The organism is Pseudomonas sp. SMN11 (genome assembly GCF_052041945.1).
Lineage (GTDB): Bacteria > Pseudomonadota > Gammaproteobacteria > Pseudomonadales > Pseudomonadaceae > Aquipseudomonas.
On record NZ_JBKGGW010000009.1, the window covers coordinates 1 to 115343 of the forward strand.

Here is a 115343-nt window from a genome sequence, read left to right on the forward strand (position 1 = left end):
CCCCCCCCCCCCCCCCCCCCCCCCCCCCCCCCCCCCCCCCCCCCCCCCCCCCCCAAGCCCGGCTCCCACAGGGCTCGCGACAACTTCAAGAAATGGATTACTGAACGACCCCACAAGCCACGCGGGCACCACCACCACCCAACTTCTCTGGATGGTCGCTATGGTTGTCACCACCGGCATGCACCATCAGCGCGTGACCTTTGAAATCGGTAGCTTTCAGACGTGGCGCCAATACCGGGTAGGTGGCCTTGCCGTCGGCGCCGACATACAACGCCGGCAGGTCGCCACGGTGGCCACTGTCGTCATAGGGGCCTTTGTGTGCGTTGGTGGCGTCAGGGTCCCAGTGCCCACCCGCCGCGCCAGCTGGCACCGGCTTGCCGTTTTCCTCTGCCGCTGCGCACGAACCCTGCTGGTGCAGGTGAAAACCATGTACGCCCGGCGGCAGGTCCTTGAGGTCGGGGGTGAGCACGGTGCCGTACTTGTTCTGTTCAATGCTGATCGTCCCGATCGACTTGCCCGGGCCATCCGCCCCGGCCAGTTTCAGTTCCACCGTCTGCGCGGCCTGGGCGAGACCGGCCGAGGCCAGCAATGCGGTGAAGACTACTGCTTTCATGTCGTTTCTCCATGGCTTGGGACAGTTGGGTTTCGTACCCACGTAACGAATGGGACTGCGCAGCTTGCCAGGCATTCCATCCAGCCACAGACTGAAACACTTCCCTTGTCCCGCCACGGAGCCCGTTCGCGTGTCCCTCAAAGCCCTGCGCACCCTGGTGACCATCGCCCGCCACGGCACCTTCGCCCGTGCCGCCGACCTGCTCAGCCTCACGCCTTCGGCCGTGAGCCTGCACATCAAGACCCTCGAAGACGAACTCAAGGTCGCGCTGTTCGACCGCAGCCGTCGCCAGGTGGCGCTGACCGAAGCCGGGCAACTGGCGGTGGCGCGAGCCGAGCAGATACTCGGCGCCTACGACGAACTGGCCGATGCCCTGGCCAGCGGCTCGAGCCTGCGTGGCCGGTTGCGCCTGGGGGCGATCCACACGGTCTTGGCCCGGCGCCTGCCCAAGGCCCTGGTGTGGATCAAGGCCCATCACCCGGAACTGCACATCAGCGTCAATTCAGGGATGTCGGCCGAGCTTGCACGGCGCGTCGAGGATGGCGAGCTGGATGCCGCGATCACCACGGAGCCGGTCAGCCCCTACCCGCAAAACCTGATTTTCACGGCGCTGTTCGAGGACCGCTTCTGGGCCATCGCCAGTCCCGAACTGGCTGGCCAGAGCCTGCCGCAGCTGCTGGCCAGCCAACCGTTCCTGCGTTTCGACAAGCGTGCCTGGGCCGGGCGGCAAATCGAGCAGGAACTGCGCCGCCAGCATTTGCAGGTCAGCGAACAGATGGAGCTGGACAGCCAGGAAGCCCTGGCGCGCATGGCGGTGATGGGACTGGGGGTGGCGATCATTCCCATGGCCGATGACGACCTGCAACGCTTGCCGCCGGCCACCTGCCTGCCCTTTGGCGAACCACAACTGGTGCGGCGGGTGGTATTGCTGGAACACGAAAAGAGCCAGCGTCGACACCTCACTGCTGTGCTGCGGACCGCCATGGAAGCGTGAAGGTCCAGTTTTTCTCAATAGTCAGTGCAGAAATCAACGTTTTTCCCAATCAGTCAGCCGCGCTAACCTGTGCCCGTACCCGACCACGGAACGACCACCATGCTTCACCTGCTGCTGACCACACTTGTGCCCATCATCTTGCTGATTGCCCTGGGCACCTTCCTGCGCATCCGCGGCTTCCTCGCCGAGTCGTTCTGGCCGGGCGCCGAACGCCTGAGCTATTACGTGCTGCTGCCGTCGCTGTTCCTGCATGGCCTGGCCACGGCCAATCTCGATGGCGTGCCGGTGCTGGGCATGGTGGGTGTACTGATGCTCTCCACCTTGCTTGGCGCCGTGTTGCTGGTGCTTTACCAGGGTGCAGTGAACCACGATGGCGCCGACTTCACCTCGGTGTTTCAGGGCGGCGTGCGCTTCAACAACTACATCGGCGCCACCCTCGCCGCCGGCATCTATGGCAGCGCCGGGATCGCCCTGGCCGCCGTGGCCAACGCCGCCATCGTGCCCTTGGTCAATCTGCTCTGCGTGCTGGTGTTCGCCCGCTTCAGCGCGCGCCACAGCTCCACGGCAACGGTGTTGCGAGCCATCTTCGCCAACCCGCTGATCGTCGGCTGCGCCGGGGGGCTGCTGCTGCGGATAAGCGACCTGGGCCTGCCGGCCGGCCTGGAGCCTACGGTCAAGGCGCTGGGCCAGGCCGCCCTGCCCCTGGGCCTGCTGTGCGTGGGCGCGGCACTGGGTGGTGCCAGCCTCGGCCAGCAGGTGCGGCCCCTGCTGGCAGCATCGACCTTCAAGTTCCTGGTCATGCCGCTGACCACCTGGGGCTTGTGCCGCCTGCTCGGGTTGAGCGGCCAGGCAGCGGTTGTGGCCGTGCTGTTCCAGGCTTTGCCAACCGCTTCGTCGTCTTACGTGATGGCGCGGCAGATGGGCGGCAATGCGCCGCTGATGGCCACCATCATCGCCCTGCAGACCGTGCTGGCCGCCGCGACATTGCCTTTGGTGCTAATGCTTACGCTGAAGTGATTGCGCTTGGCTAGACTGTGACTCAGCCCACACTTCGGAAACATGACCATGCGCCTCTCGTGGATGCTGATCGGCTTGACCTCCGCCCTGCTCGCAGGCCCTTTGCATGCCGCCGACAGTGCCAAGGCCGCAGTGGCCGAGGACAAGGCGCAAAACCTGGAAAAAAAGGTGGTGGAGGATGCAGCACCACCGAAAAAGGCGGAAACCATCACCCCTGGCGAGGTACAGGCGGTGGACCCGGCAGGCCAGGCGCCGATGGATGACAGCATCACCTGCCTGGCACGCACCATCTATTGGGAAGCCAAGGGTGCCGACGCCAAGGACATGAGCGCGGTGGCCAGCGTGGTGATCAACCGCCTGGGCAAGGACGGCTTTCCCGACACGATCTGCGGGGTGGTCAAGCAAGGCGTGGAAACCAAATCCTGCCAGTTTTCCTGGTGGTGTGACGGCCGCCCGGACCAGGTCGAGGAAAAGGACCGCTACGACATCGCCAAGGAAATCGCCCGCAAGGCCTTGAACCAGCAACTCAAGGACAGCACTGGCGGCGCGCTGTACTTCCATGACCGCCAGGTGCACCCGAGCTGGGCCAAGGCCTATCGCAAGACCGCCGAGACCCGACATTTCCTGTTCTACAAGCCGAATCAGGAACTGGCGCGCTGATCCGCCACTGCACTTTTCTGGCGCTCATCGGTCTACTCCCTCTTTTGCCGCCCGCAAGTCACTGCTGGCGTTATCGATGCTTTGCACGAGACTGGGCCAAAAGCCTTGCGCTTGTGTAGGATGAGCAGCGCATACCAAGACGCTGCCAGTCACAGGGAGATCCACATGCGCGTCCTGTCATCCGTTGCCGCCTTGTCGCTGGGCCTGGTCCTGTCGACCGGGGCCTTGGCCGTCACCGGCGAAGAAGCGCAACTGATCGATTCGATCAATACCTACCGCAGCCAGGCCCAGCGCTGCGGGGACCAGGTGTCGGTGGAACTGCCGCCGCTCAACAGCGACACGCGCCTGGCACTCTCGCCGGAGGGCACCCGCGACCTGCAGCAGGCCATGAGCCGCGCGGCCTACCCGATGGTCAACGTCCAGGCGATCAGCCTGTCCGGCCCACGTGATGCGAACGCGGCCATGAATGCTATCAAGGAGAGCTTCTGCCAGGTCGTGCTCGACCCGCAGTTTGTCGACATCGGCGTCAGCCAGGAAGGCCGCGACTGGCGCATCGTGCTGGCCCGGCCCTTGCTCAGCGGGCGTCTGGGTGACTGGCAGGCTGAGGGGCAGAAGCTGCTGCAGGCCATCAATACCGCACGCAAGGCCCCCCGCCAATGCGGCGGCCAGCCGTTTGCTGCAGCCCCTGCGCTGAACTGGAGCGCTGCACTGGCGGGCGTGGCAGCCAGCCATACGCGGGCCATGGCCAACCAGAACTTCTTCGACCATATCGACAAGGACGGGCGCACACCGGGTGACCGCGCGGAACTGGCCGGCTACCTGTACCAGCAGATCGGCGAAGATATCGCCGCCGGGCGCGACACCGCGCAGAAGGTGGTGGATGGCTGGCTCGACAGCCCCGGCCACTGCGCCACCCTGATGAACCCGGACTTCCGTGAAATGGGCGCGGCCTATGCCGTAGACCCGAAGAGCGATGCCGGCATCTACTGGACCGGCCTGTTCGGCACGCCGCAATGACTGTTTGAGCTGCGCAGCGCCATCGCCGTGCAGCCAAACCGCCGCCGCACGCACTTGCCCAGGTAGCTGGCATCGCCCAGCCCGACCTCATCGGCGATCTGCGCCAGGCTGTGGCTGGAGTTGAGCAATCGCCAGCGCGCCTGCTGCAGGCGCATTTCCAGCCACCAGGCCTTGGCGCTCATGCCGTGGCTGGCCTGGAACTGGCGGTCCAGCTGACGCCGGCTGATACCGAGCTCCGCAGCCAGCTGTTCGATCGACCCTTGTGCACCCAGGTGATGGCGCATCAGCGCCAGCGCACGCTGCACCTGGCGCCCCTGCCCGGCGCCGGCCTCCAGTGAACGCACGGCATGGCGGCTATCTCGCGATTCGTCCACCAGCATGTCGGCCAGACCCTTGAGCGCCCGGGCACGCCCGCAGGCACCCGCCAGCAGTTCCACTGCGAGGTCGAGGGCTGCCGTGCCGCCGGCACAGGTGATGCGCGCCCCGTCGATGCAGTACAACTGCTCGCGCAGCATCTGCAGCTGCGGGAAGGATGCCCGAAACTCCGCCTCATGACGCCAGTGCACCACCACCTTGTGCCCGTCCAGCAGGCCACAGGCGGCCAGCAGAAAGGAGGCATTGTCGATGGCGACCAGTTTCACCCCCGCTCTGGCCGCACGCTTGAGCAGGGGCTTGTAACGCGGCGCCAGCGTAGCTGTGGCTTCGGCATTGCGGCTGCCGAACACTACTAGGTAGTCGTAGTCTACCCACTGCAACTGTTCGGCAATGGCCTGCACCTGCATGACCGCACCACTGCTAGACGGCACGGGCTCGCCGGTCAGGCTGGCCAGGGCCCAGCTGCAGTAGCGCTGCTGGCTGTAGTCCTCGTCGTCGGCGCTGAAGCGCAGCTTGTCGAGAAACGCACCGAACGGCAACAAGGCGAAGTCCGGCAACGGCAGGATCAGCAGGCGGATATCAGGAGTCATTCAAAACAGGTCCAGAAAACACCATTCAATGTCCAGATCATACCCTGCACTTGCCGTGCCTTCCCATAGACTGGCTGCTCGTGACTACCTGAGGCGCCCATCTTGGCTCTGGATACCTGGTTCATCTACCTGCTGGCGAGCATCGGCCTGTCGCTGACCCCCGGCCCGAACAGCCTGCTCGCGCTGACCCACGGTGCACTGTATGGCGCGCGCCGCACGCTGCTCACCATCGTCGGCGGGGTGTTCGGCTTCAGTGCACTGATTGCCCTGGCGATGTTCGGGCTGACGGCGCTGCTGCAGACGTCGGCCTCGGTACTGACCGTGCTCAAATGGGTGGGGGGAGCGTATCTGGTGTGGTTGGGCATCCAGCTCTGGCGCAGCCCTGCCCTGCATCTGGAGGTGACCGAACGCGCTGCCCGCCTGAGCAACCTGGGGATGTTCCGTCAAGGCCTGCTGTCTGCCTTCGCCAACCCCAAGGTGCTGTTGTTCTACGGTGCCTTCCTGCCGCAGTTCATCGACCCGCAGCGTGGGCTATTGCTGCAGTTCGTGATCATGGCCGCGACCTTTGCCAGCGTGGAATGCGTGGTCGAATACGTGCTGGCGCGCCTGGCGTTTCGTATCCGGCCCTGGCTGGCCAAGGGCGGCAAAGGCTTCAATCGCTGTTGCGGGAGCCTGTTTGCATTGATTGGCGTGGCTTTGCCGCTGGGCCGATAACAGCTCAAGCGCGCCGCGCAACCAGCAGGAAGACGACCAGGGCCATGCCCGGCAATGCCGCCCCCACCAGCGCCACACCGTGCCAACCCTGCTGGGCGAACACCGCGCTGGCCACCGCCGAACCCATTGCCCCGCCCAGGAAGATGCTGGTCATGTACAGCGCATTCAGCCGCCCGCGGCTGGCCGGGTCCAGGGCATAGACCTCACGCTGGCCAATGACCATGTTCATCTGTACCGCAAAATCCAGCAGCACCCCGGTCAGCCCCAGGCCGATCACGCTGTAGCCGGGCGCCGTCAGCCCCAGCAGCAGCGCCAGCGGCGCCAATACCAGCGCCAGCAACGAACCGGCACGGGCATGGCCGGCGTCGGCCAGGCGGCCGGCCATGGGCGCGGCGATGGCACCGACCGCGCCGACCAGGGCGAACAAGGCGATCTGGCTTTGCGACAGGCCGTGCTCACTGGCGAGGGCCAGCGGCACTGCGGTCCAGTACAGGCTGAACGCCGCGAACATCAATGCCTGGTACAGCGAGCGTTGGCGCAATACCGGGTACTGGCGCAGCAGGGCAACCAGCGACACCATCAGCCCGGCATAACTGGCCTTGTGCTCAGGCACCCGGCGCGGCAGCGTCAGCGCCAGCAACAGGATGATTGCCAACATCAGGCCAGCTGCCCCCAGGAACACCGTGCGCCAGCCGAAGTGGTCGGCGACCAGGCTCGACAGCGGCCGCGCCAGCAGAATGCCCAGCAGCAAACCGCCCATGATGTTGCCGACCACCCGACCGCGCGCTTGCTCAGGCGCAAGATGCGCGGCCAACGGAATGAGCATCTGCACAGCCACCGAACTGAAACCGATCAGCAAGGCATAGACCAGGAACAGTTGCCCTTGGCCGCTACTACTGGTCCCCGCCAGCAACAGGCTGACACAGGCCAGCACGGCGGTTGCGATCATCAACCGGCGGTTTTCCACCAGGTCAGCTAGTGGCACCAGCAACAGCAGGCCCAATGCGTAGCCCAGCTGGGTCAGCGACACGATCAGGCTGGCGCGCTCGGTGGTCAGGCCCAGGTCCGGGGCGATCAGCCCGACGATGGGCTGCGCGTAATAAATATTGGCGACGATCGCGCCACAACAGAACGCCAGCAGCGCGACCAGGGCCCGGCTCAGGCCGGCATGGGCTGGCGGTGCAGCAGCAAGGGAGGAATTCATCGAGGTACCTCGGCATCGGGTTGGAATATGCCAGGCACCTTACCGAGCGCTTGCCGGCGAGAGAATCCGGCTCCGGCGCAACGGGGCTTTGCGCCTTGCGCAACGACAGGGATCAGGGTCTGAGCAGGCCTTCGCAAAAGCCGATGAACGCGTTGACCCGCCGAGAGCCGCGATGGTTGGGCAAATACAAGGCATTGATGCTGTCGTTGGCAGTGCCGGGGCTGACCTGCCAGTCCGCAAACACCCGCACCAGGCGCCCGGCCGCCACATCCTCGCGCACCAGCCAGTCAGCCAGCAAGGCAATACCGCTACCGGCCAGTGCCGCTTCGCGCAGCAGGTCGGCGTTGGCGCTGCGCAACGGCCCGCTCACGTCCAGTTCCAGCGCCTCATCGGCCCGCTGCAAGCGCCAGGCACGCGCCTTCTGCCCGTAGCGAAAACGCAGGCAGGCGTGCTGCAGCAACTGTTCGGGATGCCGCAGCGCGTCACGCCTGGCCAGGTAGTCGGGGCTTGCCACCAGCCAGCGCTGGAAGCGGCCGAGTGGCCGGCAGACCAGTTCGTCGTGCGGTGATGGGTCGCCCAGGCGAATGGACAGATCGTAGCGGCCGTCGAGCAGGTCATCGAGCCGGTCGCTCATGTCGATGTCCAGCTCCAGTGACGGGTGGCGGACCAGGAAAGGCCCAAGGTGCGGTGCGATCACGCGGCGGCCGAACTCCACTGGCAGGCACAGGCGCAGCACGCCGACCGGCTCATCGCCACGGTCGGCGACGCTCGCGTCGGCCTCGTCCAGCGCGTCGAAGATTTCCCTGGCCCGGGCGTAATAACGTGCGCCCGCCTCGGTCAGGCTGACCTGGCGCGTGGAGCGGTTTAGCAAGGTCGTGCCGAGTTCCGATTCCAGCGCATCGACCAGGCGCGTCACCGACGAGGTAGCGACGCCGAGCCTGCGCGCTGCCGCGGAAAAGCCCTGGGCATCGACTGTGGTGGTGAACATCCTCATTGCCAGGAGCTTGTCCATGGATACCCCGATTCTAAATCTCGGAACAGTCCTACAAACTACGAAGCGGGTCAAGAAGCGCACAACAGAGCGATCAGGTCCATAGTGGAACCACCTCCATCAGTGCGAGAACTGCCCATGACCCTCACCAACCTGCTCAACACCCTGCCCCCTTGCGACCCTGCCGCTGCCGAACGGGTCGATGAACTGCTGCGGCGCCCTGGCCTGCGCATCGAACGCATCGTTTCCTGCGGCCAGGCCAGCCCATCGGGCTACTGGTATGACCAGGCCGAAGGCGAATGGATCATATTGTTGACCGGCACCGCCGGGCTGCGCCTCGAGCACGAGGACTACACCCGCTTGCTGGTGCCTGGCGACTGCCTGGACATTCCAGCGCATTGCCGTCACCGCGTGGAATGGACTGCCCAGGGGCAACCGACCATTTGGCTTGCCGTGTTTCATGGCAGCGAAACACCCTGGCCGAGCGATTGAAACGCCCTTCCTTCATACTACAAAAGTCTAAAGCGCCGCATTCATATACCTGCCAAATACCATTTTTACTGCAATTTTTAGGACTAGATCTAAGCTTTTATCCACATCTTCGCAAGTTCAGCCCTGCGACAATCAGCCTCATGAAATTATGTACCAACTTGTTAATTAGCAAGCTAAGGGCTTAAACTGCGCACATTCCACCTGCTGAGATCCCTGGCATGAACGAAACACCGCGCGCCTCTGGCGCCACAAAAATCATCCTGGTCGGCTTGGGCGTTATCGTCGCCCTGCTCGGCCTGCTCCTGGCTGCTGGCGGCGTCAAGCTCGCCGGCCTGGGCGGCTCCTGGTACTTCCTGATCGGCGGCCTGGCCATGGCCATCGCCGGTATTCTCATCGCTCGCCGCAAGCAGGCCGGCGCCTGGCTGTATGCGGCCTTCCTGGTCGGTACCGCGATCTGGGCGCTGAGCGACGCTGGCCTGGTGTTCTGGCCACTGTTCTCGCGCCTGTTCATGTTCGGCGCGATCGGCATGGTGGTGGCGCTGGTCTACCCTATGCTCGCCCGTGCCAATGGCGCCAGCGCCGGCCGTGGTGCCTACGGCATCGCCGGCGTGCTGGCCGTGGTGCTGGTGATCGCCGCGGGTAACATGTTCGTCGCCCACCCAAGCGTTGCCCCCACCGGTAAGGGCCCGGGCATGACCCCGGTCGAAACCGGCAAGGAGCAGAAAGACTGGGCCCACTACGGCAACACCGAAGGTGGCAGCCGCTTCGCCGCGCTGGACCAGATCAACCGCGACAACGTCAACAAGCTCAAGGTGGCCTGGACGTACCACACCGGTGACGTCGCCATCAGTGACGGCAACGGTGCAGAGGACCAGCTGACCCCGCTGCAGATCGGCAACAAGGTGTTCATCTGCACCCCGCACAACAACCTGATCGCCCTCGATGCCGACACCGGCAAGGAGCTGTGGAAGAACGCGATCAACGCCCAGTCCAAGGTCTGGCAGCGTTGCCGTGGCATGGCCTACTTCGACGCCACCGCCGCGATCGCCCAGCCGACCCAGCCGAACAGCTCGCCGATCACCGGCGGCAGCGTCGCGGCCGGAGCCAACTGCCAGCGTCGCCTGCTGACCAACACCATTGACGGTCGCCTGATCGCCGTGGACGCCGACAACGGCGAGTTCTGCCAGGGCTTCGGCAACAACGGCCAGGTCAACCTGATGGCCGGCCTGGGCAACGTGCCGGACTCCTACTACCAGCTGTCCTCCGCACCGTTGATGGCAGGTACCACCGTGGTGGTCGGCGGCCGCGTCGCCGACAATGTCCAGACCGACATGCCTGGCGGCGTGATCCGTGGTTTCGACGTGATCACCGGTGAAATGCGCTGGGCCTTCGACCCGGGCAACCCGGAAGACCGCAAGGCGCCGGAAGGTGACAGCACCTATGTGCGCAGCACCCCGAACAGCTGGGCACCGATGTCCTACGACCCGGCAATGAACACCGTGTTCCTGCCAATGGGCTCGTCGTCCACCGACATCTATGGCGTTGAACGCAGCAAGCTGGACCACACCTACGGTGCTTCCGTGCTGGCCCTGGACGCCACCACCGGTAACCAGAAGTGGGTATTCCAGACCGTGCACAACGACCTCTGGGACTTCGACCTGCCGATGCAGCCGAGCCTGATCGACTTCGCCAAGGACGACGGCAAGTCCGTGCCTGCAGTGGTGATCGGTACCAAGGCCGGGCAGATCTACGTGCTCGACCGCGCCACCGGCAAACCGCTGACCCAGGTCGACGAAGTACCGGTCAAGCCAAGCAACATCCCCAACGAGCCGTACTCCCCGACCCAGCCCAAGTCGGTAGGCATGCCGCAGATCGGCGCGCAGACCCTGAGCGAATCGGACATGTGGGGTGCCACGCCGTATGACCAGCTGCTGTGCCGTATCGACTTCAAGAAGATGCGTTACGACGGCCTGTACACTGCGCCGGGTACCGACCTGTCGCTGAGCTTCCCGGGTTCGCTGGGTGGCATGAACTGGGGCAGCCTTTCCACCGACCCGGTGCATGGCTTCATCTTCGTCAACGACATGCGCCTGGGCCTGTGGATCCAGATGATCCCGTCGCAGAACAAGGGTGACGCGGCCTCCGGCGGTGAAGCGCTGAACACCGGCATGGGCGCTGTACCGCTCAAGGGCACCCCTTACGCAGTCAACAAGAACCGCTTCCTGTCGGTTGCCGGCATCCCGTGTCAGGCCCCGCCTTTCGGCACCCTGACCGCCATCGACATGAAGACCCGCCAGATCGCCTGGCAGGTACCGGTCGGCACCGTGGAAGACACCGGCCCCCTGGGCATCCGCATGCACCTGCCGATCAAGATTGGCCTGCCGACCCTCGGCGGCACCCTGTCGACCCAAGGCGGCCTGGTGTTCATCGCCGGCACCCAGGACTTCTACCTGCGCGCCTACGACAGCAGCAACGGTAACGAGATCTGGAAAGCCCGCCTGCCTGTAGGCAGCCAGGGTGGCCCAATGACCTACGTTTCGCCGAAGACCGGCAAACAATATGTGGTGATCACCGCTGGCGGTGCGCGCCAGTCGACTGATCGTGGCGACTACGTAATCTCTTACGCTCTGCCGTAAGACCGCGTCGCTGCATTCGCGGGCAAGCCCGCTCCCACAGGTTCTCCCCTGATCCTGGTGAGAGCGGGCTTGTTCGCGAATGGCCCCCCGAAAACAACACGAGACACAGCAATGCCATCCGCATTCCGCATCACCCCAACCCTGCTTCTGGCCGTGGCCAGCACCACCGCCCTGGCCGACGCCGACCTGCTCAACCGCAGCACCATGACCGGTGACTGGGGCGGCCTGCGTCACCAGCTCGAAGAAGACGGCGTCAAAATCACCGGCGACTACAGCGGCGAAACCGCCTACAACGCCAACGGCGGCCTGCACCGCTCGGCGCGCTACTCGCAGAACATCAAGCTCGGCGCACAGTTTGACCTGTCGAAACTGTACGGCCTGGAAAACGGCGGCAAAGTCCAGCTGACCATCAACGACCGCCGCGGCAACAGCGCCTCGGAAGACCTGGTCGGCAACCGCCTGCCGATCCAGGAAAACTACGGTGGCCTGTACACCCGCCTGACCGAACTGAGCTATGAGCGCACGCTGTTCACCCCGGCGCTCAACGTCAAACTCGGCTACATGGCCATGGGCAACGACCTCGGTGGCCTCGACAGCGGCATCCTGTGCAACTTCATGAACGCCGGCTTCTGCGGCCACCCGCTGAACATGTCCGGCGGTAGCGGCTGGACCAACTACCCCAACGCCCACCTCGGCGTGCGCGTGAAGTATGACCTGTCGCCGTCCTGGCAGTTGCGCGTGGCGGCATTCAACGTCGACCCGGAAAGCAACGGCAACTCCAGCCGCGCCTGGCACCTGGGGCCCAAGCACACCACTGGTACCGTTGTGCCTGTTGAGCTGGTGTACAAGCTGCAGGGCGAACTACCGGGCGAGTACAAGCTGGGTTACTACTACGACAGCTCCGACGTGAAGCGCGTCGACAGCAGCAAGGAAGTGTCTGGTCGCGGTGGCCACTACCTGCTGGTCGACCAGGCCGTGTGGAACGACGCCGGCTCGCCGGGCCGCAGCCTGCATGCCTTCGGCCAGTACTCGGCAGCGAGCGAGGCCGCCTCGCCGTTCACCAAGTGGTACGGCGCCGGTGTTGTGCTGTACAAGCCGTTCGAAGGCCGCCCGCGCGATACCGTGGCCCTGGGTTATGGCCGCGCCGTGCCGAACCCGCGTAGCCGCGATGTGCTGGAAGACGCCGCATTCAATGCCGGGCAGCAGTTCCCCAACATCGACAACGCCGAGCAGCTGATCGAACTGAGCTATGGCTACCAGGCCACGCCGTGGCTGAACCTGCGCCCGGATGTGCAGTACATCATCGAGCCAGGGGCATTCTCCGGGAAGGATATTGACAACGCGCTGGTCTTCGGCCTGCAGGTCAAGGCAACCTTCTAAGCCACCGGGGCTGCTTTGCAGCCCGCTCCCACAGGTAATGCACAGGCTTCAATGCATGAGCAATCCCTTGTGGGAGCCGGCTTGCCGGCGATGAGGCCGGTAACGAAGAGCACAGTCAGCTGGCACACCCTCTACCCTCGGTCTTTACTCAACCCTTCAGCGCAGGGGAGAGCAGCCCGATGACCACCGCAACGGAAGGCAAACTGAACGTCTGGGCGCTCACCGCCCTGGTCGTCGGCTCGATGGTCGGTGCCGGCATCTTCTCCCTCCCGGCTACCTTCGGCCGCGCCACTGGTGGCCTGGGCGCGATCATCGCCTGGTGCATCGCCGGCTTCGGCATGCTGATGCTAGCCTTCGTGTTCCAGACCCTCGCCCGCCGCCGCCCCGACCTCGACTCCGGGATCTACGCCTACGCCAGCGCCGGCTTCGGCAGCTACCTGGGTTTTGCCTCGGCATTCGGCTTCTGGGCCGGCACCTGCATTGGCAACGTCTCCTACTTCATCCTCATCAAATCCACCCTCGGTGCCTTCTTCCCGATGTTCGGCGAAGGCAACACGGTCGCCGCCATCGCGGTTTCCTCGGTGCTGCTGTGGGCCTTCCACTTCCTGGTACTGCGCGGGGTACAGCAGGCCGCCGCGATCAACACCATCGCCACGGTGGCGAAGATGATCCCGATCCTGGTGTTCATCGTGGTGATCGTTGCCGCGTTCGACAGCGGGCTGTTTTCGCTGAACTTCTGGGGTACCGCCGCAGCTGGCCCGGCCGCCGACCTGGCCCATCTGGACGACTATGGCCGGGTCGGGCATGCCGCCGCCGAGATGCTGCCACCGACCGAATCGCTATTCGAGCAGGTGCGTAGCACCATGCTGGTCACCGTGTTCGTGTTTCTCGGCATCGAAGGCGCCAGTGTCTATTCGCGCTACGCACGCAATCGGCGTGACGTCGGCATCGCCACCGTGCTCGGCTTCATCGGCGTGCTGTGCCTGCTAGTGCTGATCACCCTGCTCAGCTACGGCGTGATGCTGCGCCCGGAGCTGGCCGGCCTGCGCCAACCGTCGATGGCCGGCGTGCTGGAGGCCATCGTCGGGCGTTGGGGAGCGATCTTCATCAGCATCGGGCTGATCATCTCGGTCCTCGGCGCCTACCTGTCGTGGACACTGCTGGCCGCCGAGGTGCTGTACAGCGCTGCTCACGACAAGGCCATGCCGGCATTCCTCACCCGTGAGAACCCGCACAAGGTGCCCTCGGCAGCGCTGTGGCTGACCACGCTGTTCGTGCAGTTGTTCCTGCTGCTGACTTGGTTCACCGAGTACGCCTTCACCTTGGCGCTGGAGCTGACCAGTTCGCTGACGCTGATCCCGTACCTGTTGGTGGCAGCCTACGCATTGAAACTGGCATCCAGCCGCGAGACCTATGAAAACGACGCCCGAGAGCGTGGCAAGGATCTGCTGGTCGCCTTGCTGGCGACGGCCTATGCGGTATTGATGGTGTGGGCGGGAGGGATGAAGTATCTGCTGCTATCGGCCGTGATCTATGGACCGGGGACGTTGCTGTACATCAAGGCACGCAGGGAACAGCAACGGCAGGTGTTCAACGGTTTCGAGCGAGTTGTTTTTGCAGTCGTGGTGTTGGGGGCACTTATCGCGGTGTACGGACTGGTCAGCGGAACCATTGAAATCTGATTTCCAAGCCGATGGCCTCTTCGCGGGTCAAGCCCGCTCCTACAGGTACACTACAGCTCTCAAGCCCTGTGCAGTACCTGTGGGAGCGGGCCAACACCCTCATTCCTGCCTGAGGTAATCCACCAACCTCAGCAACATCGCATCACAACCCTGCATCTGTTCGACGCTGACGAACTCGTCCGGTTTGTGCCCCTGGTCCATGCTGCCCGGCCCGCACACCACGGTCGGAATACCGGCCTGGTCGAACAGGCCGCCTTCAGTGCCGAACGCCACGGTGCCGAAATCATCCGATCCACTGAGCAATGCCACCAGGCGCGCAGCCTCGCTGTCGGCTGGCGTGGCCAGCCCCGGGTACGCACTCAACGGTTGCAGGCGAATCGCACTGCCAGCGTTGACCTTGCGCATGCGCGGCAGCAACTCGGCCTCGGCGTAGGTCTGCAGCTGGTCGGCCACCGCCTGCGCCTCGAACCCCGGCAGCGCGCGCACTTCGAAATCGAACGCGCACTCCTCCGGCACGATGTTCAGCGCCCTGCCCCCTTTGATGACCCCGGTCTGCACCGTGGAGAACGGCGGGTCGAAGCGCTCGTCGTGATGGGCTGGCAAGGCCAGGGCATCACCGATCTCGCCCAGCTTGCCGATCAACTTCGCAGCGTACTCGATAGCATTCACCCCGTAAGGTGCGTACGCCGAGTGGCAGGCTGCGCCCTGCACCTCGCAACGCATTGCCAGCTTGCCCTTGTGACCAAGCACTGGCTTCAATTCGGTAGGCTCACCGATCAGGCACAGGCGCGGCTTGTGTGGGCGTTGTTCCAGTGCGGCCAGCATCGAGCGCACGCCCAGGCAGCCAACTTCCTCGTCATAGGAGAACGCCAGGTGCACCGGCATGCGCAGCGGTTGCGCCAGGAATGCCGGCACGGCAGCCAGTACCGAGGCGATGAAGCCCTTCATGTCGGCCGTGCCACGGCCATACAGGCGCCCGTCGTGCTCGGTCAGGGCGAAGGCCGGCAGCGTCCAGGCCTGGCCGTCCACCGGTACCACGTCGGTGTGCCCGGACAGCACCACACCGCCGATATCCTTGGGGCCGATGGTGGCAAACAGGTTGGCCTTGCTGCCTTCCAGGTTGTGAAACAGCTCACACTCCACCCCAAGCCCGGACAGGTAGTCGCGGATGAAACCGATCAACTCGAGGTTGGAGTCGCGGCTGACCGTTGCAAAGCCGATCAGCCGCTCCAGCAAGGCGCGACTGCTGAAGTCACTCATCGCCCGGTACCCCGTAGCTGGGAGCGGCAGTCGGGTCGAGGGCGCGGGTAACGTAGTCCTGCATCTGTGGGCGGTACGCCTGCCACAGGCCATCGAGCACGCCGATCGGGTCCTCATCGGCCCAGTCCACACGCAGGTCCACCAGCGGCCAAGTCAGTTCACCGGCGATCTTCAGTGCCGCGGAGTGCACGGGGCCAGCTTCACCACCCGCAGCCATCGCGGCGTGCATGGCCGCCAGCAGGCGATCAGCCAGGTGCCCACCGGCCTGTTCGAAGGCCTGCACCATGGCTTCGATCACCTGGAGCGATGACAACAGGTTGCCAGCGGCCGCGCACTGCTCGCCCGCGACGGCGTTATGCACGCCCAGCGCCTCCTTGCCGGTGAACAGCGCCACCTGGCCCTGGCTGTCGATCACCGTGACCTGGCGATACTCGCTCCAGCCATTGGCGCTGAGCACCCGGTCCAGCGCGGCGGCAGGCGGCAGCTGGCCCTGCTCCAGGGCATCGAGGATTTGCGGGCCGAGTGCCGGTAAGGTGATGTTCTGGGTGGACACGGCGCCGACGCCAGCACGGACCCACGGGCAGCGGGCGCCCACGGCAATGCTCGACGAGCTGATGGCAATACCGACCTGGCCGGTTTCCTGGCAACGACCGATGATGGAGAAGGTCATGGTGGAGCTCCTGTTGTTCTGTGCGATGCCCAGCATTCTGGGCGCAAGCTTCAGGGCCACGAAACCAACATTTTCCTGTGCCTTGAACAGGAAAAAACTAAGGCCGGCCAATACCGGCCCAACTGGCCTGCAAGCACCGGCCAAACCCAGGAAATTCAGGGCCTTCGCCGTTTTATCGGCAAGCCCCAGCTAAATACTATTTTCGCGATTTTCCAGGCATCCCTAGTCTGGCCCCAGGCAACGGCGGTCCTCCAAACCGACCTGACAAAAACCGCCTGAACAAGGGCCCGGACATGACACTGAACAACATTGAAATCGACACCCTCGTGGTTGGCGCCGGCCAGGCCGGCGTGGCCATGAGCGAACACCTGAGCAAGCTTGGCGTGCCGCACCTGGTGCTGGAGCGCAAGCGCATCGCCGAAGCCTGGCGCACCGGCCGCTGGGATTCGCTGGTGGCCAACGGCCCGGTCTGGCACGACCGCTTCCCGGGGCTGGAATTCAACCTCGACGCTGACGCTTTCGCCGGCAAGGACCAGGTCGCCGACTACTTCGAGCAGTACGTACGCAAGTACAACCTGCCGGTACGCACCGGCATCGAAGTGAAGAAGGTGGTACGCAATGCCGACCGCCCCGGTTTCACCATCGAGACCAACGAAGGCGTGATCCGCGCCAACCGCGTAGTGGCAGCCACCGGCCCGTTCCAGAAACCGGTGATCCCGGCCATTGCGCCGAAAGATGCCAACCTGCACCAGATCCACTCTGCCGCCTACTACAACCCCGAGCAGTTGCCTGAAGGCGCCGTGCTGGTAGTGGGCGCCGGCTCCTCCGGTGTGCAGATCGCCGAAGAGCTGATGCGCGCCGGGCGCCAGGTATACCTGTCGGTCGGCGCCCACGACCGCCCGCCACGGGCCTACCGCAACCGCGACTTCTGCTGGTGGCTGGGCGTACTGGGCGAGTGGGACGCGGAAATCGCCAAGCCGGGCCGCGAGCACGTGACCATCGCCGTCAGTGGCGCCCGTGGCGGCCACACCGTGGACTTCCGCGCCCTCGCCCACCAAGGCATGACCCTGGTCGGCCTGACCCAGTCGTTCGAAAACGGCGTGGCACGCTTCCAGGACAATCTGGTCGACAACATCAACCGCGGCGACGAGAACTACCTGGCCTTGCTGGATGCCGCCGATGCCTACATCGAGCGCAACGGCCTGGACCTGCCGGAAGAGCCCGAGGCGCGCAAGCGCCTGGCTGACCCGGAGTGCATGGTCAACCCGCTGCAGCAACTGGACCTGGGCCAGGCCGGCGTCACCAGCATCATCTGGGCCACGGGCTACGGCGTGGACTTCAGCTGGCTGCAGGTCGACACCTTCGACGCCAACGGCAAGCCCCAGCACCAGCGTGGCGTCGCCCGCGAGCCGGGCGTGTACTTCCTCGGCCTGCCCTGGCTGTCGCGCCGTGGTTCGTCGTTCATCTGGGGCGTGTGGCACGACGCAAAACATGTCGCCGGCCACATCGCCACGCAACGCACCTACCTGGCCTACCGCGACCGCGACCAACGCGACGCGGATGAGCAACAAGACCACTCGATCAGCAACGTCAGCACCTTCGGAGCCCACTGATGCCTACCCATACTCGCATCCGCATGTTCAACACCAAGGAAACCTACCCCAACCAGACCCTGGACAACGACCTGTGCCAGGCCGTGCGGGCCGGTAACACCATCTACGTGCGTGGCCAGGTCGGCACCGACTTCGAAGGCAAGCTGGTGGGCCTGGGTGACCCTCGGGCGCAGACCGAGCAGGCGATGAAGAACGTCAAGCAGCTGCTCGAAGAGGCCGGCTCCGACCTTTCGCACATCGTCAAGACCACCACCTACATCACCGACCCACGCTTCCGCGAGCCGGTGTACAAGGAAGTCGGCAAGTGGCTCAAGGGCGTGTTCCCGATTTCCACCGGGCTGGTGGTCGCCGGCTTGGCCCAGGCCGAGTGGCTGATGGAAATCGACGTGATTGCGGTGGTGCCGGATCAGCAGTAATCCTATGAAACCGCTGGGGCTGCTTTGCAGCCCTTTTGCGACACAAGGCCGCTCCTACAGGGATCACGCATTTCCTGTAGGAGCGGCCTTGTGTCGCGAAAGGGCCGCGAAGCGGCCCCAAGGTCTCAGAACTTGGCCAACTCTTCGCGGCAGAACTCGACGAACAACTGCGCAGGTTTAGTCAGTTGCACCCGCTTCAGATGCGCCGCCGCCAACCCCGACAACGCTACCGGCTCGGCGATGTCGATCATCACCAGCTTCTGCCCGTCATAAGTGCATTCCGAATGCGGCCGGGTCACCAGCAGCGAAAACCCGAAGCCCTGCCCCACCATCCCGCGCACCATCTCGATCGACGGCGAACTGAAGACGATGTTCGGCGTCAGGCCCATTTCATTGAACAGGCTGACGAAGTAGGTCCGGCTAGGGGCCACGTCCAGCAGGATCATCGGCTCCGGGCACAGGTCGCGCAGCGACACCTGCGCCTGGCCGGCGAAGCGGTGCTTCTCGGGCAGCAGCACGTATGGCTTCTGTGGCGGCATCAAAGGTTCGGCTTCAATGGTGCCGTCCAGGTCGTGGTCATACAGAAACGCCAGGTCGAAGGTGCCCGCAGTCAGGCCCTGGATCAGGTCTTGTTGCTCGCCGTCGCGCAGGCGGATGTCCACGCCCGGATAGCGTTCGCGAAAGCCGGCGATCAGCCGCGGCAGGTACAGCGGCGCCACGGTCTCAAAGCAACCGATATCGATCTGACCGGCCACTGTGTCGTTGTCGGCCAGGGCGTTCTGCTCGAACTCGTGGGCCATCTGCAACAACGACTTGGTCTTGGCGTAGAAACGCTTGCCACTTGGCGTCAACGAGACGCCCTGGGCGTGATGGCGGATGAACAGCTGCACACCAAAGCTTTCCTCCAGGCTCTTGATCGCCGTGGAGATCGACGGCTGGGCGATGTACAGCTGCCGCGAGGCTTCGGCAACGCTGCCGGCCTCGACGGTGGTGACGAAGTATTTGAGTTGTCGCAGGGTATAGGAAGCCACAGGCACCTCGTTGGCGCCGTTCGCGGGCGCCTTGGAATTTTCCTGCCACTTTACCTTGTGGCCTGATTCAGCGGGCTGCTGGGTGATGAAGGATTTGCCTAAGGCTTGAACATACTTTTTGTGTTACCAGCGCCGGCCGGACATTGGTACTAAGCTGTCAGTGCCCCGCACCTGCCGTCAGGGACGTTGCCAGCTAACACCGGCATGATCGCTATCCGTGTTTTCTGCCTGAACGAAGCTGCCATGCTGCGGGGGTATGTTCTGGTCCGTGTAAGCAAGGGCTTGCTGAGTGAAGACCTGCTTCTGATTGTCGAAGGTCAGATCATGCCTTGCGACATTTCCGCCCCAATCTTCGGAGGGCAGTGACAGGTAACTGATCTTGTAGACCGAGTCGGTCGACTGCCCCACGATCACGTATACACCATAGTGATCTTCGCCAGGCGACACGATCTTGTAGATACCATTGTCGTAGTAGTAGATGCTCGCCAGCTCGAACGGCTTTTCGCTGTACATCACCTCGTATTTCAAATGATGAACCATGGTAGGGGAGCCAACAGGGACCTTGATCGGCTCAGCAGTGGCTGCTTGGGTGATCGCCGGAATGCTGATGGCAGCAGCAACGAGCATGGATTTGAACGTCATGTCTGTTCCTCTTACGCGTGTTAAGGAACCACACGATAGTTGCATACGCAGGGGGGAAAAGTTGGTTTGACGCAGTTAGGGAGCAGCCTTACACGAATAAACGAAAGGTATTACAAATTTGACGCAGCGTAGAGGCGCCTCAATGCTCAAGGCTGGTGAAACAGACGAAAGCGTCTTTACTGGTAGGTAACGACCCACAGGTACGGTGTGCGCCTATGAAGATCGTTGTCACCAGCATCCTCGTCGACGACCAGGCCAAGGCCCTGGCGTTCTACCATTACGTACTGGGCTTCGAGCCCAAGCATGACATCCCCATGGGCCAGCATCGCTGGCTGACGCTGACCTCACCCAATGACCCGAATGGTGTCGAGCTACTGTTGGAGCCCGATGCGCACCCGGCAGCCAAGGTCTACAAGCAAGCGCTGAAGCAGGACGGCATTCCGGCCACCTCGTTCGGCGTGCGCGATATCCAGGCTGAGTACACCCGGCTGTGCAAAGCCGGCGTGAAGTTCACCAAGGAGCCCACCAACCTGGGCCCGGTCACGGTCGCGGTGTTCGACGACACCTGCGGCAACCTGATCCAGATCGCCCAGAAACACTGAGGCCTACCCATGGCAGCTCAAGCTGCCATTGGCTACATTGCAGCTGTATCCCGTGCGCCACAACAAGGAAAACAGATGCGCCACGAATTCAGCGAAGTGCTCAACGACCTGGTCGACTATTTCCTGCTGGGCGATATCCAGCTGCTCGACCGTTTCAAACACGAAAACCACCTGTCCGACGACCTGGCCCGCGAGTTCACCAGCAATGACAGCGGCGACAGGGCCGTGGCCGAAGGCGTGGTGGTGCCGCTGGCGGGGGTCGACAACCTGCCCTATCACATTCTGTTCACCCTCGATGGCCATACACCGGCCCTGCTTGAACCCGGTAGCCGCCTCAAGCACCGGCGCAATGGCTATGTGCTGCAGGTCGAGAACCGTGCGGTGATGCTTTACACCTGGCGCATCCTGCAGCATTTCACCAACAAGACGTTGGGTGACCTGATAGCCCGCTATCAAGTGCCGGGGCGGCCGATGATCGAGCTGGACAATGGCTGGTATGACGTCGAGGTGCTGGCGGGGGCAGTGATCAGGGATGGGTTGTACGAACCGGCGTTCGAGTTCGTGCTGAAGAAACGCTGGAACCGGGGTGAAGCCAAAGGGGTCGATACTGGCTATGCCTTCAGCCTGCGCGGCTATTTCGATTGATCTGTGCTTGTGCCGGGCTCTTCGCGGCTAACACCGCTCCTACAGGACCTACGCCGTACCTGAAGGAGCGGCTTCAGCCGCGAAGAGGACGGTGCTGCCTAACTGATATCCCGGTCCTTGGTCTCGGGCAGGAAGAAGATCCCCAGCACCGCCGTCATCACCGCTATCACGATCGGATACCACAGCCCGTAGTAGATATCCCCGGTCGCCGCCACCATGGCGAACGCCACCGTCGGCAGGAAACCACCGAACCAGCCGTTGCCGATGTGGTACGGCAGCGACATCGAGGTGTAGCGGATGCGCGCCGGGAACAGTTCAACCAGCCACGCGGCGATCGGCCCGTAGACCATAGTCACGTAGATCACCAACAGGGTTAGCAGCAACAGCACCATTGGGTAGTGGATCTTCGCCGGGTCGGCCTTTTCCGGATAACCCGCTTCCTTCAAGGCGCCGCTCATGGTTGCGGTGAAGGCGTCGCTCTGGGTCTTCAGGTCGGCCGCCGCCAGGCTGCTACCGTCGAAGCTCGGAATCACCCGTTCACCGATACGGATCTGCGCCACGCTGCCAGGCTCGGCCGCCTGGTTGGTGTAGGGAATCGCGCGCTTGGCCAGCAGGCTCTTGGCAATGTCGCATGAGCTGGTGAATCTGGCCTTGCCCACCGGGTCGAACTGGAACGCGCACTGCCCGGGGTCGGCGACCACCACCACCGGGTTCTGCTCCTGGGCGACGAACACGTCTGGGTTGCCGTACTCCGTCAACGCCTTGAAGATCGGGAAGTAGGTCAGCGCGGCGATGATGCAGCCAGCCATGATGATCTTCTTGCGGCCGATGCGGTCCGACAGGCTGCCGAAGAAGATGAAGAACGGCGTGCCGATCAGCAAGGAACCGGCGATCAGCAGGTTGGCGGTCTGCGGGTCGATCTTGAGCATCTGCAGCAAGAAGAACAGCGCATAGAACTGCCCGGTGTACCACACCACCGCCTGCCCGGCAGTGCCGCCGAGCAACGACATGATCACCACCTTGAGGTTGTCCCAGCGGGCGAACGACTCGGTCAGCGGCGCCTTGCACGCCTTGCCCTCGGCTTTCATCTTCAGGAACACCGGCGACTCGTTGAGCTGCATGCGAATGTATACCGAAATCGCCAGCAGCAGGATCGACAGCAGGAACGGCACGCGCCAGCCCCAGGCCTCGAACACCTCGGTGCCCATGACGGTGCGGCAAGCCAGGATCACCAGCAGCGAAAGGAACAGGCCAAGCGTGGCGGTGGTCTGGATCCACGCCGTGAAGAAGCCGCGCCGGCCTTTGGGCGCGTGCTCGGCCACATAGGTGGCCGCCCCGCCATACTCGCCGCCCAGGGCAAGCCCCTGGAGCAGGCGCAGGGTGATCAGGATGATCGGTGCCGCCACGCCAATCGCCGCGTAACTGGGTAACAGCCCCACCACCGCGGTGGACAGGCCCATGATGACGATGGTGATGAGGAAGGTGTGCTTGCGCCCGATCATGTCGCCCAGGCGGCCGAACACGATGGCGCCGAACGGCCGCACGGCAAAGCCGGCGGCAAAGGCCAGCAAGGCGAAGATGAATGAGGTTGTTTCATTGACGCCGGCGAAGAAGTGCTTGGCGATGATCGCTGCCAGCGAACCGTACAGGTAGAAGTCGTACCATTCGAACACGGTGCCCAGCGAGGAGGCAAAGATAACCTTGCGCTCCTCCTTGGTGATGCCCCGTTGGGGCGCGCTACTGCCCGTGGAAGCGCTGTCGAGAACCGCCATGGGTTGCCTCCGTCTTGTTGTTATCGCAGGCCGGAGTACCTCACACCCATTTCACCGTCGCACCCAGGCCCCAGGGCTAGCATTGGTTGCGCGAAGCACGACGAGGTCAGCTGCCTCGGATCGCAGCAAGGTAACTGAAGCATAATCGGCTTTTCCGCAATATCCACTTGCCAGCATCGCCAGATGCCATCACCCCAGAAACTGCCGCACCTCGGCCAGGACCACCTCGGCCCGTTCCCGGTGCGGAACATGCCCGCAGCCAGGCAACAGGCACATCGCGCTCGGCCCGGCAGCCAGCGTGGCAAAGCGCCGGGGGTGCGCTGGCGAACCGAATTCGTCCTGGTCACCATGCAGGCTGAGCAGCGGGCAATGCACCTGCGCCAGCAGCGCATCCAGGTTCCAGTCGGCGAAGGCATCATCCAGCCAGGTGTCCACCCAGGCGCGCAGCACCCATTCGGCCTTGTCGCCGTGATAACGCGCCAAGCGCTCCAGTTGCCCGGGTGCGGCGAACTGCTGATCGGCCTGGCGGATACCCTGCAAGGTCAAGTCCTCGACAAAGGCCTGGGCCGATTCGATGATGAGGCCTCGACAATGCGTATCATGGGTGGCTGCGCAGCCAACGGCCATGCCGCCGCCGACGCTGTGGCCAAAGACGATGAAGTCGCCGATGCCCAGCTGCCGCCGCAACGCCGCAAAGCCCTGCTCCGCCTCGGCCTCGACAAAGCCGCGACGCAACCGGCCTGGATGCGCGTCGGAGCGGCCGAAGCCCAGTCGGTCATAGGCAATCACCCGCTGACCGGTCGCCGCTGCCAGCTGTTCGGGGAAGTCACGCCACAAGGCAACGCAGCCCAGCGAATCATGCAACAGGATGATCGGTACGCCTTGGGCGTTCAGCGGGCGCCAGTCCTGGGCAAACAGCTTGCCGTCAGGCATATCGATCCAGTGCTCGAGCACCTCGACCTGCGTCATGCTGCCCCCTCGACCGGGCCCTTGAGTTCGACCTGGTTGCCATCGGGGTCGAAGCAGTACAGCGACAGCCCTTCACCTTCGGCGCCATAGCGTTTTTCGGCCGGATCGACCGCCACCCCGGCCGCCTGCAGGTACGCCGTCAGGGCCTGTTCATCGAAAGGTTCGATGCGCAGGCAGAAGTGGTGCAGGTTGCGCCCTTCTGCCCCCGGCGCCGCACCACCGGGCCGGCCCAGCGGGCCATCGAGCGTTACCAGATCAATCATTGCCGTGCCGGTCGCCAGGTGGACCATGCCCAGATCCGGGCGCTCACGGCTGACCGTGCAACCCAGCAGGTCACGGTAGAAGGCCACGCTGCGTGGCAGGTCGGTGACCCGCAGCACGAGGTGGTCGATGTGCTTGATGGTGAACGGTCGCATGCCAGATCTCCTTGTGGCGAGTGCCCGTGAACGTTCGCCACCATAGCCCAGGATCCGGCCCCCTGACCATCACCCCCTATTCATTCACCAGACGCTGTAACAGGCCGCCTTCATGCCGAGCGAGGATGCGCAGGATCTGATCGACCAGTGCCCGGTCCGGCGTCTCGAGGTGGAAATGATGCCCACCGGGGTGCCAGGACACCTTGGCATGGCTTGGCAATGCCGCCTGACGCTGTTCGAAACCCGTACCGGTGAATGCGCCTTGTCTGCCGAACATCAGGTACAGCGGGCAGCGGATTTCCCGCAGCAGGTCGCACGCCTCACGTTCGGTCAGCGGCATGGGCTCGGGCAGCACCAGCCGTGGGTCGTGACGCCAACAGTAACCGTCGGCCAGTTGCAGCAGATCGCGCAGGGCCAGTAGCCGGGCGGCCTCTTCGCTCAATTCGCCGTCCAGGCGCTTGCGCCGTTGTTCGAGAGCGCTGTCCAGGTTGTCGAACCGGCTGCCATCGGGTTCGCCAAAACCTTGCTGGCTGCGCTGGACCATTTTTTTCAGCCGATAGGCACGCGCCAGGTGCTGCACGCGATCGTCCTCGGCGACGGTGAAAGGCGCACCGATGCCATCGAGGAAGATCATGCTGGCGATACCGCTGGTCATGGCGGCCAGCAGCGAGGCGATGCCGGTGCCCATGCCATGGGCAAGCACATGAAACTGTGACAGGCCCAGGCTGTCGGTGACGGCCAGCATGTCCTCGGCATGTTCCCAGAGGTAGTAGCCACTGTCGTGGCGACGGTGATCGGAACGGCCGTGACCGACCAGATCAGGGGCTACCACGAAGCAGCCCTCCAACAGCGGCCCCAGACGCTCGAACGAGGCGGCATTGTCCAGCCAACCATGCAAGGCCAGCACGGGGATGCCATCTTCAGGCCCCCAGGTCCTTACCGCAATTTCAATACCTTCGAGGTCCAGCAGGTGATCCTTGGGACTGCACAGCGAATGCATCCGAGTTCTCCCTATCAGAATGCCAGCACCTGGGCCAGTGCCACCTTCACGTCATGCCTTGCCTCACCTTCCCGCACTCGCCCCGCAGCCGTTGGCCTGCTACCGACCCTTGCATGCACAGAACCGACCCTGCGCAGCCATATGTACCGCCTCGCGCGCGAATGAATAGCTTCGACTCTTGCCTCCATAAGACGGAGCGCCAGCAGCATGAACTACGCACCCACTCCCTACCATCAGGTCCAGATCACCCGCAGCCTGCCCGCCTGGGTCAGAACCCTGCATCCCGACCATACCCGTCGCATCGTGCACACCGTGCGAAAAGACTACCTGGACGAAAACGGCTCGCCCTACAGCTGGTACGCCGCAGCAGCGCCCGAGCAGCAACAGCTTCTGAAGCAATTCATGGCCTATCGCGATACCCAGGTGAAGGCACTGCATGCCGCGCTCGGCAACTTCAAGGGAATCAGCGAATTCTGCAAGCCTTTGCTCGAGGCTCGGCTGAACCCGGCAACCGACGTAGAGAAAGCCCAATACGTTCATCAGCCTTTCGAGGTCATCAGCCCCTGGATAAATCCACCCGGGTTCGAATTCTCCCAGCCGCCTGTGCAGGAGCCCGAGCCCACCACGACTCGCCCGGTTGGCGCGGCACAGAAGCGCTCGCTGCTGGAGGCAGCACTGCACAATTTCGAAGGCCTTGACGAAGTCGGCCCCTACGATGCCTTGACGCAGAGCGCTCATACCGACGAAACCCTCCGGGGCCTCGAGCCCGAAGGGTTCGTGCGCCTGTGCCGCAAGCTGGATCTCGGCCAGCAGTATCAGGACCACCTTCACGCCATTTACCAAGGCGCGAATCAGGCCGAGATCGGAAGGCTATGGATGCAGGCCACCAGGCAGGCATTGAAGGTCCAGGCCTTGATCGCATCACTCAAGGGGCTCTTGTCGCGCCCTGGTCGCAATGCACTTGTCCAGTTGTGCAACAACGTGAGCGTTCCACTCTACGGCGAAGCACCACTGCGCTGCTGGCGCTTCAGCCTGTTCGGCATCCCGATTCATGACGTGCTTCTGATCGGGCCTGACCAGGACGACGAGAACAACCCTTGCATCCTCTATATTCCCAACGATACCGAGCACCCGGTCAGGGAATATGCCTCTTTGCACGCAGCGGGAGCACACTTTCGACAAAGGTTGCTGCACAGCAGTTTCCGTCAACAATTGATCGGATTCGCTTACAAGCGCCAGCAGCCAGAACTCAGCCGCAGGCTGGAAAGCGCGCTGTTCACGGTTACCGACACGAGTACCCGCAAACCACGCGAAGCCAGCAACATCCACTGGGCCAGAACGCTACTGGCGTCAGCCCCCTGGCCAGTGCTGTACCAAAGCCATACCGAGCGCCTCAAGCAGGACGCCCGAACGATTGCCGTCCCCACTGCCGATGCCGATGCGAAGGCCCGCGCCGAGCAGCTGCAGCACTGGCTCGATGCAGGCATGAACGCGCTCAATGTGGCCGCATTCTTCATACCGGGGCTGGATGCGGTGATGCTGGCGGTATTTGCCTACGACATCATGGATTCCGTTTTCACCGGTTTCGCCGCCTGGGAGGACGGAGATACCCTCGAAGCCTTGGGCCAACTGCAATCACTGGCGATCAATGTCGCCGTGCTCGCCGGTTTCGCCGTCGGTGCCAAAGCCCTGAAGGCCTCTGGGTTCGTCGATAGCCTGGAAAGCGTCTGGCATGATGACAGGCAGGTACTATGGCATGCCGACATGCGCGGCTACGCCAGTACGAAGAAACTGCCCGAGCAACTGCAAGCCGACCCTCAAGGACTCTACCGTACCCCAAGCGGCATCTACTTGCGCCTGGAGGGCCGGCTTCATGAAGTGTTCGAGGACAGCCAAGGCCAATGGCGAGTCCGCCACCCCGACGCAGTGAATGCCTACTCGCCAAAATTGCATCACAACGGCCGGAGTGGCTGGCGACTGGCTCATGAACAACCCCTGCACTGGGAAGATAGCCAACTGATGCGGCGACTCACCTTCAACGACAGCCTGGCCGATGCCGATCTGGATGCTGCCAGGCGCAGCACCGGCGTCGACGCGCGCCTGCTGCGCCAGGTGCACCTGGGCAATGAACGTCCTCCTGCTCGGTTGGTAGAGCTGATACAGCGACTGGCAATCGACGACGAAACGCTCGATATCATCCGCAGGGTTCGTCAACATGAGCCACTGGCGGCCTACAAGAACTACGCCTTGCCTGAGCTGCTGCAACTCAAGGGCTGGCCTGAAGATCACGTGCTCAAGGTGTACGAGGGCGCAGAGCCCTTCGGTACACACACGCGACTGGGTGGCGACTGGAGGCCCGGCCAGGTGGAGATCGAGATCACCCTGAGCGATCTGGAAAACGGTGAGCTTTGCCAAATCATCGTCGATCAGCTGGACAGTGGCGTCGTACACGCCTTGATGGGTGATACACCCGTATCCGAACAGTCTTCGAAACTGGCCAACCTGCTCGGCGACCAGTTGCAAGGCAAGCACCAGGCTATCTTCGACAGCCTTCGCGCGAGCAGCCGCGTACCTCAGTCCGTTCAAGCGCAAACGCTGAGTCGGCAATTCCCAGGTTTGCCGGACGCAGTGCTGCAGGATCTTCTAGCAGCGACCAACCTGCAGGAGCAACAACACCTGGCGATGAAACGGGTGCCCCTGCGTATCGGCGAGCAGGCGCGAATAGAGCAGGCACGGGCGCGCCTGGATCGTGCCTTGCTGGGGCTCTATCGCAAAAGCCTAAGCACTGCCGACAGCCTGACGCTGGAGGCAGCGTTAGGGGCCGAGCATCCGGGCACAAGCCGGGCGCAACTGTTCGATATTGCTGTCAGTGACCGTGCCCGCGCCGCCATGCTGCTAGGCCAACGACCGATCAAGCCTCGCTTAGTGCCCCCGTCGCATCTGGCAGATGGTGGTCTGGGTTACCCCCTGAGTGGCAGGGGCATGGCCATCGAGGAGCGGCGGCTACAACGCCTGTATCCAGCCCTTGACCCCATCCAGCGACGCAACATGCTGAATGACCTGCGCACGCATGGCAATGTCGGCGAGCAGATTACTGCGCTGGAAAAGCAGCAGCAGATTCTGGCTGACCACTTGCAGGCATGGGTGGCGCAAGCAACGCCTGAAGAGCAACCGTCGCGCAACCAGCTGCGCGAAGTGCTCAATCGTGTGTGGCGCCGTGACTATGTCGACCGTTTTACCCTGGAGCACATGCACATTCCGGCCCTGCCTTCTCTTCCCGTGCGCATGGACCACATCATTCGCCTGGATATCGATGCGATTGGCCTGAAGGAAATACCTGAAGATTTCCTGCGCAGTTTCCCAAAGCTGCAACAGCTCAGCATTCGCAACAATTCGTTGCTGCGGACCAGCTCGCTGTTCAGGGCACTGCCTGATGCCCATGAGCTGGGCGGCCTGAGTCTCACCAACTGCGGAATTACGCAGCTGACGTTCAGCGAACGCGAAACACTTGCCTCTCTCCCGGCGCTGCGTGCCCTTGACTTGCATGACAATCCGATGGAAATGCTGCCCGGCCTGGAGCGTTTCACTCGACTGGAGCGGCTCAACCTGAGTGACTGCCAGCTGTACGCCTGGCCAGATGGGCTGACAGCACTGATGGAAAACCCGCACGCTGCACTGCACAACCTGGACTTGAGCGGCAACGCTATCACCGAAGTACCAGAGCTGGCCCGTGTACTCGCAAGCCCCTTCGTGGCGGCACTCGAGCGCGCCGACAACCCGGCCCGCTGGAGTATTCTGCGAAACCCGCTGCCATCGGAGCCCAGCTTGCAACTCGCCAATCGGCGGGTGCAGGTAGAGTTCAATCTGTGGCTGCTCGATGCCAGCGACGCACGCCGCAGCATCTGGGATCAACTGTTCGTTGAAATCGCCCATCCCGAGTTGCAAGACATCGTCGAGCGCTTGGCCGAAGTGCACGCCATGGATATCGACGTTGACGTCTGGCCTCTGCTTGAGTTGATAAGCGATGTTCGCAGCAGAGCAATCGCTTTGCACCACCCGGATCTGCTTCCCCACCTGACCGAACGCCTGGAGCGGGTGGCGCAGGAATTCGCAAACGCTGAAAGCAACGCCCTGGCCGATGCCTTGAGCACGCTGCAGGTGGAGGTGAGCATCCTCTCGGAGGTGGTAACGACACCGCCTCACCCGGGAAGAATGTTCAATACGATGCGCGGCTTGTATGCCCGCGAAAGCGTGAACGGGTTTGCCCGCATCATCCATCAGGGGCGGGTAACCAGCCGGGCACAACTGCGGCAGGCCCTGGATCAGGATCCAAGCCTGAACGTTGCGCAACTGCAGTTGCCGTGGCTCGACCCACTGGACGACTTGCCACCCGACCAGGTTCTCGGTGACGATTCCGACCTGGAAGAAATACGCCTGAGGCTTCGTGAAGAGCTGGCCGGTCTTCTCGGTTTCCCCGAGCCTGGTCCTTTACAATGGTTCTACACAGAGGCCCCACTGTCAGCAGCCACGATCTACAACGTCGAGCAGCGGGTCTTCAACCTGGAAGCGGATGCCAATGCGCGGCGCACCTGGATCGCCCAGCACCCCGACTGGCAAATCTATTTGCGCACCCACTTTGCCGAACGCTTCGAGGCCCTGAACGAGCGCTGGGTGGAAGTCATTACCTATCTGGAAGGCCTGCAACACGCAGCGGCAAGAGCAGACCACGGACTGCCCGGCGAAGTGCTCGCCGGGGTAATCGACCTGCTTGGCCAGGTGCTAGCCACCACCCCCGTGGACGCCAACGGGCAGTTGCAGCCTGTGACGCTAAACGAGGGCCAGTACCTGGAGGCCAGCAACCTGATCCCCGCCAGGTTGCAGCAGGAGCAAACGGCCTTGATCGAGCAGTTGACCGCCGAGGCCGACCCGAACTGACCCCACCCTACTGCCCGCGCAGGTCGTCGAAAAAGGCCTGACGCCCATCGACCTGCGCCGACGCGCGAGGTGCCCCCGCCACCTCGCCGTTGGCGCTCTCGACATGCCAGTAACAGTGCCTGACGGCGCGTGTCACTGCCACATAGGCCAGGCGCTGTACCTCTTCCTTCTGTGCCGTGTCGAACGGCTGGACATCACCTGCCTTGCCCAGTCCGGCCTGGCGGTACACCTGGTTCTTGTACGGCGAACTGGTCAGGTACTGGCAATCGCCGAGCATGAACACCGCATCGGCCTGCAGCCCTTTGGCGCTGTGGTAGGTCAGCTGGCGCAAGCGCCGTTGCTCGACGGGCAACTGCGCTTCGGCGTGCAGAACGCCTTGCAGGTGCTCGCTCATCAGGGCTTTGTCGCTGCCCTTGCGGTACAGCATCATCACAGATTCACCACGCTGGTAATGCTCGATCAGTGTCTCGCCCAGCGCCGCCTCGTCACGGTCGAAGACCCGCACCGGGGATGCTGGCAGCTCGGCAGCCGGCCCGCTAGCCCGCGCCTTCTTGCCGGTAATGGCCGGCGTCCCTTTGACCAGGTGCTCGGCAGCGTCGATGACCTGCTGCTGGCAGCGGTAATTGTCGACCAGCATCACCCGGGTATTGGCCGGTGACGGGAAGGCCTTGGTGAATTCCATGAAGTACTTCGGCGAACTGCCGCGCCAGCCGTAGATCGACTGCCAGTCGTCGCCCACGCACATCAGCGAAGAATGCTGGGCATTACGCCCGGCATGCATGGCCGGGCCACGGCGGCGGATTTCCGCGAGGCTGGCGCGCAGCCAGCTGACGATCTGCGGCGAGACGTCCTGGAACTCGTCGATCATCAGGTGGGCCAACGGCCTGAGCAACGGGTCTGGCAGCAGCTGCAGGTTCTCCGGGTTGTTCTCGCCGAACAGGGCGAACATGCGGTTGTAGCTCATCACTGGTGGCGACTGGTCGAGCAGGTGCGCCTCCAGGGCTTTCCAATACAGGGCCAACGCTTCGAAGAACAGTGCGTCGGGGTCGCCGGAAGGGAAACTCATGGCTGCAACGGCCGGGTTCACCTCAAGGCCGAGGTTCTCGATGAAGTTGGCGGCGCCGACGAAGGCGTCGAGCAGCGGCGCCGGGGCCAGTTCGCCCTTGACCTTGTACTCGAACCCGGGCCCGGCCACGGCATCGCCAGCCAGCGATGCCGCCAGGCGCCGGGCCATGGCGTAGTTGTCGAGCCAGATCAGCGGCTTGTCGCAGAACGCCTTCAACAAGGTGCGCTTGACCGCCCACTCGGCCCGCACCGCCAGTTTGGCGCCAGGGCGTTGGTACTGGGCACTCTCCGCCGGGTCGAAGCCCAGCACCACCCAGGCATCAAGGCCTTCCAGGCGCCCGTGCACATGGAAGCGGCTGCCACGGATCTCGACCGTTTCGCGGCAGGGCTCGATCCCCTTGATCGGCCAGGCGCCAGCGGCAAACCACAGGTCCTCGATCACGTCGCACAGCTCTTCGTCACGCTGGGCGGCCAGCTGGGTGACTTGTACCCGTTTCTGCACATCCGGGTGGTCCGGGTCCAGTGGCTTGAGCTGCAGGGCCTCGCGGCGCAAGGTGGCGACGATCTCGGCGAAGCGCGGGCTGTCGCCGAGCAACTGGCTGTAGCACTGGTTGAGCTGTTGGCGCTGGGCATCGTTAAGGCGCAGGTCGAACGGGTTACTCTCGGCTTCTGCCTCACGGCCAGCCGGCATCTCGTTGCCCAGGGTCTCGAACGCGCGCACCTGGCTGAAGCCCGGCAGGCTGCGCACCAGCGGCAGGATCCGTGAATGGAAGGTGCGTACCAGCTCGCGGGCCTTGGCCGGTTGCAGGTCGAGCTGCCACAGGGCGAACACCTGCACCAGGCGCTTGATGAAATCCTTGCGCGACTCGCGGGTGAAGGTGACCACGGTCATCGCATCCAGCTCGTAGCCCAGGTAATGACGCAGCAACAGGATGCGCAGCACCAGCGAGGTCGACTTGCCCGCCCCGGCGCCGGCTACCACGCAAGTGGACGGTGTGTCGCTGAAGATCAGCTTCCACTGTGCCGCGCTGGGCTGAGCCTCGGCGGGCAGGCGCTGGGCAACGTCGGCCTTGAAGCGCTTTTTCAGTTCGGCGCTCAACGGCAGGCGCCAATCGTCGAACAGGTTGTCGTCCTGCCTGGGCACGGCGGCGGTGTCAGGGCGCGCGTCGCGGATCACCAGCACCTGGCGCCCGGCCTCGTAACCAAGAGACCAGGAGTCGCGGTGCTGCGCCTGCAGGCGGTTCAAGCCACGGCCCAGCAGGCGTGCGGCCAAGCGGCGCAACCAAGGCAGCTGGGCGGGAGGGGTCAGTTCGGCGGGGGCCTGGGGTTGCTCGTGGGCCACGGTCACTCCGTTGAAAAGCAAATCAGCGGGCCATGTTCGCCGCATCTGCCGAAAATCGCCAGCGAATGCTTGCAGATCAGTGGATTAGGCGATGAATCACATAATCTACATCGTGACTATCAATCTATTTATATGATGATAATCAGCCGATATTTACGCTTATTTTCGATCTATTTTAGGCGCATCATGGCTCCATTCCACTGATTCAAGGAGCACGATCATGCTGCAACTGCGACCGTTCGAAGGCCTCGGCCACGCCAACCACGGCTGGCTCGACGCCCACCACCACTTCTCGTTTGCCGAATACTACGACCCGGCGCGCATGCACTGGGGCAACCTGCGGGTCTGGAACGATGACCTGATCGCCGCAGGCAGCGGTTTCCCGCCGCACCCGCACCGCGACATGGAAATCATCACTTATGTGCGTGAAGGCGCCATTACCCATCAGGACAGCCTGGGCAACAAAGGCCGCACCGAAGCTGGCGACGTGCAGGTGATGAGTGCCGGTAGCGGCATCGTGCACAGCGAGTACAACCTGGAAGAGGTCGATACCCGCATCTTCCAGATCTGGATCGTGCCGGAGAGGGTTGGCGATGCACCGTCGTGGGGGACCCGCCCGTTCCCTAAAGGTGAGCGCGGCGAAGGCTTCGTGACCCTGGCCAGTGGCCGTGCCGGTGATGAGGACAGCCTGCAGATCCGTACCGATGCACGGCTGGTGGCTGCGACGCTGCGGGCTGGCGAAACCGCGGAATACCGCTTCGATGCTGGGCGCCGGGGTTACCTGGTGCCGGCCAAGGGGCTGGTGGAGGTCAATGGGCTGCGTGCCAAAGGCCGGGATGGCGTGGCGATCGAGCAGGAGGAGGTGCTGCGGGTGACCGCGATCGAGGAGAGCGAAATCGTTCTGGTCGATGTGGCATGAGTGAACGGGGCTGCTTCGCAGCCCTTTCGCGACACAAGGCCGCTCCTACAGGGGACATGCGATCGCCTGTAGGAGCGGCCTTGTGTCGCGAAAGGGCCGCAAAGCGGCCCCAGCGATCAATCAGGCAATCGCCGCATCCACCAGCACCTGCGCCTCTTCCACCAGGCGCTTAAGGTGCGCCTCGTCGACGAAGCTCTCGGCGTAGATCTTGTAGATGTCTTCCGTCCCCGAAGGCCGCGCGGCAAACCAGCCATTGGCCGTCATCACCTTCAAGCCACCAATCGCCTGGCCATTGCCCGGCGCCTGGCTGAGGATTTGCACGATCGGCTCACCGGCCAACTCGGTCGACTTCACCTGCTCCGGGGCCAGCTTGCTCAGAGCCGCCTTCTGCCGGGCATCAGCCTTGGCCTCGACACGGGTGGCGAACGGCTTGCCCAGCGCCGCGGTCAGGTCATTGTAGGCCTGGCTCGGGTTGCGCCCGGTACGGGCAGTCATCTCGGCCGCCAGCAACGCCGGAATCAGGCCATCCTTGTCGGTGGCCCAGACCGTGCCGTCCTTGCGCAGGAACGAGGCACCTGCACTCTCTTCACCGCCGAAACCGAGCGTGCCATCGAACAGGCCCTGGGCGAAGAACTTGAAGCCCACCGGCACTTCATACAGCTCACGGCCCAGGCGATCGGTAACGCGGTCGATCAGGCCGCTGGAAACCACGGTCTTGCCCACTGCGGCGTCGCTGCGCCATTGCGGACGGTGGCGATACAGGTAATCGATGGCCACGGCCAGATAGTTGTTCGGCTGCAGCAGGCCATCGGCGGTGACGATGCCGTGGCGGTCATGGTCCGGGTCACAGGCGAAGGCCACGTCGAAGCGCTCGCGCAGGCCGATCAGGCCCTGCATGGCGTATGGCGAGGATGGGTCCATGCGGATCTGGCCATCCCAGTCCACGCACATGAAGCGGAAGGTCGGGTCGACCTCGGTGTTCACCACTTCCAGGTTCAGCTGGTAGCGCTCGGCAATCGCCGACCAGTAGCGCACCCCTGCCCCGCCCAGCGGATCGACGCCCAGGCGCAGGTTGGCGCCACGAATGACGTCGAAATCGATGACGTTTTCCAGGTCAGCCACGTAGTGGGTCACGTAGTCATGGCGGTGGGTGGTGGCGGCTTGTAGCGCCTGGGCATGCTCCATGCGCTTGACCCCGGCAAGGTTCGCAGCCAGCAGTTCGTTGGCCTTGGCCTCGATCCACTTGGTCACATCGCTGTCGGCCGGGCCGCCATTGGGCGGGTTGTATTTGAAACCACCGCTCTGTGGCGGGTTGTGCGACGGGGTAATGACGATGCCATCCGCCAGGCCCTGGCTGCGGCCACGGTTGTAGCAGAGGATGGCATGGGATACCGCCGGCGTCGGGGTATATTCGTCGTCCTTGGACAGCATCACCTGCACGCCATTGGCGGCCAGCACTTCCAGCGCACTGGCCGCAGCCGGTGCGGACAGCGCGTGGGTGTCGGCGCCAATGAACAACGGGCCGTCGATGCCTTTTTCCTGGCGGTACAGGCAGATGGCCTGGGTGATCGCCAGCACATGGTGCTCGTTGAAGCTCAGGTCGAACGAGCTGCCCCGGTGCCCCGAGGTGCCGAAGGCCACGCGCTGGGCCGCCACGGCGGCGTCGGGGCGGCCGGTGTAGTAGGCGGTGAGCAGGCGGGGAATATCGACCAGCACGCTGGCCGGAGCCGGCTTGCCTGCCAAAGGACTGAGCATCATGCAAAAACCTCGAGTTCAACGGATGTTGGTGTTGGAACACGCAGTGTACTGGGAGTTGCAATGCCGTGCGATGGGGCTGCCGAGGATTATTTAACGGCCACCTGCCACCATGCCGGGAACATCTGCTGTACCCGCTGCTCGGCGAAACGCTCGTCGATCAGCACCAGCACGCCGCGGTCCTGATCGCCACGAATGACCCGCCCAGCGGCCTGGATGACCTTGCGCACGCCGGGGTACAGGTAGGCGTAGTCGAAGCCGGCGCCAAACTGCTGGCCCAGCCGCTGCTTGAACTGTTCGTTGACCGGGTTGACCTGGGGCAGGCCGAGAGTGGCGACAAATGCCCCGATCAGGCGCGTGCCAGGCAAGTCGACGCCCTCGCCGAACGCACCGCCGAGCACGGCAAAGCCCACCCCTTGCCCGTCTGCCACGAAGCGATCGAGAAAGGCCTGGCGCGCGCTTTCGTCCATGCCCGGCGCCTGGGCCCACAGCGGGATGCCGGGATGATGCTCGGCGAGCAGGCTCGCCACCTGCTGCAGGTATTCGAAGCTGCTGAAGAACGCCAGATAGTTACCTGGCTGGCGTTGGTACTGCTCGGCAATCAGCGCGGTGATGGGCGCCAGTGAAGCCTGGCGTTGGCGATAGCGGGTCGAAACCTGACTGGCAATGCGCACCTCAAGCTGCTCGGCACGAAACGGCGCCGCCACTTCCAGCCAAGCGGTATCAGCCGGCATGCCAAGCAGGTCGGAGTAAAAAGGCCTCGGGCTCAAGGTGGCGGAAAACAGCGTCACACTGCGCGCTGCGTGCATGCGCGGGGCAAGCAGCCGGGCCGGGGTGACATTGCGCAGGCACAGACTGCCCAGGCGCCGCTTGCGCGGGCCTTTGCGCAGGCTGACGTCGAACAGGAAATGCTCGTCGAACAGTTCAGCTATGCGGCTGAACTGCAGCGCCTGGTAGAAGAACTGCAGCACCTGGGCATCGACCTCGGCTGGTGATTCATTCATGCGCTCCTGGATCAATCCGATGCATTGCTGCAGGGCACGCAGGAAGGCCTCCGGCAACTGATCACTGGCCTGATACGGCGCGTGCTGGTCCTTGTACAGCGCGTTCCACTGCCGGTTCAGCCGATCCAGGGCACTGCCGAGCCCTTGCGGCTTGCTCTGGCGCAAGGCAAGCAACTGGCCCTGGTCGAGGCTGGCGCTGTACATGCTGCGGCCGCGCTCGACCAGGTTGTGCGCCTCGTCCACCAGCACCGCGACCCGCCACTGGTGGAGCTGGGTCAGGCTGAACAGCATGGCGTGGGCGTCGAAATAGTAGTTGTAGTCGGCCACCAGCACGTCCACCCAGCGGGCCATTTCCTGGCCGAGGTAGTACGGGCAGACCTGGTGCGCCAGCGCCACCTCGCGCAAGCCGGCGCGGTCGAGCATGGGCCGCAAGGCCGCCGCCTCCCGTGCAGCGGGCAAGCGGTCGTAGAAACCTTGGGCCAACGGGCAGGACTCGCCGTGGCAGGCTTTGTCCGGGTACTCGCAGGCCTTGTCGCGGGCGATCAGTTCAAGGGTGCGCAAGGCCGGCTGCGGCGAGCCCGCGTTGATCTGGCCCAGCGCGTCCAGTGCGAGCGCCCGGCCCGGCGTCTTGGCCGTGAGAAAAAACACCTTGTCCAATTGCTGCGGAACCATGGCTTTGAGCAGCGGGAACAAGGTGCCGAGGGTCTTGCCGATGCCAGTGCTGGCCTGGGCCATCAGGCAGCGCCCGGTACTGACCGCCTTGTACAAGGTTTCAGCCAGTTGCCGCTGCCCCTTGCGAAACTCCGGGTAAGGAAAGCCCAGGGCCTGCAAGCCTTGGTCGCGCTCGGCAAGGCGCTGTTGCTGGGCCTGGGCCCAGGCGAGAAACCGCTGGCACTGCGTTTCAAAGAAGCCCTGCAATTCATCGGCACGATAGTGCTCGCTGATCAACGTCTGGCTGTCGTTGTCGACATCCTGGTAGACCAACCCCACTTCGATATCCGGCAGCTGCCGCGCCTCGCACAGCAGCCAGGCATAGACCTTGGCCTGGGCCCAATGCAGCTGGCGATGATTGGCCGGCTGGCGTGCCAGGTCGCCGCGGTAGGTCTTGATCTCTTCCAGGCGATTGGCGGCCGGGTCATAGCCATCAGCACGCCCGCGCACCAGCAAGCCCTGATACTCGCCCTCAAGCGCGACTTCCACTTCATAGCCTGCGGCGCGCCGGGCGACCACCCGGCGGTGCCCTTCGATGCCTTCCTGCGCCGTGGGTGACGGGGTGAAGCGCAAGTCCAGGTCACCGACCTTGGCGCTGAACTCGCACAACGCGCGCACCGCCACACGGTAGCTCACGGTGACTCGCTCCAGCGTACATGGCAGACCGCCACCGGCAAGCCATGCTCGGCGCAGAACTCCAGCCAACGCAGCTGGTTGTCCTGCAGGCGGTCACCCGGGCCCTTGACCTCGACCATCCGGTAGCGCTGCTGCTCCGGCCAGAACTGGATCAGGTCCGGCATGCCCGCACGGTTGCTGCGGATATCCTGCAACAGGCGCAAGAAGCACTGTTTCAAGTGCTCGGCAGGCAGGCACGCCAGCGCCTGATCGAGCAACGCTTCGCTGAGCATGGGCCAGAACACGAACGGCGATTGCAGGCCTTGCTTGGCCACATAGCAGTCGAGGATGGCCTGACGATGGGAGCCCTCGTCCAGGCGGCCCAGGCAGGCCGCGAACGGTTCCGCACGCCGTTGCTGGAAATCGCTGTCATGCAAGTCCTGAGGCGCCGCCTGGAACGGGTTGAAGAAGGCACCTGGAACCGGTGCGAAGATTGCGTCCCAGCACAGCAGACCGAACAGGCTGTTGAACAGGGTGTTTTCCACGTAATGCGCCTGCCCTCCCGCTTGCGCAAGGTATCGGCGCACGGCCTCCTCGACACCCAGCGCTGCCTGCTCGCGCGGCAACTCCAGTTCGATCAGCTCCAGGGCGGGAGTGCGCCGGCGGCGCTGTACAGGCCCGCCGAGCTTGCGTGCCAGCCGCGGCAACATGCGTTCCAGGGCTTGCACTTCCAGGGCGTTGACCGGTGCACCCGCCAGCTCCAGGGCCAATGCGTGGGCCTGCTGCCAACGCTCGCTGCGCTCGTATACGCGCACCTGGCGGATGCGCGCTTGCGCATGGCTGCTACGGGCATAAACCGCCAGGGCCTGGTCCCAGTCACCCAGGCGCTCGCACTGCTGGCCAACGGCGAACAGCAGCCGCCCATGGCGCCGGGCGAGCCATGGGTTGTCGATACTCTGGCCTGCCAATGTCGCCAGGATCGAAGCAGGGTCCTCACCCAGTTCCAGGCGCTCGGCACACTGGTGCAGCAGCATGGCCTGCTCGACCTCGCTGCGCTGTTGCAGGGCACGTGAGTCGGGGCTGAACGGTACCTGCTCGAAACGCAGCAGGCCCATGTCAGCCAGCACGAAGTCCGACCAGTCCTGGTACAGGTTGCCGAAAAACAACAGGCGCATGCGATCGCACAGAGGCTGCAAACACCATTGCACGATACCCACCGGGGCCTGGACGAACCACTCACGCAAGGGCCTGGGGACCAGCGCCAGCGGCCGCAATTGTTCCAACAGGTCACCCTTGGCTGCCCGCGGACGGCTCAACTGCCCCGCGAAACCGAGGGCAAGCTCATCCTTGCGCAACAGTGCGAACAGCTGCTCAAGGCTCAGGGCCTCGGGCTCGCGCACCCAACCCAATGCCAACAGGGGTTGCAGGGCCGCCATGCTGTCACCGATTTCGGCATAGTCCAGGCGGTCACAGCGAAATAGCTCACCTTTGCGCATCACCATGCGCACCATCAGCGCCTGAGCGGGCTGCGCCAGCTCGGCAAAGGCCTGGAGAAAGGCCAGCTCCTGCTCATCGAGCAGGTCGGCGTAACGTGACTCGACCCACAGCAGCACCTGGCGGAAGTTATGCAGGTAATACAGCGGGTCATCGACGGAGTGGGCGATCACAGGACAGGGTCGGGCAAAAAGAGTGAGCACTGTTTATACATACAGACAGAGCACCCAGGCAAGCACCAGGGTTCATTCCGCCGACCTACCGACGAATGGTGCCGAACACCAGGTCCCCTGCCAGGTTTCCAACGCCTCGACCAGTGCCTCGGGCTGTTCGCCCAGCCACGTCAGCGCCAGATGCTGACGGTAACGGCCGTGCAAACTGAATTGCTCACCCGCCAGCACTTGCAATGCCGAGCCCGCCGTCGCCGCCATGGCGTGTGTGCCCTCCATCGCCAGTGACAGGCGCACCCACAAGGCGCACCCGCCATCAGGCATGTCGAAGTCCACCTGGCTGCCCATGACCGTACGCAAATGCTGGCCAAATTGCTCCATGCGCCGTTGCAGCGCCAAGCGTATCCGGCCTAGCTGCTCATCGAGCTCGCCGGTCGCGATCATCTGCGCCAGCGCCTGCTGCCGCATCGGCGCAAGCTGGAAGGCGCGCTGGGCAAACGCTTCCGGCAAGGCCGGGTGGCCCCCCAGCACGTAGGCATAAGGTGCCTCGGCCCCCACTGAGAACTCGAGCGAACCCAGCACCAGCAACCAGCGCGGGTCAACGCAATCGCGCAAGCGCCTCGTTGGCATGGCAAAGCACAACTCGCTGTCCAGATCGTTCTCCAGCAACCAGACCGGATGCAGTGCCAGCAGATCACCGAGTTGCTGCTGAACTCGCTGGGGCATCAGGCGCCCCACGGGCATACCCAGGCACGATGGCATGATGACCATGCGCACCGGTTCACATCCCAGCAACCTTGAAAGACTGGCGATATCCAGGCTGCCGCAGCTTTGCAGCGGTACCTCGATGACCCGCATGTCGAAGCGTTGCAGCGTGCGCAGAATCCGCCAGCAGCACGGCGAAGCGACCAGCACGGTAGCGCCTCGCAGCGCCAGTGCCAGCAGCAGGGTTTCCAGTACGGCCTGCACATCCGGGCCCAGGTGCACATCTTCCGGCCTCCAGAACTGACGGGAAGACCGCGTGTAGCGCTCTGCCAAGGCATCACGCAGGCGTGGCCCGCCCAGCATGCGCGTTGGCCGCCCACGCAGCCGCCCCAGGCGCCGCTCATGGGCGCACAGTACGCGCTCCAGCTGCGGCTGCGCCGGCAGCGCATGGGCCGCGTCGACCTGGCCTGCCTGGATACAGGCCTGGGCGAAGTAGCCGGACTTTGGTACCGACCGTACACGTCCTTCGTGCTCGAGCAGGTTGTAGGCGGCCTGCACCGTGGCCAGCGAAACACGCAGGCGCCTGGACAAGGCTCTCAACGAGGGCAAGCGTGGCTGCCCGCCCCGCTCCGCCTCGTCGATCAACGCAACCAGATAGCGGTACACCACCTGATAGGCGAACTCACGGCCCATCGGGGTGATGCCTTCGTGCCGACGTGCGCGGGGCGGCCTTGCGCTTCAGCAAACGCAGTTGCACATCCCGTCGCGCCAGCTTGGTCAGCAAGTGCCCCATTCCAGGCCCCAGCCGCCCCTTGTAGACCATGCGCAGCTGCGCAAGCGTCAGGCCGCTGGTGTTCACTATCCAGTCCTTGACCGCGTCAGGGCAGCTTTTGCCTTGCAGGGCGCGATGCAGGTAAGGTAATGCGACCAGCATGTCGGCATGCCGGGATTGCAGAAAATGCTCCAGCCCAGCCCCCTGATCGACAAACGGCCGGTACAGCATGCAGGCAAGCTGCGTCTGTTCGAGGCCGTATGCCTTGGCCAGACGAGCCTGATGTGGCTGCGCTTCAGCGTTCGGGCTGACCAGGCGCAATGCCTGCCTGGGTGCGACAGGCGCCTTGCAGCGAATTGCCAGTTCATGCAACTGCGCCAGCGCCAGCGGGTCAACAAACGCCGACATCGACGTGGCGTGCCGCACCGGCTCGGAGCGGCCTCCCAGCACCTGGTCCAGTTCGCCCTCACCGAGCAGTTGCGCAAGCAGATCGTCGATCACGATCACCCGCAGCGGTAACGCTCTCGACGGTGCGCTGCACGGTTTGGCGAGTGCCCCGCCCGTAAAGCCGGCGGCGGCATGCAGCTGGCCCAGGCAGTTGGCCATGCTTTCAACACATTGATGCAGCGCGTCCGGGCCTGGCAGACCTGCCTGGCGCAGGCTTCGGCGGGCCCAGGCGGCAAAGCGCCGGCGCTGGCCAGCAGGCATGGCAGTGACAAGCGCATCGGCGCTCGGGTAGGAGGTCAGCGCCAGGCGAATGGCGTCGGCCAGCTCCAGGTGCGTGCGACTGCCCAGCAGTGCATCCGGGCGCGCATCGACGAGGTGGCCGAACAGGAGCAAGGCTTCACGAGCCAACGGCCAACCCCGAGTCGTGGCGTCGGCCCGACGGCAGAAAGGTAGCACAGCTGCCCCATCGATCATTTCCAGTTGCACTCGCGGGTCGTCATGCATGAACAAGGCGTTGAAGTGGCATTCGTGCTGCTCCAGTTGCGCGCCGCTGGCTGCCGGCAAACAACTCACCAGCACCCGAAGCTTGAACGTTACCGAAGCCCGCAAGGCGATGCTCAGCTGGGCTGCACGCAATATCGCCAGCAGCCGGGCACTACGGCGATCGGCCCCCTGCACCACCAGCAACCTGAAAGTACCGATATATTCCGGCCCACCGGCGGCCACCAGCAAACGCTGGATCAGCAGTTGCAGCGAAACACGTTGTTCCTTGGACATATGGCTCAACAGGCGCTCCAGCACCTGTTGGTAGATAAAGTGCATAGCCTGGTCGTGAACAATACTCACGGCGTCACCTCACAACTTCATTCGCCGCACAAACGGGCCGCCTATGAACGAGTGCAGCGAATTTAACTTTAAGAAATTTCCTACAGTAAAACGGGAATCTTTGAAGTTGAGAAAATCTGTCGCCATGCCATTGAAAAATAGGGCCCCTTTTCCACCGCACGCTCCTTACGCCAAGTATCATTGCGCCATTATCGAGCCTTGAAAAAGGATTAAAAGATACAGATGCCGACTAAAAAACCATTCAGAAATCAGAAAACACACATTATGCAGACAACAGGAAAATGCCTTATAGAAAAGGACGCTTAAAGAGATGAACCATTGCTTTTAGGTAACATTCAATTACAAAGCCCGCAACTTCAACCTATTCAAGATAGACGCTCAACATGCAAAAAACCGGGCATCAGCCCGGTTTCTCGTTGCCAAACATGCTGTCAGGCCGACGCCATGTCCAGCACCACCCGCCCACCACAGGGGCATTCGTCCATATAGCGATGAGCCTCGACCACCTCAGAGAACGGATACACCTTGATGATCTGCGGCGTCAGCAACTGATCGGCGGTGAACTGGTTGATATCGCGCAAGGCCCGTTGCAGCGCCACCTGGTCCTGGCTGATGCCCAGTTCCGGCTTGCCGGTGAAGTTGCCGATGCAGTGCACGTAGAACTGGATGTTCTTCTGAAACGCCGCGCAGGCCGGGAACGGCGTCTGGTTGCCTCCCTGCAGGCCATACAGCACCAGGCTGCCACGTGGCGCCAGCACATCGCCGAGCAGCGACATCTGTGGGCCGCCCATGCCATCGAGGACCATGTCCACGCCGCGGCCATCGGTATACTTGCCTACCTGCATGAGCAGGTCCTGCTCTTCGGTGACGATCACTTTGTCGGCACCCAGGGCCAGCAGGTATTCACGCTGCTCGGGCTCCTTGGTGGCGGCGAACACCTTGAGGCCGAGCGCCTTGCCCAGTTGCACGAAGGCTGGCCCGGCACAATGGCTGGCATCGGTGACCAGCGCGGTCTGCCCGGCCTTGGCCCGTGCCAGGTCGACGTAGGCGAAATAGGCGATCAGCAGCGGCGTGTAGTGCACGCTGGCCTCGATCGGCGTGAGAAGGTCCGGGTAGCGGGTGATGGCGGTGCGCGGCAGGACGATGACGTCGCCATACACCGGGTGATCGTTGGCACTGGTGGCCGGGAAACTGGCAACCCGGTCGCCCACCGCAATGTCATCGACGCCTTCGCCGACCGCCGTCACCACACCGGCCATCTCGTGGCCGATCCCCGCGGGCAGACGGGCCTGGGATGGCGCCAGGTTCTGCCGCCAGAGCACGTCATACCAGCTCACGCCGATCGCCTCGACGCGGATCTGCACCTCGCCGACGGCAGGTGACGGTTCGGCCTGCTCCTCGCAACGGAGCACATCGGCAGCGCCGAACTTGTGGAAACGGATCATGCGGGACATCGCATACCTCGCCTGTGTGAATCTCGTATTACCACGGACTTTATCCGGGCTTTTACCGTTAGACCATCAGTGGCTATTAATAGTCGACATGCCTGTCATCGATTGGGCACCTGACTTTCCTGTGCATTGGCCCCCGGAAATCCGTGCAGGGTAACAGCCTTTGGCCTTAAGATTCACCCCTGCTCCACTTCAGGCGAAGCGCACCGATGAATCGAAACGACCTGCGTCGCGTAGACCTCAACCTGTTGATCGTGTTCGAAACCCTCATGCATGAGCGTAGCGTGACCCGTGCCGCCGAGAAGCTGTTCCTCGGCCAGCCGGCGATCAGCGCGGCCCTGTCGCGCCTGCGCAACCTGTTCGACGACCCGCTGTTCGTGCGTACCGGCCGCAGCATGGAGCCGTCGGCACGCGCCCATGAAATCTTTGCCCTGCTGTCGCCGGCACTGGATTCGATCTCCACCGCGGTCAGCCGTGCCGCCGAGTTCGACCCGGCGACCAGCAACGCGGTGTTCCGCATTGGCCTGTCGGACGACGCCGAGTTCGCCCTGCTGCCACAGCTGCTCAAGCGCATCCGCGCCGAAGCCCCCGGCATCGTCCTGGTGGTGCGCCGGGTCAACTACCTGCTGATGCCGACCCTGCTGGCCTCGGGTGAGATTTCCGTTGGCGTCAGCTACACGAGCGAACTGCCGGCCAACGCCAAGCGCAAGATACTGCGACGCAGCAAGCCCAAGCTGCTGCGCGCCGACAGCGTGCCAGGCAGCATCACCCTCGACGACTTTTGTGCGCGGCCCCATGCGCTGGTGTCGTTTGCCGGTGACCTGTCGGGCTTCATCGATGAGGCACTGGAAGAGATCGGCCGCAAGCGCCATGTGGTGCTGGCCGTACCGCAGTTCAACGGCTTGGGGAGCTTGCTGGCGGGCACCGATATCGTCGCCACGGTCCCGGACTACACGGCTGATGCGTTGACTGCAGCCGGTGGGCTGCGCGCTGAAGACCTGCCAATGGCGGTGCGCACGTTCGAGCTGCACATGGCTTGGCGCGGGGCGCAGGACAATGATCCGGCGGAGCGGTGGTTGAGATCGAGGATACAAATGTTCTTCGGCAGCGACGAAAAGATGTAAGAACTACAACGTGGGCGCATTCGAGCGGAGCCAGTTGACGCAAGCTCATGGCAAATCACTAGGTATTTAACTGCTCGAATTCTGGTTCCTGGCCCGCAGCCCTGACTCTGAACGTGCTTTGACAACTATTTCTCGTCGTCTGCAAAAGGGGTATTCCAGATCACCAGCTCGAGTGCGGCAGCGATCTGGATGCGATGGTCGCCAAACGGAATAGGCAGCAAGTCCTGGGCGCGCTCCAGCCGGCGCAGCAAGGTATTGCGATGGGTACCCAGCACCTCGGCGGTCTGGGTGATGTTGCAGCCATTAGCCAGGAAGGCGTGCAACGAATGCTGAAGAACCGTGGGCTCGGTCGCCAAGCGCCCCAGCGTGCTCAAGACGAACTGCCTGGCCGCGCGGGCATCCTGGGTCATCAGCGACACCATTCTCACCTGGTCAATCGTGGCAACGGCGGGTGAACCCGCCAAACGGCCCATCAACCGCTGGGTGGTCAAGGCTTCCAGGTGCGAGCGCCGGAAGCCATTCATCCCCGCGCCCGCCGAACCGATTGCCGCGCGTATCTTCGGAAATTGCCGGGCGACGTCCTGCAGCAGGTTCAGGTCCAGCGGCTTTACCGCATTGCTCCAGGCCCACAGGGTCGCAGGGCCCGCGAACACAATCAGCGGCGCTACCGTGCCCGTGAGCTGCGCCAGGGCACGCGCCATGTCTTCCAGGGGGCGAATCTCGGCGTCCGGGGTTTCGCTCCAGACGAGGCAGGCATGGTGTCTCTGCGCCAGGCTGTAGCCCAGTCGCCTGCCGAACTGCTCGGCGTCCACATCCCTGCCATCGAGCAGCCGGCTGACCAGGCTGCGTTTATCGACAGGATCGTCATGGGCCTGGGCGCTCTTTTCTTCAAGGATGATCTGCGTCACCACACGCATGTTGCTGTCGATGAATTCCGAGATCGACCGCGACGAGACCTCCAGGAATTCCTCGAGCACCACGGGATCCTGCGTCAGGCTGAAGGCCATCTTCATCCACAGGTCCCAGGCTGCGTTCTGTGTCGACCGTGCAACATTCATCAGCAGTTCGGACAACCCCCTGCGGGCGAGCTCCCTGGCCGTGTCCACCATGTCAGCGGAGACGTAGGGCTCCACCGGCTCTCCAGGACGCTGCAGGTTGGCATTGGCCCAGTGCAGCAACTCTGCCCGGTTGGCGCGCCGGCACGCTGCGAGGATAACCGGGTCCTCCAGCAACTTGGCATCCTCGGGTGAAGAGAACAGTGACTGATTCAGGCGCTCGATCCACTCGGGTGGCAGCGCCTGAGCAAGTTCGGCGCCTTTGCGCATGAGCTCGCGAACGGCTTCCGAGGGGCGTGGCCAGGGCAATGGCGTGCTGGTCATGGGCAGTGCAAATCACTCAAAAATCGTCTGGAAAGTGGTGCAGTTCGTACCTTGGCGCAAGGTCAGTGGAAACCTAGCATGAACGCACTGCCTGAACAAAAAATACAAGGAGGCACCGTGACGCTCCATGTCCTTTTTTTGGGTTTAGCGCAGTGGCAAGCGGGCCTGTTTCCTGATGCCCCTCGATTGAGCGTCGACCCGCTTCCGCCAACCGTTCCTTTCAATCTGGAGTGTTCTCAATGTCAGCCGCTCGCAACTCCATGCCAAGCCTGCCCGTGGTAACCCGCTCGACTTCCGCGCAAGAGATTGCGCTGCTGAACGACCAGGCAGGTGCGGTCATCATCCGCAACTTCATGACCCCAGAACAAGTCGTACGGATCAACAACGAACTCGACGCCCCCCTGGCCGCGCTCGATGCCGGCTCCAGGCACGAGCACGAGCTGATCGCCGAGTTCCATGGCCATCAGACCAAACGGCTTACCAACCTCGTCACCCACAGCAAGACCTTTCGCGAGGAAATCCTAGATGACGACCTCTTTCACGAACTGGGGAACGTGCTCTACGCCCCGGAGTGCGGTGACTGGTGGCTGACCACGGCCCAGTTGATCGAGATCGGCCCAGGCAACAAAGCGCAAATGCTGCACCGTGACATGATGCAGTACCATCCGTTCGTGGCCATGAACAAACATGCGCCACGCGCCATCACCAACCTGATGCTGGCGCTGACCGATTTCACCGAGGAAAACGGCGCCACGCGTTTGATTCCGGGGAGCCAGGACTGGGATGACTTCGACGATGTCGGAACCCCAGAGATGACGATTCCAGCCCTGCTAAAAGCTGGGGATGCCGTGCTGTTCGGCGGCAAGGTCGTTCACGGTGGCGGGGCCAACGTGACCGCCGACCATTACCGTCGCGGTCTGACCATCCCGATGCAGGCTTCGATCATCACGCCTGAAGAAGCCTACCCGTTGATCGTGCCGCTCGAGCTGGTGCGCACGCTTTCTCCACGGGTTCAGAAGATCCTCGGTTTCCGCTCCCAATACCCCAATGGCAGCCCTGGCCTCTGGCAGCATAACTACGCAGACCTGGCGGATTACCTTCAGCTCTAGCGTCCAGCGTTGACTTGGCTGGGCCTGAAGGTGCCACGACCACCCAAACGCCCAGGCAAGGAAACAGGCAAGGCATCGGTTTGCGATGCCTGGCCTCTGAGCGAGTGGCCGGCCCTTCACTCCTGGTAGGGCATTACCCCACGGCGTGAAAACAAGACAGGTACACCCTCGGCGTTGAACAACGCCGCCGTCAGTGAAAGGCCATCAGCGGTCTGCGCTTCCTGAAAACTGTGCCCGCCATCGCTGCTCTGCACGCTCAGCCCATCCAGCCCGACCGCCAACACACGAGAGCCCGCTACCGCTACGCTAGTGAAAGAGCCCTTGCTTTGCGTTGGCACTCGGCGAAAGCCCTTGCCGTCCGCTGAACCCTGCAACAGGGTGCCGCGCTGGCCACCCAGTAGCAGACGCCCATCGGCCAGTACCGCGCCAGACCACAGGGTGCCTTCGTAGCCGGTATCCAGGTAATGCCAGTTCTTCCCCTGGTCTTCGGAATGCAGCACCCGCCCATGCTCGGCGGTGGCGTACAGCGTGCCGCGGCTGTCGGTAAACAACCCCATCAGGTTGAGGTCGGCCCGTTTGGCCTCGGGCGGCGCTTGCACCGCCTGCTCAGCCCACGTCAGCCCCCCATCCTCGGTCGTCAGCACCAACGACCAGAGGCCTACCGCAACACCCTGCCGGGTATTGAAGAAGTGCACCGCGAACAGTGGCCGGTCTTCTTCGGTGACCAGTCGCTGGACCTGCCAGGACTCCCCGCCATCGGTGGTGGCCAGGATCGCGCCCCAGTGGCCAACCGCCCAGCCGCGTTTGGCATCCACGAAAGACACGCCCGTCAATGGCGTGGACAACGGTACCGACCTCGCCTGGCGCCACTGCATGCCTTGATCGTCGGATAACAGCACGACACCGTGGTCGCCCACGGCCACCATGCGCGCCCCCGCCCAACCGGCGGCCAGCATGGTGGCCTGCGTGGCATGGCTCACCTGTACGGCCGGTACGGCCTGCAACGGCGCGGCCTGAATAGACATCAGCGGCACTGCTGCTGCGAGCAAGGCTGCGGTGAATGAAACCCTGAACTTCATGCTTCTCTCCTCAGTGCACCAGCGCGCCGATCATGCGCACGGGGCGCTTACGTGGGAATACCCGCTCCAGCCACACGGCGAAGGCCGGCAGCACGGTCATGGCCATGACCATGTTGACGATGAACATGAAGGCCAGCAGCTTGCCCATGTCGGCCTGGAACTTGAGTTCCGAGAAGGCCCAGGTGGCCACGCCCACGGCCAGGGTGATGGCGGTGAAAATAGTGGCGACACCCACTTCGAGCAGCGCGTATTCCACGGCCTTGGTAATCGACTGCCCATGAGCCAGGTGCAGTTGCAGACGGTTGTAGATGTAGAAGGCGTAATCGACGCCAATGCCCACCGCCAGCACCATCACCGGCAAGGTGGCGATGGTCAGTCCGATCTGCAGCTCCTTCATGAACCAGTAGCCAATGAAGGTGCCGATGGTCAGCGGCAGGCAACACACCAGGACTGCCCGCAAGTCGCGATACACCACGAACACCAGCAATGCGATGGCGGCATAGACGTAAAGCAGCATGGGTGTTTCGCTTTTTTCCACTTCTTCGTTGATGGCTGCCAGCACCCCGGCGTTGCCCGAAGCGAGGCGCACCGAGATGCCTGGCAGGGGGTACTCGCTGCGGAATGCCTTGGCGGCATCCACTACCCGGTTGATCGTGGTGGCTTTGTGATCGGCCAGGTACAGGTGCACTGCGGACATGCTGCAGTCGGTGCGCATCAGCCCGGGCGTGCGCGCAACCTCGGTAGCCAGGGCGGCGTAGTTCATCGGGTCAATGGGCACCGCTGCCATTTTCGGGTTGCCTTCGTTGTAGCCCTCATTGAACTGGCGCATGTTGCTGGAGAACGACGCTACCGACAGGACACCGGGCACCCCCTGCATAGCCCACACGAAGCGATCCTGGTACTGGCCTAGGGCAACATCCTCGCAGGCCACCTGGCTGTCTTCGCCAGAGGGCTCCTTGTTGATTTCGAACACCACGCTGAGCCAGTCCAGGCCAATGTCGTAGTTACCGGCGATGGAGACCGCATCACGATTGAAGCGGGCGTCCTCGCGCAATTCCGGCGCGCCCGCCTGCAGCGTGCCAACGACACGGTCATGGCTTTGCCAGATCGCCACCAGGAATACCACCAAGGCAACGCCAAGCACCCATTGTGCCCTGCGCGGCTCGGCGAGCCGGGCCATGCCACGCAGCCAGCGGGTCCGGCGCTGCCGGGAGGCTTCCTGGGCAGCGGCGTACTTGTCATCGACACGCAGTAACGACGCCATCAACGGCAACATCACCAGGTTGGTGATGATCTTGTAGGCCACGCCAAGCGAGGCCGTGATCGCCAGCTCCCGCACCATCGGGATCGGGATCAACAGCAGCGTCACGAAGGAAACCAGCGCGGTCACCAGCGCCAGCGTCCCGGGGATCAGCAACCCCGTGAAGCTCGAACGCGCCGCCGCTTCGGCGCTCTTGCCGATGGCGATCTCGCGGACGATGAAGTTGATTTGTTGCACGCCATGGGACACCCCGATGGCGAATACCAGGAAGGGCACCAGCACCGCCAACGGGTCGAGCCCGTACCCCAACAGGCGCAGGCTACCGAACTGCCACACCAGAGAGGCCAATGAACAGACCAGCGCCAGCAGCGTGAAGCGCAGCGAGTGGCAATACCAGTACACCGCCCCCGCCGTCAGCAGCAACGCCAGCAGACAGAACTCCAGCACGGCTGAAGCCCCGTCAGCAATATCACCGATCTGCTTGGCGAAACCGATGATCTGGATTTCGAAATCGCCATCCTCGAATTGCTGGCGGATCTCTTTCTCCAGCCTGTGGTTGAACGCCACATAGTCAAGGTGCGCGCCATTGGTGTCGTATTCGTTGAGTTCCACCGTGATCATCGCACTGCTCTGATCCCGGGAAACCAGCGTGCCGATGAAACCACCCTGGGCGGTGGAGCTGGCGATCGTCGCGATGACCTGGTCATCCAGGTGCTCGGGCGAAACCGTTCCTGGTACCAGTGGGTCAGCGCGAAAACCTTCTTCGGTGATTTCGTTGACGAAGGCATTGGGCGTCCACAACGAACGCACGCTGCTGCGGGAAACCCCCGGGAGGAAGGTCACCGCCTGGGTGACGTCATACAGCCGTTTCAGGCCCGGGGCGCTCCAGATATCGCCCTGTCGGGCCTTGACCACGATGGTCAGCCGGTTCGCTCCCAGCAGGTCGTTGCGGTAGGCCTCGAATGTCTTGATGTATTCGTGGCCTACCGGCAATTGCTTTTCGAAGCCTGCATCCATACGCAGTTGCACGGCGAACCAGCCCATGATCAGCGTGAACACCGCCAGGGTCGCCAGCACCAGACGACGATGCCCGAACAACACACCCTCGACACGTGACAGCAGGCCAGGTGCCGGAGCTTCGGATAACTTTACAGAACCGTTCACGGCGGGCCTCACAAGGTGCGGGAAATCGCAACGCCGACATAGTCGCGGTCACGATAAAGCTGGTCGTAGGGCGTGTCGCCGCCCATGAACTTTGCGTAGTTGAGGGAGATCTGCCAACTGGCCGGGTTTCGCACGAAGTTCAGATACAGGTTCATGCTGCTCGCGTCCTCGGTGAAGGTCGCACTCAGGTTCGGCGTCCTGCCCCCTAGCGAGCGCGAATAGAATACACCTGCCGTGACCTGCCAGCCCGGCAGCAAGGTGCCGTCATAGGTCAGGCTGAAGTCCAGGTTGATGCCAGAGGACGTCTTGTCGCCACGGGGCTTGGGCGCTGTCACAGGGTCCAACTGCCAGGTATTGAGCCCCGCAGCGAGTGGCTCGCCATTGACCTCGTCATGCAGCCCTGGGTATTTGATGACCACAAGCTCGGACAACAAGGTGCCCGTGCTGGCTCCGGTGAAGTCGAGCAGCGTCGGGGAGTTGGAAGGCGTGAAGCTGTACAGGCCGGTGAGGTGCCACTGGAACTTCTTTTCGTCCTTCCAGCATTTGCCGCCATTGCTGGAGCACAGGTCGATGACCGGGTTGAGCATGACCGAGTCCTTCGGCCGGTACGAAAGCTCCGTACCGACGGCCCAGTCACCGATCGGCATGTTGGCACTGATGCCATACATCATTCGGTCTTCCTGGTATTCCCAGGTGGGGGCAGCGGCGAAGGTGTCCGGGTCAAGAATGGCGACGCGCAATGACGGCAACTTGTCGTGATAACGCATCACGTAGAAGCCGTAGTTTATGTCGCTGTCCTCCGGTTGCCAGCGCAGCGAAAGGCCCCACTGGCCGCTGTCGCGGGCGTCCTTCTCGGAGAACCCGTAGTCCCCCCTGCCCTCGCCCAGCGCGTTGTTGGTGGACCAGTAGCTGCCCACCGGCGGCAACTCGCTCTTGTTCCAGCGGAACTGATAGTAGGCCTCGACGTTAACACCCGAGCCAAGGCCCGAAGCGACACTGAGCATCGGCGCGGGCAGCACGGCCTCCTTGAGCTGCACGCCGGGGCGCGCCAAGGCCTGGTAGTCGTAGGCGTTGGTGTTGTTGATGCCACCGGCCACGAACAGGCTTTCGCCCCAGTTGATCACCTGGTTGCCCAGGCGCGCACGGACCCGCTGCCCGCCCATGTCGAAGCCTTTGCTCACCCACAGGTCCAGCAGGCGAGCCTTGAAGGCGAGGTCGTCGCGGGCGTCGTCACTCAGCCCGTTGCTGCCGACGCTCTCTGGGGTGTTGAACGACAGCGTGCCGGTGGTATCGGTGGCAGCGAAGTCGCGGATCCAGGTCCCGCGCGCCATGAAGGTGAATTCCTCGGGCATCTTCAGCAACAGCTCATGGGTACCCTTGAGGTAGTTGGTGAACATGTCGCCGCGGTCGTAGTTCAGGTCGCCCTGGTCCGCCACGCCGGAACTCTGCGCCAGGCAGCCGGAGGGCACGTTGTGCCCGGTCGGCCCCTGGTTGATCAGGTTGCAGGCCCGTGACTCGGTACGCAGGCCCATGCCTGCGGTGATCGTGGAGTCGAAGGAGCCATTGAGGGTTTCGGTTTCAAATGTGAACCCCATTGCCAGTGGGGTTGCGCACACGATGACAAGGCCTGATGCTTTCGTAATTATTTTTTTCATGTGGGCTCTCGATCTGGCGTCGGTTTAGCGCTCGCTGATGGCTCGCAGGTTGTCGGAGGTGAAGAAGTCGCGTTTCAGGCGAGGGTTGCCACTGTCTTCGGTGAGCCAGCGAATATCGTTCTTGCCCGCGCCGATCGAGGTCATGTCGAACAGGTAACGATGATCGGCGAGGTTGTACTGGACCTGGGCCTGCACGTCGCACGCGCCGATCTCGTAGACGGGGATCGAGAACCCTTCACGCACCTTCCAGATCTGCCCTTGCTTGTCATAGTCAACGGCCAGCAACGGGTTCCAGCTGTCCTCGTCGATGTAGAACAGGCGCTTGGGTGCCTGGTGGCGCATGCCCTGGCGAACATTGGCCTCGACGACCCAGACACGATGCAGTTCGTAGCGGCGCGACTGTGGCGCGATGGAATCGTCGCCAGCGAAGCTTTCCACCTTGGCTGCGGTGTCATAGGCGCCAAAGGCGTTGTACGGCACCAGCAGCTCCTGCTTGCCGATCAGTTTCCAATCGAAGCGGTCCATGGCTCCGAAGAACACGTTCGCCTCATCGACGGTGTACTGGTTGTCCAGCCCGATCTGCGGAGCGTCGTAGGAATACGATGGCATGCGCCTCACCCGACGCTGGCCGGGGAAATAGTAGAAGGTGCTGGCCTGCTCGCCTGCTACAGTCGTCTGCACACCAGCCTGGCCGGCCAGCGCCGCTGGCTCCCGGTAACTGGAGAACGTGGCGTTTTCCAAGCGGCCAATGGACGAAAAAAGTGCACTGCCTTTCTTTCCCCAGGGCGTAAAGAAAAAGGTGTCTGACGACTGGCGTAACCACTCCCCGCCCTTGCGCGGTGAAATGCCTGAAATGCTTTTGGGAATTTCGACACCAAGGCCGCGATAGCGCATCTTCATGTTCCACATCACCTCTGCGCCGGTACTGGGCAGAGGGAACGGGATGCCTGGCACATGGGCGTCCTCGAGGGCAACCCCTGTGGAGTCGAGCTTGGCGAAGCCAATGTTCTGCCGCGTGTTATCCGCCACGAAGTCCGGTACGCCACAGGTGCGGCGGGTCGGGTAGACGTCCATGCGATAGCCCGGAATCTTCTTGAACAGTTCGAGCTGGCCGGGGGACAGCTTGCTCGTATACTGCGTCACGCTGTTCGAGTCGATGCTGTAGAGGGGTTTGTCATCCTTGAACTTCCAGTGGTCCCCCCGCACCTGGCCATAGCTCCAGCCCCCCCCTTGCGGCCCCGGAGCAGTCCAGGCCGGAATATCCCCGCTTGAACTAGCGGCCACCTCACCGCCCAGTGGCGTCAGCTTCGAACCCAGCTCCCCCGCCCCCTGGGGTGCGGCCTGTACCGAGCACATCGCGGTCGATACCGCGAGGGTAACCAGCAGATGCCTGAAAATACAGCGGGCGGACATGTCGTCTTTCTGCCCTGTAGATACTTCTTTCATTGGAGGCTCCTCGAACAAAGGGCCTGGACCGGCTACCCGACCATCCACACGGAAATGGGCACCTATCGCAAGCTGATCATTTGACATGATCAATTGACCATGTCAAATGATCAGAAAGCAATCCATATGCCAGAAGTCTCGTGGAATGATTAAGTTAGATAAATCAGGTGTTTAGTCGACAGTGGCGATCTATGTTCATCAGATGCCTGCACCTTAATGGGAAGTAAAGAAACATGTGTTACCAGGGCATGCCCAACCATGATGCATTGCTAGTTATACTTACCCATCGCAAGCTGCCGTTTACATTGAGCAAGCCTTAAATATTTCCATTGAAAACCCAATCATGGAAATGAATCAATTACCCATAAAAAAACCGCCCCTGGAGGCGGTAAAGAAGCGGGCCTATGGCCCGACATGGAGTTACTTCGAATCAAGAAATTGCCGGCATAACGGCGCACCTGCGCCGCTCAATTCAACGAGCATTGAGTAACGCCTCAACTGGGGCACTTCTAGAACGCTGAAGTGCACCATAGGCATAGAACGATTGCACAATCGAGTACGACCAAGTCAAGAAAGCAAAGGTCATGAATACCATCTTTGAGTCGTCACCCGGAATCGGAAAGAAGTCATACCGGAATGCTATCGTTAGCCCCGCCACACCGCCCAAGGTGGTAGCCAGCGCATGCAGAAGCTCTCTGGCACAAACCAGTCGCCAAATGAAATAGGCCAAGTATGCTGTGTACGCCAGCCACATCACCATATAAAAATAAGGCAGGAACTGCTTGAATGAACTCGACATGAAGTAAATGGCTGCAACCGTAAAGCCAGCCAGGAACAACACAATGTCATTCACCGGGGACGGTTTGTAATCGTGCGTTACCGCCATCAAGCCAAGCGTTGCAATAACAGGAATTCCAACGCCCCGGGAAAAAGCATCGAGGAATATGGCAACGTTATAATTTTCCAGCCAGCCCGTAACGAGGAAGATCGCGAAATTCGTCGCGGATATCCCGACAATCAAAAACTCTCCGCCGAGCAGATAATTTCTTCGCCCGAGGAATGCCGCCCCATAATACAGACCACAGATGATTAGCAATATACATGAGCCCAGGATACTCACTTCTATCAGTTCCACGAGAACAGCCTCTCTCAATCTGAGGATCGACATCACACTGCACGTCGAAATCGGCAGCCAATCGGACGACTATTGCAAACCCGATCAGCGGGGAAATACGGGCTGAATTATTTGACCTGCACCGGTAACTAAAGTTATACGAGCAGGTCAGCATGGCCGTGATTAGTCGACCAGAGACCTCAGGTCGCTGTCGATTTTATTCAGCGTTTCCTGAGAAATAAACCCGCCAGAATATTTCGCCGCCGTCACTAAGGCAAAGCCACGGGCCATGCCAATTTGTGGGTGTTTACCGATACCGGGCAGGTGCTTTTCAAGGATCTGGCTCGTAGTGCTGTTATCCAGCAGCTCGCCAACTTTCGAGTCGATTGAGAACGCCATGGTGTCATCTCCTTGGTTGCGCCCAAAAGGGCAGAAATTCAATACGCAGCAGGCTGTGCAAACTCAGGGGCTCAGAAGCCTTTTCCCGCCTCGGAAAACGCAGGCATGCCCAAGAGCTCTTGTGGGTCTCGCATCTGGCCATCAATTTCCACCCAGCCCAGCAGCGTGGAGCTCACACTCCAGCCCAGCAGGCGTTGCATTTCTGCGGGGAGCTGGCGAACCCGTTCAATGGGAATGGAAAGGAAGTGATTTTCTTCGAGGCGCAGGATGGCCAAGTCGTAGGCCATGGTCAGACCAGTACGAGGAGACGCTGTGGTATTGGCGCCACCGCCGTGATAGACCGACCCCAGCCACAACAGCGCAGAGCCTGCTTTCATCTCGGCGGCGACGGTTTCTTCCTGGGTCGGCCCGCGCTCGTCATCCCATTGATGACTGCCTGGAATAACGCGCGTGGCACCGTTCTCTTCGGTGAAGTCCGAGATGGCCAGCATGATCTGCAGGCGGGCCTCGCGCCCGAACTGGGGATGTCGCCACAGCGAGGTGGCATCGTCGCGGTGCAGGGGCTGGAGGCCTTGGCCCGGGCCGATCTGAATGGCCTGGGTAATGCTGAGTTGAATGTCAGGTGCCATCTCGATGCGGTCGCTGCCCACCCAGACATGGGTCGGTGTCTGCAAGATCTGCCTGGCCGCGCCGATGAACAACGGGTTTAGTGCCACCTCCACCGCTGTATCGCTTCGCCCGATGATACGACCGATACGACGGGTCTGCATGCCTGCGAAATAGGGGTCTTCTCCGCAGGGCGTGACATTCAAGTAGGTGTCCAGCTCTTCGGTGAGGCACTTGAGCGTCTCTGGCGAGACGAAATTAGCAATGATGACCCCGCCGTCACGCCGAATGATTTCCACCACTTGTTCCACCGACGCATCACTGCTGACCGTCGAGAGTTTTTGTGTATCCATCTGCCTTCTACCTGTCCGGTTTTTCATTGTTCTATCCAGCGAGCCCAGGCAACCGCCTCGTCCCACCGGCGCAACCACCACAGCAACCTTTTATGCCGCTGCCGAAGCCCGTAATGATCTGCTCGGCATTGCCATGATTATTGAATATAGTCATTTGATCAAGTCATTTGATCTGGTTTTTTTTACAACCTCGCCACTGCCCCGGCCTCGGTGAGGTACGGCAGTCAGCATCTGCCTCTGGGCAATGGCCACATACCGACGGCAAGACCGCAGACGGAAAGGGTTGCATCGACTCATCTCATGGATTGGGCCATGACTTTGCGATAGCATTCGTCACCGCCGACGCCGGACCCGGCGGTTGGCGCAAGGCCAAAAGGGGAGAACGCTGAATGGCTCGGATAGGCGCGGAAGAACGCAGACAGGATTTCATTGAAGCGACCATCAAGGTGATCGCAGAACACGGCATAGCCAACGCCACGACGCGGCGCATTGCTGCAGCGGCAGATTCGCCGCTGGCCTCGCTGCATTATGTTTTTCACACCAAGGAAGACTTGTTCTATGCGGTCTACGAGTCCTTGATCAACATGCCGCAGCAATCGCTGCAGGCTCCGGCGAACGCTCTCCCCGCCGAATCGGTAGGGGAAATGCTGCGCCAGTTGGTCAAGTGGTTCATCGCACACCCCGAACGGGCCATAACCCAGTTCGAGCTGTTCTTCTGGAACCTGCGCAATGACCCGGAAATGGCAGCGAAGATCTATACCGTTTCCATCGAAGCCACCCGACAGGCCATCCAGAAGGCGACCGGCGATGCGCTGGATCAGGCCGCACTCACCACAGTCAGTCGGCTGCTCATCAACCTTTTCGATGGTTTGCTTCTCTCCTGGACCGCCCACGGCAACCTCGAACGCCTGGAGGCTGAGACAGAAACGGCTTGCCAGGCGGTTAAGCTGCTGGTGGCCAGCTACTGAGACGTCATTCAGATTGCCGTGGTCCGGTGTGACACGGCAATCCGGTATCCATAGGGTCTGACAGACAAACGGACTGTCGCCTCTTCCCACCCAAACCCACATACCGCCCTGTCATAACGACGCCAAAACCTGGAGTCGTCCGACGCGTAATAACCCCTACCCCAATCCCACCAGGTTCAAATCGTCCCAAAAAAATAGCTTCTCGGTGCATTTTGCACCTTGCCCCAGGTAATCTGTCGCCTCATCATGGTCAAATGATCAAGTCAAAAGATCAGTCCTAAAAAACAATAATGGGAAGCCCTATGTCCTCGCACACTGCTCTTCCGGTTGAGCCACTCGATATATTGATCATGGGAGCCGGTGTGTCTGGCATCGGCGCGGCGGCCTATTTGCGACGCCATCAGCCTCACAAGACCTTCACGATTCTCGAGTCTCGTGAGCGAATGGGCGGCACCTGGGACCTGTTCCGCTATCCCGGCATCCGCTCGGACTCCGACCTGTACACCTTCGGCTTCGACTTCAAGCCCTGGACCAAGGCGAAATCCCTGGCGGACGCCGCAGACATTCTCGAGTACCTGCGTGAAGCGATCGACGAGCATGAGCTGGAGTCCTTGATCCAGTACAAGCAGAAAGTCATCTCGGCGAACTGGCAAACGGACAAGGGCTTGTGGGCGGTGCGGGTGGAGGACGGTCACCTGGGGCAGGCCCGCACAATCGAATGTCGCTGGCTGTTCAGCGCGGGCGGCTATTACAGGTACGACCAAGGATTCAGCCCCCGCTTCGAGGGAGCCGAACAGTTCAAGGGGCAGATCGTTCATCCGCAACACTGGCCAGAGAACCTGGATTACACGGGCAAACGTGTCGTAGTGATCGGCAGCGGCGCGACGGCAGTGACCCTGATTCCGGCGATGGCGGACAAAGTCGCCAGCATCACCATGCTGCAGCGTACGCCCTCCTACATCATCAACCAACCAGCCAATGATGCGATTGCGGCGTTTCTGCGCAAGGTCCTGCCCGAGCAAACCGCTTACTCTCTGACACGCTACAAGAACGCCAGGATCACCCTGGCCTTCTGGGCCTTCTGCCAGCGCTTCCCCAAGCTTTCCCGCAAACTGCTGCTGTGGCTGACGCGCAAGGAGCTGCCGAAAGGCTACCCGGTCGACGTCCATTTCAATCCGCCCTACAACCCTTGGGACCAGCGCTTGTGCACGGTACCTGAAGGCGATCTGTTCAAGGCGATCAGCGCGGGTAAGGCCGACATCGTCACCGACCATATCGAGCGGTTCACCGAATCCGGCCTGTTGCTGAAATCCGGCAAGGCGTTGGAAGCTGACATCGTAATTACCGCCACGGGGCTGAATGTGCAGATGTTCGGGGGGATCAGTCTGTACAAGGACGATAAGCCAGTGGTGCTGAGCGACACTCTCGCCTACAAAGGAACTATGCTATCCGGTGTACCCAACTTCGCGTTCGCGGTGGGCTACACCAACTCCTCCTGGACCCTGAAAGTGTGCCTGCTGTGCGATCACTTCTGTCGCCTGCTGGGTTTCATGGACAACCACGGCTACAACGTTTGCGAACCCCGGGCGCCAGACGGGATCCAGACCCGCCCTCTGCTGGATTTCGGTGCCGGTTATGTGCAACGCGCCTTGGACAGCATTCCGCGCCAAGGGCCAAGCGAGCCCTGGGTGATGTCGATGGACTACTTCCGCGATACCAAACTCCTGCGCCGCGGCGCTGTGGCTGACAAGTGCCTGGCGTTCTCCTCCGTACCCAGCACGCCCCTGCGCGCGAACGTCGAGCTGCAACAACAGGGTAGCCGAGGATGAGCCCCGATCGCTTCTGCGAACTGCCTGGCGAGCGCCCCCTTTGCTATCGCAGCCACGGGTCCGAAACAGCGCCAGCGGTGATGCTCATCGTCGGCCTGGGGCTGCAATTGACCTACTGGCCGCAACCGATCATCGCCGGCCTGGTCGAGCGGGGGTTTCGGGTCATCACGCTGGACAACCGCGACTCGGGCCGGTCGTTCTTCACCGACGTAGTGCCTCCCACGGCCATGCAGCAGCTCTTGCGCAAGCGCACCCCCGGCTATGACCTGGGTGACATGGCCAACGACGTGATCGGGCTCATGAACGGCCTGAACCTGGCAACGGCGCACGTAGTGGGCATGTCGATGGGCGGCATGATCGCCCAGACCCTCGCTGCCCGTTACCCCGAGCGTATCAGGACGCTCACCTCGATCTTCTCGACCACCGGATCGCTGCGCGTCGGCCAGCCGGCGTTGAAATCCATTCGGCAGCTGCTGCGCCGCCCGCCGCGCAGCGAGCAGGAAAGCGTTCGCGACTACCTGGACATCATGCGCCTGATCGGCTCGACCCTGGAGTGGAATGAGCCCGCCTTCCGTGACTATGCCCTGTTGGCCTGGGAGCGAGGCGGTGGCGAGGCCAGCAACATCTGCACGGCCAGGCAGATCGGCGCGATCATCAATTCCGGCGACCGCACCCAGGAACTGCAACGGATTCGTTGCCGCACCCTGGTCATCCATGGCGATGAAGATCTCATGGTCGCGCCCAGCGGCGGGTACGCCACAGCCGCAGCTATCCGTGGTTCCAGCCTGGTGCTGCTGCCCGGGATGGGGCACGACTTCCCGCCTTGCCTGTCCGGCACGCTGCTGTCCCTGCTGGCAGGACACATGCTGTAGCGCGATCACCCTTTCAGGGGCGTGCAGCTTGGCCGCCCCTCTTTTTCCCCCCGAAGGAGGCCTTTGACCACAGCTTCAAGCAAAACCCACAACAACAAAATGCTGGCTTGTGCGAATTGCCAGGCCACACATCACCCGCTCGAGCTGTTATCCACGGCCTGGCGCAAGTGCTCCTCTACTGCCCTTTCAACAATGACAACAATTGAGCAAGAGGTACGTATGGACTTCAAGTTTTTACTCCCCAGCAAAGTCGTGATGGAACCTGGTCTGCGCGAGCGCACCGGTGAACACCTGCACTCACTTGGCCTGGCCCGCGTGCTCATCGTGACCGATCCTGGGGTCAAGGCGGCGGGCCTGCTGGACAGCGTCTACGCCAGCCTGGAGAAGGCAGGCATCGCCTTCGAGGAAGTGTCGGACATCAAGGCCAATCCGCGCAGCGAGGACGTCAATCAGATCGCGCAGCGATACCGCGGCAAAGGTATCGATGGCTTGCTAGCCATCGGCGGTGGCAGTGCCATGGATGCAGCCAAGGCCATCAGCGTGCTGCTCAGCCATGAGAGTCGGATCGAGGACTACGAAGGGTCGTTCACGCTCACCCATGCCATCCCGCCTATCGTTGCCATTCCGACCACGGCTGGCACCGGCAGCGAAGTAACCTGCTTCTCGGTGATCACCGACACCGCCCGTCATTACAAGATGAGCGTGCATGATTACCGACTCGGGCCAGTCCTGGCCTTGCTTGACTCTCATATCCTCGACACGCTGCCCGCGTCGATTGCCGCCGCAACCGGCATGGATGCCCTGACCCACGCCATCGAAGCCTACACCTGCCGCGTGTCGAACCCCATCAGCGACGGCCTGGCGCTGCATGCCATCCGCCTGATCAGCCAACACCTCAAGCCCGCCGTGCTGGAACCCGGCAACCTGCACGCCCGCGAGCAGATGCTGGTGGCCAGCCTGATCGCCGGCATGGCCTTCGGCAACGCGGACGTCGCCAGCGTGCATTGCATTTCCGAAGCCATCGGTGGCATGTACGACACGCCACACGGCATGGGCAACGCGATCTTCCTGCCCTTCGTGTTCGGCCATAACCGTGACGCCGACATCATCCGCCACGCGCAAGTCGCCTACGCGCTGGGTATCGACCCCAACCTTTCGCCGGCCGAGGCCGCCGAGGCCGCCGTCGGCTACCTGTTCCAGATGAGCAGGGACCTGGGCATCCCCCGCTTCGCCGAGGTGAAAGGCGTGCGCGAGGAAGACTTCCTGGCCATCGCTGAAAAGTCGAAGAAGAACTTCTCCGACGGCAGCAATGCCAAGGAAATGACCGTGGAAACCTACCGTGAAATCGTCGCCACCGCTTACCACTTCGTAGCGTGAGGGATGTCAGTCATGAGCGAATCACCCCCCAGCGCTTCGCTGAAGCGCACCCTGGGCCCGTTTTCGGTCCTGCTGTTCGGCCTGGCGTTCCTTGCCCCGTTGATCGTCTTCGGCACCTATGGCGTGATCTCGCAGGCCAGTGGCAACACCACGGCGATGGCCTACCTGATCGCAGCGACCGGCGTGGTGTTCACGGCGTTGAGCTATGGCCGGCTGGTCAGGGTGTTCCCGGTAGCCGGTTCGGCCTACACCTATACCCGCAAGATGCTGAGCGCGAACCTTGGCTTCATGGTGGGCTGGGCCGCCCTGCTGGATTACTTCTTCATTCCGATGCTGATCTGGCTGCTTGGCGCCAGCTACCTCAACATGGCCTTTCCAGAGGTGCCGCAGTGGGTGTGGATCACCGGGTTCATCGTGTCCACCTCGCTGCTGAATGTTTTGGGCATCCAGGTCGCCAACCGCTTCAACGTGCTGTTGATGGTCGCGCAACTGGCGATCATCGTCGTGTTCATCAGCCTGTGCGTGCATTACATCGTGGCAGTAAACGGCCCAGGCGGGCTGCTGTCGGCCAAGCCGTTCTTCAACCAGGACGTGCCCTTCGCCACCAGCATGGCCGGCGCCGCCATTGCCGCGTACTCGTTCCTGGGCTTTGACGCGCTGTCCACGCTCAGCGAGGAAACCCGCGACCCGGGTCGCACGCTGCCGCGTGCCATCCTGCTGGTCGCCTTGATCGGCGGCTCGGTCTATGTCGGCTCCTCGTACTTCATGTACCTGGCGCACCCCTCCCCCACCTTCGAGTTCGTGGATGGGGCCGCCTTCGAGATCGCCCGCATGATCGGCGGCGACCTGTTCTTCGCCGTGGTCCTGGCGGGGATCATCATCGCCCACTTCGCCGCGGGCATGTCGTTCCAGGCCAGCGTGGGCCGGCTGCTGTACGCCCTGGGCCGGGACAACCAACTGCCGCGCAAGCTGTTCGGGGCCTTGCACCCTCGCTACAAGACCCCGGTCTTCAACATCCTGCTCTGCGGCATTTTCGGCACCGCGGGCTTTGGCCTGACGATCGCCACCGCGACGTCGCTGGTCAACTTCGGCGCGTTTCTCGCCTTCACTGCCGTCAACCTCTGCGCGTTGCGGCTCACCTTCGACGCACAGGTCAAGGACGGCGCTGGCCTGCTGCGCGGCGTGCTCTTCCCTCTCATCGGCCTGGTCACGGCCGGCTGGATGCTGGCCAGCCTGGATAAAGACGCACTGATCATGGGCTGTATCTGGCTCGCCCTAGGCGCGGTTTACCTCGCCTGCCGGACCAGTTTCTTCCGCAACCCGGTGCCCGACGCGCTGGCGTAGCGGCCACCTTCCAATCGAATGCCCTGACGACAACCACAAGGCAAGGCCCTCGCCTTGCCGTTCAATGGCGAGAATCGACATGCAAACCAAACTCCTGATCAACGGTGCCCTGGTGGCCGGCGAAGGCGAAAACCTCGACGTGTACAACCCATCCCTGGGCAGCGTCCTGGTACAGACCACTGAAGCCAGCCGCGCCCAGGTCCATGCCGCGGTGCAAAGCGCCGATGCGGCCTTCGACGCCTGGTCGCAAACGCCGCCCAAGGACCGCGCGGCACTGCTGCTCAAGCTCGCGGACAGCATCGATGCCCAGGCGCCGGTGTTCGCCCGTCTGGAGGCGGACAACTGCGGCAAGCCGTTCACCGCCGTGCTGCAGGACGAACTGCCTGCCGTATCCGACGTGTTCCGCTTCTTTGCCGGCGCCGTGCGCTGCCTGCAGGGCTCGGCGGCGGGCGAGTACATCCCGGGGCACACCTCGATGATCCGCCGCGACCCGGTGGGCGTGGTCGCCTCCATCGCGCCGTGGAACTACCCCCTGCTGATGGCGGCCTGGAAACTGGGCCCGGCCTTGGCCGGCGGCAACACCGTCGTGCTCAAGCCGTCGGAACACACGCCGATGAGCACCTTGAAACTGGGCGAGTTGCTCGCCGACATCTTCCCCGCCGGCGTGGTCAATATCGTCCACGGCCGCGGCGCCTCGGTGGGTGAGCCGCTCACCAGCCACGCCCAGGTGCGCATGGTGTCGCTGACCGGCTCCGTGCGCACCGGCAGCCGCATCATCGAAGGCACCGCCGACAGCGTCAAACGCATGCACATGGAACTCGGTGGCAAGGCGCCGGTGTTGATCTTCGACGATGCCGACATCGACGCCGCCGTCGAAGGCATCCGCGCCTTCGGCTTCTACAACGCCGGCCAGGACTGCACCGCCGCCTGCCGCCTCTATGTGCAGAAGGCGGTGTACCCGGAGTTCGTGCGCAAGCTCGGCGAAGCCGTGTCCAGCATCAAGTGCGGGCTTCAGGATGACCCGGCGACCGAGATGGGCCCGCTGATCACCCAAGAGCACCTGGAACGTGTCGAGGGCTTCGTCAACCGTGCCAAGGAGCTGCCTCACATCGAGGTGGTCACCGGCGGCAAGCGCGCTGCGGGTGGCGGCTTCTTCTTCGAGCCGACGGTCCTGGCCGGCGCCACGCAGCAGGACGAGGTGGTGTGCCGTGAAATCTTCGGCCCGGTGGTGACGGTTTCGTCATTCGAAGACGAAGCCCAGGCACTGGCATGGGCCAATGAGTCGGACTACGGCCTGGCCTCGTCGGTGTGGACTGCCGATGTGGGTCGCGCCCATCGCCTGGCCGCTCGCCTGCAATACGGCTGCACCTGGGTCAACACCCATTTCATGCTGGTGAGCGAAATGCCCCATGGCGGCGTGAAGCTGTCCGGCTACGGCAAGGACCTGTCGATGTACGGGCTGGAAGACTACACGGTGGTTCGCCACGTGATGTTCAAGCACTGACCGCCCACCACCCCGATAGCCCAGATCATTTTTTCAAGAGGTTTGCATGAACAACATCGAGACGTTCGAAAGGCTCGAGTCCAACGTGCGGATGTACTGCCGTGACCTGCCACTGGTGTTCGATACCGCCCAAGGCAGCAAGATCCGAGGTGAAGATGGCCGCGAATACCTGGACTTCTTCGCTGGCGCCGGCGCCCTGAACTATGGCCACAACGACCCGCGCATGCGCGATGCCTTGATCGCGTACCTGTCGTCCAACGGCGTGACCCACGCCCTCGACCTGCACACCACCACCAAGCGCCAGTTCCTCGAGGCGATCGAGCGCGACCTGTTCAAGCCACGCGGCTGGGACTACAAGGTGCAGTTCACCGGCCCGACCGGTGCCGACGCCGTCGAGGCGGCGTTGAAGCTGGCGCGCAAGGCGACAGGGCGCACCAAGGTCGTCTCGTTCTACGGGGCTTACCACGGCATGACCGCCGGCGCCCTGGCCGTCACCGGCAACCGCACTCGCCGTGGCCCTGGGCTTTCCACCGACGTGGTGTTCGTGCCATACGAAGACAGCCCCTACGGCGAATTCGACAGCATTGGCTTCCTCGAGCGCCTGGCCAACGACCAGGGCAGCGGCTCGGAGCTGCCGGCCGCGGTGATCGTCGAGTCCGTGCAGATCCAGGCCGGCGTCTACCCGGCCTCCAACGCATGGCTGCAACGCTTGCGCAAGTGGACCAGCGATCATGGCGTGTTGCTCATCTGCGACGAGATCCAGGCCGGCTGTGGGCGCACCGGCGACTTCTTCGGCTTCGAGCGCTCCGGGGTGGTGCCAGACCTGATCACCTGCGCCAAATCGATCGGCGGCTTCGGCCTGCCGATGGCGATCGTATTGATTCGCGCCGGGCTGGATGTATGGCAACCGGGCGATCACATCGGCACCTTCCGCGGCAACCAGCTGGCGTTCCTGACGGCCCAGATCGCGTTGGGCTATTGGCGCGACGAGTCGTTCCTGAAGTTGCTGGCCACCAACTGCGCAGCCATGGAGCGCGCGGTGGCCGGTTTCGCGGAAATTCCAGGCGTCGCCTCCGCGCGCTGTCGCGGCATGATCGCCGGCATCGACTTCGGCCGCGGCAACGTCGCCTTCGCCAAGGATGCCCAGCAGCGTGTGCTGCAGGCGGGTGTGCTGGTCGACCGCTGCGGCCCGAACGGCGAAATCATCAAGCTGATGCCACCGGTGAACACCCCGACCGACCAGCTCGAAGAAGGCCTGAAAGCCTTCGGTGAATCGGTCGCGGCAGCGCTGAGCCAGTAACTGCAGGGCCTGTCGTGCGGCCCGTATCGATACAGGTGCCGTACGCAGGCTCATCGCATGCAGTGGACAACCACCGTGGCAGGAAATCACGTCAATGAGCAACGTCACTTCAACCGCCCAGAATGACCTGGCTTCATTCATCCACCCCAACACCAACCTGGCGCAGCACCAGGAAGTCGGGCCCTTCGTGATCGCCGGCGGCGATGGCGTGCGGGTCTTCGATGAGCAAGGCAACGCCTACATCGAGGCGATGTCGGGGCTGTGGAGCGTTGCCTTGGGCTTCAGTGAACAGCGCCTGGTCGACGCCGCCGTCGAACAGTTCAGGCAACTGCCCTACTACCACAGCTTCAGCCACAAGACCAATGCCCCGGCGGCAGCGCTCGCCGCCAAGCTGGCCGAGCTGGCGCCGGGCGACCTGAACCACGTGTTCTTCACCAACTCAGGCTCCGAAGCCAACGACTCGATGGTGAAGATGGTCTGGTACGTGAACAACGCGCTGGGCAAACCGCACAAGAAGACGTTCATCTCTCGCCAGCAGGCCTACCACGGCGCCACCGTCGCCGCCGGGAGCCTGACCGGCATCCCCTCGATTCATCGCGACTTCGACCTGCCGGCCATCCCGGTTCATCACCTGACGTGCCCGAACTTCTACCGGTTTGCACGGCCTGGAGAAACGCAGGAAGCCTTTTCGGCCCGCCTGGCGAACGGACTGGAGCGCTACATCCTCGCGCAAGGGCCGGAAACCATTGCCGCCTTCATCGGCGAACCGGTGATCGCAGCGGGCGGCGTGATCCCTCCTCCCACCGGCTACTGGGCGGCGATCCAGGCCGTGTGCAAGCGCTACGACATCCTCGTGGTGATCGATGAGATCGTCACCGGTTTCGGCAGGCTGGGCACGATGTTCGGGGCTCAGCTGTACGACATCCAGCCCGACATCATGGTGCTCTCCAAGCAACTCACCTCGTCCTACCAGCCGCTGGCGGCCGTGGTGGTGTCCGATGCCATCAACGATGTGCTGGTGAGCCAGAGCCAGCGCCTGGGCGCATTCGCCCACGGCCTGACCTGCACGGGCCACCCTGTCGCCACCGCGGTTGCGCTGGAAAACATCCGCATCATCGAAGAGCGCGACCTGGTTGGCCATGTGCAGCACCTGGCCCCTGTGTTCCAGCGCCACCTGCGCGCGTTCGAAGACCACCCGCTGGTGGGCAACGTCCGAGGCGTCGGGCTGATGGGCGGGATCGAACTGGTCGCGGACAAGGCCACCGGCCAACCGTTCGCCCAACCAGGTGCACTGGGTGGCTACGTGTTCAAACAGGCCCACAAGCACGGCCTGATCATTCGCGCCATCTACGACACGATCGCGTTCTGCCCGCCGTTGATCACCACGCAGGACGATACCGAAGCGATCTTCAGCGCCTTCGAGCGCACGTTGGCTGACGCGACGGGCTGGGCGCGATCGCAGAACCTGCTGTGAGCAAAAGGCTCCCCCGTGGGGCATCACGTCAAACAACAATCAGGAGGCTTTGGCCGTGCGCGAACAAAATAATGATCAAAGCTTCGAGTTCGATGTGTCCGTGGTCGGGCTCGGTGCCATGGGAACGATCATGGCGCACGCGTTGCTCAAGCAAGGCAAACGCGTGGCGGTCTGGAACCGCTCACCCGCCAAGGCCGCGGCGCTCGTCGCCGCCGGCGCTCACCTGTGCGACAGCGCCGAAGCCGCGCTGGTCGCAAGCCCTGCCACGATCTTCGTGCTCCTGGACGACCACGCGACCCACGAGGTGCTCGGGATGCCAGGTGTGATGCATGCACTGGCCAATCGCACGATCGTCGACTACACCACCAACGCCCAGGACGAGGGCCTGGCGCTTCAGGGCCTCGTCAACCGGGCAGGCGGCGATTACGTCAAAGGGATGATCGTGGCCTACCCGCGCAACGTCGGCCATCGCGAGAGCCACAGCATTCATACCGGTGATCGTGAAGCCTTCGAGCAGAACAGGGCGCTGCTTGAAGGGCTCGCCGGGCATACGGTGTTCCTTCCCTGGGACGAAGCACTGGCCTTTGCGACCGTGCTTCACGCCCATGCGTTTGCCGCGATGGTTGCGTTCTTCGAGGCCGTGGGCGCGGGCGAGCGGTTTGGCCTGCCGGTTTCGAAGACGGCCAGGCTCCTGCTCGACACCTCACGCTTTTTCGTCGCCGACGCCCTGGAGGAAGCGACACGCCGACTCGAAACACAGGACTTCGCAGGCGATCAGGCGAGGCTCGATGTGCATGCGCACGCCTTCGCGCACATTGCCCAGTCCCTGCAGGTACAAGGGGCCTGGACGCCGGTCTTCGACGCGGTGTGCCAGGTCGTGCAGCGCGCGGAATCGATGGGTTATGGCGACCAGGACATCGTGGCCGCCACCCAGGTGTTCGCCTGCGAGAAAGACGCAAGGGAATAGCTGTGCTCTACAGGCTTCTCGGATCGACCCCGAAGACAACAACTACAAAAATGTCGCTGGAGGTTCCTATGCGCCGATTTGGTTTTCTGCTGGCCGTCTTGACGCTGGCCATTTTCCTGAGTGCCCTGCTTGCCCCCAGGCCGTCCCTCGTCAACCGAGCGGCGGCGCAGCACATGGGGCATCCGATCACCAGCATCGGCGAGGTCTTCAGGGGGTACTAAGGAGGGAGCGCGGCCGCAGGCTCTCATCCGCCAGCGGCCGCTTGTGACTCAATGATCGACCGCACCGCTGGCACCGAGGCCGGTCTGGCCGCGTACGAACTGGTCGGCGAAGGCCGCCCTCTCCGCCTTGGCCCGCGTGGTCCGGTCAAGCCTGGAAACGCCATACGCCACCGCAAACGCCAACGGCATGGAGAACAGCGCAGGCTGGGTATAGGGGAACAGCGGCTCGGCGAAGTGCAACACATCCACCCACACCAATTTGGAAAACACCACGAAGCCCATGGCGCTGACCAACCCGACGTAGCCACCGGCCAACGCGCCACGGGTGGTCAGCCCCGACCAGAACATCGACAGGAACAGCACCGGGAAGTTGGCCGAAGCGGCGATGCCAAAAGCCAGCGCGACCATGAAGGCCACGTTGATGTTTTCGAACTCGATGCCCAGGGCTATCGCCACCAGGCCAAGGCCCAGGGTCGCCAGCTTGGTCACCCGCAGCTCCTGGGCCTCGCTGGCCGCGCCTTTCATTATCACCCGCGCATACAGGTCATGGGCGATGGCGGACGCCCCGGCCAGGGCCAGGCCTGATACCACGGCCAGGATGGTGGCGAAGGTCACGGCAGACAAAAAGCCCAGCAGCAGGTTGCCGCCTACGGCCTGGGCCAGGTGCATGACCACCATGTTGCCCCCGCCCAGCAGCTTGCCACCCACCTGTCCGCCTTCGAAGAACTGCGGCTGCTGGCTGACGATCACGATCGACGCCAGGCCCAGCAGGAAAATGACATTGAAGAAGTAGCCGATGAACCCGGTGGCATAGAGCACCGACTTGCGCGCCTCCCGGGCATCGCTGACGGTGAAGAAGCGCATCAGGATATGCGGCAGCCCGGCGGTGCCGAACACCAGCCCCAGGCTCAGCGACAGCGCGGTCAACGGGTCGGCCAGCAGGCTGCCGGGCGCCAGCAGGCGCTCGCCCAGGGCATGGGTGTGCATGGCCTTGCTGACCAGCGTGTCATAGCTGAAGTCGAATTCGCGCATTGCCAGGAACAGCACCACGGAGCCGCCCACCAGCAGCAGGAATGCCTTGATGATCTGCACCCAGGTGGTCGCCACCATGCCGCCGAAGGTCACATACAGCATCATCAGCGCACCGACGATCACCAAGGCGATGTGGTAGTCCAGGCCGAACAGCAGCCTGATCAACTGCCCGGCCCCGACCATCTGCGCCACCAGGTAGAAACACACCACGGTCAGCGAACCGATGGCGGCCATGGTGCGCACCTTGCCCTGGTCGAGGCGGTACGAGGTGATGTCGGCGAAGGTGAAGCGGCCCAGGTTGCGTAGCCGCTCGGTCATCAACAGCAGCAACACCGGCCAGCCCGCGAAGAAGGCGATGAGGTAGATGTAGCCGTCCATGCCGGAGGTGTAGATGAGCGCGGTGATCCCCAACAGCGTCGAGGCGGACATGTAGTCACCGGCCAGCGCCAGGCCATTCTGCCAGCCCAGGATGCCGCCACCGGCGCTGTAGAAGTCCGCCGTCGAGCGGGTGCGCCGCGCTGCCCACCAGGTGATGCACAGGGTGAACAGCACGAACACCATGAACATGCCTATCGCATGCAGGTTGAGCGGCTGACGCTGGCCTGCGTCGAGCGCAGGCGATGCCAACAGCAGGCCGGAGTGCAGCAACAAAGCCAGAAGCAGTAGTTTCTTCATGCGCCCTGCTCCTCTTCCAGCCCGGCAACCAGCGCCTGCGTCAGGCGGTCGAACTCGCCATTGGCCCGGTACACATAGAACGCCGACAGCGCACAGAAGAACACGAACAGGAAAGCGCCGGCCGCGACGCCGAAGGTCATGTTCGACCCCTCGGCCAGGCGCGTGGCGATCAGCTCGGGCCAGAACGATACCAATGCGATGTAGCCATAGAATGTGGCCAGTATCATTACGAACAGGATCAGGGTAAAACGGTTTCTGCGCGTCACCAGTTGCTGGAACCGGGCGCTGGCGCGAACATGCGCGTATAACAGGCTGGACATGGGACACCTCGATCAATGTACTTGTTGTTATGGGGTGTGCAGGTGTTGCAGCTCGATCAGTGCTCGGCGTCGGCGGTCTGAGCCTCCTGTTGCCGGGCCCACTCGCGCAGGACGAACTTCTGGATCTTGCCGGTGGCTGTCTTGGGCAACTCCGTGAGGGATACATGTCGCGGCGCCTTGAAATGCGCCAGGCGTTCACGGCACCAGCGGATCAGGTCGCCTTCCGTGACCGTGGTCCGTGCATCGGCGCGCAGGGAGACGAACGCATGGGGTGTCTCCCCCCAGCGCGAATCCGGGCGCGCCACCACCGCTGCCTCGACCACCTCGGGGTGCTGGTAGAGCACTTCTTCGATCTCCAGCGAGCTGATGTTCTCGCCGCCGGAAATGATGATGTCCTTGGCCCGGTCCTTGATTTCCACGTAGCCGTCCGGGTGCAGCACGGCCAGGTCGCCCGTGTGCAGCCAGCCATTGGCCAATGTGGCCCGGGTGGCCTCAGGGTTGTGCAGGTAGCCTTTCATCACGGTGTTGCCGCGAACCACCAGTTCGCCAAGGGTAAGGCCGTCGGCCGGGACCGGGCGGCCGGTGCCGGTATCGAGCACCGTGGCCTCCTCGAGCATCGGGTGGGCGACACCCTGGCGGCTCATGAACTGCGCACGGGCTTCAAGCGGCAGTTCGTCGACCCCCGGCTGCCACAGGCACAAGGTGCTGGGGCCGTAGCTTTCGGTCATGCCGTAGGCGTGGGTGATGCTGAAGCCGCGTGCCTCCATGGCGGCGATCACCGCGCTGGGTGGCGCAGCGCCGCCGGTGATCACCGCTACCGGCCCGCTTGGCGCGCCGGCGTGCTCGGCATGGATCAGCATCGACATCACCACCGGCGCGGCGCTCAAGTGGGTCACGCCATGCTCGGCAATCGCCGCATGGATCGCTTCGGGCTGAACCTTGCGCAGGCACACATGGGTGCCACCGGACAGGGTCACCGCCCATGTGTGGCTCCAGCCGTTGCAGTGGAACATCGGCAAGGTCCACAGGTAGACGCTGCGCGGCCCCAGCTGGAAGATCAGCGCCCCGGCGCAGGCATTGAGGTAGGCGCCGCGATGATGCAGCACCACCCCCTTGGGGTCGCCGGTGGTGCCGGAGGTGTAGTTGATGGCGATCGACTGCCATTCGTTCTGCGGCGCGCTCAGCGGCCTGGCCGGGTCGCCCTGGGCCAGGAACGTCTCGTAGTCCAGGTCATCGGCCAGCTCGCACGGCTCGGCCGCGTCATCGTCGATGCCCACCAGCAATGGCGGTGTGTCGAGCATGGCCAGTGCCTGCTGTACCACCGCACCGAACTCACGGTCGCAGATCAGCACCTTGGCCGCGCAATGGCGCAGGATGAAGGCGATGCTGCGCGCCTCCAGGCGGATATTGATGCACACCAGCACGGCGCCCGCGCCCGGCACGCCATAGTGCGCCTCGAGCATCTCGGGGATGTTCGGCGCCAGTATCGCCACCCGTTCGCCCGGCTGCACACCGACCCGTTCCAGCGCACTGGCCAGGGCCCGGCTGCGCTGGTGCAGCTGCTGGTAGCTGTAGCGCCGCTCGCCATAGACCACGGCATCGCGCTGCGGGTACACCTGGGCGGCGCGTTTGAGGAACGACAAGGGTGAAAGGGGCACATGGTTGGCGTTGTTGGGGGCAAGCTCATGCTCGAAGGTTGGGTGAATCATCACTGCCACCCCATCGACAGGTTATCCAGGCATTGAAGGTACATACACATCTCCTGCTTATTATTGTTCTCGCCTCAGGCTTGGGTCCGGGTCAGCTCACAGGCTGCTGCACAGATGCCCGCCATCGACCACGATCTCGGCGCCGCTCATGGCCCGCCCGGCATCGCTGGCCAGCAAAAGCAAGGCGCCGTCCAGGTCCTGTGGCTGGCTGAAGCGCCGGCTTGGGATACGCGCGCGCAGCTTCTCCCCCGCCTCGCCGGCCAGGAACGCATCGTTGAGCTCGGTCATCACGTAGCCCGGCGCCAGGGCGTTGACCCGGATGCCATGGCGCGCCAGTTCCAGGGCCATGGCGCGGGTCAGGTGGGCAAGCCCGGCCTTGGCCGCCAGATAAGGGCCGACGGCGCCGGCCACGCGGCTGGCGAGGATCGAGGTGACATTGATCAGGCTGCCGCCCTGCCCCGCGGCGACCATCCGCCGGGCGCACTCCTGGGCCACGGTCCAGGCGCCCTTGAGGTTAGTGTCGAGCACCCGGTCCCAGCTCTGGTCGTCACAGGCCAGCAGCGGCTGGCTGTCGCTCACCCCGGCGTTGTTGACCAGCACATCCAGCGGGCCGGCGGCGTCGAGCACCCGGCACACATCGTCGCGGCAGGTGACATCCAGGGCCAGGGCCCGGGCGCGACCACCGGCCAGCTCGATGGACTCGACCAGGCTCTGCAGCGGCGCCAGGCGCCTGGCCGTCACCAACACCTCGGCTCCGGCCGCCGCCAGGGTGCTGGCGAAATGTCGGCCAAGGCCGCTGGAGGCGCCGGTCACCAGGGCGCGGCGCCCATCGAGGGCGAACAATCGGGCAAGGGTCGGCTGCATCAGTGGGCTCCCGGGCGCTGGTCGAGGAGTTTCTTCGCCAGGCTCATGCGGTGCACTTCGCTCGGGCCGTCATAAATGCGGAACGGGCGAATGTCGCGGAAGATCCGCTCCACCACGGTTTCCCCGGTCACCCCGCGCCCGCCCAGCACCTGCACGCAACGGTCGACCACCCGCCACAGCGCCTCGGCGCTGATCACCTTGGCCATGCTCGAATCGACATTGGCGCGCTGGCCCTGGTCGAGCACCCAGGCGCAGTGCCACACCGCCAGGCGCACCACATGCAGGTCCATCATGTTGTCGGCCAGCATGAAACCCACGCCCTGGTGCTCGCCCAGCGGCTTGCCGAAGGCGTCGCGGGTGCGCGCGTAGTCGCAGGCAATGTCATGGGCCCGTCGTGCGGCACCGAGCCAGCGCATGCAGTGGGTCAGGCGCGCCGGGGCCAGGCGCACCTGGGCATAGCGGAAGCCCTTGCCGATCTCGCCCAGCACATCGCTGGCCGGCACCCGCAGGTTGTCGAAGCGCAATTGCCCGTGGCCACCCGTGAAGCAGCTGTCCAGGGTATCCAGCTGACGTTCGTGGACGATCCCTTCACGCTGCATGTCGGACAGGAACATGGTCGCCGAGCCATCTTCCATGCGCGCCATGATGATGGCGAACCCGGCGCCGTCGGCCCCGGTGATCAACCATTTGCGGCCGTTGATCAGGTAGTCGTCGCCATCGCGGGTGGCGGTGGTGCGCAGCATCGACGGATCGGACCCCGAGCCCGGCGCCGGTTCGGTCATGGCGAAGCACGAACGCACATGCCCCTGGACCAAAGGCCGCAGCCAGCGGTCCTTCTGCGCTTCAGTGGCCACCACGTCCATCAGGTGGATGTTGCCTTCGTCCGGGGCATGGATGTTCAGCGCCACCGGGCCCAGGGGCGAGTAGCCGGCCTCTTCGAAGACGATGGCCTTGGCCGCATGGCTCAGGCCCAGCCCACCCATTTCGCGGCTGGCGTGGGGCGTCAGCAGGCCTGCGGCCTGGGCGCGGGCCTGCAGGTCTCGACGCAGGGCGTCGCTGGGGCCGTGGCCATCCTGGCGTGGGTCGTTTTCGAACGGGATGGCCTGTTCGGCAATGAAGGTGCGGGTTCTGGCCTGCAGTTCGAGCAGTTCGTCTGGGAGCGCGAAATTCATGGGTTTCCTTCTTCGTACGTGTCGGTCTTGAAACTAGGGCTCGCCGCGCTCAGCGCACGGCCTTGGGGTTACTGATCGCCAGCCAGTCGAGCGTTACCTGGCGCAGCGTCTCGACCAGGGTGCGAGCACTGTGCGGGGCGTCATGGCGCCCCTGGCGAATCGCCCGCGCCAGCTGGCCGCGGGCATCCTGCAATGACGGGGCGGGCGCATCGATCAGCGCGGCCAGGCGCGTCTGCTCCTGAAGGCTGACGACGGCGTCCAGGCGGTTCTCCCGGGCGGCGATGGCCATGGCATTGGCGATCATCAAAGTCGGGTAGCGCAGCTCGCCGGGCAGCGCCGGCAATACCTGCTCCAGCAAGGTCTGGCGGGCGATTTCGAGTAGTTCATGGGCGTGCGGCTGTGTCATGGCGCATCGGCTCCGGTCATGTTCAGGATGTCGAGTTCAAGCTCGGGCAGCAGGCGCGCAGTCAGTGCCAGCTCCAGGGAAGGCTCTTCGCCGGACAGGTGGCGCTGCCCCTGCTGCAGGGCGATCACCGCCCAGCGCAGGGTCGCCATGACCTGCCAGTAACGCAGTTGGCCGGGCTCGATCCACAGTGGCGATACTTGGTGGTAGCCACGCAGGAAGTCCGCCAGTTGGCCGATGCCGCCGGCTTCCAGGTCAGGGCGGGTGAAACGCCAGCAGGGGGCGGTGAACCAGCCCAGGTCCTCGTATGGGTCGCCCCAGCCGGTGAACTCCCAGTCCAGCACCGCCTCCAGCCCCTGCTCGCTGGCCAGGTAGTTGCCGGTGCGGTAGTCGCGGTGCAGCAGGCACAGACGGCTGTCGCGCGGGGCATGCAGCTCGCACCAGCGCAGGCCCCACTCCAGCGCCGGGTAGGCATCGTCGAGGGTGTCGAGGTAACGACGGTAGGCATCGACGGTGGCCAAGGCCGGCGAACGCTGCGGCACGGGCAGAAAGTCCAATGCCACACTCAGCGGGCGGATCTGATGCAGGCGCGCCAGGTTGGCGCCGAGCTGCTCCGCCAGCCGGGCCTGACCTTGGGCGCCCGCCCCTGCGCTGAGCAACCGCCCGGCAGCAACCCCCGGCACGTATTCCATCAGGAAGAACACCCGCCCGTGGACCTGGGTATCTCGGCACAGCCAGAGCGGCCGCGGCACTTTCACCCCGGCCTGGTGGGCCACCTGCAACACGGCGAACTCCTGGGCGCGGTCGAGGCTGGCCGGCAGCGCGGACAGCGCGTCGCTGCGCAACACCCAGCGCCGGGCACCGGCCCAGGGGCCGCCCTCGATCAGTAGTTCAAGCAGCCAGTTTTCCTGGATGGCACCGCCGCTTAGGCGCTTGCGGGTTTGCATGACAACGCGTGTTGCCGTTGCCTGCTCGCGGATGAAGTCGACAAGGCGCTGCTCATCGGCCGAGACCGCGAGCGCGTCGCCTGCCGGACAAGTCGTAGAGGAACTGCTCATGAATCAATGGTCCTGCCTTCGGTTTCAAGTGGGCAGGTCTGCTGGAGCAACGCCCGGGCCAACTTTGCACGGATCATCTGCAGGCCCCGTCACACCTGGCCTGCAGCGGCTCATTGGAAAGGCTGGCGAAGCGCTGCATTGCACACATGAAACAAATTAGTTCAGGATGGAAACACTTCATTTCTGAACAGGCGCCGCCATGCACTCCCCCACCTCCCAGGTCGTCGTGCTGATCAGCCACCTGCAGCGCCCCCGGCAACGCAGCCGCCTCGCGCAAATGGTGGTCGCGCTCGCCGCGGACTACCCCGACACCCACATCGAAGTGCTCGACACCTCGGTGACCGAGGCGTTGCAAGCCGCCCGCGAACTGGAATTGCGCGGCGAAGCCGACGTGTTCATCTGCGCCGGGGCCACTGCCGCCTACCTGCGCAAGCACCTGGCGCGCCCGGTCCTGACCATGCGCGTGGGCGGCGATGACCTGCTGCGGGCGCTGGGGCAGGCGCGCGAGCATGCCTCGCAAGTGGCCCTGCTCAGCTACAACCGCATCGACCAGGGCCTTAAGGCCATGGCCGCACTGTTCACGGTGCAGGTTCACCAGGCCGCCTACACCTCCCTGGAAGAGGCGCGCCAAGAAGTCGAGCAGGCCGCCCGGCTGGGGTGTCGCAGCATCATCGGATCATCGACGGTGGTGGAACTGGCGGAACAGGCAGGCCTGCACGGCGTGCTATCACTGAGCGAGGACACTGTGCGCAAGGCGCTCGAAGAGGCCCTGGGCATTCTCGACAGCCAACGCATCGAGATCGCCAAGCGCCGGCACTTGAACGCCGTGCTGCAACACATCCCCACCGGCGTGGCGGCGGTCGACAACCAGGGCGTGGTGCAGTCGCTCAACCCGGCCCTGGCCCACCTGCTGGACTTGCCGCTCAGCGCCGCGCTGGGCCGTCCGCTGCAGCAGCTGTGCCCGGAACTGGACCTGCAGCAGGCGTTTGCACAGGGCGGCGAAGAAAACCGTGTGATCCGGCTCGGCTCACATGCCGTGGTCAGCAACCTGCTGCCGATCCTGGAGAACGGCCAGCGCACCGGCCTCGTCCTGACCTGCCAGGACACCACCGCCGTGCAGCGCGCGGACCAGCGCATCCGCTCCACCCGCCGCCCCGGCGCCTTTACCGCCCGATACCGCCTCGAGCAGCTTGACGGCAACAGCCGGGCCAACCGCGAAATGCTGCAACTGGCCAGGCGTTTCGCCGCCAGCCAGTCAACCATCCTGATCACCGGTGAAAGCGGTACCGGCAAAGAGCTGCTGGCCCAGGGCATCCATAACGAAAGCCCGCGCCGGCAGGGCCCCTTCATAGCCATCAACTGCGCGGCATTCCCCGAGTCGCTGCTGGAAAGCGAACTGTTCGGCTATGAGGAAGGCGCCTTCAGCGGCTCGCGCAAGGGCGGCAAGCCCGGCCTGTTCGAAGTGGCTCACCGTGGCACGCTGTTCCTCGACGAAATAGGCGACATGCCCGTGTCACTGCAGACGCGCTTGTTGCGGGTACTGCAGGAGCGCGAGGTGCTGCGTTTGGGCGGCACCGAGCCGATCGCGATCGATGTGCGCATCATCGCCGCCACCCATCAGGACCTGAGTGCTGCGATACAAGATGGCGATTTTCGTACCGACCTGTATTACCGGCTCAACATCCTGCGCCTACAGACCACGCCCTTGCGCGAGCGCCCCGAGGATATCGCCCTGATCTGTCGAGGCATTAGCCAGCGCCTGCTGGTCCAGGGTCAGCCGCCTGGCGCGGCGGAGGTGCCAGGCGCCCTGCTGCCTTACCTGGCACGTTATGGATGGCCAGGCAATGTGCGTGAGCTGGAGAACGTGATCGAGCGGGCGATGCTCTCGGCCTGCGAGCTGCTGGGGGAGCATGGCGTGAACGAACAGTATCTGGCGCGGGTGCTGCCCGAGCTGTGCGAAAGTGTCGCGCCAACCAGCCGTGCCAGGCCCTCCCGGGAGTCGGACCTGCACAGCATCGGCAAGGCCGCCCAACTGCGGCATGTGCAGGAAACCCTGGACAACTGCCAGGGCAATCTCGACGAAGCGGCGCGGGTTTTGGGAATCAGTCGGACCACGTTATGGCGAAGGCTCAGGTCAGTGCGGTGAATCAGGTACTTGGCCACCCAACGGCCAATTACCGATTGAGTATCGTTCCACGTCGACGGAAGATGTTAGTCAGGAGCGCTCCAGTACAGGCGCGGGCCCGCCCAGTTTCCAGCCACTGCACCTTGGAGATGCACTGATGCCCACCGTATACCACATCGATGGCTAGCCGAAATCGCCATTCTCGATCGCGTATCTTACTGAGGGTATCGAAGGGTATTTCTGGGGGTACCTTTCTGCTTTTGTAATCCAGAAATCCCGCTCTAGAGCCCTGTCCAAATGTTCTTCGGGGATCCCGATAGCTTGTGACTGACTTCCACTGAGATCCATAAATCCCAAGGCTGGGTGAGTTTCTCGGGGTTTCGTAAAAAGCTTAGATATATCGGGTCTTGTCGAGCGATGCGACGGTGAAACACCTACGGCCCACGGGAGCCCTGGCGTCGAGCTATATGAACGCGATGAGCGTTATCTCCCCCCTTATTGTAATATCATTGCTTGCCTTGTAATCATGTCTAACTGGGGGAAACCTCACCCCATCAAAAGCATCTTAACTCATAATAGATTACGGGGATTTTTGATTAACCATTCGCTGATGTGGTTACGGCTTACTCAGCGTTAGCGAATCTACACAGGTCCATCCTCACAGAGCGCCAAGTGATCGAGAAAGTGCTGCCAAACCTTCTGCGGCAGCAGCAAAAATGAGAATCAAGGTATCGAACACTTTCACCTGGAACATGAACGCCAACAAAATACCCATGTCGTCCTGGAACGTGATGAGTGGCAAAGCCCAGTTCGACACCACAACCGCCAGTGTAATGCCCGCCTCATCAAGTTCTCATCCTCTACGGGGTAAACGTTTTCTCCTCCGCACCGCGGTTCCACGAGGCGCAGCCTTGCACGTCAGTCTGACCACTCAGCCAACCCATGACCTCAAGCAGTTTTACCGTGCGCAACCCGCGCTATGCTGCCTAGCACTTTCATTGCAGCCAGTGAGCGAACCATGACGGACCATGCCTCACAGCAGCACTCGCCTGATGCTGTGCGCTTTCCACCCGGGCTGATCATCGCCTGCCTGGCGTTGGCCGGGGTCTTATTCCTGCCGTTTCCCGAGACCTTGCCTGTAGCAGGCCAGCGCATGCTAGCGATCCTGGTATTTGCCGTGATCGTGTGGATCACCGAGGCAGTTTCCTACGAAGCCAGCGCGATCATGATCACCTCGCTGATGGCCGTGCTGCTGGGCACCGCGCCGACCTTGGCCGACCTTTCGGTGAGCTATGGCTCTTCAGCGGGCGTGTCGATGGCGTTGTCGGGCTTTGCCAACCCGGCGTTGGCGCTGGTGGTCGGTGCATTGTTCATCGCCGCGGCGATGACCCATACCGGGCTGGACAAACGCATCGCCCTGGTCACCCTGACCAAGGTCGGTGCCAGCACCCGACGGGTATTGCTAGGGGCGATGATCGTCATCGTCCTGCTCAGCCTAGTGGTGCCCAGCGCAACGGCGCGCAGTGCCTGCGTGGTGCCGATCATGATGGGGGTGATCGCCGCATTCGGGGTGCCGGCGCGCTCCAACATCGCTGCAGGAATCATGATCATCGTCGCCCAGGGCACCAGCATATGGAACGTCGGTATCCAGACCGCAGCGGCGCAGAACCTGCTGACCATCGGCTTTATGGACAAGATGCTGGGCGCGCGGGTGTCGTGGCTCGACTGGCTGATCGCCGGCGCGCCTTGGGCGCTGATCATGTCGGTGGTGCTGATCGTGCTGGTGTTGAAGCTGCTGCCGCCGGAAAGTGACAGCGTGCCCGGCGGCATGGCCGGGGTCAGCCAGAGCCTGGCCCAGCTGGGGCCGATGAGCGCCGCGCAAAAACGCCTGGGTGTGGTCTCGCTGCTATTGCTGTTGGCCTGGGCCACTGAAGGTCGCCTGCACCCGTTCGATACAACGAGCACCACCTACGCCGGCCTGGTGGTGCTGTTGCTACCACGCTTTGGCGTGATGACTTGGAAGGATGTACAAGCGCGCATCCCGTGGGGCACGGTGATCGTGTTCGGCGTCGGCATCAGCCTGGGTACCACCTTACTCACCACCCAGGCCGGGCAGTGGCTGGGCGCGCAAGTGGTGCAGCACACCGGCCTGGATCAGCTCAGCTCGCTAGGAGTGCTCGCGGTGCTGGGCGCCTTTCTGATCCTCATCCACCTGGGGTTCGCCAGCGCCACCGCGCTGACCTCGGCGCTGCTGCCGATTTTGATCGCCGTGCTGCAAACCCTGCCGGGCGACTTCAGCCGCATCGGCATGACCATGTTGCTCGGCTTTGTGGTCAGCTTTGGCTTCATCTTGCCGATCAACGCCCCGCAGAACATGGTCTGCTTGGGCACCGACACGTTCACCCCGCGCCAGTTTGCCCGGGTCGGCCTGTGGGTCACGGCGATAGGCTATGCGCTGCTGCTGGTGTTCGCCTGCACCTACTGGTCCTGGCTGGGCTGGATGTAAACCCGAGCAGGGTCGTGCTCGCAGCCGACGCTTCACGCGTATTGGCTATGATGACCCTGCAATAACTCAAGCTCACTCAGCATTACACGGAGGCATGTATGAAAGCTGCTGTTGTTGCCCAAGGGCGTCGTGTCGAGGTCGTGGACAAAACCCTGCGCCCGCTCAAACACGGTGAAGCACTGCTGAAAATGCAGTGCTGCGGCGTTTGCCACACCGACCTGCACGTCAAGAACGGCGATTTCGGTGACAAGACCGGGGTGATCCTCGGCCATGAAGGCATCGGTATCGTTCAGGAAGTCGGCCCCGGCGTGACCTCGCTCAAGCCAGGCGACCGCGCCAGCGTGGCCTGGTTCTTCCAAGGCTGCGGCCACTGCGAGTACTGCAATAGCGGTAACGAGACGCTTTGTCGCGAGGTGAAGAACTCCGGGTATACCGTCGACGGAGGGATGGCCGAGTCGTGCATCGTGGTGGCCGATTACTCGGTCAAAGTGCCGGATGGGCTGAACTCTGCCGCCGCCAGTAGCATTACTTGCGCAGGTGTCACCACCTACAAGGCGGTGAAGATCTCCAACATCCGCCCCGGTCAATGGATCGCCATCTACGGCCTCGGCGGGCTGGGTAACCTGGCCCTGCAGTATGCCAAGAACGTGTTCAACGCCAAGGTCATTGCTATCGATGTCAACGATGAGCAACTGCGCTTTGCCAGCGAGATGGGCGCGGATCTGGTGATCAACTCACGTAGCGAGGATGCCGCGAAAATCATCCAGGAGAAAACCGGCGGCGCCCACGCTGCGGTGGTCACGGCGGTGGCCAAAGCGGCGTTCAACTCGGCGGTCGATGCCCTGCGTGCCGGTGGCCGCCTGGTCGCGGTAGGCTTGCCACCAGAAGCCATGAGCCTGGACATTCCACGGCTGGTGCTCGATGGCATCGAAGTGGTCGGCTCGTTGGTTGGCACGCGACAAGACTTGCACGAGGCGTTCGAGTTCGCCGCGCAAGGCAAGGTCGTGCCCAAGGTGACCCTACGCCCGGTCGAAGACATCAATCAGATTTTCGACGAGATGCAAGAAGGCAAGATCAAAGGCCGCATGGTGATCGACTTCAGTCGCTGAACATGCACTCAACTCGGCATGGGTCAGTCAGCCTATGCCGAGGTATCGCTCGTGACGCGACATGAACGAATCTCCATATGCCCGGTGAAGCTATTGATAGCGGGGCAGAGCGGGCTGGGACTCTCGGCATACCCATTCGGATGCCAACTTTGAATGCCTGCCCCTGTCCGACGCCTTCGGCCCTGAAGTATTCCGCCACGATGCCGAACGAGTATATTCAACGACTCCTCTGACTATCGGTTCGATGCCATGCCCTTCGGTGGTTCCAAATACGGCAGCCTGGGCCGCGAGGGGGTGCGCTTTGCCTACGAAGACATGACCCAGCCCAAAGTGGTGTGCATCAACCAGCTCGGTTGATGTTCAGGGCACCATCATTCACCTCAGTGGCTTTGACCGGGTAGACACGCTCATAGCGCTACCCGGTGCTTTGCCGCTGACGAAGGAGCTTAATACCTGTGATCACACGTTTAGCATCCGGGAACAGAATGTCCCTGGCGATCAGTTACCGGGGCGTATTCGAGACCGCCGGTGTGGCGGCCGACAACACACTCGAGGATGTTCAAGGGCAACTGCGGCAAGTGCTGACCACCATCGATATGCTGATGGCCGAGGCCAGCGTCGGCAAGGAGCAGTTGACCCGCGTGCAGATCTGGCTGGCCGATTACCGCCATTTCGAACGGGTCAACGAGGTTTACGACGCCTGGCTGCTGGGCTATCCAAAGCCGGTGCGTGCTTGCGTCGGGGCTGATCTGGGAGAGGGATACCTGGTAGAAGTACAGGTTTTTGCGGTGCACCACTCGACATCAATTTATCCAGGTGCCTCGCGATAACGGGAGCGCATACCTTGCAGGGCGAGTGGCCGCTCTCGACCCACAGCTGCCATTCGCTGAGGGCAGCTACTGGCCTAGTGCGGATGATCAAACCCGCCACTCGTTGCGCTTTAGCACATTAACCCGGCAGTGCCGCCAACACCGCACCCACCAAGCGATTGAACGTAGCCGGCGAGTCCACGACGCGCGCGGGGGCGTTTGCCTCGCCGTCAGCACGCGTGGCGCGACGGGCCTGGTCGGCGGTGGCTGAGAGCTTGACGATCACCAGTTCGCGGCGGGGATTTATGTAGATTTTCTGCCCGAAGCGCCCGCTGGCCTCGAACGAACCGTCGCCGTCGTTTTTCTGGTACCAGTAATTGCGGTAGCTGTAGCCAGGGCGGCCGGGGCCGAGGCTGCCCTGGGCGAACACTGCTGGGTCCGCAGGCTGGAACGTGCTGTGCACAGCCTGGTTGAAGCTGTCGCCCTTGGCGTTACGGGCGAGTTCGCGGCGCACCAGTTCGGCGAAGCGGGCGGTGTCGCGCAAATTGCAGCTGATGCCGCCGCTGGCCATTTCGGTACCGAGCGGGTCGACCTGCACATAGGCATCGTCCTCGGCGAAGCGTGACCACAACCGCTGTTCGACCAACTGCGCCCAGTTCAGCCCGGTGACGCGCCGCAACGCCCAGGCCAGCGCTTCTGGCGAACCGTTCTGGTAGAAGAACGGCGCCTTGCCGCCTGGGTTCGGGACCTGCTGCACCTGCTGAAGAAAGCTGTAGATATCCCCTGGCATGCCCTGGCCCCGCGGTATCAGGCCGGTAGCGGCAAACAGGCCGAGGTCCGGCGGCATCTGCGCGGGGTACTGCACCGCCACCTGCATGTCCAGGTTGGCCTGCACCGTCGCCTCGCCAAACGGCGTGCCGCGCAGTTCCGGCACATAATGCGCCAGCGTACGCTGCGGGTCCAACGCACCTTCGGCAATCAGCTGGGCAGCGATCAGGCCGGTGACCGACTTGGTCATCGACGCCCAGATATGGGGCTGGCGGGGTTGGAAGCCGTCCAGATAACGCTCGTACACCACCTTGCCCTGGTGCAGCACGATCAGCCCGTCAGTGCTGGTTTGCTGCAGGTAGCCGGCCAAGGTCAAAGGCTGATCACCGGCGCTGAAGGCTAGTTGGTCTAGCGCCGCCGCGCGGCCTTCGATCAAGCTCAGCGGTGTGGCTGCCCGGCCGATGCCACGGGTGGGCGACACCTCACGGGCGTGGCGCATCGACCAGCGCAAGTACGGTGGCTGAAAGGCATTGGCCTGATTGACCCGCAACTCCGGCGCCGGAGGGAACCCCTGCATCACACCCTGCCCGGTCGGAGCACCGAGCGCCAGGGTTGGGGTCAGAGCACCGGCCAGCACCAGGGCGATACCAGTCAGGTTGGCGGATGAAGGGTGCATGCTGCGCTTGGACATGGTGTTGCTCCTTGGTTGCCTTAGAAGTTGGCGCCTACGCTGAACGCCACATAATCGCGGTCGCCGCGGGTGCCGTAATCGCCGTCGAGGTAATCGGTATAGGCCACGCTGGCCCAGTACTGGCTGGCCAGGCTGACGTCCACGCCCAGGCTGATCGAGCGAGAGCCTTCATTAAAGGCCGAGCTATCCGCCGGTGAGTAACCCTTGACGTCATGGGCCCAGGCCAGGCCTGGGCGAATGTCCAGGCCTTGGATCAGGTTGGGGTAGCTCCAGGTCGCGCGCAGGCGGTAGCCCCATGAAAAGGGTGTGACAAAGCCCTTGTCGTTGCAGTCGCCCGGGCTTTTCGAGATCGCCAGGCACAGGCTGTTGTCGGCCAGTTCACCATTGCCATAGGCACCTGAGCGCCCATAGCGCGGGCCGCCCCCACCCTCCAGCCCGCCGACATAGGTGGCACCCACCTCGCCCATCAACAGCAGCTGGTTGGCTCCCATGACCTGGCTGAACGCCTGCACGGCCGACACCTGGGCCTGGGTCACCTCCTTGCGCCGGTAACCGTCGAACGGCGTGTTGTCGGTCGCAGGACGCAGGCCATCGGCATTCAGCGGGCTACGACCGGGGGCATTGAGCAATGACTGCAGCACATCGTTGCCATTGAGCTGGACCGGCATGTTCGGCCTGTAGCTCAGCTCCCCTTGCACTGCGGTGCCGTTGCGCAGGGTGGTGGCGAAGGTAAGCCCGTACAGGCGGATGTCCTCGGGGTATTGCGCTCGGTACTGCGAGGTACCCATGCGCAGCGCGCCGGCCAGGGTTTGTCCGTTGCTGGATGCCAGAAAGGCGCCGCAATTGGCCAGCGCTACACCGACATTGCCGCACAGTTCCCTGGCAAAGCCCGTATTGGCGTAATAGCGGCTGCTGACCGTGCCCAGATAGGGCGAGCGGCTGTGGTAATTGGCGGCGAACAGGCCGAACTCCGTATCCAGTGGCTCAACGTACCAGTGCAGCGAAAAACCCCATTGGCCGCCGTTGCGCGCATCCTGGTCGGCCCCCCGGGGCACACGCACGCCCTCCTCCGTCAGCGTCACATCGAATGGATCCAGGGCCTGCGAAACCGCCGGGTTGGTCACCATCTGCCCGCCGACATCCAGACCTTTGCAGCCCTCGGGCATGAAGTCGTTGCCGGAGAAGAACGTTGCACAGTTGTCCAGCCGTGTCTGCTCCCAGTCCAGCTGGTAAAAGGCATCGAAAGACAGCGCATGGTTGAGGTTCTGCGTGACATACAGCAGGTTGACCGGCGCCAGGGCGTCTTTCACCTCCGAGCCTGGCCGGCGCAGCGCGGCCTGGTTGTAAGGATTGATCACATTCAGTCCGCCCTGGATGAACAGGCTTTCCCCCCAGTTGACCACCTGTTTGCCCACGCGCAGCGAACCGGGCTCACCGTCAATGTCGTAAAGGGCGTAGGCGAACGCATCGAGCAGCTCCGCACCAGCGGTTTTCGCCGAGACCTGGCGGTTGCGGTCGTCGATGTCGACTGCTCGCTGGCTGTGGTCGCGCTGCGCAATGTCATACCAGTAGGTGCCACGCAGGAATACACCAACATCATCACGCCGCAGCTCCAGGTCGTGGGTGCCCTTGAAGATCGTCGAAAATACATCGCCCGACCGGTAGTTGCGCCGCCCGTCGTTGCCATTGGCGGCCTGCAACTGCTGTTTGTCGGGGTTGGCAGTGCTTACGGCGGTACCGAACGACAAGGCAGAGTCGAAACGCCCTTGCAGTGGGCCAACGTCGAATTGGACGCCCGCAACCGGGGTGGCAAGCAGGCAGCACAAGGCCGCCAACGGCGCGCGGCGCCGGCAGAATAGAAGGGTTGCGCTCACTCTTAACCTCTTGTTGTTTTATTAGAGAGGGAAATGATGGGTTCAGCGCGGACGCGCCGGCCGCCCAGGCCGGCGGTGTCGGTGACGAGCAGTATCAGAGAGGTTTGATTACGCTCACAAATAGCGTCTTCGGATCAATGCCATGCCGGTTCGTTATGGCCCGATGGCGGTGCTTCAGATCACCTCGAACAAACCTGCCGCGCCCATGCCACCGCCAACGCACATGCTCACCACCACATAGCGAACCTTGCGCCGGCGGCCTTCGAGCAAGGCATGCCCAACCATGCGCGCACCGCTCATGCCATAGGGGTGGCCGATGGCGATGGCCCCACCGTTGACGTTGAGCCGCGCCGGGTCGATGCCCAGGTGTTCGGCGCAGTAGAGCACCTGACAGGCGAATGCCTCGTTGATCTCCCACAGCCCGATGTCCTCGACCCGCAACGCGTGGCGCGCCAGCAGGCGCGGTATCGCCAGCACCGGGCCAATGCCCATTTCCTCCGGGGCCAGGCCGACCACCGCCATGCCACGGTAAAGCCCCAGCGGCTGACAGCCCGCGCGTGCCGCCCGGGCACCGCTCATCAGCACACAGGCGCTCGCACCATCGGACAACTGGCTGGCATTGCCTGCGGTCACGCAGCCGCCCTCGATCACCGGTTGCAGGGCCTCGAGGTCCGCCAGTCCGGTCTGCGGGCGGTTACCTTCGTCCTGGCTCAGGTGCACGCGTTCGTGGGACTGGATGCCAGTGGCCTTGTCCACGATCCTGCGCTGCGCCGTGACCGGCACGATCTCATCAGCGAACAGCCCGGCCTCCTGCGCTGCCGCTGTTCGCTGCTGCGACAGCAAGGCGTAACGGTCCTGTGCGTGGCGATCGATGCCATAGCGTTTGGCGACATGCTCGGCCGTGTTCAGCATGGGCATGTAGGCGTGCTCGCACAGGCGCCGCACTGTGGCGTCCTGGGCGGCATTGGCGGCCTGCATGTGCGCCTGTTGCACCAGGCTGATCTGCTCCTGCCCAGCCCCAACCACCACCTGCATGCCCTCACCGCGGATCTGCTGAGCGCCGATGGCGATGGCCATCAGTCCTGAGGCGCATTGGCGGTCGATGGTCTGCCCGGCCACCGACTGCGGCAAGCCGGCCGCCAGGGCCGATAAGCGCGCCGGGTTGATGGCGGCGGTCCCGCTTTGCATGGCGGTGCCCAGCACCAGGTCTTCGACCTCGCCCGGCTCCACACCGGCGCGCTCGACGGCGGCGCGGATGGCAATGGCGCTCATGCTGGGTGTGGTGAGGTCGTTGAACGCGCCGCGCCAAGCCTTGGCGATGGGCGTGCGTGCGGTGGATACGATGACGGCGTCTTGCATGAAACGGCTCTCCTTCGGCAATTACACCGGCAGCAGGCTTTCGTAGGCGCTGCGCAATTTCGCGGGAATAGTGACCGGGCGGTTGTTGCGGCGATCGACGAAGACATGGGTGAAACGGCCAGCGGCGCAGGCCTCGGGCTCGCCCTCGACGAACACGGCCAGGGCGTAGTGCACCGAACTGTTGCCCAACCGTTCGACGGCGATGCCCACCTCGATGCGTTGCGGGAAGGCGACGGCGGCAAAATAGTCGCAGGCGGACCTGGCCACGTAGGCCACCACCGGGTCGTGGTGGATATCGAGGCCGGCGTGCTCGATCAACCAGGTATTCACGGCACTGTCGAAAAACCCGTAATACACAACGTTGTTCACATGCCCATACAAGTCGTTGTCATGCCAGCGCGTGGTGATCGGCTGGAAGTGGCGGTAGGCGCCGCGCAGCGGGCGTTCCCTGGCCATGTTCAAAACGCCGCCTGATAGAGGGCCAATGCGTCGTCGAGGGTAACCTTGCGCGGGTTGTTGACCAGCAACCGTTGCTGTTGCAGGGCATCCTCGGCCAGCAATGGCAGGCTGTGACGCGGTACCCCGACATCTCGCAGCCGGCTGGGCAGGCCGCAGCGTGGCGCCAGCTGCTCCAGCTCATCGATGAACTGGTTACACAGCTCATGCGGGTCGCCAGGCAGCAACCGGTCGCCCAGCAGTGCCGGGGCCAGCGCGGCATAGTCGGCGAACGCTTCGCGACGGTTGAAGCGCATCACGTGGGGTAGCACCAGCGCATTGGCCAGCCCATGCGGCACGTGGTAACGCGCCCCCAATGGGTAGGCCAGCGCATGCACCGCCGCCACCGGCGCGTTGGCAAACGCCTGCCCGGCCAGGCAGGCACCCAGCAGCATGGCCTGGCGCGCCGCCAGGTTGCCGCCGTTGTGCACCGCCTGGTCGAGGTTGCCGGCCAGCAGCGCCAGCGCCTCACGGGCCAACAGGCTGGACAGCGGGTTGCGCTTGAACTGGCTGGTGGTGGCTTCGATGGCATGGACCATGGCATCGATCCCCGTGGCGGCGGTGATCGCCGGGGGCAGACCGAGGGTGCGCTCGGCGTCGAGCAACGCCAGGTCGGGCAGCAACAGGGGTGAAATCACCGCCATCTTGGCCGCCTCGCCGGTGGTGATCACGGCCACGGGTGTGACCTCCGACCCCGTCCCGGCGGTGGTCGGCACCTGAATCAGCGGCAGGCGCTGGCCTTTGGCCTGGTCGATGCCGTAGACCGCCTCCAGGGTCTGGTCACAGGCCGGGTGCGCCAGGAGCGCCACCAGCTTGGCGACATCCATGGAGCTGCCGCCACCGAAGCCGACGATCAGCTCGGCGCCGATATGCTGCGCCCGAGCGACGGCCGACAGCACGCAGGCGTGGCTGGGGTCGGCGCTGACCTCGCTGAAGATCGCCACGCTCAGGCGGGCCTGGGTGAACCCTGGCAGCAAGTCATCGAGCATGCCCAGGTTGACGATGCCCGGGTCGGTGACGATCAGCACGCGGCGTACGCCGCGATGCTGGCACAACTGCGCCAAGCGCCCGGCGGCGCCGGGTTCGCACAGTAGATGGGGGGTGGTGGCAAAACCGAAAGGCTGCATGTTCATGTTCCTCTTGTTCTTGTGGGTGAACAGCCGTGCCAGGTCAAAAGGCGAAGTGCGCTTCATCCAGGCTCATCAGGCACTGCGCGCCGCCGCGCACGGCCTCGCAGTGGGCACTCGCGCGCGGCAACACCCGCCGCCAGTAAAAGGCTGCAGCCTGCAACTTGGCCTGGTAGAAGACACTGTCCTGGCTGCCTGCGGCCAAGGCCGCGCTGGCGGTTTCGGCCGCCCGCAGCCACAGCGCGGCCAGCAGCACGTAGCCGGAATAGGCGAGAAAATCCACCGACACCGCGCCGATTTCCTGCGGGTCGCAGCGGCAGACGTCGAGCACCTCGGCGCTCAGGTTGCGCCATTCCTGCAGGCGCTGGGCAACCGCCTGGGCCATGCCGGCCAGCGCGTCTGCGCGGCAGTTACGTGCCGCTTCAAGCAACTCATCGATCAGCAGGCGCAGCTGCTCGCCGCCGTCGCCAAGCAGCTTGCGGCGGATCAGGTCCAATGCCTGAATGCCGTTGGTGCCCTCATACAGCTGGGTGATGCGGCTGTCGCGCATCAGTTGCTCCATGCCCCATTCGCGGATGTAGCCATGCCCGCCGTACAGCTGCACGCCCAGGCTGGCAGTCTCCTGGCCGACATCGGTGAGGAAGGCCTTGACGATGGGGATCAGCAACGCTGCCCGGCGCCCGGCAGCCGCCTGCACTTCAGGCTGCAAAGCGCCGTGCTCCAGGTCCAGCGCTTGGGCGGCAAAGGCCGCCAGCATGCGGCAACCTTCGCTGAGGGTTTTCTGGGTCAGCAGCATGCGCCGCACGTCAGGGTGGCAGATGATCGGGTCGGCACTGCGCTCGGGCGCTACCGGCCCTGCCAGGCTGCGCGACTGCAAGCGCTCGCGGGCATAGGCCAGGCCACCCTGGAAGGCCGCCTCGGCGATGCCCAGCCCCTGCAGGCCGACCTGGAAGCGCGCGTCGTTCATCATGGTGAACATGCACGCCAGGCCCTGGTTGGCCTCCCCCACCAGCCAGCCACGGGCGCCATCGAAATTCATCACGCAGGTCGCCGCGCCCTTGATGCCCATTTTGTGCTCGAGCGCGCCGCATTCGACTGCATTGCGCGGGCCCAGCCCTGCGCCTTCGGTGCATTCGAACTTGGGCACCAGGAACAGGCTGATGCCACGCACACCGGCCGGCGCATCCGGCAGGCGCGCCAGCACCAGGTGGACGATGTTGTCGGTGAGGTCCTGGTCGCCGCCGCTGATGAAGATCTTGCTACCGCTGATGCGGTAGCTGCCATCGCCCTGCGGCTCGGCACGGGTACGCAACAGCGCCAGGTCTGTACCGGCCTGCGGCTCGGTCAGGCACATGGTGCCGGCCCATTCGCCGCTGACCAGCTTGCCCAGGTAATCGCGCTTGAGCGCTGCGCTGCCATGCCGGTGCAAGGCCAGCACGGCGCCCTCGGTCAGGCCGGAATAGATCCGAAACGACAGCGACGCGCCCATCAGCATTTCGTGAAAGCAGGCCGAAACCATTTGCGGCAGGCCCTGGCCATCATGTTCCAGCGGGCCGGTCATGCCACCCCAGCCCTGCTCCACATACTGCCGGTAAGCCTGGCGAAAGCCATCCGGTGTGCGCACGCTGCCTTGCTCCAGGCGGCAGCCCTGCTCATCGCCCAGGCGGTTGAGCGGCGAAACCACTTCGCCGGCAAAGCGTGCACCCTGCTCAAGAATGCCATCGATGGTTTCGCGGTCCAGCTCATTGCCCAGGCGGGCACAGTGCGCCGTCACATCGAAAAGTTCGTGCAGCACGAAGTGCATGTCACGTTGGGGGGCTCGGTAGTTCATGCGCGGCCCTCGCGGACGTCGGCCAGCTGTTTGCCCTCGGCCACCAGGCGCATCAGCAACCCGGCCGGGCGCCAGTGCTCGCCGAACAGGCCCTGCAAGCGTTCCAGGCGTGCCAGCAGCAAGCCCAGGGCCTGCTGGTCAGCCCAGCGCATCGGCCCGCCGACCTCGTGCGGGAAGCCGTAGCCATGCAGGTACACCCGGTCGATGTCAGCGCTGCAGCTGGCCACCGTTTCCTCGAGAATTTTCGCGCCCTCGTTGACCAGCGCCAGCAGGCAGCGCTCGCGGATTTCCTCGTCGTCGATCGCGCGCCGGTGCACGCCCAGGTCCTGGGCGACTTTGAGCACCAACGCATCGACCTCGGGGTCGTGCACGGCTTCACGGCTGCCGGGGGCATAACGGTAGTAACCCTGGCCGCTTTTCTGGCCGAAACGCCCCAGCGCGCACAGGGCATTGTCGACCTGTACTAACGGCGCATCCATGTCTTTACCGGCCAGCTGGCGCGCACGCCACTCCAGGTCGATGCCAACCACGTCGTACATGCGAAACGGGCCCATGGCCATGCCGAACGCCTGCAGCGCCCCATCCACCTGCCGCGGCGTAGCGCCTTCGAGCAGCAGCTTGCGCGCCTCGGCCACATAGCTGGCGAGCATGCGGTTGCCGATAAAGCCCGGGCAGTTGCCGGCCACCACGACTTCCTTGCCCATGCACTGCCCAAGGGCCTGGGCCGCCTCGAGTACCTCAGGCGAAGTGCGCTCGCCGCGCACCACTTCCAACAGCTTCATCACATGCGCCGGGCTGAAGAAATGCAGCCCGAGCACCTGTTCGGGCCGGCGGGTGACGGCCGCGATGGCGTCGATGTCCAGTGCCGAGGTGTTGCTGGCCAGAATGGCGTCGGCCTTGAGCGTGCTGTCCAGGGTACGGAAGATGGCCTGCTTGAGCGCCAGGCTCTCGTACACCGCTTCGATCACCAGGTCCGCTTCGGCGAGGTCGTCATAGGCCGTTACCTGGTGCACCCGCGCCAGGCAAGCGTCGGCCTCGGCCTGATCGATACGGCCCTTGGCCACCTGCTGTGCCCAGGTTTGCGCGATCATCGCCAGGCCGACTTCGGTGGCGCTGGGATCGTTGTCCAACCACAGCACCGCGAGGCCTGCACGGGCCAGGCTGATGACGATGCCGCGGCCCATGGTGCCGGCGCCGATTACCGCCGCCTGCTGAACGTTGTAGGGAGTACTCACGGGTGACGCTCCTGATTCGAGGTGTGAAGGCATTGCCCTCACCCTAGTCAGGCGCCTACTATTTTTGAAATTCTCATTTTCCATCCCATGTATTCTTCCCATGAATATAACCAACTTCGACCTCAACCTGCTGCGCGTCCTGGATATGCTGCTGCGTGAACAGAACGTGTCACGCGCTGCCGAGCGCCTGGCGCTGACCCAGCCGACGGTAAGCAATGCGCTGTCACGCCTGCGCGACCTGCTGGGCGACCCGCTGCTGGTGCGCGTGGGCCGGCGCATGCGCCCAACCCCGCGCGCCCTGGCGCTGGAAGGCCCGATTCGCGCGGCGCTGCGGCAGATCGAACAGACCCTTGGCGCCGGCGACAGCTTCGACCCCCGACTCAGCCACCGGCAGCTGCGCATCGCCCTCACCGATTTTGCCGAACAGCTGTGCATGCCAAAGTTGCTGGTCACCTTGCAAACCCAGGCGCCGCATCTGCGCGTGGATGTGCTGCACCTCGCGCCCAATCTGCCCGCCGAAGCCCTCGATCGCGGCGAACTCGACCTGGTGCTGGGACGCTTCGATGAGGTGCCGGCGCGCTACGAGCGGCGCCACTGGCGCAGCGAAACCCTGCACGTGGCGGTGCGCCAGGGCCACCCAGAAGTGGATGGCACACTCGACCTTCAAGCGTTTCTCGCTTTGCGCCACTTGTGGGTGCACGGCGGCCAGACCCGTGGGATGGTCGACCAGTGGCTGGGAGAACAGGGCCTGGCCCGGCGCATCGTCTACACCACGCCCAATTACCTGCAGGCCGCGCACCTGGCCGCAAGCTCCGACCTGTGCGTTGTGCTGCCCACCGCCCTGGCCCACCATTTCGCCCGGCTGCTGCCACTGCAGGTATTCGACCTGCCGTTCGCCCTAGAGCCCTTCCAGCTGGAGCTGGTGTACCTTGCCCATCGCCAGCACGACCCGGCACTGGCCTGGCTGGTGACGCGCATCATGGACATCGGTGCCGGCTGAGCTATCGCATTTGGGCATGGGTGGCCATGCAAGAGTGGTATTGGTTCGCCAGCGAGCTCTGTCCTTAGAGTGTTCCCCCTCAGAACAACAAGGACCACCCCATGCGCCTACGCACACTGCCTTGCCTGCTGGCCCTGGCCCTGCCCTACCCGGCGCTGGCCGAAGGGCCGGCCAAGGACGCCAGCGACTTCACCCGCCAGAGCAATCAGCAATGGTTGCAGCGCCTGCCGTTCAACGACCGCAGCGACTTCGACAATGCCCGCCGCGGGCTGCTCGAAGCCGTCGACCAGCCCGTGGTCAATGCCGACGGCAAAACCGTCTGGGACCTGCAGCGCTATGCCTTCCTGAAAGGCGAGGCACCGGCCACGGTCAACCCGAGCCTGTGGCGCATCGCCCAGCTCAACACGCTTGCCGGGTTGTTCAAGGTCAACGAAGGCATCTACCAGGTGCGCGGCCTGGACCTGGCCAACATGACCTTGATCGAAGGCGAGCACGGCCTGATCGTGATGGACCCGCTGCTGTCGGTGGAAACCGCCAGGGCCGGGTTGGCCCTGTATTTTCGCCATCGCCCGCAGCGGCCGGTGGTGGCGGTGATCTATACCCACCCGCACGTCGATCATTTCGGGGGGGTGCGTGGGGTGATCGACGCGGCCGACGTCAAGGCCGGCAAGGTGCAGGTCATCGCCCCGCAGGGCTTCTTCGAACATGCTGTCAGCGAAAACGTGCTGGCCGGGCCGGCAATGAAGCGCCGTGCGCAGTACATGTACGGCGCGCCACTGCCACGTGGGCCACGCGGCCAGGTGGATGCCGGCCTGGGCAAGGGTGTGCCGGCCAATGCCACGGTTAGCCTGATTGCCCCGACCCGGCTGATCGAGCAGCCTTTCGAAACCCTGCGCATCGACGGTGTCGACATCGAGTTCCAGCTCACCCCTGGCACTGAAGCGCCTGCTGAAATGAACCTGTGGTTCCCTCAGTTCAAGGCCCTGTGCATGGCCGAGAACGCCTCCCACGTGCAGCACAACGTGCTGACCCTGCGCGGTGCCCATGTGCGCGATGCCAAGGTGTGGGCGCACTACCTCGACCAATCGCTGTTGCGCTATGGCGAGCAGGCCGAAGTGTTGTTTGCGCAACACCACTGGCCGACCTGGGGCGGCGCGGCGATCCGCGACTACCTGGCTGATCAGCGCGACATGTACGCCTTCATCGACAGCCAGACCCTACGCCTGATCAACCGCGGCCTTGGCCCCACCGAGATCGCCGCCGAGCTGACCACCTTGCCGCCACGGCTGGCCAGCAAATGGTACAGCCGCGACTACTACGGCTCGCTCAGCCACAACGTGCGGGCAGTGTATCAGCGCTACATGGGCTTTTATGACGGCAACCCGGCAACCCTCAACCCGTTGCCACCGAACGAGGCCGGCACGCATTACGTCAAGGCCCTGGGCGGCGCCGAGCGGGTGCTGACCCTGGCCCGTGAGGCCTACGACAGCGGTGATTACCGTTGGGTTGCCGAGCTCACCCGGCACCTGGTGTTCGCCCAGCCCGACAACAGCGCAGCGCGCGAGCTGCAGGCAGATGCCCTGGAGCAACTAGGCTACCAGAGCGAGAACGCCACCTGGCGCAACGCCTACCTGACCGGTGCGCAAGAGCTGCGCAACGGTGTGGCGCCGGCCGCCAGCAAAGGCGGCAGCGCGGACGACCTGGTACGCGCCCTGACCCCGACGCTGTTCTTCGATTACCTGGGCGTACGCGTGGATGCTGCCAAGGCCGCCGAGCAGGACCTGACCATCAACTGGCACTTCACCGACCTGAACGAAGACTACGCCCTGACCCTGCGCAACGGCGTGCTGACCCACCGCGACCACACCCGCCACGGGCAGGCGGATGTCGAGGTGAAAATGAGCAAGGCTACCCTGGACCGCATCGCCCTGAAGCAGACCGGATTTCTCAAGGAAGCAACCGTGGGTGATATCGACATCAGTGGCGAGCGCATGAGGTTCATGCGCTTCATGGCAGGGCTGGACGAGCCGGACGGGCGCTTCAATATCGTCACCCCCTGAATCACCCACAGCACCGCCCTAAAGCGGGCGGCGCAACCACACGCTCAGCACCAGGCCCGCCACCCCTAGGGCACAAAGCAGCACGCTCCATACCCCCGCGTGGCCCTGCTCGCGGTGCAGCATGCCCAGCCCGCGGCGGTACACCCCGCGCTCTCGGGCCCGGCCCAGCAGCGCCAGCAGCGCCGCCAGGCCGGCCACCACCCACATTTCGCCACGCCAGGCGATGCACGCTACCAGCAGCAGCGACACCTGCGTGCGCCGCCAGGCCAGCACCGTACGTTCGGCCTGCAGCCCAGTGTCCCCGGCGCTATCCGCCATGCCAGCGCGCCCATAGCACGCCGATCAGCGCCACGCAGGCAAGCCCGCACGCCACGCTCAGCAGCGGCACCAGGCGCGGCAACGGCAGCGGCGCCTCGCGGCGCAATGCGCGCTCCACCGCCAACCAACGCCAGCCGGCGCCCAGGCTCACCAGCAGGCTGGTGGCCAGCAACGCCAGCTCCATCGCCACGCGCCCAGACGGCGGCCAGGCATGGGCCGCAAAGGTTTCGATGGCGATGGCGCCGCCGAGCAAGGCCAGGGCGGTGCGGATCCAGGCAAGAAAGGTGCGCTCATTGGCCAGGGTAAAACGCGGGTCAGGCGCCTTGCCCTGCCCCAGCAACCAGCGCTCCCAATGGGTATGACGGTGATTGGAATTCATGAGAGCCCTGTGTCAACGCAGCCCTTGACTGCGCAATGCGCCGGGGGAGAAGTAGGAAGCACTGGTGCGCACGTCGAAGGTGTACGGTCTTGGCTGCTCGTTGGTCAGGCCAGACAGCTGGTAGCGGCCACTGCGCAGGTCGTAGATCGCCTCCATGGCGTTGACCAGCGCCTGCCCGGTCACGTGGTAGTAGCTGTGGGCCTGGGCAGTTCGCCACACCTGGCCCTTGTGGTCGAAGAAGTCCGCCTCGAGGATTGCCCAGCTGTCCTCGTCCAGGTAATAGCGGCGACTGGCGTACAGATGCTTCGCCCCAGGCTTGAGGGTGCCCACCACTTCCCACACCCGGTGCAGCTCGTAGCGGGTGGGTTGCGGGTTGACGTGCCCCGGCCCGATCAGCGCGGCATAACCGAGCAGGGGCGAAGCCAGGCGATAGCTGTTGTACGGCACATGCAGGGCCTTCTTGCCCACCAGGGTCCACTGGTAGAGGTCCGGGGCGCCGTTGAACATGTCGCGGCTGTCGGCGGTGCGCAGACCCGCCGTGCCTGGGGTGATGCTGTCATAGGCCAGCGCCGGGGCGCGCCGCACCCGCCGCTGGCTGCTGCTGTACAGCCACGAGAGACGCGGCTGGGCCACCTGATCGAGGGTTTCGTGCAGCACCACAGCATCGCCCGCGAGGCGCGAGGGCGCGGTCATGCGGTAACTCAGGTAATACAGCACGTTGCCCGCTTGGCCGCCTTCCAGAACGTCGGGGCGGGCGAAGTTCTGTTGCAGGCTCATCGTCGCGAAGCGGCCATCGCCACGCGGGGTGATGCTGTCCGAAGCCAGGCGGTAACTGCCATTGCGCGGCCGAGTGAGGTGGTTCCACAGCACCTGCAGGCCATTCTCGGGCTTGGGGAATGCCACTACACCGGCAAAGCCCTCCACGCCGTTGCCGTCGTTGACCAGCCGGGCACTGGCCGCATTGTGCCGGGCCCACTCGCCCACGGGTGGCGGCACCGCGACACTGCGATGGGAGGGATACACCGGCAGGCGGAACGACTGGGGGTAGCGCTGCATCAAGGCCACCTGCCCCGCCGTCAGCTGCTCCCGGTACTGGGTGTAGTTGTTGGCGGTGATCACATACAGCGGCTGCTCATCGGCGTACGGGTCCAGCGGCGTGCCGTTGACCGCCAGCGACACTTGCCCCGCCTGCAGGCCGCCGTTCCAGGCCGGTATGCGGCCGTCGCTGCCGGGCCCGCGTTCGGCCCCCACCGGCGTCAAGTCTGCGGGCAGTGGCATGGCCGCCACGTACAGGCTCAGCAGGCTGGCGTTGACAAACAGGAACATGCGCAGCAGGGCGAAGGGTTTCATCGGGCTTGGCCTCTTGTTGTTGTGGTGTCCGGGCCGGGCTTGCCTTGGCACGCCCTTTCGGGGTGATACTAGGAGCCGCGCTTCGAACCCCACAAATAACGTGTTCGGATACGTGCCATATCAGTTCGGCATACCCTTGGAACCGCTCCGATGACCCTGAAACAGCTCCGCTACCTGATCGCCATCGTCGAAGCCGGCAGCTTCTCTTCCGCTTCACGTCGCGCCTACATTGCCCAGCCGGCGTTGAGCCGGCAGATCAGCCTGCTGGAAAGCGAGCTGGAGATGCAGCTGCTCGACCGCCAGCACGATGGCATTGCCCTGACCGATGCCGGGCGCCAGCTCTACGAAGTGGCCCGGCAGGTGGTGCAGAAACTCGACTCGGTGAAGGATGAGCTGAAATCCAGCCGCGGCGACCCCAAGGGCCACGTGGCCATTTCCATCCCGGCCACGGCCGCCGACCTGCTGCTGCCAGAAATCGTCAGGCGCGCCGAACAGCGCTTCCCCGGCGTGACGCTGACCGTATGGGACGGCCTCAGCCGTGAAGGCGGCCAGGCCATTGAGCTGGGCAAGGTCGACTTCGGTGTGGTGCCCAATGCCGAGGAGCTCGACCATGTGGAGGCCGAGCCGATCTTCACCGAAGCGCTGTACTGGGTTGGCGCATCAGCCCCTGGCACCCCCGACACCATCACCCTCGCCGAAGCCGCCGCCACCCGGCTGGTGCTACCGCCCAGGACGCTGCACCTGCGCCGACGCATCGAGCAAGCCGCCATGGAAGCGGCCGTACCCCTGGCCGCTGCCTACGAGCAGCAATCGGCACCCGGCATCGCCAGCCTGGTGCGCGCCGGCCTGGCGGCGACCATCAGCAATTGGCCCCCGCTGAGCGTACTGCTCGAACCCACCGCGGCGCGGCGCATCGTCGAACCTCGCATCAGCCGCACCATCGCCTTGGCGCACTCTCAGCACAAGCCCCTGTCGTTCGCTGCCGGTTGCCTGCGCGACCTGGTGCGCAGCGTGCTGATCGACCTGGTCAACAGCGGCCGCTGGCGGGGCGAACTGATCGGCAAGGAGGCCGAGGCGCTGGAGTCGGTGCTCGGCGTTCAGCTGGCGGTCTGAGCGCGCGCCTGCCCGCCAGCTGCAGCCGACTCGCGCAGGCGCTGCTGGGTGCGCTGCGGGTTCATGGTGGCTAGCCCCACCAGCCCGGCTACCACCAGCACCGCGCCGCACACCAGGAAGCCCTGGGCATACCCCGCCGGGTGTTCGCTACCCGCACCTTGTACCAGCAAGCCCGTCACCACCGGCGCTGTCAACCCGGCCAGCGAGGCGATGCCGTTGCCCATGGCGAGGATGCCGCCGCGCTGGGCCGCCGGGGTGAACTCGGCGAGCATCGCCGGGCCCACGGAATACATCACCAGCGCCAGGCCACCACTGAGGGTCAGTGCGGCGACCCTTGCGGCCGTGCTCAAGCCAGGGAGCATCAGCGACGCCGACAACAACCCGCCCAGTATCAGGCACACCGAAACGAACACGCCGCGTGCCACCCGAGACTTCACGCCGCGACGCATCAGGCGCTGGGAGAACCAGGCCAGCAGCAAGCTCAGCGGCGTGGTCACGACCACGAACATGATGAAGATGCGCCCGGTCTGCAGCGGGTCGATACCCAGGCCCACCTGCAGGTAACTGGGCACCCAGGTCAGGGTGAGGGCCAGCGACCAGTTGGCGGCGAAGTGGCACAGGTAGTTGCCCAGCACGCTGGGGTCGCCCAGCAGCCTGCGATACGGAATAGCCGGCTCGTCGGCCTTGAGCTGGCTGGCACGCAGGCGCTCGAGGGTGCCCTCCTGGCCCAGCCGCCACCACAGCAGGCACCAGACCAGGCCAATCAGCGCAAGGATGATGAAATTGGTGCGCCAGCCGTAATGCAGGCTGACCCAGGGGATCATCGCCCCCGCGACCAGCAGGCCCATGGCACTGCCGGCATGCAGCAGGGCCACCGGCAGGTTGCGCCGGTCGTTGGGGAACCACTTGTACAGCGCATGGGTGGCCACCGGCGATGCCGGCCCCTCACCAATACCCAGCAGCACACGGCAGGCGACGATGGCCCACAGTGAGGTGGCAAACAGCATCGGCAGCTGGATCAGCGCCCAGAACAGGCCCATGCCCAGCAGCAAGGTGCGGGTGGGGCGCCGGTTGGCCATGAAGCCACCGACCACGGCGGAGATCGCGAAAAACCAATGCAAGGCGCCGCCTATCAGGCCGAACTCGGTGGCCGTGAGGCCCAGTTCGGCGCTCATCGGCACCGCCACCAGGCCGATCACCACCTTGTCGAGAAAGTTGACCAGCATCAGCAGGGCCAGCAACGCGGCCACCAGCCAGGCGGTACGGGGGTTGGGCAGGGAAGAATCCGCAGTCATGGCGAGTACTCTTGTTATTGTTGTGGGGTGTTGCAAAAAGGCCGCCGCAAGGGCGGCCCGTCGTTCAGGCAGGCATCAGCACGCCTTTGGCGATGGTGTTGCGCTGGATCTCGCTGGTACCGGTGAGGATACGCATCATCCGCGTGGCACGGAAAATCCACTCCACCGGGTGGCCCTGCATCAGGCCAGCGCCGCCGTGCACCTGCACTGCCTTGTCGGCGATGCGGAAGGCAGCCTCGGAGACGAACAGCTTGCACATCGGCGCCTGGGTGCGGATATCGCCACCTGCGTCGTTCACCTGGGCCGTGGCGTAGACCATGCTGCGCGCAGCGTGCAGCTCGGTGGCCATGTCAGCGATCATGTGGTTGACCGCCTGGAACATGGCGATCGGCTGGCCGAACTGCTTGCGGCTGCGTGCATGCTCGATCGACAGGTTCAGCGCCAGGCCGGCCATCCCCAGCAGGGTCGGGCAATGCAGCAGGCGGTTGAGGGTGATGCGCCCCATGGCCAGTTTGAACCCCTGCCCCTCTTCACCGATCAGGTTGGCCGCGGGCACGCGTACCTGGTCGAGCACGATGTCGCCGTGGGCACCGCCACCGGACATCACCGAGTAATCGCTGTCGATTCGCACACCCGGGGCGTTGAGGTCGACGAAGAACGCCGAAATGCCCTGGGCGCCCTTCCCCGGCCCGGTCACCGCCAGCAGCACCGCCAGGTCGGCGTAGGTGGCACCAGAGATGTAACGCTTGCTGCCGCTGATCACATAGTGGTCGCCGTCGCGGCGCGCCTGGGTAGTAATGGCGGTGGCATCGGAGCCGGCCTCGGCTTCGGTCAGGGCAAAGCACACGGCCTTTTCAGCGCGGCACACTGGGTTGAGAAAGGTCTCGACCTGGTAGGGGCTGGCCACCTTGAACAGGTGGCCGACCCGCGGCGGCCCCGACAGCTCACCCAACACGTGTGAGGCGAGCATGGAGCCTGTCAGCACCGTGGCCTCCTTGACCGCGCACAGGTCAGCCACGTTCAGGCCGGCCCCGCCCATGCTTTCAGGCAGCATGACGGAGTACAGGCCCTGCTCGCTGGAAAGCTTCCATACCTGCCGCAGCACCGGCTGGGGGTGCGGGCGCGCCCAGTCCAGCTGTGCCTGCTGCTCCAGCGGGCGTACCTGATCGCGGACGAAACCCTCGATCGCTTCGATAATCTGCGCAGCCTTTGCACTGGGTTGATACATGGTGATGCTCCCTGGTCAGATACGACGTTCACTGTGTTGCCAGTAGGTGTCCCGGACCAGGCGGCGCACCACCTTGCCATTGGGGTTTTTCGGCAGTTCGCTGACAAAATCGACGCCGCGCGGCTTCTTGAAACCGGCCAGCGCACGGCCGCAACGCTCGATCAGCTCGGCGGCCTGCAGTTGCGCCCCGGGCTTGAGCACGACCACCGCGCGTACCGCTTCGCCCCACTGCGCGTCGGGCACGCCGACCACCGCCACCTCGAACACTTCGGGGAAGCCGTAGATCACCTGCTCCACTTCGCTGGGGTACACGTTGAACCCGCCGGAGATGATCATTTCCTTCTTGCGATCGACGATGAACACGTACCCCTGGGCATCGACGGTGGCCAGGTCGCCGGTAAGGTAGTAACCGTCACGCATCACTTCGGCGGTGAGCGCCGGGGCGCGCCAGTAGCCCTGCATCACGTCGGGGCCCTTGACCACGATCTCGCCGACTTCACCCGGAGCCACATCCTCGAACGCCTCGTTGACCACCCGCAGGTCGGTCTCGAAGTAGCACCGCCCGCAGGAGGCCAGGCGCTGATAATCGCCGTCTTCCACCAAGTGGTCCTGCTCGGTCAGCACGGTGATCAGCGAACAGGTTTCACCGGCGCCGTAACCTTGCGCCAGAATCGGCCCGAACAGTTCGATGGCCTTTTTCACCAGGGCAGGTGCCATGGGCGCGGCGCCATACATGACCAGCTTGAGGCTCGACAGGTCAAAGCGTTCGACGCCGGGGTAATTGACCAGGCGGTTGATCATCGCCGGCACCAGGAACAGCCGCGTCACCCGTTCGCGCTGGATGGTCTCCAGCAACAGGCGGTCGTCATAACGGTCGAGCAGCAGGTTACAGGCGCCCACCGCCAGCAGCGGCATGATCTGCATGCCGCTGGCATGGGTGATGGGCCCCACGTGGGCCATGACGTCGCCCGGCCCGGAGCGCCGTGTCGGGCTGGCAATGCTTTTGCGTACCAGTGCCTTGCGGTTGCCGAACGACAGCATGGCGGCTTTCAGCACGCCGGAGCTGCCGGAGGTGTAATGCAGCACGGCCAGCGCATCGTCAGCCGGGTCCAGGCCCAGCGGTGCCTCACTGCCTCGATCAAGCAACGCGGCATAACCCAGGTCACCGCCCTCGCCTTCCAGCACGATCAGTTGGCGCAGCAGCGGCAACTCCGCACGCCGCAATGACAGCGCCTGGGCAAAACTGGCATCGGTGATCAGTGCAACGCTGCAGGAGTCTTCCAGCACCCGCACCACTTCATCCACTGACAGCCGGGCATTGATCGGCACCTTGACCATCGCCGCCTTGTACAGCGCCACTTCCGCTTCCACCAGCTCCACGCGGTTGGCCGCGAGGATCGCCACATGCTCGCCGATGGCCACGCCCAGAGTGCCCAGCCCTGAGGCCAGGCGGTTGCTGCGACGTTCCAGCTCGGCGTAGGTCAGGCGCGCCTGGCAGTCCGCCACGGCAATCTGATCAGGCCAGTAGCGGGCACTTCGGGTAATGATCGTTCCAAGGTTCACGTTGTTGTTCTCGTCGACAGGAAGACATCGACGATGCTAATCAGCTGTGCGCGTGCAGATGAAATACAAGATTCAGATGTAGGCCATAACTTTATTGGCTGGCGTAAGGTCCAGACACGTTGGGGCTGGCGATCAGTTGGGATATGGCAGTCATTGTTTGGGACAGCGTTGTTTCATGAGAGAGCGATTTCGACCCATAGCCGGTACCGTCCCAACGCTCTGTAGTCAGTGCCGGCCTTCAGATGCCCGCTATGGGTCGGTTAGCGCCTCTGGATCGAGCTGACCATCCTTGTCGTCCTACACCTGGAGAACAAGCCATGAACGCCATCACGACCAGCCTCCATCAGCCTTGGAACAAAGGAAAATTGGTCGGACAGAAAGCTCCGCTCCGACTGAGAGATATCTGGGCCATTCGGGTAAGACTCCAAATCGCGGAAGAAACCCGTGATTTAGCTCTCTTCGATCTGGCCATCGACAGCAAGCTACGAGCCTGCGATTTGACCAAGCTTCGCGTACGCGACGTTGCTCATGGGGAGCACGTGTCATCGCGAGCAATAGTGATGCAGCAGAAAACACAGCGGCCCGTGCAGTTTGAGATCACAGAGCAAACACGGCTCGCCCTAGAGGCCTGGATACATCAAGCTCGTCTCCATAGCGAGGATTGCCTTTTTCCAAGCCGGCTACACGCCTCAATGCATCTCTCCACCGGCAGTACGCCCGAATCCTCAAGGCGTGGGTAGATTCTATCGGCTTTGATCCAGCTATGTACGGCACTCACACAATGAGACGTACGAAGGCATCGCTGATCTATCGCAGGACAAAGAACCTGAGAGCAGTTCAGCTCCTGCTCGGCCATACGAAGCTTGAAAGCACGGTGCGTTACCTAGGTATTGAAGTCGATGACGCCCTGGAGATGGCGGAGCAGACGCAGGTGTGAAATCGTACAGCGACGGTCGAGGTATGACCGTCGCTATCCGACCCATTGCGGACGTAGTTGACCCTGACAATTTGCCGTTCGGCGAGCCACGCATTCACTGATGAAAGAGCAAACCCTTTTACCCTAATGCTGCGGCGAATGCTTCTGGCGTTGGACTCTCCTGCCATTGCGCGATAGTACCGGGCAGCACCAGCCATGGCTGCTTGCGCCGTGTCCAGATATGCGCAACCGGCTCGAAACGCTCAGCGCCATCCAGGATGCCGGCCCGTACCACTCGCATGCCGGGTGCTGCCGTAGTCTCGTTGAACAGCCGGGTATGACATGTACCGCAGGCATGTTGGGTAGACGTTTGACCTTGGTGTTCATGCTCAAAGATCGCCGTTTCGCCAAACACCTGAATAGTCGACGCCGGGCTCAGCATGTGCAGTCCAAAAGCACTGCCGCTCCAGCGTTGGCAGTTCAAACAGTGGTAGGCATACAGCGGCGGCAATTGTTGCGCCACGATCTCAAGGGTGACTTGCCCACATCGGCACTGACCGGTGATTCTCATGCCTTAGTTACTTACAATGAAACCCGGAAAAATGCGGGCGAATGATCGCTTTTCACGGGCTCGGGCAGAAGAGCAAATTAGGAGCAACTGTTGGCCAAGAATGTATGAGCGGTATTGAATGGGAAAGCCAGCGTGTATTTCTCGCCGTGTTGCGCTCTGGCAGCCTGAGCGGCGCGGCGAAGTTGCTGGGTATCGCCCAGGCCACTGCACGTCGGCGCCTGGACCATCTTGAACACGCTCTCGGTGTGAGTCTGTTCACCCGCACACCTCAAGGGCTGACGCCTACTGCCGGAGCGCAGCGCCTGATCGAACATGTGGAGGCCATGGATCTGGCCGCGCAAACCTTCAACCGCATGGCCAGCGCTGAAGCGTCGATGGATCACGGTACAGTCCGGCTGACCTGTGGCGAGTTGCTTGGCGTAGAGGTATTGCCTGACCTGCTGCGCCCTTTCCATTACGAACACGCCGGGCTCAAACATGAGTTGAGCATAAGCGATGCGCTTGAAGACATCGCCAGGCTGCAATCGGATATCGCGGTGCGGCTGATGCGGCCCAATGAAGCTGATATCACGGTGCGGCGTGTCGGCAGTTTGCGGATTGGCATCCATGCCAGTGCCGGGTGCCTGGAGCGCTACGGTAATCCAGCCTCCCTGCTGTCGCTGCGCTAGCGGCCGCTGATCGGGCCGGACAGACGCTCAGCGGATTTGCGTCGGTTTGTCGACGCCGGTCTGTGCGATGCCGACCAGCATTTCGCCATCACCTCTGATGCCGTCCTAGAGACCTGTCCAAATGTTCTTCGGCGACCCTGACAGCCTTTGAGGTTCATGAGGTCCGCCAGCGAAGCATGGAGCATCTCGCTTTACCCCCGCAACAGCGGCCGGGACGGTTATACCTGCACCCTATTGACAACCTGACGGCAGGCTTGGCTCTGCTAGTTGGGAGGTCAGGCATTCCCTGTGAATACGTTGACGCATGTCAAAGATGGATTATACAGTCTGTATACATCCTGAACTTGCTCACAAGGAAGCTTTGCAATGCGGGTCACCCTCTTGATCGGTCTTCTGGCCAGCCCTCTCGGATCACTGGCATTGGCGGATACCGCCGGTATCACCTACGCCATCGAAAATCCACTGCGTCCAGGCGCCAAGGCGGTCCATTGCCCAGCCCACGCGCAGGTGGTCGATGGCTGCACCTTCCACAGTGTGGCTGGTGGTACCTACTCTGCTCGGCTTGCAGTGTCCCCTGGTGACACCTGGGTTGCCAGTACCCCGGATACCAGTACGGTCGAGCTCCAGCCGCAAGTGCGCGACAGCCAGGATTATCAGGTCATACGCGTCATCCCGAATCCGGCATCCAATGCCGACACCACCGTTACCTTCGACAAGCTTATCGGGGCGCCCGGCTCTCGGAAGGTCATCGAGCGTCGCCGCATCAGCGTAATGATTCACCCAGCATGAAGTACTACGACGACCTGAGAAGCTACATCGCGGCGCTGGACGCCTTGGGCGACATCATGCACGTGCGCCGGGAAGTGGATTGTGATTTCGAACCGAGCGCCATCACCCGGCGCAGCTACGAGATCCAGTCGCCAGCACCGCTTTTCCATCAGGTGGCCGGGGTGGCACCGGGGTTTCGCCTGTTTGGCGCACCGGCCTCGTTGTCTTCGCGCCGTGACATGCCCTATGCCAGGGTGGCCCTGTCATTAGGGCTGGCTGCACAATCCACGGGGGCACAGATCATCGAAGCACTGGCAGCAGCCCGACAGCAGCCGGGGATCCCGCCAGTGCAGGTGGCCAGCAAATACGCCCATTGCCACGAAAACATCCTGCGCGGCGACGACGCCAACCTGGATCGCTTTCCAATTCCCTACGCCCACGACAAGGATGGCGGCCGTTATGCCAATACCTGGGGCACGCTGATCGTCAAGACGCCCGACGGCAAGTGGGTGAACTGGTCCATCGCCCGGGTCATGAAGGTGAATGGCAAACGCATGGTCGGCCTGATCGTGCCGAGCCAGCATATCGGTCAGATCTGGACCCAGTGGGTGCAGTGCGGCGAGCCCATGCCCTACGCCCTGGTACAGGGCCCGGCCCCGGCGATCTCCTGTGTTTCGGGCATCCCGATTCCTGCCCATGCCGATGAGGCCGACTACATCGGTACGCTGGCAGGGGCACCGGTGCCTGTGGTGAAAGCCATCAGTGTGGACCTGGATGTGCCAGCCACGGCGGAAATCATCATCGAAGGCCATGTGTCCATCACCCGCGACTGTCAGGAGGGCCCATACGGCGAATACGGCGGGTATCTGGGCGCAGGTTCGTCGGCGCAGCCTACCTTCCATGTCGAAACCATCACCCATCGCGATGACCCGATCTGGCCGATGTCGGTAACAGGCCGGCCGACCGACGAATCCCATACGCTGTGGGCCATAGGGCTGGCCGCCGATGCGCTGACCCACCTGCGTGAGGCGGGGTTGCCGGTCAAGACCGCATGGATTCCGGAAGATTCCACGGTGCACTGGCTGCTCGTGGTCATGCCGCAGGAGTGGCGTGACCGGCTGCCAGGCGTCAGCAGCCAGGCCCTGGCTCAGCGCATTGGCGAAGTGCTGTTCAAGACCGATGCAATGGTGTTCATCCCGAAAGTGTATGTGGTTGACGATGACTTCGATCCCACCAACCTGCGCGAGGTGGCCTGGGTGCTGTCGACACGGGTTCACCCGGTGGGGCGCCGTGCGGTATTTGACGATCAGCGCGTGATCCGTCTGCCTCAGTGCTACGAGGAGGAGGAATACCTCGCCGGTAAAGGCGCCAAGGTGGTCTTCGATACGCTGCAAAGCCAGCGTCATCTGCACGCCTCGTTCGCACAGGGTTATCCGGAAGACGTGCGCAGACGCGTCCTGCAACACTGGCCACACTGAGCATTTTCGGACGTGCCGGGCTGGACGCCCGGCCACCTAAGCAAGTATTCAGCGGCGGGCTTTCTTGTCGGCCTCTGCCAGTCTCTGCTTGATCTGGCGCGTCTGTTCTTCCTGTTCCTTGATGGAGGTGGGCGTTATGACCTTGTCCACTGCCTCTGTGTCCCGGTCTGGGCGCTCGAGCACCGGGTCTGGCACCCGCTCGCCTTGCTGAGCCTCTTCAGAAGAAAGCGGCCGTGGGACTTTGTCGCCGATCTTGCCATCGTCATGCTTCATGGTTTGCTCCTCGCGCTACAAACTGTTCTCAGAAGAGCCCGACAGGTGCAAAAAGTTTGATCCGGTTGCATCAGCGCAGATATCGCTCGAGCGCGAGCGCATTGCCCAGTGCAGCACCGGAGGCGGTATTGTCGAAGATGCACCAGGTAGCTGCACCTTGAGCGTGGCTGCGCTGCAGCCGCTCAGCCAGCTGTTGCAGGTACTGTCGTGAATACTCGCTGTGGTAGATCCGCGGCTCGCCGTGCAGGCGCCAGTAGGCCAATCCAGGCCAGCCAGCGGGTTGCATATCGGCGGCGAAGCGCGAAGGGCTCGCCGCCACTTGGGCAATATGCAAGTCGATCAGCATCGACTGCGCCGCTTGCCAACTGGCGTGTCTGGGCTCTACCGCCACCGGCCCGGCATGACACTGGCGCAGGAATTCAAAGAAACGCCGATCGCGGCTGGCATCATGGGCGAGCGACGGCGGCAGCTGTATCAGCAGGCAGCCGAGGCGGTCACCCAATTGCCGACATTGGCCGAGAAACGCATCCAGCGCACACTCATAGCCTTCCAGGCGCAGCTCATGGGTGATGATCCTCGGCAGCTTGACCGAGAAGCGGAAATGCTCCGGTACCGAGCAAGCCCAACGGGCATAGGTCGCAGGTAGGTGCGGCCGGTAGAACGAGCTGTTGATCTCCACGGCCCCAAGCCGCGCGGCATAGCGCTGCAGGTGACTGCCTGGCTGCTGGAACGCATCGGCGTACTGGCGGGACAAGCTCCAGCCCGCGCACCCCAGGTGGATCATCATGGCACTCCATAGCACGCCGTTGCTGCAATTGGCACGCGCTCGAACCGTAAAAAGGCCCGCACTGAGGCGGGCCAAAGACCTGATGTGGAGAGTCAAACGAACTCTACAACTGTTCTGATGGCCGCTTCCCTCATTGGTTTTTTCCTATCCTTGGTGCTCCGACGAACGGGTTTTTCTTTTGGTAATCCAAACCGGCGATGGCTTTCAGAAAGCCTCTATCTGCAAGCCTGCGCAGGTCTCGCCATTCTCGCCAGTCCACGAGTCCCAGACGGTCCATCTCGTCGGCTTGACGCAGCAGTTCTTCATGATGGGTGCTCGGGCAATCACGTCTTTGCTCCACGTCATCGTAAAGCAGAAACCACCTATTGATCGCCACCAGTCGGCACTCTTCCTGGCTGATTTCGTGCAGCGCGTTCATGCCGGTAACCCGTCAGGGTTGCTGGTAGTGCCCTGGCGATGTGCCGGGCTCATGCACATGCTCAAGGCGCTGAACTTGCACATCCGTGAATGAAGACGCTTCGTTGCGATGCAGGCCCTTAAGGTATTCACGCGCAGCTTCGCGGCTCAGGTCCTCCTGGTCACTGCGGTATTCGCAAGTACCGGGCTGGTTGTCGAGGATATAGCTGATCAAGTACAGGTAGCTGGCCATTCTGGAGGTCCCGAGGCAGATGGAGCGAGAAGAGATCTTCTGGGTTGAGCCTGACGCAGCCTCATCCGTTCACCCTGATTGACGGTTGGCGTAGCAAGCCTCGATCCCCTGAAAATCTCCGAACTTAAGGGGTACCCCGCACTCGTAACGTTTAGACACAATAAATGGCGAGACGAGGTCGGCATGAGGATGATCCATGGCACATCACATTTTCGACCTTACACCTCAGCGTCAGGAGGTTGGGGATCTGCCCATTCCGTGCTGAATATCCTTTGGCGCGAGCAGACACTGATCAAAGGCGCTGCCGCTTTGACCAAACAGAACAAGCCCCAGGGTTTCGCCTGCGTCAGCTGTGCATGGGCCAAGCCTGGCGACCCCCACGCTCTCGAGTTTTGCGAAAATGGCGCCAAGGCGACTGCGTGGGAATTGACGTCCTTGCGCAGCCCGCCCGATTTCTTCAAAGCCCATTCGGTGACCGAGTTGCGGGGCTGGACGGATTTTGAACTGGAGCAGCATGGCCGTCTTACCCACCCAATGCGCTATGACAAGCTGACTGATCGATATGAGGCCACGACATGGGAGGAGGCCGTAGAGGCAATCGGCGCTCAATTACGCGCCCTGAGCCCCGACGAGGTGGTTTTCTACGCGTCAGGGCGCGCATCGCTCGAAACATCGTTCATTTACCAACTGTTTGCGCGAGCCTATGGCACGAACAATCTTCCCGACAGTTCCAACATGTGCCACGAGAGCACTTCGGTAGGCTTGCAGGAAAGCATTGGAGTGCCGGTGGGCACGGTCACGCTGGCCGATTTCGAGCACACCGACTGCATTTTTTTCTTCGGGCAGAACGTAGGCAGCAACAGCCCGCGCATGCTTCATCCGCTTCAAGAGGTACGCAAGCGCAAAGTCCCGATCATTACCTTCAACCCGATCCGCGAACGAGGACTGGAGCGCTTTGTAAACCCCCAGTCACCCACTGAAATGCTCGGTCCTAAATCCACGGCCATCAGCACTCAATATCACCAAGTGGCCATCGGCGGCGACACCGCTGCCGTCATGGGGGTGGCAAAGGCTCTGCTGGAAATGGAAGAAAGGTCGAAAAACAACGGAGGGCCGCCCGTGCTGGACCATGATTTTCTCGCACAACATACCGACGGCCTCGGCCACTTCATGGAGCAGGTGCGGGGCTATGCATGGGGTGAGCTGGAGCAACGGTCCGGGCTGACCCGAAGCGCGATGGAGGCCGCCGCCACCGTTTATGCGCGCAGCGAGAAAGTGATGATCGTGTACGGTATGGGTATGACCCAGCATCGGCACGGCGTAGGTAACGTGCAGATGCTGGTCAATTTACTCTTGCTGCGCGGAAATATTGGCAAGCAGGGAGCAGGTATCTGCCCGGTAAGAGGTCATTCGAACGTCCAGGGCCAGCGCACGGTTGGGATCACCGAAGACCCTGCGAAAGTGCCCAGAGAAAAGATCGAGTCTTTGTTCGGCTTCAAGATTCCGGAGCACAAAGGCCTGACAACGGTCGATACCTGCGAGGGTGTTCTAAAAGGCAATGTGAAGGGGTTCATCGGGCTAGGCGGCAACTTTCTGCGCGCTGTCCCCGATACCAGCCGAATGGAGCCCGCTTGGGCGCAGCTTCGCCTTAGTGTACAGATCGCTACCAAGCTCAATCGCACGCATCTGGTACCCGGTGAACACACCTGGCTGCTGCCCTGCCTGGGCAGAATCGAGATCGACCGGCAGCTGGGCGTAGAACAGACGTATACCACTGAAGACAGCACCGGCTGCATACACGCCTGGCGCGGCAACGCAGAACCGGCAGGCGAGCAGCTGCGCTCAGAGTTGGCAATTATTGCAGAATTGGCCCGCGCGACGCTTGGCGACTCAGTCGCTGTTCCGTGGCTGCACTGGAAGCACAACTATGCCCTGGTTCGCGAAGCGATCAGCAAAGTCTATCCGGACATCTTCCATGACTTCGAAGCACGTATGTGGGAGCCCGGTGGGTTTCATCGGCCGCTGGGCGCATCGCTCCGGGAATGGGCCACGCCATCAGGGAAGGCTCAGTTCATCACGCCAGAAACGCTCGATGAGGATGATGACGTACTGACGAGTGAAGCCGGCCGTGACGTCTTGCAACTGATGACGCTGCGTAGCAATGACCAGTTCAACACAACGGTGTACGGCTACGATGACCGCTTCAGAGGCGTAAAAGGCACGCGTAAAGTAGTGTTCCTCAACCGTAACGATATCGTGCGTCTGGGTTTTGTGCCGGGCGACTGGGTTCGTTTGCGCACGGCCATTGAGCCGACTGTGCGCCGCGAGGCAGGCCCTTTCCAGATTATCGCCTATGACATACCGGAGGGCTGCGCCGCCTCTTACTACCCTGAATCCAATTCGCTCGTCCCCCTCTGGCACCACGCCTCGCGGAGCAAAGTGCCCGCCGCGAAATCGGTGCCCGTCATCCTGCTTCATGCGCAGCCGGATGCTGACGATATCGCTCACGCCGTGCCCGAAACAGATCAAGTCGTGTAGAGAGCGCGCCGAACAGGGGAAACCCGATGGAAAGTGTTGAGTGGGGGCTGCTCGCAGCGCGTATACAGTTTGCCGTAACCATCAGCTTTCATATTGTGCTTGCGGCGTTCAGCATTGGTCTGGCGAATTTTCTCTTGGTGCTAGAAGCCCTGTGGCTTCGGCGTCGGGAGCAGGTTTATCTGGATCTCTATCGGTACTGGCTGAAAATTTTCGCGCTCAACGTCGCCATCGGTACCGCATCGGGCCTGATTCTCGAATATCAGTTTGGCCTCAACTGGGGACGGCTCGCCACCCAGGCCGGGGAGATCCTCGGGCCTCTGATGGTCTATGAGGTGATGGCTGCGTTTTTTCTGGAGGCAGGTTTCCTCGGGATCATGCTGTTCGGCATGAGTAAAGTTGGCCCCAGGCTGCATTTCTTCGCCACATGGGCTGTGGCTGTCGGCACCGTCATCAGCGCATTCTGGATCCTGTCTGCGAACTCCTGGATGCACACGCCAAGTGGCTTCGGCATTGGTACAGATGGACGGTTTGTCGCGCAGGACTGGTGGGCGATTATCTTCAATCCTTCTTTTCCCTACCGTTTCGCCCATATGATGCTGGCGACCTTCCTGGCCACGGCTCTGCTGATTGCCGGAGCCAGTGCATGGCAGTTATTGCAAACGTCCTCTGACCACCACGCCAGAGTACAGTTCTCCATGGCGATGTGGACCATTGCGGTACTCGCACCGCTTCAGGTTGTCGCGGGCGATCTGCATGGCGAAAACACGCTCAGATTTCAACCCCAGAAGGTGGCTGCAATGGAGGGTGCATGGGAACGCCCTCCATCTGGTGCAGGTGAACCCCTGCGTCTGTTTGCGTTGCCCGACACGGCCGAGCAGCGCAATCATTTCGAGCTGGCTATACCACGCATAGCCTCCCTGTATCTTCGCCATGACCTGAGCAGCACGATCAGACCGCTCACTGAATTTGCGCCTGAGGACACGCCTCCCGTGGCGATTGTGTTCTGGGCCTTTCGCCTGATGGTGGGCTTGGGCGTGCTTATGGTGGTGCTTGGAATCTCAAGCCTGGTATTGCGCCATCGACAACGCTTACACACTGCGCGCTGGATCCACCGTTGCGCTGTGCTGATGGCCCCGGCCGGTTTCATGGCCATGATCAACGGTTGGATGGTTACCGAGGTTGGCCGCCAGCCCTTCACGGTCTATGGATTGCTGCGAACGGCGGACAGTGCATCGCCCATTTCCAGCGATCAGGTCATCATCTCTACCGGCGTAATTCTGATGTTCTATCTGGCGGTGTTCGGCATCGGATTGTGGGTATTGCTGCGCATTCTGCGTCATCCGCCCAAAGCCGGAGAACAACCACCACAGCCGACCCTTCCAGACGAAATCGGCAAGCCATGAGGTGCAACCTATGCTGGAAGGTGACCTGATCGTATTACTTTCAGCGGCGGCGCTCGCCTTCTCCTTGCTCAGCTATGTGCTGCTCGACGGTACTGACCTGGGGGTGGGTATCATCATGGGGTTTACCCGGAGCGCCAACCAGCGACGTGCCATGGCGGTGTCCATCTTGCCGATCTGGGATGCCAACGAGACCTGGCTCGTTCTAGGAGGCGGGGGACTTTTAGCGCTGTTTCCTCTGGCCTATGCGATTCTGCTGCCTGCGTTGTACGTGCCGTTCATCGCCATGTTCCTGGCGTTGATCGTCCGCGCCATGGCCTTGGAGTTTCGTGATTACACAGAAAACCCAACTATCAAGCGGGGCATAGACGCACTACATATGTGCGGGTCGTTGATAGCCGCCGGATGCCAAGGCGCAGCGCTGGGTACTCTGGTACAAGGTATTTCCCACCGAAACGGGCAGTTCACTGGAACAGGCTGGGAATGGACCAGCCCATTTGCACTCTACTGCGCCGGCGTACTGGTTGTGGGCTATGCGTGGCTCGGAGCCTGTTGGCTGTATTGGCGAAGCGAATCTGAGCTACAGCAAACATCGCGCAGACAAGCTCAACTTCTTAGCGTGGCCACCTTCATGCTGGTGATTATTCTGCTGTTCTGGACACTCAGCATGGCGACAGTCTATGCGCAACGACTTTCCAGCCCTTCCGTGCTCGGTCCCGCTGGCGGGACTGCTCTTGTTGCCTTTATCGCGTTTTGGGCGAGTTTTCGAAGTCGGCACGACGTATTGCCGCTGATGTGCGCGCTGATCGTGTTCGCTCTGGCATTCACGCTGATGGTCATTACGATTTTCCCACTGATCGTCCCTCCCGACCTCACGCTATTCGACGCCGCATCCAGCAGGACAAGCCAAACGTTCATGCTGGGCGGTTTTGCACTGCTGATGCCGGTGACCTTGTTCTACAACACCTTTGGCTTTCGTATATTCAGCGGGAAAATTCATTCGCCAAAGGTTCGCCAGTCGGAATGAAATGGGTATCAGTAAACCAGGCGAACTGTCGCCCTGACGGAAATTGATTTCCCACCTTCCGACAAAGTGGAGGTGCTTCGTCCGCAAGGCAAGCTCGCACTGATGATCCGGCACAGCTGTCATGCCGCTCAAGCGCAAGTCGCTGTCATAGCGCCGGCTCATTACCGACCTGGGCCATTCGTCCGCTGAGTTGTCTGCCTTGAGTGTCTGGACTGTCCTTTGAAGACACCTGCCAGAGCACTAGACATGCAACAGCTATTTCAATCGATAACCCTTCCCCTCGCCTGCTCTCTGCTGTGGGCCTGTTCCACTCCCGAAACGAAGTCGCCTGTGGTAACACCCGGAAGGCCTGAATCAGTAAAGACTCAGCTGCTGGAAGCCGGCGCCGCGACACTGCAGGCCAGGCCTCCCATTGAGGCCGTTAACGCATACCTGGATGGCTTTCATTTCTACAACGGCCACCCCGATGTGCAGATGGAAGCGCATCATTACTGCTCGATTCTGAATGAGGATGTCATCCAGTGCATCATCTTCGACGGCAACACGAAACACGCGAAGATCATGGGCGTCGAGTACATCATCGACGAGAAGCTGTTTGCTGGACTGCCGGCCAGGGAGAAAGCAATGTGGCACAGCCACGGGTACGAGGTATCGTCAGGGCAATTGATTGCTCCCGGCATTCCTGCACCTGTTGAGCATGTATTGATGAAACGGCTTGCCCATACCTACGGCAAGACATGGCATACGTGGCACACCGACCAGGACAAAGCGTTACCAGCGGGCGTTCCGCAGTTGATGATGGGATTCACTGCTGATGGTCAGGCTGACGCAGATATGATCGACCAGCGCAATCAGCGTTTAGGAGTGGATCCGACAAAAATCAAAACTCAGCGAGCCGACATTCAAATCCCAGCAGCTGACCGCAGGGCAGATGGTTGGCAACATGGCAATGTCATCCAGATAACAGATCCGACGGGGCTTCATTTACACCAACCCGCTGCATCGACACCTGATAAAACGAACAGCCGATCAAGTCAATAGATCTGAAGCCCGGGTTCGGAGCACCGACCTGGATTTCCGGGCCGACCCTAGATTTCAGACAGCAGTTACCACACTCGGAACAACAAGGCACAAAGCCATTTACGCCATCCTTACCGACCTTTATTCCTGCCGTTAAAGCCTCTGGATCATGCGCTAAGCGCTGGCAACTGACGCGAAAGCAATGCCGCCGCTGAAGCTTTCAGGTCGGTGGAGAGCAGCTTTTCCCGAGACACCCATTTGCAGGCAACGATTTCGTTACTCGCCAGCGGTTTTTCTCCGTCGTCCAGCTGAGTGGTGAAAATGTAATGGAGTGTGGAGCCCACTCTCAGGGTACAAAGCGAGAGCAGACAATGCCCTTTGATGGACGTTTCCTCCTGCAACTCCCGCGCGGCAGCCACAGTGGGCGTCTCGTGAAACTCGATGGTGCCGCCAGGGAAATGCCATTTACCCGCTTTTTTTCGAACCATCAGGATTTTGCCACTTCGCAGGCAAATGATAGTAGCTCTGTTTTTTACCTTGCGGTCCTTTTCATCCCACATACCCATACTCACATCAAAATCAGTTTCAGATCCTTTTCATTCACCGGCGAAACGGCGTCTCACTACTTAATGACTCGAACGGTTGATAACTCGTTCAATTTGAAACTGCCGCGCGCTGAGCGATACAGCACAAAAAGCATGTCCCAGAGAGTTTGGCAAGTGTGCATCGCTGAGGTCTTTACTACGCAATAGGTTGCGTGGCTCGACCTTTCGCGCATTCGGTCAGCTAATACGAAAGTAAACGGTGCTTAGGGAATCTCACAAAGCTCTCAAGAAAACACACAGGCCCACTGTGTGACTCATGAGGTGCGAGATCATGGCAAACGATCAAGACAAAACTGGTCAACAAGGCGGCACCGCTCAGAACAACCCTGGCAATTTTGCGAATGACCGCGAAAAGGCCTCAGAAGCCGGTCAAAAGGGTGGTCAAGTATCAGGGGGCAATTTCGCTAACGATCCACAACGGGCTTCAGAAGCTGGTCAGAAAGGCGGTCAGATGTCCGGGGGACGATCTGAGGATGAGCAAACAGGGCAAGGCAGCGGCGGTAATCTTCAGGAAGATGATCCTCAGCGTGCCGGTGGCGCCACTCAACGGGGTGGCCAAGGAGGACATGACACTGGCATCAAGTCCGACCGGCAGGACGACATGGACGACGGGTCTCAAGCTATTCAGGACGAAGACAGTGGAATGACGGAAGATAACCGCTGAGCAAATCGCCAGGGACATGGAGCGCCCTGGCTTCCCGCTATGGCTCTTTCTTGGCTAGCGAGGCCCATCTATGTAATTAACGAAGTAAAAAGTTCACAAGCGTCTCAGCTGGCTTGGCCCCTTTTGAACAGCTCGTGAACATTGGCAATCAGGTCGTCCATTTCAAAAGGTTTGATTAACACTGCCGAAAAGCCCTGCAGCACCTGATCGTCAAATCCGGAGGGGATCGAATACCCTGTCATGAGTATGACGGGCAAGTTTTCACGCACCTGGCGCCCCAAAATCGCCATCTCCCGCCCATCGATTCCACCGGGCAGGCCAATATCTGTCACCA

96 protein-coding genes and 3 pseudogenes (1 of these 99 running past the window's edge) are annotated in these 115343 nt (G+C 63.0%); 44 read left to right on the plus strand and 55 right to left on the minus strand.

Going from position 1 to position 115343, the window contains the following annotated elements; all coding sequences use genetic code 11:
* Positions 1 to 97: 97 nt before the first annotated feature.
* Entirely contained in the window at positions 98 to 613 is a 516-nt protein-coding gene (gene sodC, locus ACLEJU_RS10720; protein ID WP_110634949.1) for a superoxide dismutase family protein, read from the minus strand.
* Positions 614 to 743: 130 nt separating this feature from the next.
* Between sodC and ACLEJU_RS10725 the strand changes: the two genes are divergently transcribed.
* The 4 genes from ACLEJU_RS10725 to ACLEJU_RS10740 all read left to right on the plus strand — a co-directional run bounded on the left by ACLEJU_RS10725 (position 744) and on the right by ACLEJU_RS10740 (position 4301).
* Positions 744 to 1607, plus strand: a complete 864-nt coding sequence (locus tag ACLEJU_RS10725; protein ID WP_435422310.1) for a LysR substrate-binding domain-containing protein — start codon at positions 744 to 746, stop codon at positions 1605 to 1607.
* A 99-nt stretch (positions 1608 to 1706) separates the two neighbouring features.
* Positions 1707 to 2624, plus strand: a complete 918-nt coding sequence (locus tag ACLEJU_RS10730; RefSeq protein WP_435422309.1) for an AEC family transporter — start codon at positions 1707 to 1709, stop codon at positions 2622 to 2624.
* 48 nt (positions 2625 to 2672) lie between these two features.
* Positions 2673 to 3284: a cell wall hydrolase gene (locus ACLEJU_RS10735; RefSeq protein ID WP_435422308.1), complete on the plus strand. Its 612-nt coding sequence runs from the start codon at positions 2673 to 2675 to the stop codon at positions 3282 to 3284.
* A 165-nt stretch (positions 3285 to 3449) separates the two neighbouring features.
* Complete coding sequence (locus tag ACLEJU_RS10740; RefSeq protein WP_435422307.1) at positions 3450 to 4301, plus strand: CAP domain-containing protein; 852 nt, start codon at positions 3450 to 3452, stop codon at positions 4299 to 4301.
* Here the strand turns inward: ACLEJU_RS10740 and ACLEJU_RS10745 are convergent.
* A complete protein-coding gene (locus ACLEJU_RS10745; RefSeq protein ID WP_435422306.1) occupies positions 4268 to 5266 on the minus strand; it encodes a GlxA family transcriptional regulator in 999 nt (332 codons plus the stop codon). The genes ACLEJU_RS10740 and ACLEJU_RS10745 overlap by 34 nt on opposite strands.
* 102 nt (positions 5267 to 5368) lie before the next feature.
* Between ACLEJU_RS10745 and ACLEJU_RS10750 the strand changes: the two genes are divergently transcribed.
* Positions 5369 to 5980: a LysE family translocator gene (locus ACLEJU_RS10750; protein ID WP_435422305.1), complete on the plus strand. Its 612-nt coding sequence runs from the start codon at positions 5369 to 5371 to the stop codon at positions 5978 to 5980.
* Between the two features lie 4 nt (positions 5981 to 5984).
* Here ACLEJU_RS10750 and ACLEJU_RS10755 read toward each other — a convergent pair whose 3' ends face one another.
* Positions 5985 to 7184 carry an MFS transporter gene (locus tag ACLEJU_RS10755; RefSeq protein ID WP_435422304.1) on the minus strand — a complete coding sequence of 400 codons (1200 nt, stop codon included), beginning with the start codon at positions 7182 to 7184 and terminating at the stop codon, positions 5985 to 5987.
* A gap of 112 nt (positions 7185 to 7296) precedes the next feature.
* Positions 7297 to 8196, minus strand: a complete 900-nt coding sequence (locus ACLEJU_RS10760; protein WP_435422303.1) for a LysR family transcriptional regulator — start codon at positions 8194 to 8196, stop codon at positions 7297 to 7299.
* Between the two features lie 117 nt (positions 8197 to 8313).
* Between ACLEJU_RS10760 and ACLEJU_RS10765 the strand changes: the two genes are divergently transcribed.
* The 4 genes from ACLEJU_RS10765 (at position 8314) to ACLEJU_RS10780 (ending at position 14365) form a co-directional block, all read left to right on the plus strand.
* Positions 8314 to 8667: a cupin gene (locus tag ACLEJU_RS10765; protein ID WP_435422302.1), complete on the plus strand. Its 354-nt coding sequence runs from the start codon at positions 8314 to 8316 to the stop codon at positions 8665 to 8667.
* Positions 8668 to 8885: 218 nt separating this feature from the next.
* Positions 8886 to 11303, plus strand: coding sequence for a glucose/quinate/shikimate family membrane-bound PQQ-dependent dehydrogenase (locus ACLEJU_RS10770; RefSeq protein WP_435422301.1), 2418 nt, complete (start codon positions 8886 to 8888; stop codon positions 11301 to 11303).
* Between the two features lie 111 nt (positions 11304 to 11414).
* Positions 11415 to 12683: a carbohydrate porin gene (locus ACLEJU_RS10775; protein ID WP_435422300.1), complete on the plus strand. Its 1269-nt coding sequence runs from the start codon at positions 11415 to 11417 to the stop codon at positions 12681 to 12683.
* A gap of 179 nt (positions 12684 to 12862) precedes the next feature.
* Positions 12863 to 14365, plus strand: a complete 1503-nt coding sequence (locus ACLEJU_RS10780; RefSeq protein ID WP_435422299.1) for an amino acid permease — start codon at positions 12863 to 12865, stop codon at positions 14363 to 14365.
* Between the two features lie 99 nt (positions 14366 to 14464).
* Here the strand turns inward: ACLEJU_RS10780 and argE are convergent, their stop codons facing one another.
* Positions 14465 to 15625: an acetylornithine deacetylase gene (gene argE, locus ACLEJU_RS10785; protein WP_435422298.1), complete on the minus strand. Its 1161-nt coding sequence runs from the start codon at positions 15623 to 15625 to the stop codon at positions 14465 to 14467.
* Entirely contained in the window at positions 15618 to 16295 is a 678-nt protein-coding gene (locus ACLEJU_RS10790; protein ID WP_103447616.1) for a DUF1028 domain-containing protein, read from the minus strand. Before ACLEJU_RS10790 ends, argE begins: the two co-directional genes overlap by 8 nt.
* A gap of 293 nt (positions 16296 to 16588) precedes the next feature.
* Between ACLEJU_RS10790 and ACLEJU_RS10795 the strand changes: the two genes are divergently transcribed.
* Positions 16589 to 17908, plus strand: a complete 1320-nt coding sequence (locus ACLEJU_RS10795; protein ID WP_435422297.1) for a flavin-containing monooxygenase — start codon at positions 16589 to 16591, stop codon at positions 17906 to 17908.
* Entirely contained in the window at positions 17908 to 18324 is a 417-nt protein-coding gene (locus ACLEJU_RS10800) for a RidA family protein (RefSeq protein ID WP_014590706.1), read from the plus strand. Before ACLEJU_RS10795 ends, ACLEJU_RS10800 begins: the two co-directional genes overlap by 1 nt.
* Positions 18325 to 18449: 125 nt before the next feature.
* Here the strand turns inward: ACLEJU_RS10800 and ACLEJU_RS10805 are convergent, their stop codons facing one another.
* Together ACLEJU_RS10805 and ACLEJU_RS10810 are read right to left on the minus strand one after the other, a co-directional pair.
* A complete protein-coding gene (locus ACLEJU_RS10805; RefSeq protein ID WP_103447619.1) occupies positions 18450 to 19355 on the minus strand; it encodes a LysR family transcriptional regulator in 906 nt (301 codons plus the stop codon).
* A gap of 177 nt (positions 19356 to 19532) precedes the next feature.
* Positions 19533 to 19997, minus strand: coding sequence for a hypothetical protein (locus tag ACLEJU_RS10810; RefSeq protein ID WP_435422296.1), 465 nt, complete (start codon positions 19995 to 19997; stop codon positions 19533 to 19535).
* Between the two features lie 215 nt (positions 19998 to 20212).
* Here ACLEJU_RS10810 and ACLEJU_RS10815 point away from each other — a divergent pair, with 215 nt between their 5' ends.
* Positions 20213 to 20599, plus strand: coding sequence for a VOC family protein (locus tag ACLEJU_RS10815; protein ID WP_435422295.1), 387 nt, complete (start codon positions 20213 to 20215; stop codon positions 20597 to 20599).
* Between the two features lie 75 nt (positions 20600 to 20674).
* Entirely contained in the window at positions 20675 to 21244 is a 570-nt protein-coding gene (locus ACLEJU_RS10820) for a hypothetical protein (protein ID WP_435422294.1), read from the plus strand.
* A gap of 98 nt (positions 21245 to 21342) precedes the next feature.
* Here ACLEJU_RS10820 and ACLEJU_RS10825 read toward each other — a convergent pair whose 3' ends face one another.
* The 4 genes from ACLEJU_RS10825 to ACLEJU_RS10840 all read right to left on the minus strand — a co-directional run bounded on the left by ACLEJU_RS10825 (position 21343) and on the right by ACLEJU_RS10840 (position 25401).
* Positions 21343 to 23016 (minus strand): MFS transporter, encoded by a 1674-nt coding sequence (locus tag ACLEJU_RS10825; protein WP_435422293.1) that lies wholly within the window; start codon positions 23014 to 23016, stop codon positions 21343 to 21345.
* 189 nt (positions 23017 to 23205) lie between these two features.
* Positions 23206 to 23985: an alpha/beta fold hydrolase gene (locus tag ACLEJU_RS10830; RefSeq protein ID WP_435422292.1), complete on the minus strand. Its 780-nt coding sequence runs from the start codon at positions 23983 to 23985 to the stop codon at positions 23206 to 23208.
* Entirely contained in the window at positions 23982 to 24401 is a 420-nt protein-coding gene (locus ACLEJU_RS10835) for a VOC family protein (protein WP_435422291.1), read from the minus strand. Before ACLEJU_RS10835 ends, ACLEJU_RS10830 begins: the two co-directional genes overlap by 4 nt.
* 76 nt (positions 24402 to 24477) lie before the next feature.
* A complete protein-coding gene (locus ACLEJU_RS10840) occupies positions 24478 to 25401 on the minus strand; it encodes an alpha/beta fold hydrolase (RefSeq protein ID WP_435422290.1) in 924 nt (307 codons plus the stop codon).
* 207 nt (positions 25402 to 25608) lie between these two features.
* On the opposite strand from ACLEJU_RS10840, the gene ACLEJU_RS10845 reads away from it, so the two are divergent.
* Positions 25609 to 30336 carry a dermonecrotic toxin domain-containing protein gene (locus ACLEJU_RS10845; protein WP_435422289.1) on the plus strand — a complete coding sequence of 1576 codons (4728 nt, stop codon included), beginning with the start codon at positions 25609 to 25611 and terminating at the stop codon, positions 30334 to 30336.
* A 7-nt stretch (positions 30337 to 30343) separates the two neighbouring features.
* Here ACLEJU_RS10845 and ACLEJU_RS10850 read toward each other — a convergent pair whose 3' ends face one another.
* Complete coding sequence (locus ACLEJU_RS10850; RefSeq protein ID WP_435422288.1) at positions 30344 to 32788, minus strand: UvrD-helicase domain-containing protein; 2445 nt, start codon at positions 32786 to 32788, stop codon at positions 30344 to 30346.
* Between the two features lie 175 nt (positions 32789 to 32963).
* Between ACLEJU_RS10850 and ACLEJU_RS10855 the strand changes: the two genes are divergently transcribed.
* Positions 32964 to 33662: a pirin family protein gene (locus ACLEJU_RS10855; RefSeq protein WP_435422287.1), complete on the plus strand. Its 699-nt coding sequence runs from the start codon at positions 32964 to 32966 to the stop codon at positions 33660 to 33662.
* Positions 33663 to 33782: 120 nt separating this feature from the next.
* On the opposite strand, the gene pgm is transcribed toward ACLEJU_RS10855, so the two are convergent.
* The 6 genes from pgm to ACLEJU_RS10885 all read right to left on the minus strand — a co-directional run bounded on the left by pgm (position 33783) and on the right by ACLEJU_RS10885 (position 43635).
* A complete protein-coding gene (gene pgm / locus ACLEJU_RS10860; protein ID WP_435422286.1) occupies positions 33783 to 35420 on the minus strand; it encodes a phosphoglucomutase (alpha-D-glucose-1,6-bisphosphate-dependent) in 1638 nt (545 codons plus the stop codon).
* A gap of 86 nt (positions 35421 to 35506) precedes the next feature.
* The gene (locus ACLEJU_RS10865) at positions 35507 to 37768 is read right to left on the minus strand and encodes an ATP-dependent DNA helicase (protein WP_435422285.1); all 2262 of its coding nucleotides are present in this window, start codon (positions 37766 to 37768) and stop codon (positions 35507 to 35509) included.
* Positions 37765 to 39414, minus strand: a complete 1650-nt coding sequence (locus tag ACLEJU_RS10870; RefSeq protein ID WP_435422284.1) for a VRR-NUC domain-containing protein — start codon at positions 39412 to 39414, stop codon at positions 37765 to 37767. Before ACLEJU_RS10870 ends, ACLEJU_RS10865 begins: the two co-directional genes overlap by 4 nt.
* Positions 39415 to 39486: 72 nt before the next feature.
* On the minus strand, positions 39487 to 40809 hold the full coding sequence (locus ACLEJU_RS10875; RefSeq protein ID WP_435422283.1) for a GntR family transcriptional regulator: 1323 nt from the start codon (positions 40807 to 40809) through the stop codon (positions 39487 to 39489).
* Positions 40799 to 42181 carry a hypothetical protein gene (locus ACLEJU_RS10880; protein ID WP_435422282.1) on the minus strand — a complete coding sequence of 461 codons (1383 nt, stop codon included), beginning with the start codon at positions 42179 to 42181 and terminating at the stop codon, positions 40799 to 40801. Before ACLEJU_RS10880 ends, ACLEJU_RS10875 begins: the two co-directional genes overlap by 11 nt.
* A gap of 431 nt (positions 42182 to 42612) precedes the next feature.
* Positions 42613 to 43635, minus strand: coding sequence for a zinc-dependent alcohol dehydrogenase family protein (locus ACLEJU_RS10885; RefSeq protein WP_435422281.1), 1023 nt, complete (start codon positions 43633 to 43635; stop codon positions 42613 to 42615).
* Between the two features lie 206 nt (positions 43636 to 43841).
* On the opposite strand from ACLEJU_RS10885, the gene ACLEJU_RS10890 reads away from it, so the two are divergent.
* Positions 43842 to 44756: a LysR family transcriptional regulator gene (locus ACLEJU_RS10890; protein WP_435422280.1), complete on the plus strand. Its 915-nt coding sequence runs from the start codon at positions 43842 to 43844 to the stop codon at positions 44754 to 44756.
* A 125-nt stretch (positions 44757 to 44881) separates the two neighbouring features.
* Here the strand turns inward: ACLEJU_RS10890 and ACLEJU_RS10895 are convergent, their stop codons facing one another.
* Entirely contained in the window at positions 44882 to 46081 is a 1200-nt protein-coding gene (locus ACLEJU_RS10895; protein ID WP_085663851.1) for a helix-turn-helix domain-containing protein, read from the minus strand.
* A gap of 293 nt (positions 46082 to 46374) precedes the next feature.
* On the opposite strand from ACLEJU_RS10895, the gene ACLEJU_RS10900 reads away from it, so the two are divergent.
* On the plus strand, positions 46375 to 47244 hold the full coding sequence (locus tag ACLEJU_RS10900) for a phytanoyl-CoA dioxygenase family protein (RefSeq protein ID WP_435422279.1): 870 nt from the start codon (positions 46375 to 46377) through the stop codon (positions 47242 to 47244).
* Positions 47245 to 47360: 116 nt separating this feature from the next.
* Here the strand turns inward: ACLEJU_RS10900 and ACLEJU_RS10905 are convergent, their stop codons facing one another.
* The 7 genes from ACLEJU_RS10905 to ACLEJU_RS10935 all read right to left on the minus strand — a co-directional run bounded on the left by ACLEJU_RS10905 (position 47361) and on the right by ACLEJU_RS10935 (position 56321).
* The gene (locus tag ACLEJU_RS10905) at positions 47361 to 48323 is read right to left on the minus strand and encodes a WD40/YVTN/BNR-like repeat-containing protein (RefSeq protein WP_435422278.1); all 963 of its coding nucleotides are present in this window, start codon (positions 48321 to 48323) and stop codon (positions 47361 to 47363) included.
* 10 nt (positions 48324 to 48333) lie between these two features.
* Complete coding sequence (locus tag ACLEJU_RS10910) at positions 48334 to 50748, minus strand: efflux RND transporter permease subunit (RefSeq protein WP_435422277.1); 2415 nt, start codon at positions 50746 to 50748, stop codon at positions 48334 to 48336.
* Positions 50749 to 50756: 8 nt separating this feature from the next.
* Positions 50757 to 52403, minus strand: a complete 1647-nt coding sequence (locus ACLEJU_RS10915; protein WP_435422276.1) for a DUF1302 domain-containing protein — start codon at positions 52401 to 52403, stop codon at positions 50757 to 50759.
* Positions 52404 to 52427: 24 nt separating this feature from the next.
* A complete protein-coding gene (locus tag ACLEJU_RS10920; protein ID WP_371858537.1) occupies positions 52428 to 53816 on the minus strand; it encodes a DUF1329 domain-containing protein in 1389 nt (462 codons plus the stop codon).
* A gap of 505 nt (positions 53817 to 54321) precedes the next feature.
* A complete protein-coding gene (locus tag ACLEJU_RS10925) occupies positions 54322 to 54969 on the minus strand; it encodes a hypothetical protein (protein ID WP_139833475.1) in 648 nt (215 codons plus the stop codon).
* Positions 54970 to 55146: 177 nt separating this feature from the next.
* Positions 55147 to 55362, minus strand: a complete 216-nt coding sequence (locus tag ACLEJU_RS10930; protein ID WP_054905267.1) for a hypothetical protein — start codon at positions 55360 to 55362, stop codon at positions 55147 to 55149.
* A 71-nt stretch (positions 55363 to 55433) separates the two neighbouring features.
* Entirely contained in the window at positions 55434 to 56321 is an 888-nt protein-coding gene (locus ACLEJU_RS10935; RefSeq protein ID WP_435422275.1) for a phytanoyl-CoA dioxygenase family protein, read from the minus strand.
* A 389-nt stretch (positions 56322 to 56710) separates the two neighbouring features.
* Between ACLEJU_RS10935 and ACLEJU_RS10940 the strand changes: the two genes are divergently transcribed.
* From ACLEJU_RS10940 to ACLEJU_RS10985, 10 genes are all read left to right on the plus strand, one after another.
* Complete coding sequence (locus ACLEJU_RS10940; protein WP_085663858.1) at positions 56711 to 57289, plus strand: TetR/AcrR family transcriptional regulator; 579 nt, start codon at positions 56711 to 56713, stop codon at positions 57287 to 57289.
* Between the two features lie 302 nt (positions 57290 to 57591).
* Positions 57592 to 59118 (plus strand): flavin-containing monooxygenase, encoded by a 1527-nt coding sequence (locus tag ACLEJU_RS10945; RefSeq protein ID WP_085663859.1) that lies wholly within the window; start codon positions 57592 to 57594, stop codon positions 59116 to 59118.
* The gene (locus ACLEJU_RS10950) at positions 59115 to 59990 is read left to right on the plus strand and encodes an alpha/beta fold hydrolase (protein ID WP_435422274.1); all 876 of its coding nucleotides are present in this window, start codon (positions 59115 to 59117) and stop codon (positions 59988 to 59990) included. Before ACLEJU_RS10945 ends, ACLEJU_RS10950 begins: the two co-directional genes overlap by 4 nt.
* 219 nt (positions 59991 to 60209) lie before the next feature.
* Positions 60210 to 61367 carry an iron-containing alcohol dehydrogenase gene (locus ACLEJU_RS10955; RefSeq protein WP_435422273.1) on the plus strand — a complete coding sequence of 386 codons (1158 nt, stop codon included), beginning with the start codon at positions 60210 to 60212 and terminating at the stop codon, positions 61365 to 61367.
* Positions 61368 to 61379: 12 nt separating this feature from the next.
* A complete protein-coding gene (locus tag ACLEJU_RS10960) occupies positions 61380 to 62711 on the plus strand; it encodes an APC family permease (RefSeq protein WP_085663862.1) in 1332 nt (443 codons plus the stop codon).
* Between the two features lie 79 nt (positions 62712 to 62790).
* Entirely contained in the window at positions 62791 to 64215 is a 1425-nt protein-coding gene (locus tag ACLEJU_RS10965; protein ID WP_085663863.1) for a gamma-aminobutyraldehyde dehydrogenase, read from the plus strand.
* Between the two features lie 46 nt (positions 64216 to 64261).
* Positions 64262 to 65515 carry an aspartate aminotransferase family protein gene (locus tag ACLEJU_RS10970; protein WP_435422272.1) on the plus strand — a complete coding sequence of 418 codons (1254 nt, stop codon included), beginning with the start codon at positions 64262 to 64264 and terminating at the stop codon, positions 65513 to 65515.
* Between the two features lie 94 nt (positions 65516 to 65609).
* Positions 65610 to 66989, plus strand: a complete 1380-nt coding sequence (locus tag ACLEJU_RS10975; RefSeq protein WP_435422271.1) for an aspartate aminotransferase family protein — start codon at positions 65610 to 65612, stop codon at positions 66987 to 66989.
* 118 nt (positions 66990 to 67107) lie between these two features.
* Positions 67108 to 67956: an NAD(P)-binding domain-containing protein gene (locus ACLEJU_RS10980; protein ID WP_371858538.1), complete on the plus strand. Its 849-nt coding sequence runs from the start codon at positions 67108 to 67110 to the stop codon at positions 67954 to 67956.
* A gap of 68 nt (positions 67957 to 68024) precedes the next feature.
* Entirely contained in the window at positions 68025 to 68177 is a 153-nt protein-coding gene (locus tag ACLEJU_RS10985; protein ID WP_085663867.1) for an amino acid permease, read from the plus strand.
* 48 nt (positions 68178 to 68225) lie between these two features.
* On the opposite strand, the gene ACLEJU_RS10990 is transcribed toward ACLEJU_RS10985, so the two are convergent.
* From ACLEJU_RS10990 to ACLEJU_RS11020, 7 genes are all read right to left on the minus strand, one after another.
* A complete protein-coding gene (locus tag ACLEJU_RS10990; RefSeq protein ID WP_435422270.1) occupies positions 68226 to 69884 on the minus strand; it encodes a cation acetate symporter in 1659 nt (552 codons plus the stop codon).
* Positions 69881 to 70204, minus strand: a complete 324-nt coding sequence (locus ACLEJU_RS10995) for a DUF485 domain-containing protein (protein ID WP_085663869.1) — start codon at positions 70202 to 70204, stop codon at positions 69881 to 69883. The genes ACLEJU_RS10990 and ACLEJU_RS10995 overlap by 4 nt, the downstream gene beginning before the upstream one ends.
* 56 nt (positions 70205 to 70260) lie before the next feature.
* The gene (locus ACLEJU_RS11000; RefSeq protein ID WP_435422269.1) at positions 70261 to 71913 is read right to left on the minus strand and encodes an acyl-CoA synthetase; all 1653 of its coding nucleotides are present in this window, start codon (positions 71911 to 71913) and stop codon (positions 70261 to 70263) included.
* 96 nt (positions 71914 to 72009) lie between these two features.
* Entirely contained in the window at positions 72010 to 72777 is a 768-nt protein-coding gene (locus ACLEJU_RS11005; RefSeq protein WP_435422268.1) for an SDR family NAD(P)-dependent oxidoreductase, read from the minus strand.
* The gene (locus ACLEJU_RS11010; RefSeq protein WP_085663871.1) at positions 72777 to 73949 is read right to left on the minus strand and encodes an acyl-CoA dehydrogenase family protein; all 1173 of its coding nucleotides are present in this window, start codon (positions 73947 to 73949) and stop codon (positions 72777 to 72779) included. Before ACLEJU_RS11010 ends, ACLEJU_RS11005 begins: the two co-directional genes overlap by 1 nt.
* A 49-nt stretch (positions 73950 to 73998) precedes the next feature.
* The gene (locus ACLEJU_RS11015; protein WP_085691875.1) at positions 73999 to 74355 is read right to left on the minus strand and encodes a DUF6285 domain-containing protein; all 357 of its coding nucleotides are present in this window, start codon (positions 74353 to 74355) and stop codon (positions 73999 to 74001) included.
* A complete protein-coding gene (locus ACLEJU_RS11020) occupies positions 74352 to 75410 on the minus strand; it encodes a phosphotransferase family protein (RefSeq protein ID WP_085663873.1) in 1059 nt (352 codons plus the stop codon). Before ACLEJU_RS11020 ends, ACLEJU_RS11015 begins: the two co-directional genes overlap by 4 nt.
* Before the next feature lie 199 nt (positions 75411 to 75609).
* Here ACLEJU_RS11020 and prpR point away from each other — a divergent pair, with 199 nt between their 5' ends.
* Positions 75610 to 77556 carry a propionate catabolism operon regulatory protein PrpR gene (gene prpR, locus ACLEJU_RS11025; protein WP_435422267.1) on the plus strand — a complete coding sequence of 649 codons (1947 nt, stop codon included), beginning with the start codon at positions 75610 to 75612 and terminating at the stop codon, positions 77554 to 77556.
* A 637-nt stretch (positions 77557 to 78193) separates the two neighbouring features.
* Here prpR and ACLEJU_RS11030 read toward each other — a convergent pair.
* The gene (locus tag ACLEJU_RS11030) at positions 78194 to 78352 is read right to left on the minus strand and encodes a hypothetical protein (protein ID WP_435422266.1); all 159 of its coding nucleotides are present in this window, start codon (positions 78350 to 78352) and stop codon (positions 78194 to 78196) included.
* Positions 78353 to 78553: 201 nt separating this feature from the next.
* Here ACLEJU_RS11030 and ACLEJU_RS11035 point away from each other — a divergent pair, with 201 nt between their 5' ends.
* The 4 genes and pseudogenes from ACLEJU_RS11035 (at position 78554) to ACLEJU_RS11050 (ending at position 81980) form a co-directional block, all read left to right on the plus strand.
* Positions 78554 to 80041, plus strand: a complete 1488-nt coding sequence (locus ACLEJU_RS11035; RefSeq protein WP_435422265.1) for a DASS family sodium-coupled anion symporter — start codon at positions 78554 to 78556, stop codon at positions 80039 to 80041.
* Positions 80042 to 80139: 98 nt separating this feature from the next.
* Positions 80140 to 81150 (plus strand): alcohol dehydrogenase AdhP, encoded by a 1011-nt coding sequence (gene adhP / locus ACLEJU_RS11040; protein ID WP_435422264.1) that lies wholly within the window; start codon positions 80140 to 80142, stop codon positions 81148 to 81150.
* A gap of 213 nt (positions 81151 to 81363) precedes the next feature.
* Positions 81364 to 81507, plus strand: a pseudogene (locus tag ACLEJU_RS11045) (aldehyde dehydrogenase family protein); the annotation flags it as partial.
* Positions 81508 to 81605: 98 nt separating this feature from the next.
* A complete protein-coding gene (locus ACLEJU_RS11050; RefSeq protein ID WP_435422263.1) occupies positions 81606 to 81980 on the plus strand; it encodes a RidA family protein in 375 nt (124 codons plus the stop codon).
* A 118-nt stretch (positions 81981 to 82098) separates the two neighbouring features.
* Here ACLEJU_RS11050 and ACLEJU_RS11055 read toward each other — a convergent pair whose 3' ends face one another.
* The 7 genes from ACLEJU_RS11055 to ACLEJU_RS11085 form a co-directional block, all read right to left on the minus strand.
* Positions 82099 to 83418, minus strand: a complete 1320-nt coding sequence (locus ACLEJU_RS11055) for a serine hydrolase domain-containing protein (protein WP_435422262.1) — start codon at positions 83416 to 83418, stop codon at positions 82099 to 82101.
* Positions 83419 to 83438: 20 nt separating this feature from the next.
* Positions 83439 to 85292 (minus strand): DUF1302 domain-containing protein, encoded by a 1854-nt coding sequence (locus ACLEJU_RS11060; protein ID WP_435422261.1) that lies wholly within the window; start codon positions 85290 to 85292, stop codon positions 83439 to 83441.
* Positions 85293 to 85466: 174 nt separating this feature from the next.
* Complete coding sequence (locus ACLEJU_RS11065) at positions 85467 to 86651, minus strand: acetyl-CoA C-acyltransferase (RefSeq protein WP_435422260.1); 1185 nt, start codon at positions 86649 to 86651, stop codon at positions 85467 to 85469.
* Positions 86652 to 86672: 21 nt separating this feature from the next.
* Positions 86673 to 87107, minus strand: a complete 435-nt coding sequence (locus ACLEJU_RS11070; protein WP_435422259.1) for an acyl-CoA thioesterase — start codon at positions 87105 to 87107, stop codon at positions 86673 to 86675.
* A 2-nt stretch (positions 87108 to 87109) separates the two neighbouring features.
* On the minus strand, positions 87110 to 88273 hold the full coding sequence (locus ACLEJU_RS11075; protein WP_435422313.1) for an iron-containing alcohol dehydrogenase: 1164 nt from the start codon (positions 88271 to 88273) through the stop codon (positions 87110 to 87112).
* Between the two features lie 43 nt (positions 88274 to 88316).
* Positions 88317 to 90104, minus strand: a complete 1788-nt coding sequence (locus tag ACLEJU_RS11080) for an acyl-CoA dehydrogenase C-terminal domain-containing protein (RefSeq protein WP_435422258.1) — start codon at positions 90102 to 90104, stop codon at positions 88317 to 88319.
* The gene (locus tag ACLEJU_RS11085; RefSeq protein ID WP_440776681.1) at positions 90101 to 91339 is read right to left on the minus strand and encodes a 3-hydroxyacyl-CoA dehydrogenase NAD-binding domain-containing protein; all 1239 of its coding nucleotides are present in this window, start codon (positions 91337 to 91339) and stop codon (positions 90101 to 90103) included. Before ACLEJU_RS11085 ends, ACLEJU_RS11080 begins: the two co-directional genes overlap by 4 nt.
* A 100-nt stretch (positions 91340 to 91439) precedes the next feature.
* On the opposite strand from ACLEJU_RS11085, the gene ACLEJU_RS11090 reads away from it, so the two are divergent.
* Both ACLEJU_RS11090 and ACLEJU_RS11095 read left to right on the plus strand, forming a co-directional pair.
* Positions 91440 to 92339, plus strand: a complete 900-nt coding sequence (locus tag ACLEJU_RS11090; RefSeq protein ID WP_435422256.1) for a LysR family transcriptional regulator — start codon at positions 91440 to 91442, stop codon at positions 92337 to 92339.
* 101 nt (positions 92340 to 92440) lie between these two features.
* Positions 92441 to 94399: an alkyl/aryl-sulfatase gene (locus ACLEJU_RS11095; protein WP_435422255.1), complete on the plus strand. Its 1959-nt coding sequence runs from the start codon at positions 92441 to 92443 to the stop codon at positions 94397 to 94399.
* Between the two features lie 18 nt (positions 94400 to 94417).
* Here ACLEJU_RS11095 and ACLEJU_RS11100 read toward each other — a convergent pair whose 3' ends face one another.
* Genes ACLEJU_RS11100 through ACLEJU_RS11110 form a run of 3 tightly spaced genes read right to left on the minus strand, consistent with a single transcriptional unit; the run spans position 94418 to position 96446 of the window.
* Complete coding sequence (locus ACLEJU_RS11100; RefSeq protein ID WP_435422254.1) at positions 94418 to 94717, minus strand: DUF202 domain-containing protein; 300 nt, start codon at positions 94715 to 94717, stop codon at positions 94418 to 94420.
* Positions 94707 to 95096: a YidH family protein gene (locus tag ACLEJU_RS11105; protein ID WP_435422253.1), complete on the minus strand. Its 390-nt coding sequence runs from the start codon at positions 95094 to 95096 to the stop codon at positions 94707 to 94709. Before ACLEJU_RS11105 ends, ACLEJU_RS11100 begins: the two co-directional genes overlap by 11 nt.
* Before the next feature lie 12 nt (positions 95097 to 95108).
* Positions 95109 to 96446 (minus strand): DUF1329 domain-containing protein, encoded by a 1338-nt coding sequence (locus ACLEJU_RS11110; protein ID WP_435422252.1) that lies wholly within the window; start codon positions 96444 to 96446, stop codon positions 95109 to 95111.
* 150 nt (positions 96447 to 96596) lie between these two features.
* On the opposite strand from ACLEJU_RS11110, the gene ACLEJU_RS11115 reads away from it, so the two are divergent.
* Entirely contained in the window at positions 96597 to 97559 is a 963-nt protein-coding gene (locus tag ACLEJU_RS11115) for a LysR family transcriptional regulator (RefSeq protein ID WP_435422251.1), read from the plus strand.
* Here the strand turns inward: ACLEJU_RS11115 and ACLEJU_RS11120 are convergent.
* The 3 genes from ACLEJU_RS11120 to ACLEJU_RS11130 form a co-directional block, all read right to left on the minus strand.
* Positions 97544 to 98854, minus strand: a complete 1311-nt coding sequence (locus ACLEJU_RS11120) for an MFS transporter (RefSeq protein WP_435422250.1) — start codon at positions 98852 to 98854, stop codon at positions 97544 to 97546. The two genes, ACLEJU_RS11115 and ACLEJU_RS11120, sit on opposite strands and share 16 nt — an antisense overlap.
* A gap of 64 nt (positions 98855 to 98918) precedes the next feature.
* Positions 98919 to 100082 carry an acyl-CoA dehydrogenase family protein gene (locus tag ACLEJU_RS11125; protein ID WP_435422249.1) on the minus strand — a complete coding sequence of 388 codons (1164 nt, stop codon included), beginning with the start codon at positions 100080 to 100082 and terminating at the stop codon, positions 98919 to 98921.
* A 15-nt stretch (positions 100083 to 100097) separates the two neighbouring features.
* On the minus strand, positions 100098 to 101645 hold the full coding sequence (locus tag ACLEJU_RS11130; RefSeq protein ID WP_435422248.1) for an AMP-binding protein: 1548 nt from the start codon (positions 101643 to 101645) through the stop codon (positions 100098 to 100100).
* A gap of 317 nt (positions 101646 to 101962) precedes the next feature.
* On the opposite strand from ACLEJU_RS11130, the pseudogene ACLEJU_RS11135 reads away from it, so the two are divergent.
* Positions 101963 to 102582, plus strand: a pseudogene (locus tag ACLEJU_RS11135) (tyrosine-type recombinase/integrase).
* A gap of 118 nt (positions 102583 to 102700) precedes the next feature.
* On the opposite strand, the gene ACLEJU_RS11140 reads toward ACLEJU_RS11135, so the two are convergent.
* Positions 102701 to 103132, minus strand: coding sequence for a GFA family protein (locus ACLEJU_RS11140; protein WP_435422247.1), 432 nt, complete (start codon positions 103130 to 103132; stop codon positions 102701 to 102703).
* 41 nt (positions 103133 to 103173) lie between these two features.
* Between ACLEJU_RS11140 and ACLEJU_RS11145 the strand changes: the two are divergent.
* From ACLEJU_RS11145 to ACLEJU_RS11155, 3 genes and pseudogenes are all read left to right on the plus strand, one after another.
* A pseudogene (locus tag ACLEJU_RS11145) lies at positions 103174 to 103899 on the plus strand (LysR family transcriptional regulator); the annotation flags it as partial.
* Between the two features lie 267 nt (positions 103900 to 104166).
* Positions 104167 to 104589, plus strand: a complete 423-nt coding sequence (locus ACLEJU_RS11150; RefSeq protein WP_435422246.1) for a hypothetical protein — start codon at positions 104167 to 104169, stop codon at positions 104587 to 104589.
* The gene (locus ACLEJU_RS11155; RefSeq protein WP_435422245.1) at positions 104586 to 106046 is read left to right on the plus strand and encodes a UbiD family decarboxylase; all 1461 of its coding nucleotides are present in this window, start codon (positions 104586 to 104588) and stop codon (positions 106044 to 106046) included. Before ACLEJU_RS11150 ends, ACLEJU_RS11155 begins: the two co-directional genes overlap by 4 nt.
* Before the next feature lie 48 nt (positions 106047 to 106094).
* On the opposite strand, the gene ACLEJU_RS11160 is transcribed toward ACLEJU_RS11155, so the two are convergent.
* From ACLEJU_RS11160 to ACLEJU_RS11175, 4 genes are all read right to left on the minus strand, one after another.
* A complete protein-coding gene (locus tag ACLEJU_RS11160) occupies positions 106095 to 106319 on the minus strand; it encodes a hypothetical protein (protein ID WP_435422244.1) in 225 nt (74 codons plus the stop codon).
* A 70-nt stretch (positions 106320 to 106389) separates the two neighbouring features.
* Complete coding sequence (locus ACLEJU_RS11165; protein WP_435422312.1) at positions 106390 to 107103, minus strand: DUF72 domain-containing protein; 714 nt, start codon at positions 107101 to 107103, stop codon at positions 106390 to 106392.
* Positions 107104 to 107236: 133 nt separating this feature from the next.
* Positions 107237 to 107524 (minus strand): hypothetical protein, encoded by a 288-nt coding sequence (locus ACLEJU_RS11170; protein ID WP_435422243.1) that lies wholly within the window; start codon positions 107522 to 107524, stop codon positions 107237 to 107239.
* A 12-nt stretch (positions 107525 to 107536) separates the two neighbouring features.
* Positions 107537 to 107755, minus strand: coding sequence for a hypothetical protein (locus ACLEJU_RS11175; RefSeq protein WP_435422242.1), 219 nt, complete (start codon positions 107753 to 107755; stop codon positions 107537 to 107539).
* Positions 107756 to 107938: 183 nt separating this feature from the next.
* Here ACLEJU_RS11175 and ACLEJU_RS11180 point away from each other — a divergent pair, with 183 nt between their 5' ends.
* The 4 genes from ACLEJU_RS11180 (at position 107939) to ACLEJU_RS11195 (ending at position 113761) form a co-directional block, all read left to right on the plus strand.
* Complete coding sequence (locus ACLEJU_RS11180) at positions 107939 to 110293, plus strand: FdhF/YdeP family oxidoreductase (protein ID WP_435422241.1); 2355 nt, start codon at positions 107939 to 107941, stop codon at positions 110291 to 110293.
* A 26-nt stretch (positions 110294 to 110319) separates the two neighbouring features.
* The gene (locus ACLEJU_RS11185; protein ID WP_435422240.1) at positions 110320 to 111696 is read left to right on the plus strand and encodes a cytochrome ubiquinol oxidase subunit I; all 1377 of its coding nucleotides are present in this window, start codon (positions 110320 to 110322) and stop codon (positions 111694 to 111696) included.
* 10 nt (positions 111697 to 111706) lie between these two features.
* Entirely contained in the window at positions 111707 to 112720 is a 1014-nt protein-coding gene (locus ACLEJU_RS11190) for a cytochrome d ubiquinol oxidase subunit II (RefSeq protein WP_435422239.1), read from the plus strand.
* 246 nt (positions 112721 to 112966) lie between these two features.
* Complete coding sequence (locus ACLEJU_RS11195) at positions 112967 to 113761, plus strand: OBAP family protein (RefSeq protein ID WP_435422238.1); 795 nt, start codon at positions 112967 to 112969, stop codon at positions 113759 to 113761.
* Between the two features lie 146 nt (positions 113762 to 113907).
* Here the strand turns inward: ACLEJU_RS11195 and ACLEJU_RS11200 are convergent, their stop codons facing one another.
* Positions 113908 to 114300, minus strand: coding sequence for an NUDIX domain-containing protein (locus ACLEJU_RS11200; RefSeq protein ID WP_435422237.1), 393 nt, complete (start codon positions 114298 to 114300; stop codon positions 113908 to 113910).
* A gap of 316 nt (positions 114301 to 114616) precedes the next feature.
* Here ACLEJU_RS11200 and ACLEJU_RS11205 point away from each other — a divergent pair, with 316 nt between their 5' ends.
* Entirely contained in the window at positions 114617 to 115009 is a 393-nt protein-coding gene (locus ACLEJU_RS11205; protein WP_435422236.1) for a general stress protein, read from the plus strand.
* A 104-nt stretch (positions 115010 to 115113) separates the two neighbouring features.
* Here ACLEJU_RS11205 and ACLEJU_RS11210 read toward each other — a convergent pair whose 3' ends face one another.
* Positions 115114 to 115343, minus strand: partial view of a PAS domain-containing protein gene (locus ACLEJU_RS11210; protein WP_435422235.1) — the 3' portion only. Its footprint extends 1852 nt past the window's final position; the window shows 230 of its 2082 coding nt (coding positions 1853–2082); its start codon lies beyond the right edge, outside the window; it ends in the stop codon at positions 115114 to 115116.

Excerpts from the sequence above, each read along its gene's own strand:
- sodC (WP_110634949.1), bottom strand. The coding sequence starts at position 613 with ATGAAAGCAGTAGTCTTCACCGCATTGCTGGCCTCGGCCGGTCTCGCC.
- ACLEJU_RS10730 (WP_435422309.1), top strand. The coding sequence starts at position 1,707 with ATGCTTCACCTGCTGCTGACCACACTTGTGCCCATCATCTTGCTGATT.
- ACLEJU_RS10735 (WP_435422308.1), top strand. The coding sequence starts at position 2,673 with ATGCGCCTCTCGTGGATGCTGATCGGCTTGACCTCCGCCCTGCTCGCA.
- ACLEJU_RS10740 (WP_435422307.1), top strand. The coding sequence starts at position 3,450 with ATGCGCGTCCTGTCATCCGTTGCCGCCTTGTCGCTGGGCCTGGTCCTG.
- ACLEJU_RS10745 (WP_435422306.1), bottom strand. The coding sequence starts at position 5,266 with ATGACTCCTGATATCCGCCTGCTGATCCTGCCGTTGCCGGACTTCGCC.
- ACLEJU_RS10755 (WP_435422304.1), bottom strand. The coding sequence starts at position 7,184 with ATGAATTCCTCCCTTGCTGCTGCACCGCCAGCCCATGCCGGCCTGAGC.
- ACLEJU_RS10760 (WP_435422303.1), bottom strand. The coding sequence starts at position 8,196 with ATGGACAAGCTCCTGGCAATGAGGATGTTCACCACCACAGTCGATGCC.
- ACLEJU_RS10765 (WP_435422302.1), top strand. The coding sequence starts at position 8,314 with ATGACCCTCACCAACCTGCTCAACACCCTGCCCCCTTGCGACCCTGCC.
- ACLEJU_RS10770 (WP_435422301.1), top strand. The coding sequence starts at position 8,886 with ATGAACGAAACACCGCGCGCCTCTGGCGCCACAAAAATCATCCTGGTC.
- ACLEJU_RS10775 (WP_435422300.1), top strand. The coding sequence starts at position 11,415 with ATGCCATCCGCATTCCGCATCACCCCAACCCTGCTTCTGGCCGTGGCC.
- ACLEJU_RS10780 (WP_435422299.1), top strand. The coding sequence starts at position 12,863 with ATGACCACCGCAACGGAAGGCAAACTGAACGTCTGGGCGCTCACCGCC.
- argE (WP_435422298.1), bottom strand. The coding sequence starts at position 15,625 with ATGAGTGACTTCAGCAGTCGCGCCTTGCTGGAGCGGCTGATCGGCTTT.
- ACLEJU_RS10790 (WP_103447616.1), bottom strand. The coding sequence starts at position 16,295 with ATGACCTTCTCCATCATCGGTCGTTGCCAGGAAACCGGCCAGGTCGGT.
- ACLEJU_RS10795 (WP_435422297.1), top strand. The coding sequence starts at position 16,589 with ATGACACTGAACAACATTGAAATCGACACCCTCGTGGTTGGCGCCGGC.
- ACLEJU_RS10800 (WP_014590706.1), top strand. The coding sequence starts at position 17,908 with ATGCCTACCCATACTCGCATCCGCATGTTCAACACCAAGGAAACCTAC.
- ACLEJU_RS10810 (WP_435422296.1), bottom strand. The coding sequence starts at position 19,997 with ATGACGTTCAAATCCATGCTCGTTGCTGCTGCCATCAGCATTCCGGCG.
- ACLEJU_RS10815 (WP_435422295.1), top strand. The coding sequence starts at position 20,213 with ATGAAGATCGTTGTCACCAGCATCCTCGTCGACGACCAGGCCAAGGCC.
- ACLEJU_RS10820 (WP_435422294.1), top strand. The coding sequence starts at position 20,675 with ATGCGCCACGAATTCAGCGAAGTGCTCAACGACCTGGTCGACTATTTC.
- ACLEJU_RS10825 (WP_435422293.1), bottom strand. The coding sequence starts at position 23,016 with ATGGCGGTTCTCGACAGCGCTTCCACGGGCAGTAGCGCGCCCCAACGG.
- ACLEJU_RS10830 (WP_435422292.1), bottom strand. The coding sequence starts at position 23,985 with ATGACGCAGGTCGAGGTGCTCGAGCACTGGATCGATATGCCTGACGGC.
- ACLEJU_RS10835 (WP_435422291.1), bottom strand. The coding sequence starts at position 24,401 with ATGCGACCGTTCACCATCAAGCACATCGACCACCTCGTGCTGCGGGTC.
- ACLEJU_RS10840 (WP_435422290.1), bottom strand. The coding sequence starts at position 25,401 with ATGCATTCGCTGTGCAGTCCCAAGGATCACCTGCTGGACCTCGAAGGT.
- ACLEJU_RS10845 (WP_435422289.1), top strand. The coding sequence starts at position 25,609 with ATGAACTACGCACCCACTCCCTACCATCAGGTCCAGATCACCCGCAGC.
- ACLEJU_RS10850 (WP_435422288.1), bottom strand. The coding sequence starts at position 32,788 with ATGCGGCGAACATGGCCCGCTGATTTGCTTTTCAACGGAGTGACCGTG.
- ACLEJU_RS10855 (WP_435422287.1), top strand. The coding sequence starts at position 32,964 with ATGCTGCAACTGCGACCGTTCGAAGGCCTCGGCCACGCCAACCACGGC.
- pgm (WP_435422286.1), bottom strand. The coding sequence starts at position 35,420 with ATGATGCTCAGTCCTTTGGCAGGCAAGCCGGCTCCGGCCAGCGTGCTG.
- ACLEJU_RS10875 (WP_435422283.1), bottom strand. The coding sequence starts at position 40,809 with ATGGGCCGTGAGTTCGCCTATCAGGTGGTGTACCGCTATCTGGTTGCG.
- ACLEJU_RS10885 (WP_435422281.1), bottom strand. The coding sequence starts at position 43,635 with ATGTCCCGCATGATCCGTTTCCACAAGTTCGGCGCTGCCGATGTGCTC.
- ACLEJU_RS10890 (WP_435422280.1), top strand. The coding sequence starts at position 43,842 with ATGAATCGAAACGACCTGCGTCGCGTAGACCTCAACCTGTTGATCGTG.
- ACLEJU_RS10895 (WP_085663851.1), bottom strand. The coding sequence starts at position 46,081 with ATGCGCAAAGGCGCCGAACTTGCTCAGGCGCTGCCACCCGAGTGGATC.
- ACLEJU_RS10900 (WP_435422279.1), top strand. The coding sequence starts at position 46,375 with ATGTCAGCCGCTCGCAACTCCATGCCAAGCCTGCCCGTGGTAACCCGC.
- ACLEJU_RS10905 (WP_435422278.1), bottom strand. The coding sequence starts at position 48,323 with ATGAAGTTCAGGGTTTCATTCACCGCAGCCTTGCTCGCAGCAGCAGTG.
- ACLEJU_RS10915 (WP_435422276.1), bottom strand. The coding sequence starts at position 52,403 with ATGAAAAAAATAATTACGAAAGCATCAGGCCTTGTCATCGTGTGCGCA.
- ACLEJU_RS10920 (WP_371858537.1), bottom strand. The coding sequence starts at position 53,816 with ATGTCCGCCCGCTGTATTTTCAGGCATCTGCTGGTTACCCTCGCGGTA.
- ACLEJU_RS10930 (WP_054905267.1), bottom strand. The coding sequence starts at position 55,362 with ATGGCGTTCTCAATCGACTCGAAAGTTGGCGAGCTGCTGGATAACAGC.
- ACLEJU_RS10935 (WP_435422275.1), bottom strand. The coding sequence starts at position 56,321 with ATGGATACACAAAAACTCTCGACGGTCAGCAGTGATGCGTCGGTGGAA.
- ACLEJU_RS10940 (WP_085663858.1), top strand. The coding sequence starts at position 56,711 with ATGGCTCGGATAGGCGCGGAAGAACGCAGACAGGATTTCATTGAAGCG.
- ACLEJU_RS10945 (WP_085663859.1), top strand. The coding sequence starts at position 57,592 with ATGTCCTCGCACACTGCTCTTCCGGTTGAGCCACTCGATATATTGATC.
- ACLEJU_RS10950 (WP_435422274.1), top strand. The coding sequence starts at position 59,115 with ATGAGCCCCGATCGCTTCTGCGAACTGCCTGGCGAGCGCCCCCTTTGC.
- ACLEJU_RS10955 (WP_435422273.1), top strand. The coding sequence starts at position 60,210 with ATGGACTTCAAGTTTTTACTCCCCAGCAAAGTCGTGATGGAACCTGGT.
- ACLEJU_RS10960 (WP_085663862.1), top strand. The coding sequence starts at position 61,380 with ATGAGCGAATCACCCCCCAGCGCTTCGCTGAAGCGCACCCTGGGCCCG.
- ACLEJU_RS10965 (WP_085663863.1), top strand. The coding sequence starts at position 62,791 with ATGCAAACCAAACTCCTGATCAACGGTGCCCTGGTGGCCGGCGAAGGC.
- ACLEJU_RS10970 (WP_435422272.1), top strand. The coding sequence starts at position 64,262 with ATGAACAACATCGAGACGTTCGAAAGGCTCGAGTCCAACGTGCGGATG.
- ACLEJU_RS10975 (WP_435422271.1), top strand. The coding sequence starts at position 65,610 with ATGAGCAACGTCACTTCAACCGCCCAGAATGACCTGGCTTCATTCATC.
- ACLEJU_RS10980 (WP_371858538.1), top strand. The coding sequence starts at position 67,108 with ATGGGAACGATCATGGCGCACGCGTTGCTCAAGCAAGGCAAACGCGTG.
- ACLEJU_RS10985 (WP_085663867.1), top strand. The coding sequence starts at position 68,025 with ATGCGCCGATTTGGTTTTCTGCTGGCCGTCTTGACGCTGGCCATTTTC.
- ACLEJU_RS10990 (WP_435422270.1), bottom strand. The coding sequence starts at position 69,884 with ATGAAGAAACTACTGCTTCTGGCTTTGTTGCTGCACTCCGGCCTGCTG.
- ACLEJU_RS10995 (WP_085663869.1), bottom strand. The coding sequence starts at position 70,204 with ATGTCCAGCCTGTTATACGCGCATGTTCGCGCCAGCGCCCGGTTCCAG.
- ACLEJU_RS11000 (WP_435422269.1), bottom strand. The coding sequence starts at position 71,913 with ATGATTCACCCAACCTTCGAGCATGAGCTTGCCCCCAACAACGCCAAC.
- ACLEJU_RS11005 (WP_435422268.1), bottom strand. The coding sequence starts at position 72,777 with ATGCAGCCGACCCTTGCCCGATTGTTCGCCCTCGATGGGCGCCGCGCC.
- ACLEJU_RS11010 (WP_085663871.1), bottom strand. The coding sequence starts at position 73,949 with ATGAATTTCGCGCTCCCAGACGAACTGCTCGAACTGCAGGCCAGAACC.
- ACLEJU_RS11015 (WP_085691875.1), bottom strand. The coding sequence starts at position 74,355 with ATGACACAGCCGCACGCCCATGAACTACTCGAAATCGCCCGCCAGACC.
- ACLEJU_RS11020 (WP_085663873.1), bottom strand. The coding sequence starts at position 75,410 with ATGAGCAGTTCCTCTACGACTTGTCCGGCAGGCGACGCGCTCGCGGTC.
- prpR (WP_435422267.1), top strand. The coding sequence starts at position 75,610 with ATGCACTCCCCCACCTCCCAGGTCGTCGTGCTGATCAGCCACCTGCAG.
- ACLEJU_RS11035 (WP_435422265.1), top strand. The coding sequence starts at position 78,554 with ATGACGGACCATGCCTCACAGCAGCACTCGCCTGATGCTGTGCGCTTT.
- adhP (WP_435422264.1), top strand. The coding sequence starts at position 80,140 with ATGAAAGCTGCTGTTGTTGCCCAAGGGCGTCGTGTCGAGGTCGTGGAC.
- ACLEJU_RS11055 (WP_435422262.1), bottom strand. The coding sequence starts at position 83,418 with ATGTCCAAGCGCAGCATGCACCCTTCATCCGCCAACCTGACTGGTATC.
- ACLEJU_RS11065 (WP_435422260.1), bottom strand. The coding sequence starts at position 86,651 with ATGCAAGACGCCGTCATCGTATCCACCGCACGCACGCCCATCGCCAAG.
- ACLEJU_RS11070 (WP_435422259.1), bottom strand. The coding sequence starts at position 87,107 with ATGGCCAGGGAACGCCCGCTGCGCGGCGCCTACCGCCACTTCCAGCCG.
- ACLEJU_RS11075 (WP_435422313.1), bottom strand. The coding sequence starts at position 88,273 with ATGCAGCCTTTCGGTTTTGCCACCACCCCCCATCTACTGTGCGAACCC.
- ACLEJU_RS11080 (WP_435422258.1), bottom strand. The coding sequence starts at position 90,104 with ATGAACTACCGAGCCCCCCAACGTGACATGCACTTCGTGCTGCACGAA.
- ACLEJU_RS11090 (WP_435422256.1), top strand. The coding sequence starts at position 91,440 with ATGAATATAACCAACTTCGACCTCAACCTGCTGCGCGTCCTGGATATG.
- ACLEJU_RS11095 (WP_435422255.1), top strand. The coding sequence starts at position 92,441 with ATGCGCCTACGCACACTGCCTTGCCTGCTGGCCCTGGCCCTGCCCTAC.
- ACLEJU_RS11100 (WP_435422254.1), bottom strand. The coding sequence starts at position 94,717 with ATGGCGGATAGCGCCGGGGACACTGGGCTGCAGGCCGAACGTACGGTG.
- ACLEJU_RS11105 (WP_435422253.1), bottom strand. The coding sequence starts at position 95,096 with ATGAATTCCAATCACCGTCATACCCATTGGGAGCGCTGGTTGCTGGGG.
- ACLEJU_RS11110 (WP_435422252.1), bottom strand. The coding sequence starts at position 96,446 with ATGAAACCCTTCGCCCTGCTGCGCATGTTCCTGTTTGTCAACGCCAGC.
- ACLEJU_RS11115 (WP_435422251.1), top strand. The coding sequence starts at position 96,597 with ATGACCCTGAAACAGCTCCGCTACCTGATCGCCATCGTCGAAGCCGGC.
- ACLEJU_RS11120 (WP_435422250.1), bottom strand. The coding sequence starts at position 98,854 with ATGACTGCGGATTCTTCCCTGCCCAACCCCCGTACCGCCTGGCTGGTG.
- ACLEJU_RS11125 (WP_435422249.1), bottom strand. The coding sequence starts at position 100,082 with ATGTATCAACCCAGTGCAAAGGCTGCGCAGATTATCGAAGCGATCGAG.
- ACLEJU_RS11140 (WP_435422247.1), bottom strand. The coding sequence starts at position 103,132 with ATGAGAATCACCGGTCAGTGCCGATGTGGGCAAGTCACCCTTGAGATC.
- ACLEJU_RS11150 (WP_435422246.1), top strand. The coding sequence starts at position 104,167 with ATGCGGGTCACCCTCTTGATCGGTCTTCTGGCCAGCCCTCTCGGATCA.
- ACLEJU_RS11155 (WP_435422245.1), top strand. The coding sequence starts at position 104,586 with ATGAAGTACTACGACGACCTGAGAAGCTACATCGCGGCGCTGGACGCC.
- ACLEJU_RS11160 (WP_435422244.1), bottom strand. The coding sequence starts at position 106,319 with ATGAAGCATGACGATGGCAAGATCGGCGACAAAGTCCCACGGCCGCTT.
- ACLEJU_RS11165 (WP_435422312.1), bottom strand. The coding sequence starts at position 107,103 with ATGATCCACCTGGGGTGCGCGGGCTGGAGCTTGTCCCGCCAGTACGCC.
- ACLEJU_RS11170 (WP_435422243.1), bottom strand. The coding sequence starts at position 107,524 with ATGAACGCGCTGCACGAAATCAGCCAGGAAGAGTGCCGACTGGTGGCG.
- ACLEJU_RS11175 (WP_435422242.1), bottom strand. The coding sequence starts at position 107,755 with ATGGCCAGCTACCTGTACTTGATCAGCTATATCCTCGACAACCAGCCC.
- ACLEJU_RS11180 (WP_435422241.1), top strand. The coding sequence starts at position 107,939 with ATGAGGATGATCCATGGCACATCACATTTTCGACCTTACACCTCAGCG.
- ACLEJU_RS11185 (WP_435422240.1), top strand. The coding sequence starts at position 110,320 with ATGGAAAGTGTTGAGTGGGGGCTGCTCGCAGCGCGTATACAGTTTGCC.
- ACLEJU_RS11190 (WP_435422239.1), top strand. The coding sequence starts at position 111,707 with ATGCTGGAAGGTGACCTGATCGTATTACTTTCAGCGGCGGCGCTCGCC.
- ACLEJU_RS11195 (WP_435422238.1), top strand. The coding sequence starts at position 112,967 with ATGCAACAGCTATTTCAATCGATAACCCTTCCCCTCGCCTGCTCTCTG.
- ACLEJU_RS11200 (WP_435422237.1), bottom strand. The coding sequence starts at position 114,300 with ATGTGGGATGAAAAGGACCGCAAGGTAAAAAACAGAGCTACTATCATT.
- ACLEJU_RS11205 (WP_435422236.1), top strand. The coding sequence starts at position 114,617 with ATGGCAAACGATCAAGACAAAACTGGTCAACAAGGCGGCACCGCTCAG.